Raw genomic sequence first — 93,386 nt, 5'->3', positions numbered from 1 at the left:
GTGATGCATCTGGAGGACCAAGCCCCTCTGTTGAGGGGCTGCCCCGACAGGGGCGGGGAGAGGCCGGCAAAGGGAGGGGCCCACGCGTTGCGCAGCAACGTGTGGGGCGACGCGCAGAGCGCGTCGCGTCCCGCGCCAGATAAAGAAAAAGGGCTGCCTTTCGGCAGCCCTTTTTCTTTATCTGGCGGAGAGGGGGGGATTCGAACCCCCGAGGCGCTATAAACGCCTGCCTGATTTCGAGTCAGGTACATTCAACCACTCTGCCACCTCTCCGGGTGGTCCCCGGCGGACCGGGGACGCGCATCATACGAGGAAGTCAGGCCGACGACAAGTCATTCCGGTCAATGAAGTGAAAATTTCCTGGATGCATGCCTTGCCGGATGCCCGCAGCCCCCCGATGATGCCTGTCTCCCCAGCAATACCCCGCCCCTGCACACCATGATCGAATTCGGACACCTCACCCACCCCGGCCTGCGCCGCGAGCTCAACGAAGACACCTACTACGGTGACAGCGAGCTGGCCCTGTGGCTGGTGGCCGATGGCATGGGCGGCCACGCCTGCGGCGAGGTGGCCAGCGCGCTGGCGCGCGAAACCATCGTGCGCGAGATCCGCCGTGGCGCGCCGCTGGCCCAGGCCATCCGCACCGCCGACGAAGAGATCATCCGCGCCTCGCGGCGGCGCAACGACACCCTGCCGATGGGTACCACCGTGGTCGCCGCACGCGTGCAGGGCAATCGCTATGAAGTGGCATGGGTCGGCGACAGCCGTGCCTACCTCTGGCGTGACGGCCAGCTGGCACAGCTCAGCCAGGATCACAGCGTGGTGCAGGAACTGGTCGCGCAGGGCAACCTGACGGCCGAACAGGCACGCGCGCATCCACATCGCAACGTGGTCACCCAGGCGCTGGGCGTCACCGATCCGGCACACCTGAACGTGGCCACCACCAGCGGCGAGCTGCGCCCCGGCATGCAGCTGCTGCTGTGCAGTGACGGCCTGACCGAGGAAGTGGACGACCGCGGCATCGCCCGCACTCTCGCCTTCGAGGATGCAAGCGCACAGGAATGCGTGGACACGCTGGTCGCCGCCGCGCTCGACGGCGGTGGCCGCGACAACATCAGCGTGATCCTGGTGCGCTGCCATTAACCCGTAGATCCACGCCATGCGTGGAGGCGGTAGTGCCGGCCGCTGGCCGGCTCACCGGGAAACGTGTTCACGCAGATGCCGGCCAGCGGCCGGCACTACCTCTTCCAGGCATTACGCGCTGGCGGGCTCTTCCACCTTCGGCCCATCCCACAGTGCGTGGCCGGCCTTCTTGCGCAGCCGCTCCAGCCGCGCGGCATGCGCTTCCAGCTCCGACGGCGTGGCCACTACGCGCGGGCGCGGCAGCAGCTTGCTGGTATCGAAGGCCTGCAGCGCCGCACCGGCGCCACCGCCATCGTCATCCCCCAGGCCGAATCCGATCTCTTCCTGCCCCGAGGTCAGCGCGATGTACACGTCACCCAGGATCTGCGCATCGAGCAGGCCGCCGTGCAGCGCACGGTGCGAGTTGTCAACGCCCAGTCGCTTGCACAGCGCATCCAGCGAATTGCGCTGGCCCGGGAAGCGCTCGCGCGCCATCACCAGGGTATCGATCACCGTGCAGCGATCGGTGATCTTCCCGTACTGCGGGCCCAGCAGCGACAGCTCGTTGTCGAGGAAGCCCAGGTCGAACGCCGCGTTGTGGATGATCAGCTCGGCGCCATCGATGAAGGCCAGGAACTCATCGGCGATCTGCGCGAAGTCCGGCTTGTCAGCCAGGAACTCCAGGGTCAGGCCGGTGACTTCCTGCGCGCCCTGTTCGAACTCGCAGTCCGGCTTGATGTACTGGTGGTAGTTGTTGCCGGTCGGGCGGCGCTTGAACAGCTCCACGCAGCCGATTTCGACGATGCGGTTGCCCTTCTTCCATTCCAGGCCGGTGGTTTCGGTATCGAGGATGATCTGACGCATGGCCTCAGTTTACCGGGCTGGCGTCGCGGATCTGGATGGCCGCGTTGCGCGCCAGCGTATCCACCCGCTCGTTGTCCGGGTCACCGGAGTGGCCCTTTACCCAGCGCCAGTCGATCTGATGCCGCAGCGTCGCGGCATGCAGGCGCTCCCACAGCTCGCGGTTCTTCACCGGGTCGCCGCCGGCGGTCTTCCAGTTCTTGCGGATCCAGCCGGGCAGCCACTGCGTCAGGCCCTGCCGCACGTACTGCGAATCGGTATAGAGCACGATGTTGCAGGGCTCGGTGAGCGTCTCCAACCCGGAAATGGCCGCCATCAGCTCCATCCGGTTGTTGGTGGTGTGCGCTTCGCCGCCGCTCAGTTCACGCTCGTGGCCCTTGTAGCGCAGCAGCGCAGCCCAGCCGCCGGGGCCGGGATTGCCAAGGCAGGAACCGTCGGTGTGGATTTCGATGGTTTTCAATACAACTCCAGATCAGGTGGCAACGGTGCCGAGCCAACGCACCGGCAACGGTTTCGGCCCGGGCAGGGCCAGCGTGCGCTTTTCAGCATGGAACAGGCAGGCCGCGCGCAGCGGCGCCCAACCGCCCGTGCGGCGACTGCCTGCACCGCGCCAGAGCGGGCCGAGGTAACGCATATCGTCGCACTCCAGCCCGTGGCGGCCGAGCAGCAGGCGGATCCGCTGTGGCGTGCGCACCACCAGTCCGTGCTGGCGCCAATGCGTGCGGTAAGGGCTGAACGGGTTGAGGCTGCTCAGCCACAGGTGGCCGCCCGGCATCAGCACGCGCTCGCACTCGTCCAGCAGTCGCTCCGCATCGCCCGCGGTCACATGCTGCAGCACGACCGCGTTGACGCTCTCGCTGGCCAGCGGCAGCGGCAGCGCACAGCGGGTGTCGCCGGCATAGCCCTGGCCCTGCCGGAACAGCCGCAGCCCGCGCCCGCCCAGCTGCGCATCCTCCAGCCAGGCCGCACTCGGTGCGATCCACAGCCAGGGCTGCGTCGGCAGGACAGACAGCTGCGGCAGCAGCAACTGCCGCTCCAGCACGCGCAAGGAGCCCGCCGGTTCAGTGTCGAACCACGGGGCCTGGCTCGCTTGACGGGTGCTCTGCAGCGCGGGCATGGTCCAATTCTATGCGACTGACTGCCCTGCCCGCATTTGCGGACAACTACATCTGGACGTTGATCGACGACGCTGGCGCCGCCGTGGTCGTCGATCCCGGCGATGCCGCGCCGGTGCTTGCGCTGGCCGATCAGGGCCTGCGCGTGGACACGATCCTGCTCACCCATCACCACGATGACCACATCGGTGGCGTGCCCGCGTTGCAGGCACGTTTTCCCGGTGTACGGGTCATCGCGCCCGTCGAGGAGCGCATCCCTGCAGCGACCGAGCGGGTCGGCGAAGGTGAACGCGTTCAGGCACTGGGCCGGACGTTCCACGTACTATCCGTGCCCGGGCATACCCGCAGCCACATCGCGTTTCACACTGCTGAACATCTTTTCAGCGGAGATTCGTTGTTCAGCCTGGGCTGTGGACGCCTGTTCGAAGGTACGCCGTCCCAGCTGCTGGCATCGATGCGCAAGCTGGGTACCTTGCCCGCGCAACTGCTGCTTTGTTGCGCCCACGAGTACACCGTGTCAAATGCCGTCTTCGCGCGGCATGTCGACCCCGCCAACGCTGCCCTGTGGCAGCGCCAAGAGGAGGCTTTGGCCATGCGCCGCGATGACCGTTCCACCCTGCCGGTAACCCTGGCCAACGAATTCGACTGCAATCCGTTCCTGCGCGTGCACACGGCGCCGATCCGCGCGGCAGTGTCGGCGCACCTGGGCCGCGACGTCGTTGACGACGTCGACGTCATGGCCGGTCTCCGGCACTGGAAAGACGGCTTCCGCGCATGATGCGCCGAAGTCTGCCGCTGGCCCTGGGCCTGGTCCTGGGGCTGGCCGGAACCGCCGGTGCCCAGTCGCTGGGCGCGGGCATCGGCCAGAACCTGGCCGCCGCGGCGGCCCTGCCGCTGGATCCGGCCGCGTTGCCGGCCGCGTCGGTCCGCAATGGCCAGGAGATCTTCTCCAGCTTCCGCGACGGCCTGGCCGAGCCCACCTGCAATGCCGAGGCCACCAGCCCGCGCTGGCAGAAGCAGTTCGCCCACGCCCCGTCGCGCCTGGCCAACCAGGATGACGATGCGCTGGTGCTGTTCGGCTACGTGGTTGAAGAGCTGCGCAAGGCCAACCTGCCTACCGAATTCGCACTGATCCCGTTCGTGGAAAGCGGCTACCGACCCAATGCCCGCAATGGCAGCGGCCCGACCGGCCTGTGGCAGTTCATCGCCACCACCGCGCGCAACCACCGCGTGCCCATGGCCAACGGCTACGACGGCCGCCTGTCGGCGGTCGATTCCACCCAGGCCGCAGTGCGCTACCTGAAGACCCTGCACGGCATGTTCGGCGGCGACTGGCGCCTGGCCACCATGGCCTACAACGCCGGTGAGTACCGCGTGTTGCAGTCCATGCGCAAGGCGGGCATGAACGCGCAGAACGCCAAGCCGTCGGCGCTGCCCGGCCTGTCGCCGGTCACCCATGCCTACGTCGAGAAGCTGCATGCCCTGGCCTGCGTGCTGGAAGACGTGGAAGACCAGCCGGGCGTGATGGCCTCGCTGGACCGCACCGTGCCGGTGCTGAAGGACCACACCCTGCCCGCCGGCACCAGCGTCCAGCAGTGGGCCGCACAGCGCGCCCTGGACCCGGCCAGGATCGCCCGCCTCAACCCCGCCCTGGCGGGCGGTGGCCGCGCCTCGTCGGGTACCACCCGCGTGCTGGCTCCTGTCTCGGCTGCCAATGCGACGGTGGCGGACACCGCATCCGCCCTGGTCGCCAGCGCTGCGCCAGTCGCCACCGCAGCACCGACGCCGCAGGTGGCCAAGACCGTCGCCGCGATCGCTGATCGTCCGCGCAGCCGCCGCCACACCGTGCGTGATGGCGAGTCGGCCTGGACCATCGCCCGCCGCTACGGCATGCCGGTCAAGGCCCTGTTGTCGCTGAACGGCCTGAGCGGCAGCAGCGTGCTGAAGCCGGGCGCCGTGCTGCGCGTGGAAGACTGAGTCCGGCGCGGCACCGCCGCGCCCTGCCCTGTTTCCTGCAGAGCCGAGCCCTTGCTCGGCTTTTTCATGCCTGCGCCCGGCAGACGCAGTCGAGCATGGCTCGACGCTACACATCGGCAGGCACAAAAAAAGGCCCGGCAATGCCGGGCCTTCTTCGATCTGCTCGCCGCAAGGCTTACAGGTTCGCCTCGGTGGTCTGGATCACGAACTTCTTGCGCATCGCCTTGATGTAGGCCTTGGCCGCGGCCATGCCATCGATCTGGCTCAGCTGTTCCTTCAGCTGCTTCTGCTGCTCTGCAGTCACTTCCTTGATGTCGCCCGGATTGACCTTGTTCACCGCGAACAGCAGCGCGTGGCCATTGACGTCGACCTTGCCATAGCTCGGCTTGCCTTCGGCCGGCACCGGCGCACTGAAGATCGCGCGGTTGATTTCCGGGGTCGGCACCGGCTGGCTGCGCGGCAGGCCCGGCATCGGGCTCAGCTGCAGCTTCTCGCTGGCGGCCAGCGACTGCAAGGTGGCACCCGCCTTCAGCTTGGCCAGGATCGCATCGGCCGCCTTGTCGCTGGCCTGGCGCTGGCGGTCAGCGCGGATCGCGGCGATCACCTGGTCACGAGCCTTGTCCAGCGGCAGGGCCTGTTCCGGGGTGTGCGCAGCCACGCGGATGACCACGCTGTGGTTGGTCGCGCCCCCCAGGGCGATCGGGTCACTGGCGGTACCGTCCTGCACCAGCACGTCGGAGAACGCCGCACGCAGCACGGCCGGGTCAGCCGCGATGCCACTGGCGGTCGCGCGGGTGATCGGGCCCAGCGTCTGCAGCGGCAGGTTCACTTCCTTGGCGGCAGCGGCCAGGTCGCTCGGGCTCTTGTTGATGGCATCGACCAGGCGACCGGCCAGCTCGTTGAAGCCACGCTCACCGTCGGCCTTCAGCTGTTCGGCGGCCAGCGTGTCACGCACTTCCTCGAACGACTTGCCCTGGCCACCGCGCACAGCGGCCACCTTGATGATGTGGTAACCGAACTCGGTCTTCACCGGGCCGATCACATCACCGGCCTTGGCCGCAAACAGCGCGTCCTCGAACGGCTTCACCATCGCACCGCGCTCGACCCAACCCAGGTCCCCGCCCTGTTCCTTGGAGCCCGGATCTTCCGAATTGGCCTTGGCCAGCGCGCCGAAATCGGCACCAGCGGCCTTGGCTTCGGCAGCGATCTTGCTCGCCTTGGCTTCTGCACCGTCACCGGTGATCAGGATGTGCGAGGCCTGGCGCTGCTCCGGCGAGGTGAACTTCGCCTTCTCGTCTTCATAGCGCTTGCGCAGGGTGGCTTCATCGGCCGCCGCCGGTGCCGGCAGGTTCGCGCCGTTGATCTCGACGTACTCCAGCGACACGCTCTCGGCCTGGCGGAAATCCTTGCCGTGGCTGTCGTACCACTGCTTGATCTGCTCATCGGTGACCGGCGCGGTATCGGCCGGTACGGGCGGCAACGCGGCCAGCTCGACATCGCGGGTTTCGCCCAGCAGCTTCAACAGGCGCTCGGTCTCTGCCTGGGTGACGAAGCCGGAGCTCTGCAGGCCCGACGGAATCACCGACTGCTGCAGGCTCTCGCGCACCAGCTCCTGGAACTGGGTCGGCGTACGCGGCGGGTTGCCGCCGGCCAGGGCCAGGCGATAGTTGTTCTCGTTGAACTTGCCGTTCGAATCGAGGAATGCGGGCATGGTCGCGATGTACTCGCGCACCGCGCCGTCGCCGATCACCACGCCCGCCTGCTCACCGACCAGGCGCACGACCTGCTCGTCGATCAGCTGGTCGAGCACGGCCATCTTGTTCTCGGTGCTCTCGAACGCGCGCGGGTCGAAGTTGTCGCCCTGCTGCTGGCGCTCACGCATGCGCTCCTGCTCGAAACGCGTGCGGAAATCCTGCGAGCTGATCTCGTGGTGCTGCCACAGCATGCGCACCGGCCACCACGACGGCGCCGAACGCCACCAGGTCGGCGGCGCGGAAACCTTGGCCACGTTCTGTGCGCCAACGCCACCGAGGTAGCTGTTGTCGATCACGAACAGGAACGGAATCATCAGCAGCCCCAGGATCACAGTGACGATCCAGCCTGAGGTCTTGTCGCGGAGTTTCTGCAGCATGGTGAGGAATCACAAGGCCTTATTGGCGAGCCCGGCAGTGTAACCCGCTTCGCCGCAGGGACCAAAAGCAGCGCCAGCGCGGCCTGCGCCCACATCGGCAGGCATGCGCCATCCGCGTGTCGGCCATTTCCACCATGGCGCAAAGAAAAAGCCCCCGGCTTGCGCCGAGGGCTTTTGAAGTTGGCGGAGCGGACGGGACTCGAACCCGCGACCTCCGGCGTGACAGGCCAGCATTCTAACCAGCTGAACTACCGCTCCGCGCTTGAACTTTGCAGGCGCCCAGTATATCCGAAGACTGTCTGGAAACCCAGCCCGATGAACACTTTTTTCAAAGTTTTTTCACAGGGACTTAAGAATTCTGCAATGGCGGAGCGGACGGGACTCGAACCCGCGACCTCCGGCGTGACAGGCCAGCATTCTAACCAGCTGAACTACCGCTCCGTTCTTGCAAAAACCTTTTCGCCTTCCTTCCGAACCTGTCGGTGAGAAGACAAGGCCCCCAGCTTCAGGCCGGGGGCCTCGATGTAGTGGCGGAGCGGACGGGACTCGAACCCGCGACCTCCGGCGTGACAGGCCAGCATTCTAACCAGCTGAACTACCGCTCCGCGTTGTTACCTTTTTTGCTTTCAGCCGGCCTGGACCGGGAGAAAACAAAGCCTCCAGCTTTTGGCCGGAGGCCTCGTTGAATGGCGGAGCGGACGGGACTCGAACCCGCGACCTCCGGCGTGACAGGCCAGCATTCTAACCAGCTGAACTACCGCTCCACACTCAAACTTTTACCGCGGTGCTGTGGTGGGTGCTGAGGGTTTCGAACCCCCGACCCTCTCCGTGTAAAGGAGACGCTCTACCGCTGAGCTAAGCACCCCAGCGAGCCGCTTAGTTTACAGCATCCTTCAGGGCCTTACCAGCCTTGAACGACGGATTCTTCGAAGCAGCGATCTTGATGGTGTCGCCGGTCTTCGGGTTGCGGCCGGTGCGGGCAGCACGGTCGCGGACCTGGAAGGTACCGAAGCCAACCAGGGTGACCGCATCGCCGTCCTTCAGCGCCTTGGTGACGGCAGCAACGACGGCATCGACAGCGCGGCTGGACTCGGCCTTGGTCAGGTCTGCAGCTTCAGCAACGGCATCGATCAATTCGGTCTTGTTCATTCTCTACAACTCCTTTGGCGGTGGGTTCCGCTTATTCGACAGGGAAGCAACCGCACGCGCTCTGCATGCGGCCGCCATGTGGAAACGGTTCGCCGAATTCAGCGATCGCCAGACTGCGATCACTCATTCGCGAGTGCTGCTTTTATACCAGTGGCCCTACCCCCACGCAAGCTGGAAAGCCAGCAACGACGCGGGTTTCGGGCCATTGGACAGCGCGCGTCAATGCTTGACGCGCGCGTTTCCACTCGGTTTGGCCTTGCTGCGCACCGTGACACGTTGCGCACTCTTGCGCGCCTTCTTCGGTGCCAACGGACGCTCCAGCGCCAGGTCCAGGACTTCTTCGATGTACTTCACCGGCACGATCTCCAGATCGCGGGTGACGTTGGCCGGGATGTCGGCCAGGTCCTTGCGGTTCTCCTCGGGAATGATGACCGTGCGGATTCCGCCACGCAGTGCGGCCAGCAGCTTCTCCTTCAGTCCACCGATGGCCGTGACGCGACCACGCAGGGTGATCTCGCCGGTCATCGCCACGTCGGCACGCACCGGCACCTTGGTCAGCATCGATACCAGCGAGGTGACCATCGCCGCGCCGGCACTCGGGCCGTCCTTCGGCGTAGCGCCATCGGGCACATGCAGGTGCACGTCGTGCTTCTGCAGGAAGTCGCTGTCGATGCCGAAGCCGACGGCGCGCGAACGCACCACCGACAGCGCCGCTGAAGCCGATTCCTTCATCACGTTGCCGAGCTGGCCGGTCAGGATCAGCTGGCCCTTGCCCGGCACCAGCGTCGATTCGATCTGCAGCAGATCGCCACCCACCTCGGTCCAGGCCAGGCCGGTGACCAGGCCGATCTCGTTCTCTTCCTCGGCACGGCCGAAGTCGAAGCGACGCACGCCCAGGTACTTGTCCAGGTTCTTGCTGGACACGCTCACCAGCGCCTTCTTCTTCGCGCCCTTCTTCGCCTTCACCGGCTGCGGGCCGGCCAGCGCGATCTCCTTCACCACCTTGCGGCAGATCTTGGCGATCTCGCGTTCCAGGTTGCGCACGCCCGACTCGCGCGTGTAGTAGCGCACGATGTCCTGGATGGCGTCACTGCCGATCTCCAGCTCTTCGGGCTGCAGGCCGTTGGCCTTGACCTGCTTGGGCACCAGGTAACGGGTGGCGATGTTGAGCTTCTCATCCTCGGTGTAGCCGGGGATGCGGATCACTTCCATGCGGTCCAGCAGCGGGCCGGGAATGTTGAGCGAGTTCGAGGTGGCCACGAACATCACTTCAGACAGGTCCAGGTCCACTTCCAGGTAGTGGTCGTTGAACGCGTTGTTCTGCTCAGGGTCGAGCACTTCCAGCAACGCCGAGGACGGATCGCCGCGGAAATCCATCGACATCTTGTCGATCTCGTCGAGCACGAACAGCGGGTTCTTGCTGCCGACCTTGTTGAGGTTCTGCACGATGCGGCCCGGCATCGAACCGACGTAGGTGCGACGGTGGCCACGGATCTCGGCCTCGTCACGCACGCCGCCCAGCGACATGCGCACGAACTTGCGGTTGGTGGCCTTGGCGATCGACTGTCCCAGCGAGGTCTTGCCCACGCCCGGCGGCCCGACCAGGCACAGGATCGGGCCCTTCATCTGCTTCACGCGCGACTGCACCGCCAGGTATTCAAGGATGCGTTCCTTGACCTTCTCCAGCCCGTAGTGATCGGCATCGAGGGTGTCCTGCGCCACCTTCAGGTCCTTGCGAACCTTGCTGCGCTTCTTCCACGGCACGCCCAGCAACCACTCCAGGTAGTTGCGCACGACCGCCGCTTCGGCCGACATCGGCGACATCTGCTTGAGCTTGTTCAGCTCGTTGCGCGCCTTGGCCTCAACGGCCTTCGGCATGCCGGCCTCGGCGATCTTGCGCGCCAGCTCTTCAAGCTCGCCAGGCGCATCGTCCAGGTCACCCAGTTCCTTCTGGATGGCCTTCATCTGTTCGTTGAGGTAGTACTCGCGCTGGCTCTTCTCCATCTGCGACTTCACGCGGCCGCGGATGCGCTTCTCCATCTGCTGCACGTCGATCTCGCCGTCGACCAGGCCGACCAGCATCTCCAGGCGGTCACCGACGGCCAGCGTTTCCAGCAGGCGCTGCTTGTCGGCCAGGCGCACGCTGATGTGCGCGGCGATGGTGTCGGCCAGGCGCGCCGGCTCATCAATGCCCGACAGCGTCTGCAGCAGTTCCGGCGGCAGCTTGCGGTTGGTCTTCACGTACTGCTCGAACAGCGACATCAGCGAGCGGGCGATCGCCTCGACCTCGCGCGCTTCGCGCTCGTCGCTGGCGTCGATCTCCACGGCCTGGCCGTGCAGCGAGCCGTTGCGCTCGTCAACGTGGGTGACCTGCACGCGCGACAGGCCTTCGACCAGCACCTTGATGGTGCCGTCGGGCAGCTTCAGCAGCTGCAGCACCTGCGCCAGCGTACCGACCTGGTAGAGGTCGGCCGCATGCGGGTCGTCGGTTTCGGCCGACTTCTGCGCCAGCAGCAGGATGCGCTTGTCCGCCTCCATTGCCTGTTCGAGCGCGTGCATGGACTTGTCACGGCCGACGAACAGCGGAATGACCATGTGCGGGAACACCACTACGTCGCGCAGCGGCAGGACCGGCAGGTCGAGGGTTTCACTTGGGGAACGGGCCATGGGGGCTCCAGGGAAGGGGGAAAACCGCCTCCGGGAGGGCATCTTCCGGAGACAAAAAAAGCCGATGGCCCCGTTATGGGGCCATCGGCTTTCAGATGCAAGGCATTCCTTGAAAATCCTTTCCAATCAACAACCTGGAAGGATCACTCGGCGCCTGCGGCCTTCTGTTCAGGGACCGCCGGGGTCTGGTAGATCAGGTACGGCTCGGACTTGTGCTCGATCACCGATTCGTCCACCACCACCTTGCTGACGTTTTCCTGCGACGGCAGGTCGTACATGGTGTCCAGCAGGACCGATTCGACGATGGTGCGCAGGCCACGGGCACCGGTCTTGCGCTTGAGCGCCTTCCTGGCGATGGCCGACAACGCGTCCGGACGGAACTCCAGCTCGACGTTCTCCATCTCGAACAGCTTCTTGAACTGCTTGGTGATGGCGTTCTTCGGCTCGGTCAGGATCTTGATCAGGGCCGGCTCGTCCAGCTCCTCCAGGGTCGCCACCACCGGCAGGCGGCCGACGAACTCCGGAATCAGGCCGAACTTGATCAGGTCTTCCGGCTCGACTTCGGCCAGCACCTTGCCCACTTCCTGCTTGCGCTCGCTGCTCTTCACCTTGGCGCCGAAGCCGATGCTGCCGACGTCGGTGGAACGGGCCTGGATCACCTTGTCCAGCCCGGCGAACGCGCCGCCGCAGATGAACAGGATGTTCTTGGTGTCCACCTGCAGGAATTCCTGCTGCGGATGCTTGCGCCCGCCCTGCGGCGGAACGCTGGCCACGGTGCCTTCGATCAGCTTCAGCAGGGCCTGCTGCACGCCTTCGCCGGACACATCGCGGGTGATCGACGGGTTCTCGCTCTTGCGCGAGATCTTGTCGATTTCATCGATGTAGACGATGCCCTGCTGTGCCTTCTCGACGTCGTAGTCGCACTTCTGCAGCAGCTTCTGGATGATGTTCTCCACGTCCTCGCCCACGTAACCGGCTTCGGTCAGCGTGGTGGCGTCGGCCATGGTGAACGGCACGTTGAGCAGGCGGGCCAGGGTTTCGGCCAGCAGCGTCTTGCCCGAACCGGTCGGGCCGACCAGCAGGATGTTCGACTTCGCCAGTTCGACGTCGTCGTTCTTCTGCCGGCTCTCGATGCGCTTGTAGTGGTTGTACACGGCCACGGCCAAGGTGCGCTTGGCGCGGTTCTGGCCGATCACGTACTGGTCCAGGACCTCGAGGATCTCGCGCGGCTTGGGCAGCGAACTGCGCGCCGACTGCGCCTTTTCCTCAAGTTCCTCACGGATGATGTCGTTGCACAGCTCCACGCACTCATCGCAGATGAATACGCTCGGACCCGCAATCAGCTTGCGCACTTCATGCTGGCTCTTGCCGCAGAAAGAGCAGTAGAGGATCTTGCCGGTGTCCGTGGAACGACCTTGGCGGTCTTCGCTCATGCTTCGCTTACCCAGTTACCCCACCCGCTGAACGGGGGTTCGATTCGAGAATAGCACAGGGCCGAGGGGACACCAGTCCCGCCCGACCCTGCAGGAACGGGGCCTCCCTGGCCCCGTGAAGGCCGGTCAACCGGCCTGGATCGACTCATCCGGACGACGCTCCAGGACCTGGTCGACCAGACCGTAGGCCTGCGCCTCGAAGGCGCTCTTGAAGTTGTCGCGCTCGGTGTCGCGGGCGATCGTCTCCAGCGACTGGCCGGTGTGCTTGGCCAGGATCTCGTTCAGGCGCGAACGCAGGGTCAGGATCTCACGCGCGTGGATGTCGATGTCGGTGGCCTGGCCCTGGTAGCCGCCCAGCGGCTGGTGGATCATCACGCGCGAGTTCGGCAGCGCATAGCGCTTGCCGGCTTCGCCCGCGGCCAGCAGCAGGGCGCCCATCGAGGCGGCCTGGCCGATGCAGGTGGTGCTCACATTCGGCTTGATGTACTGCATGGTGTCGTAGATCGCCATGCCGGCGGTGACCACGCCACCCGGCGAGTTGATGTAGATGTTGATGTCCTTTTCCGGGTTCTCCGATTCCAGGAACAGCAACTGCGCCACCACCACGTTGGCCATGTGATCGTCGATCGGGCCCACGAGGAAGATCAGGCGCTCCTTCAACAGGCGCGAATAGATGTCGTAGGCACGCTCGCCGCGGCTGGTCTGCTCGACCACCATCGGAACCAGGTTCAGGGCTTTGGTTCGGTTGTCCATTACGTGAGGTACCTATCTTGGGGGGCAACAACCCCGCGCCGGCAAAGGCGCGGGGCATCCGGTGATCCGCCGGCTTACTGGCGGATCGCGTCCTGGAACGACAGCTTCTCTTCGGTGTGCTGGGCACGCTCGGCGATCCAGTCGATCACCTGCTCTTCCATCACACGGTTCTGCAGGCCAGACATCAGCTGGGGGTCGTTACGGTACATCTCAATGACCTGCTCCGGCTCTTCGTAGGTCGAGGCGATCAGACGCATCGTTTCGTTCAGGCGCTTGGCTTCCAGGCGCAGGTCGTTGATGCGGGCCACTTCACCGACCAGCAGGCCGACCAGCACGCGCTTGGCGGCGGCGTCCTTGAAGCCTTCGTGGGCATCGGCCGGGATCTCGCCGACGTTCTGGCCGTTGCGGCGCAGCTGCTCGACCTGCTGGGCCAGCATGGCGCGGGCTTCGTTCTCGACCAGGCGCGGCGGCATTTCCACCGACGAGTAGGCCGCGATCAGCTGCTCGCCCACTTCGCGGCGCAGGCGGTTCATCAGCGCGCCCTTCAGCTCACGCTCCAGGTTGGCGCGGATGTCGCTGCGGAACTGCTCGACGTCGCCCCCCTTCACGCCGAAGCTCTTGATGAAGGCTTCGTCGACCGCCGGCACGACCGGCTCGGACACGTCGGCAACCTTGACGGTGACCTGCACGGTCTTGCCGGCCAGCACCGGCACGCGCCAGTCAGCCGGGAACTCGACGTCCAGGGTCTTCTCTTCGCCCTTGGCCAGGCCGACCAGGCCCTTTTCGATGGTGTCGAACATCATGCCCTGGCCGAGCACGATCGAACCCTTCTCGGTGCCCTCGGCCGGCAGGCGCTCTTCGCCGGCCTGCGACCAGGTTTCCACCGCGACCAGGTCACCGTCCTGCGCGCCACGGCTGACCGGGGCCCAGGTACGACGCTGGTTCTGCAGGTTCTCGATCATCTGGTCGATGTCGGCGTCGGTGATCTCGGCGGTGTGGCGCACGACGGTCAGCTTGCTGACGTCGATGTCGCCGAAGTCCGGCACCACTTCCACGGTGGCCACGAAGGAGAACTCACCCTCGTCGCCCTTGTCGATGCGCGGGCTGCCGACGACGCGCAGGTCGTGCTCGCGCACGGCCGCGTCGAAGGTCTCGCGCAGCAGGCCGTCCAGCGCCTCGCCACGGACCTGCGCGCCGAAGCGCTGCTCGATCACCTTGGCCGGCACCTTGCCCGGACGGAACCCCTTGATGCGGGTGGTACGGGCGATTTCGCCCAGGCGGCCGGCGATGTGGCTCTGCAGACGCTCTTCCGGCAGCGAGAAGCTCAGGCGGCGTTCCAGGTTGCCGGTGGATTCGATCGAAGCTTGCATGTTGACTCCTGCCACCGGTGGCCCAGGCCCCCGGCTCGATGATTGGGATGAAACGGTTGTTAGGACACGACGTCTGGGACGCGCCTGCTTGCCGCAGCCCTTTAGTTTCGCCCAATTCGGCCTGCACTGCCAGCGCGTGCCGGTCAAGGGGGCGCCGATGGCCCGATCAGGGCGGGGACAGGCCGGCACTGGTGCGAAAGGGGGGACTCGAACCCCCACGCCTTGCGGCACTGGAACCTAAATCCAGGGCGTCTACCAATTCCGCCACTTTCGCGTGGCCGGCACAGGTGTTCATTGTCGCAGGCGGCGACTGGAATCGGAAGGCCTGCACAAAGCTGAATCCACTACGCTCCGCGCCATCGCTGCATCGCAGCCACTCCGGCGGGTGCGCGACCCGCCGGGCTGGCCGCAGCCTACTGCTGCGGTACCGTGCGGGCCGGCGCCGCACCTGTGCCCGGGTCGACGGCCGCATCCACCTTCCGGACCTCCACGCCCCCATCGTCGGTGCGACGCAGGGCCACCGACGCCGGCGCATCCCTGCGCACATCCACCGAACCGTCCGCATTGCGCTGTACGTCCACCGCGCCGGGCAGGACCTCCCCCTCCGCGGGCCGGGCCGGCCGCAACTGCATGGCGTCGTCGATCTGGCGCGCCGGAATGCGCTCTGCGCCCGCATCACGCTCGACAGCCTGCGCGGGATCATTGCCCGGCGTGCAGGCCGCCAGTGCCATCAACGCGAAGGGAATCCACACCGTGCCGTGCAATCGAGCGATCTCAGCCATCAACATCTTCCTTCCTGCATGCGCCATCGGCGCGAAAGATCTATTGGGTGCGATGCAGGACGCCATGCGGTGAGAAGCAGTGCACAGCATTGAAAACACTGATGACGCGTATGCCCCTGATTTCAGCACTGCTTCAGTAGATCCACGCCATGCGTGGATGAAGCGCAACCCGGCGTGCGGGCAAGAAAAAAGCCACCTGGATGACCAAGTGGCTTTCGTCTGGTGGGCTGTCAAGGATTCGAACCTTGGACCTATTGATTAAGAGTCAACTGCTCTACCAACTGAGCTAACAGCCCGAAATCGGGGCGCGAATTATGACCCGATCCGCTCGGTGGGTGCAAGCACTTTCTTCAACATCGTTGAAACCAGCACTGCGATCCCGATGCGCTGCAGATCCACGCCAGGCGGGGCCCTGCAACGTGTGGCCCATTGAAACGAAAGGGTCACACCTATAAGAAAAAAGCCACCTGGCGTACCAGGTGGCTTCCGTCTTGGTGGGCCGTCAAGGATTCGAACCTTGGACCTATTGATTAAGAGTCAACTGCTCTACCAACTGAGCTAACGGCCCGTGAAACTCAGACGCACATTGTAGCGTGCTTTCTGTTTATTGCAATACCGTTTCGGCTGCGCCGATGCGGTTGAATCAGTGGGGTGGCTGAGGGGATTCGAACCCCCGACCACCGGAATCACAATCCGGTACTCTAACCAACTGAGCTACAGCCACCACTGAAACTTTCGCTCCACCGCCGATACCGCCAGCACTGGAACCTTGAAACCTTGCCTGGAGACTGTCACCGAAGTTCCGGTCCGCCGAAGCGAGTCCGATATTCTGGTGGAGTCTTTACGCTTTTGCAAGCACTTCTTCACATCCGCCGATGCGATCCCGCTGTCCCGCCAATGGCGCGCCCGACAGGAATCGAACCTGTAACCGCCGGCTTAGAAGGCCGGTGCTCTATCCAGTTGAGCTACGGGCGCCCGAACCGGAACGGTGTCCAATCCGACGTGACGTGGGATTGGTCGGGGTAGAGGGATTCGAACCCCCGACATCCTGCTCCCAAAGCAGGCGCGCTACCAGACTGCGCTATACCCCGGTCTTGCAATCCCCTCGGGTCAGGCCCGGGGAGTTGGTCATTGTCGCCAAGCGCGTTGGGAACTGTCAACGAAGGATGCGCAGTTCCGCGGCCTGCCACAACGCCAAAAGCAGTCATCGGCTATGCTCACGCCCATCGGCCGGATGGCCGTCCTGACCCTCATTCGCACGGAGAACACGCATGCGCAGCGGCAACCCGGCTCTTTCCGAGTCGACCTTCCTCGACCTCGCCAGCGGTTCGGTGGTGACCAGCCCCGACCAGGCAATGACCCTCAACGGCACCGTCAACAAGACCGGTTTCCTGCTGCTGTTGACCGTGCTGACGGCCGCTTTCGCCTGGAACCAGACCATCGACGACTACGGCCAGGTCATGGCCGGAGCCAGGTTGTATGCCATGGGCGGCGCCATCGGCGGCCTGGTGCTGGCGCTGATCACCATCTTCAAGAAGGAATGGTCGCCGGTCACCGCGCCGATGTATGCGCTGGTGGAAGGCGTGTTCCTCGGCGCCATCTCGGCCCTGTTCAACGCCAAGTTCTCGGGCATCGTGTTCCAGGCCGTGCTGCTGACCTTCGGCACCCTGTTTGCGCTGCTGTTCGCGTACCGCAGCGGCGTGATCAAGGCCACCGAGAACTTCAAGTTGGGCGTGGTCGCCGCCACCGGCGGCATCGCCCTGCTCTACCTGGCCTCGTTCGTGCTGGGCTTCTTCAACATCAACGTGCCGGTGATCCACGACTCCAGCTGGCTGGGCATCGCCTTCAGCCTGTTCGTGGTGGTCGTGGCGGCGCTGAACCTGGTGCTGGACTTCGACTTCATCGAAACCGGCGTGGCCCAGCGCGCGCCGAAGTACATGGAGTGGTATGGCGCATTCGGCCTGATGGTGACCCTGGTCTGGCTGTATGTGGAGTTCCTGCGCCTGCTGTCGAAGATCCAGCAGCGCTGAGTCCAGCCACGCCGAGAGAGACAAGCCGCGATCCGCAAGGGTCGCGGCTTTTTTGTAGAGTCGAGCAAGCCCACACGTCCCCTGCCCCCATGCCCGACACCTTCCACAGCTACCGCCCGGCAGAGGGCCACCGTCTGCCGCATGACCCGTTCAACGCCATCATCGGCCCGCGCCCGATCGGCTGGATTTCCAGCCGCGACGCACAGGGCACGTTGAACCTGGCGCCCTACAGCTTCTTCAACGCCTTCAACTACACCCCGCCGATCATCGGCTTCTCCAGCCAGGGCCGCAAAGACTCGCTGCGCAACATTGAAGCCACCGGTGAATTCGTGTGGAACCTGGCCACCTTCGACCTGGCCGAGGCGATGAACGAAAGCTGCCGTGCGGTCGCGCCGGATGTCGACGAGTTCGTCCTTGCCGGCCTGACGCCACTGGCCTCAACGCAGGTCACACCGCCCCGCGTGGCACAGAGCCCGGTAAGCATGGAATGCCGCTGCACGCAGATCGTCCGCCTGCGCGATGCCGCCGGCCAGGACACCAACGGCTGGCTGGTGCTGGGCGAAGTGGTGACGGTGCATATCGATGAACGGCTGCTGGTCGATGGCATCTACGACACCGCTGCGGCGGCCCCGATCCTGCGCGGCGGCGGGCCTGCCGACTACTTCCGCATCGGCGCCGGACAGCGCTTCCGCATGTTCCGCCCGACCTGACGTTCAACCGGTTACGGCCGCGCCAGCAGCACCGGCATCGACGACGCCAGCAATGCGATGCCCGACGCGGTCAACAGGCTCAGTACGATCTGCCGGAAGCGCGCCTCGCTGATGCCGATGTAGACGCGCGCACCCAGCAGGGTCGGCACCAGCATCGCCGGCGCCACGATGGCGAAGTACGGCAGCATCTGCCGGCTCACCAGGCCGCTGCCGACATAGGTGGCCATGGTCACTGCCAGCATCGCCAGGTTGAAGTTCTGGATGACCGCGCGCTGCTCGTCCTTGCCGAAGCCACGCAGCGTGCTCCACAGCGTCGGCACCGGTCCGGCGAAACCGCCGATGCCGCTGAGCACCCCACCTGCCATGCCGGCGATCGCGTCACCGATGCGACCACCCACGCGGATCGGCGGCAATGATCGCGCCATCAGCATCACCGGGCACCACAGCGCAGGAAGCCGCCCAGCAGCGCCTTGAACCAGTCCATGTCCAGGTGTGGCAGTACCATCACGCCGAGCGGAATGCCCGCCAGGCCGCCCAGCACGAACGGCAGCAGCAGGCGCAGGTTGAAGCCACGCCGCACGGTGAACACGGCCACCAGCTGACCGACCAGCGCGCCGAACACCGACAGCGCAGCGGCCAGTCGCGGCTCCAGCCCCCATGCCCAGAACGACATCGCTACCATCCCGAAGGCGAAACCGGTCAGGCCCTGTACGAATCCGGCGACGATCGCGCCAAGCGCGACCAGCAGATACACCGACTCCATCATCACCCCGGCTGCAACCGCGCGACTACCCTGCCGCGCTCACCTGTGCAGCGTAGTGCGCCGCGAGATGCTCGACCAGCGCACGCACCTTGGGCGCCAGTGCACGTGCATGCGGGTACAGCGCGAAGTAGCGTCGCTGGCCCGCATGCCAGGCCGGCAGCACGCGGATCAAACGACCGGCGCGCAGATCCTCCTGCACGGTGAAGGCGGTGAACAGGCTGATGCCCATGCCGGCCAGCGCGGCGGCGTACAGTGCGGGCGTGGCATCCACGCGCAGGCGCTGCCCGGCTTCGATGCTCGCGGTTGCGCCGCGCGGCCCCTGCAACTGCCAGGGCGGCATTGCTGGCGTGGGACTGAAACCCAGCAGCGTGTGATGAGCCAGGTCCGCTGCCTGCCGCGGCAGTCCGTGGTGTGCCAGGTAGGCCGGTGCGGCGACCAGGATGCGCGGGCAGCTGGCCAGCTCGCGCGCGACCAGCTGGCTGTCCGGCAGTGAAGCCGCGATGCGCAGGGCCAGGTCGAAACCACCACCGACCACATCGACCAGCTGGTCATCGGCCGACAGGTCCAGCGTGACCTGGGGGTAACGCTGCAGGAATGACGGCAGCCAGTGCGGCAGCTCCTGGCTGGCCACCACCTGCGGCACGCTGATCCTCACGCTTCCACTGGGCTGCGCCTGCCCGGCACGGGCACGGTCGTCGGCTTCCTGCAGGCGGTCCAGCAGCGTTGCCGCCTCACGGTAGTAGTCGCGCCCGGCCTCGGTCAACGACAGCCGGCGGCTGTTGCGATCGAGCAGGCGCACCTGCAGGTGTTCTTCCAGCTGCCGCAGTTGCCGCGACATCGCCGAGTGGGTGGTACCGAGGCGCTCGGCTGCCGCGGTGAAGCTGCCCGCATCGACGATGGCGCGCAGTGCACGCAGGGCAGCGAAGTGATCCATCGGCGGGCAGCTCCACGTGGCGGAGCCCGCGGCATGCGGGCCCCGCCAGCTTATCAAGCGCCGTCGCCGGCCTTGCGCACCGGCAGTGCCAGGATCGCGTCAGTCGTCATGACATCGCCGAAGGCGTCCTCGATCTGGGCCAGAGCGGCTTCATGCAGCGTGCGATGGCCGATGCGCCGGCCGCCAGCCAGGTCCAGGTCACGGCTGGCGCTGGCATCGGACGAGACGATCACCCGGTAACCACGGGGCGCGGCCGCCGCGTCGCGCGCGGCACCAGCCACGCAGGCATGGGTCTGCAGGCCGGTGACGATCAGGGTGTCGATGCCGGCGTTCTTCAGCAGCGGGTCGAGCACGGTGGAGGACGCGCCGGCGAACACGCTGACATTGTCCTTCTGCACCACGGTCTCGCCCTGGCGCGGCTGCAGGTCGCGATGGAAGGCAGCATTGACGCTGCCCTGTGCGAACAGCGGCGCACCCGCCGGCAGCACGTGCTGCACATGGATCACGCGGATGCCATGAGCATCGGCGAATTCGACCACCCGCTTCGCCTGCCGCAGCGCGGCCACGCCATCGGGAATGACCATGCGGCCACCGGCAAAGCCCGGTGCGGCCGTGGCATCGAAGTACTCATTCTGGAAGTCGATGACCAGCACGGCGGTCTTTGCCGCATCCAGCGAGGTCGCGACCGGCGCGCCAGCCATGTGGCGGATGGTGGGATGGGCCGGCTCGGCGGCTGCGACCGGGGCGGTGGTGGCCATGCCGATCAGGCTGGCCAGGCCGAAGGCGGTGAGGTTCATGTTCGAGCTCCAGTGCGTTGGGAAGTGGGCACAGGATGCGGAGCGCATGACGCACGAACCAGCCGCGTAGCGGCACATGATCTGTGCAATGTACGCACAGACAATTTCCATGTAGAGCCACCCCATGGGTGGCTGCGGACCAAGGCCCCGTCATTCCACGCACGGCGTGGATCTACCGGGCCGGCCCACAACGCAACGGGGCGCCCGAAGGCGCCCCGCTGTGGATCCAACCGAGGTCGGCCGGCCGCTTACAGGCGGCTGGCGATGGCCTGGGCAAAGCTCATGGTGGTGCCGGTGCCGCCCAGGTCGCCGGTCAGCGAATCCTTGGCTTCCATGGTCGCCACGATGGCCTTGCGCAGGCGCTCGGCGTTTTCCGGCTGGCCGACATGGTCCAGCATCTGCGCGGCTGCCAGCAGCAGCGCGCACGGATTGGCCTTGCCCTGGCCGGCGATGTCCGGCGCGGTGCCGTGCACGGCTTCGAAGATCGCCGCGTCCTTGCCGATGTTGGCACCCGGGGCCAGGCCCAGGCCGCCGACGAGACCGGCGCACAGGTCGGAGATGATGTCGCCGAACAGGTTGGTGGTGACGATCACATCGAACTGTTCCGGACGCATCACCAGCTGCATGCAGCAGTTGTCGACGATCATTTCCTGGAACTCGATCTCCGGGTACTGTGCGGCGACTTCACGGGCGACGTTCAGGAACAGGCCCGAGGTCGACTTGATGATGTTGGCCTTGTGCACGGCAGTGACCTTCTTGCGGCCAGTGCTCTTGGCCAGCTCGAAGGCGTAGCGCACGATGCGCTCGGAGCCCTTGCGGGTGATGCGGGTGCCGGAGAAGGCGGTTTCGCCGTCGGCCGACACTTCCTGGCCTTCGGCCAGGTAGGCACCTTCGGTGTTCTCACGGACGGTGATCAGGTCGACGTTGTCGAAACGCGACTTGGTGTTCGGGAAGGTGTGGGCCGGACGCACGTTGGCGTACAGGTCGAAGTGGCGGCGCAGGCTGACGTTGATCGAGGTGAAGCCACCACCGACCGGGGTGGTCAGCGGGCTCTTCAGCGCGACCTTGTTGCGCGCGATCGATTCCAGGGTCACTGCCGGCATCAGGTCGCCGTGCTTTTCCAGGGCCACCAGGCCGGCGTCGGCGTCTTCGTACTCCAGGCCAGTCTTGAGCTGGTCGAGCACGAACAGGGTGGCGTCCATGATTTCCGGGCCAATGCCGTCGCCGCGGATGACCGTAATTTTCTGCGTCATTGATCGATGTTCCGAACAGGGGGAAAAACGCCGTCCGGACGTGCCCGGAAACGCCGGCGCAAAGGAAGTTTCACCGGCAATTATGCCTGAGCCGGGGCCGAGGTCCCAAATAGACCATGGTCCCAGTGCCCGGCCCAGGCAGAATTGCCCGCGCATTCCGCCTTATCCCCGCGCCTGTCGGCGCGCCCCCTTGAACAACAAGGGGGCTCCTGGGCTGTTGGATCGTGGGAAGGCCCCTCGCGGGTGCGGTAGTGCCGGCCGCTGGCCGGCAACCCCGGCCATGCCGGATTCAGGGAATACCGGCCAGCGGCCGGCACGCCCCTCAGTGCTCGTGCGCTGCCGGGGCGGCGGCGCCACCTTCAAGCTGGTCGAGGAAGTCGACCGCGCGGCGCAGGTGCGGGATCACGATCGATCCGCCCACCACCAGGCCGACCGAGAAGGTCTCGAAGAACTCCTCGCGGGTCACGCCGGCGTCCTTGCACTGGGCCACGTGATAGCTGATGCAGTCGTCGCAGCGCAGCACCATCGAGGCCACCAGGCCCAGCAGCTCCTTGGTCTTCACGTCCAGCGCGCCGGCCTGGTAGGTCTGCGTGTCCAGCGCGAAGAAGCGGCGCACCACCTGGTTCGGCTCACCCAGGATCCGCTCGTTCATGCGCTTGCGGAACTCGGTGAACTCGGCGATGCGGTCCTTGCTGCCGTCGTCGGCCGCGCTCATGCCTGGCCCTGCCCGGCCAGCAGCGGCTCGAGCTTGCCTTCACGGTGCAGGGCCATCATGTCGTCGTAGCCGCCGACATGGACGTCGCCGACGAAGATCTGCGGCACGCTGGTGCGGCGGGTCAGCGCCATCATCTTCTCGCGCTCGGCCGGGTCCAGGTCGATGCGGACCTCGGTCCACTGCTGGCCCTTGCTCTTCAGGAAGTTCTTGGCGGCCACGCAGTACGGGCAGACGGCGGTGGAATAGATGGTGATGGCGGGGGCACCGCCGGCGGTCTGGGCTGTCACGGGAAACTCCACGATGGATCGACGGTCTACATATGGTACCGGTGCGCTGGAATTTCCACGCCACGGCCGCAACACTGTGAATTAACGAATGGTTGTCCCCCGCCCTGCCACGCTTGGCGCGCCCCGCCCGAGGAACTCCTGCTTGCGAGCCCTGCTGCTGACTACCGCCGTCACCCTGGCCCTGGCCATGCCGCTGGCCCAGGCCCAGGAGAAGCTGCCCGACATTGGCTCCTCGGCCGGCGAGCTGCTGACCCCGGCCCGCCAGGCCGAGTACGGCGCGATGATGCTGCGCGAGCTGCGCAACTACGGCTACCTGCTGGAAGATCCGCTGGTCAACGACTGGCTGCAGACCATGGGCACCCGGCTCGGCTCCAACAGTGACCAGCCGCGGCAGCCGTACACCTTCTTCGTGATGAACGACCGCCAGATCAACGCGTTCGCCACGCTGGGCGGCTACATCGGGGTCAATGCCGGCCTGGTGCTGACCGCCGAGCGCGAGGACGAGGTCGCTGCGGTGCTGTCCCACGAAATCGCCCACGTCACCCAGCAGCATGTGCTGCGCGGCGTCGAGCGCGCCCAGCGTGACCAGATCCCGATCCTGCTGGGCATGCTGGCGGCGGTGGTGGCCGCCCAGGCCAGCAACAGCACGTCGTCCGGCAACGCGACGATGGCCGCGATCAGCTCGGGCATGGGCCTGATGCAGCAACGGCAGATCAACTACACCCGCTCCAACGAGTCCGAGGCCGACCGCCTCGGCATCCGCACCCTGTCGCGCAGCGGCTACGACGTGGATGCCATGGCCGGCTTCTTCGAACGGATGTCGGCGGCCATGCGTGGCAACGAAGGGGGCTACAGCGTGCCCGAGTTCCTGCGCACCCACCCGGTCAACATCACCCGCATCAGCGAAGCCAAGGCCCGCGCCGAGCAGATGAAGAAGGATACGGTGCTGCTGACCACCAGCACCCCCACCGGCGAGCGCAAGGAGCGGGTGGACCCGGCCGATCCCAGCCTGGGCGAGCCGCTGCTGCGCGGCAACAACCCGCTGCTGCCCAGCAGTGTGCTGCGCCTCCCGATCGGCCAGCTCAACCGTGGCGCCAGCGGCGACTTCGACTGGGCACGTGAGCGCCTGCGCGTGCTCAGCGCGGATTCCACCCCCGAGCTGGAACGCGAGTATGCCGACCTGGCCAAGCGGCAGAAGGACGGTCTCAACGATGCGCAGCGCTATGGCCAGGCGCTGGCGGTCATGCGCGGTGGCCGTGCCGGCGCCGGCCAGGCCCGGCAGACCCTGGCCGGCCTGCTCCAGACCCATCCCGGCAACCTGTGGCTGGCGCTGGGCCTGGGCGAAGCGGAATCGCGGGCAGGCCAGGCGGCCCAGGCCAACAGCCGCTTCGAGCAGCTGCTGCGCGAACACCCCAACAGCCGCCCGGTGGCACTGACCTATGCCGAGATCCTGAACGAACAGGGCAACCGCGAGGCCGGCCAGCGCGCGCAGGCGATGCTGCGCCCCCTGTTGTCGCAAAGCGGTAACGATCCGGTCTTCCAGCAGCGCTTTGCCCGCGCCAGCGAGCTGGCCGGCGACAGCGTGCGTGCCAGCGAGGCCTATGCCGAGGCCGCCTTCCTCAGCGGTCGGCCGGAACAGGCGCTGCTGCAGCTGCAGGCGCTCAAGCGCAACCCGGCGCTGGATTACATTGGCCGCGCGCGGGTCGATGCCCGCATCGAAGCGATCACCCCGACCGTGCTGGAGCTGCGCCGCCAGGGCGTGCAGGACCCGGACCTGGACCGGCGCTGAGCGCTGCATGACCGGCCGATGGCAATCCAGGCCGGTTCCGGCCGGGCAGTCACAAACATGTCATCAAACCGTAGTCTACTGGCACCACTCCAGTAACCGAGCCCTACGGTGTCCTCGTGCAGAAACGCATCCTGATCGTCGATGACGAGCCCGCGATCCGTGAAATGGTCGCCTTCGCCCTTCGCAAGGGCGATTACGAACCGGTCCACGCCGGCGATGCCCGGGAGGCCCAGACCGCGATCGCCGACCGCGTTCCGGACCTGATCCTGCTGGACTGGATGCTGCCCGGCACCAGCGGCCTGGACCTGGCCCGTCGCTGGCGCAAGGAAACGCTGACCCGCGAAGTGCCGATCATCATGCTGACCGCCCGCGGCGAAGAGAACGACCGCGTCGGTGGCCTGGAAGCCGGCGTCGACGACTACGTGGTCAAGCCGTTCTCGGCGCGCGAACTGCTGGCGCGCATCCGTGCGGTGATGCGCCGTGCCCGCGAGGACGACGAGGACGGCAGCGTGGCAGTCGGCCCGATCCGCATCGACGGCGCCGCCCATCGCGTGTTCGCCAACGACCAGCCGGTGCCGATCGGCCCGACCGAATACCGCCTGCTGCACTTCTTCATGACCCATCCGGAGCGCGTCTACACCCGCGCGCAGCTGCTGGACCATGTATGGGGTGGCAGCGTGTACGTGGAGGAGCGCACCATCGACGTGCATATCCGCCGCCTGCGCAAGACGCTGGAACCGTTCAACGCCGAGAACATGGTGCAGACCGTGCGCGGCGCCGGCTACCGGTTCTCCACTGCCACCTGAGTCTCGTCGTGCCGGCACCGCGCACCTGCGGGTGCCGGTGCCGGCAACTCTGCTATAACCCTTGGTTCACTCCAGTGAACCGCCGCACCTCAACGACGAGACCGCAATGCCCCGCCACATCCGCTCTGCCTGGTTGAAGACCCTGGCCACCGTTGCCGCGGTACTGCTGTTCGCCGGACTGGTGGGGTGGTTCACGGGCCATCTGTGGTTGTGCATCGCGCTGGGCGCACTGGCCACCCTGGCCTGGCATTACTGGCGCCTGCGCAGCGTGCTGCGCCGCCTGACCGCACGCCAGCGCTGGGATACCGCCGAAGAAGGCACCGGCGTCTGGAACGAACTGGACCGCCTGCTGTATCGCAACCAGGTGGAAATGCGCGTGCGCAAGCGCCGCCTGCTGGACATGCTGCGCAGCTACCGCGCCGCCGCCGCCGCATTGCCCGACGCGGTGGTGGTGCTGGACCGCAACAGCCAGCGCGTGCAGTGGTTCAACGAAGCGGCCACCGCCCTGCTCGGCCTGCACCATCCCGGCGACCTTGGCGAGGCCCTGGTCGAACGCTTGCAACCGATGCCGCTGGCCCACTGGCTGGCCGGTGGCCGCAATGCCGAACCGATCCTGGACGTGCCCTCGCCGGTCGATCCGGCGATCCGCCTGAACCTGCGCCTGATTCCCTATTCGTCGGATTACTGGCTGCTGATCGCCCGCGACGTCAGCAAGCTGCTGCGCCTGGAACAGGTGCGCCGCGACTTCGTGGCCAATGTTTCACACGAGCTGCGCACGCCGCTCACCGTGGTCCACGGCTACCTGGACATGATGGATCCGGAGGACTTCCCCGGCACCGGCCCGATGCTGGAAGAAATGCGCAAGCAGAGCCAGCGCATGGCCCAGCTGGTGGAAGACCTGCTGACCCTGTCGCGGCTGGAATCGCAGGAGCACAGCGAGGAAGAGACCGTGGCCATGCAGCCGATGCTGGCGACCCTGCGCCGCGAGGCCGAGGCGCACAGCCAGGGCCGCCACCAGATCAGCATCGATGATCTGGCCGGTGTCGACCTGCAGGGTTCGACCAAGGAACTGCACAGTGCCTTCTCCAACCTGGTCACCAACGCGGTGCGCTATACCCCGGCCGGGGGCCGCATTGCGGTGGAGTTCCGCCGCGAAGGCGACGGCGCCGTGCTGGCGGTGCGCGATTCCGGCTACGGCATTCCCGCCACCCACCTGCCGCGCCTGACCGAACGTTTCTACCGTGTGTCCAGCAGCCGCTCGCGCGAGAGCGGCGGCACCGGGCTGGGCCTGTCCATCGTCAAGCACATCCTCGGCCTGCACCACGCACGGCTGGAGATTGAAAGCGAAGTCGGCAAGGGCTCGGTGTTCTCCTGCCATTTCGATGCCGACCACGTGCGCCCGCGCGAGTCCGCCCCCCTGACCTCCATCGAAGAATGACGCCATGAGCAGCCTCGGATCCCTCCCCCTCCCCGTGAGCCCGGACAACGATCCGTTGCGCGACCCGTCGCTGTACATCAACCGCGAGCTGTCGCAGCTGGATTTCAACTTCCGCGTGCTGGCGCAGGCCATGGACCCGCAGGTGCCGCTGCTGGAGCGCCTGCGCTTCATGTGCATCTCCTGCACCAACCTCGACGAGTTCTTCGAGATCCGTGCCGCCGCCGTGCGCCACGCGCAGGAATTCGGCCTGCCGCCGGCGCCGGACGGCATGAGCCCGCAGGCCATCCTCAACGCCATCCATGACCGCGCTGCGGAGCTGGTGGACCAGCAGTACCGCTGCTGGAACGAGACGCTGCGCCCGGCGCTGATGGAGGCCGGCATCGGCGTGCTCGGTCGCCATTCCTGGACCGACCGCCAGAGGCGCTGGCTGCGCGCCTACTTCCGCAACGAGATCATGCCGGTGCTGTCGCCGCTGGGCCTGGACCCGGTGCACCCGTTCCCGAAGATCCTCAACAAGTCGCTGAACATCGTGGTGGTGCTGAAGGGCACCGATGCGTTCGGCCGCGCCGGCCACCTGGCGATCGTGCGTGCGCCGCGCTCGCTGCCGCGCATCATCCAGCTGCCGGAGAAGCTCGGCGGATCGCAGAACTTCGTGTTCCTGTCCTCGGTGCTGTCGACCTTCGTCGATGAGCTGTTCCCGGGCATGGAAGTCCAGGGTGCCTACCAGTTCCGTGTCACCCGCAACTCCGAGCTGGTGGTGGACGAGGAGGAAGTGGAGAACCTGGCGCTGGCGCTGCGCGACGAACTGGTCGACCGCGGCTACCGGCCGGCGGTGCGCCTGGAGATCGCCCACGACATGCCGCGCGAGATCGTGCGCACGCTGCTGCAGAATTTCGGCCTGACCGAGAACGCGGTGTACCGCATCGACGGCCCGGTCAACCTCAACCGCATCATCCAGCTGTACGACCTGATCGCGCAGCCGGACCTGAAGTACCCGCCGATGACCCCGCGCACGCTGCGCGACAGCGACGGCATCTTCGAGACCACGGCGCGCCAGGACCTGCTGCTGCACCACCCGTTCGATGCCTTCACCGCGGTGCTGGACCTGATCCGGCAGGCGGCGATCGATCCCAACGTGCTGGCGATCAAGCAGACGCTGTACCGCACCGGCAAGGATTCGCTGATCGTCGACGCACTGATCCAGGCCGCGCGCAACGGCAAGGACGTGACTGTAGTGGTCGAACTGCGTGCGCGCTTCGACGAAGAGGCCAACCTGGGCCTGGCCGATCGCCTGCAGGAGGCCGGGGTGCAGGTGGTGTACGGCGTGGTCGGCTACAAGACCCACGCCAAGATGCTGCTGATCGTGCGCCGCGAAGGCCGCAAGCTGCGCCGCTACGTGCACCTGGGCACCGGCAACTACCACAGCGGCACTGCCCGCGCGTACACCGACATCAGCCTGATCACCGCCGATCCGGACATCGGCAATGACGTGCACCTGTTGTTCCAGCAGCTGTCCGGGCTGGCCTCGAAGATGAAGCTCAAGCGCCTGCTGCAGTCGCCCTTCACCCTGCACACCGGCATCCTCGGCCGTATCGAGCGCGAGACGCGCATCGCCGCCGCCGGCCGCCCAGCGCGGATCATCGCCAAGATGAACGCGTTGAACGAACCGCAGGTGGTGCGCGCGCTGTACGCCGCGTCGCAGGCCGGCGTGCAGATCGACCTGATCATCCGTGGCGCCTGCACCCTGCGTCCGGGCGTTCCGGGCGTCTCGGACAACATCCGCGTGCGCTCGATCGTCGGCCGCTTCCTGGAGCACAGCCGCGTCTACTGGTTCGGCAACGACGGCGCGCCGGAGATGTACTGCGCCAGCGCCGACTGGCTGGAACGCAACCTGCTGCGCCGGGTCGAGACCTGCTTCCCGATCCTCGATCCGGAACTGGCCAAGCGGGTGTACCGCGAGGTCCTGCAGAACTACCTGGACGACAACCTCAACGCCTGGGAACTGGACGCCGACGGCCTCTACCACAAGCGTGCGCCGGCGCACGACGAAGCCCCGCATTCTGCGCAGATGGCATTGATGCAGGGGCTGTAGTCCTGCCCCGGTGGACCCCGACCGCAGGTCGGGATTCGATCAGCGGTCGCCCGGGGTCAGATCCCTTTCCTGCGGGAAAGGGATCTGACCCCTTGCAATCCTGCTGCACGCCTCCTTCCAAAATGTGAAGGCCGCGCGGTGACGAGCACACCGCCGCTTCGGCTAACATTCGCCCATGCCGCATACCTCCACGACTCCGCCCGCATTGCAGGATGGCGACCTGCTGGCCGCCATCGACCTTGGCTCCAACAGTTTCCACATGGTCATCGCGCGCTACACGCTCGGCCAGCTGCGGGTGATCGACCGCCTGCGCGAGACGGTGCGCATGGCCGACGGGCTGGATGGCAAAGGCGGACTGTCTTCCGCCGCACGGCAGCGCGCGCTGGAATGCCTGGCCCGTTTCGGCCAGCGCATCCGCAATGTGCCGCCGCATCGGGTGCGCGCGCTGGCCACCAACACGGTGCGCCAGCTGCGTTCTCCCCAGTCGTTCCTGGTCCCGGCCGAAACTGCACTGGGACACGCCATCGAAGTGGTCAGCGGCCGCGAAGAAGCCCGCCTGATCTACCTGGGCGTGGCCCACGCGCAACCCCCCAAGCCCGGCCAGCGCCGGCTGGTGATCGACATCGGTGGCGGCTCCACTGAATTCATCATCGGCATGGGCATGCAGACCCTGGAGCGCGAAAGCCTGCAGGCCGGTTGCATCGCCAGCACCCGGCGCTTCTTCCCCGGCGGCAAGCTCAGCAAGAAGCGCTGGAAGGACGCGCTGGCCGAGATCGGCCGCGAGTTCCAGCCCTTCGCCAGCAAGTATCGCGCGCTGGGCTGGCAGGAAGCGCTGGGCTCTTCGGGCACGCACAAGGCGATCAGCGAGATCTGCGCGACGATGAAGCTGAGCAAGGGCGCGATCACCGCCGAGGCCCTGCCGCAACTGCGCGATGAGCTGCTGAAGGCCAAGAAGATCGACGACATCCAGTTGCCGGGCCTGTCCAGCGACCGCCGCCCGATCATCGCCGGCGGCATCCTGGTGCTGGAAGCGGCGTTCCAGGCACTTGGCCTGCAGAAGCTGCTGGTCAGCAAGGCCGCGATGCGCGAGGGCATCCTCTACGACATCGTCGGCCGTGCCGGCGAGAACGACCTGCGTGATGAATCGGTAGCTGCGCTCAGCCAGCGCTACGGTATCGATACGGTACAGGCCGACCGCGTGCAGGACACTGCTCTGTCACTGCTGGAGCAGGTGCAGGAACGCTGGAAGCTCGATGCCGATGATGCGCGCATGCTCGGCTGGGCCGCACGCCTGCACGAACTGGGCCTGATGATTGCCCACAGCGGCTACCACGTGCATGGCAGCTACGTGCTGGAGCACTCGGACATCGCCGGCTTCTCCCGCCAGGAACAGCAGATGCTGGCCGCGCTGGTGCGCAGCCATCGCCGCAGCGTGACCAAGACCGCCTTCGACGCCCTGCCCGAGCGACTGCTGCTGACCGCGCGCCGGTTGGCGGCCCTGCTGCGGCTGGCGGTGCTGCTCAACCGCGCGCATGAGGACGACCCGCTGCCGGCGCTGGAACTGACCGCCGACGACAACCGGCTGTCGCTGATCGTGCCGCAGGCGTTCATCGATGCCCGTCCGCTGCTGCGCGCCGACCTGATCGGCGAGACCGACGGGATCGCCGGGCTGGGCATCCAGTTCCGTCCGTTCGTAGCCTGAATACGCCGTCGCCTGTTGTCCACAGGACAGCAGGAGTGACGCACTTCGCACCCCCACTTTGCGCAGTCTGGCGGTTTTTTGTGCTGCTTCGCATCACGACGGCACCGTATCGCGTATCGCACCTCTCACGTAAGCGCCTGCTTTTGTTCACGTTTTGTGAAGGATGGGGGTGTCCCGTGACATAAATCGATACGAACTCTTTACAGAGCATTAACTAACGAGACTACTATCGGGTCACCGGCTCGGTCATCAACCCAGCTGGCTCCTTCGACGCCCACTTTGGCGTCTTGTGCACGACCTGAGAGAGAGAGCTCGCCATGACTTCACGCACCACCGCACTGGGGCAGGCCATCCGCTATGCCCTGGCTACCACCGCAACGTTGGCCGCCCTGCCCGCGTTTGCCCAGGACGGCAGCAACGCAACGCCCACCAACCTCGACCGCATCGAGATCACCGGCTCGCGCATCCGCCAGGTGGACGTGGAAACCGCCCAGCCGGTGTTCGCGATCAGCCGCAACGACATCGAAAAGCAGGGCTTCAGCTCGGTTGCCGACATCCTGCAGAACGTCACCGCGATGGGCAGCCCGACCATCAGCCGCGCCAATGCGCTGACCGCGGGTGAAAACGCGGGTGGCACCTACATCGACATGCGCAACCTGGGCACCCAGCGCACGCTGGTGCTGGTCAACGGCAAGCGCATGGGCATCAGCACGTCCGGCTACCAGGACATCTCCACGCTGCCGGTGTCCGCCGTGGAGCGCATCGAGGTGCTGAAGGACGGCGCCTCTGCGATCTATGGCTCCGACGCCATGGCCGGCGTGGTGAACATCATCACCCGCTCCAATGTCACCGGTGTGACCGCCAACGTCTATCACGGCCAGTACAGCCAGGGCGACGGCGCACGTGACCGCTTCGACGTGGTCGCCGGCTGGAGCAACGATCGCGTGTCGTTGACCTTGTCCGCCGAGCATGCCGAAGAGAAGGGCGTGTGGGCGCGCGATCGCGGCTTCAGCAAGTACGGCATGACCGATCGCCATCCGTACGACAGCAGCAACTGGACCACGATCAGCCAGTACGGCCAGTTCACCGGTCTGCGCGGCCCGGGCTGTACCGCCACTGCGGGCTGCGGCTATTCCCTCAACCGCGGCGCCGATCCCACCAACCCGGCCAATTACCACCTCACCGATAGCACGCCGTTCACCGGTGACGTGAGCAACGCCAACGACCAGATGCACGTGATGTATCCGGTCAAGCGCGACTCGGTCTATTTCGACGGCCGCTTCAAGATCACCGACAACGTCAACTTCCGCACCGAGCTGGGCTACAACCAGCGTGAGTCCACCCGCCAGATCGCGGGCTATCCGCTGCAGTCGAGCACCGCCGGTGTCGGCTCGATGTCGATCAACAGCTACTTCAATCCGTTCGGCCGCCAGCACGGGTATGCCACCCCGACCGCCGTGGCATGGAACCGCCGCACCTGGGAAGTGCCGCGCGTGACCACCAGCGAGCTGAAGACCTACCGCGCGGTGGCGTCGTTCGACGGTTCGTTCGAGATCGGCAGCCGCTACTTCGACTGGGAAGTGGGTTACCAGTACAACCGCAATGAACTGGAATCGGTGGCGACCGGCAACCTGCACAAGGGTCGCGTCGCCGGCGGCGTCGGCCCGTCGTTCTACAACGCCGCCACCGGCAAGGTGCAGTGCGGCACCGCCGCTGCACCGATCTCCTATGACGTGTGCAAGCCGTGGAACCCGCTGGTACCGTACGGCACGACGGCTGCCGATGGCCTGTACGGCAACGAAGAACTGCAGGCGTGGCTGTTCCCGGAAGAGATCACCAAGGGCCGTACCACCTCCAAGAACTTCTTTGCCAACATCGCTGGCAGCATCGTGACCCTGCCGGCTGGCGACCTGGGCTTCGCGTTCGGCGTGGAAAGCCGCAAGGAAGAAGGCAAGTACACCCCGGATGCCCTGGCCCAGACGGGCGCGACCACCAACCTGGCCGCGGGCCCGACCGGCGGTGACTACACCGTCAACGAGGCCTACCTGGAAGTGAACGTTCCGGTGCTGGCCGACCTGCCGGGCGCGAAGGAACTGACCTTTAATGGCGCAACCCGCTTCTCGGACTACAACACCTTCGGCAACACGCTCAACAGCAAGTTCGGCTTCAAGTGGAAGCCGATCGACTCGCTGATGGTGCGTGGCACCTGGGCCGAGGGCTTCCGTGCACCGACCATCAGCGACCTGTTCGGTGGTGGTTCGGAGACCTTCGCGCAGTTCAGCGATCCGTGCGACACCCGCTTCGGTTCCTCGGCCTCCAGCGCGGAAGTCCGTGCACGTTGCGCACGCGACATCGCCAATGCGAATACCTTCCGCCAGCTGCGCCAGGGTGGCACCCCGGTGAACACGTCGACGGACGCGACCCCGGTGCCGTTCACCTCCGGGTCGAACCCGCTGCTGACGCCGGAAACCTCGACCAGCAAGACGCTGGGCCTGGTCTGGAGCCCGAGCTTCATCCAGGGCTTCAACGCCTCGCTGGACTGGTGGAAGATCCGCATCGACAACACGATCATCGCCGACACGCCGACCCAGATCCTGCAGGACTGCTACGAATCGGGTATCGACGCGCGCTGCTCGCGCTTCCAGCGTGACCCGGTGACCGGCATCGTGACCAACCTGAAGTTCGGCAACCGCAACGCGGGCTTCATGGAAACCGAAGGCTACGATCTGGACGTGAGCTACCGTCTGGACACCCGGTTCGGCAAGTTCAACGTGAACTCGGCCACCACCTACGTGTCCAGTGCGACCTACCGCACCTCCAACGACAGCTCGATCGTCCCGATCGTCACCAACGGCATCGGCAGCGCTTTCCGCGTCCGTTCCAACCTGGTGCTGGGCTACGAGCGGGGCAACTTCGGCGCGAGCTGGACCGCGCGTTACTATTCGGGCGTGAAGGAAACCTGCTCGAACATCGCGCTGTACCCGGACGAGTGCTCGGATCCGGGTGTGTACGCACCGTGGTACAAGGGCGCACGCAACTACAACGAGCGCGGCGCGGTCACCTTCCACGACGTGCAGGTGCGTTACTCGCTGCCGTGGGACGCCACCGTGTCGGTCGGTGCCAACAACGTGTTCGAGAAGACCGGCCCGGTCATGTACAGCAAGCCGAACTCGGCCTTCTCGTACTACGGTGGTTACGATATCGGCCGCTTCATCTACATGAAGTACCAGCAGCGCTTCTGATCCATCGCGCTGTGACGGAAGCATGACGACCACGGCCCTTCGGGGCCGTGGTTTTTTATTGGCCGCCGCGCCCAGGCGCTGGCCGGCGCCACCGTCATCTGATGGTCGCAAAGCGGTCATGTCGGCTACATCGCCAGGCCCGAGCATGCCGGAAACCCGGAGGCCCGCCATGCGCTATGCCATCGTCACCGAGACCTATCCACCGGAAGTGAACGGCGTCGCCCTCACCGTGCAGGGGCTGGAACAAGGTCTGCGCGCAGCCGGGCACGAGATCGACCTGGTCCGCCCCCGCCAGTCCAGCGAAGCGCTGGATTCGGCACCCGGCACCTTGCTGGTTCCCGGCGCCGCCCTGCCCCGCTACCCCGGCCTGCGTTTCGGACTGCCGGCGCCGATCCGGCTGGGCCGCCATTGGCAGAAACAACGCCCGGATGCGGTCTACATCGCCACCGAAGGTCCGCTCGGCTGGTCGGCACTGCGCACTGCGCGCCGCCTCGGCATTCCGGTCGCCAGCGGCTTCCACACCCGCTTCGACGAGTACCTGCCCGACTACGGCGTGGCGTGGCTGCAGGCCGCAGCCATGCGCTGGATGCGCCGTTTCCACAACCAGGCCGATGCCACCCTGGTGCCGACCCACGAGCTGCAGCAGTTCCTCGGCGAACAGGGCTTCGAGCGCGTGCGCCTGCTGGCCCGCGCGGTGGACAGCCAGCAGTTCGATCCGGGACGGCGCGATCCCGCGCTGCGCGAGGAATGGGGCGTGGATGGCAACGGCCTGGTGGCGATCTATGTCGGCCGCATTGCTGCTGAAAAGAACCTCGGCCTGGCAGTGAAGGCATTCCGCCGGCTGCAGCAGATCCGGCCCAAGGCACGCTTCGTGTGGGTCGGAGATGGCCCGGCCCGCGAGAAGCTGGCACATGAAAACCCCGACTTCATCTTCTGTGGCATCCAGCGCGGCGATGCGCTGGCCCGGCACTTCGCCAGCGGCGATCTGTTCCTGTTCCCCAGCCGCAGCGAAACGTTCGGCAACGTGACCCTGGAAAGCATGGCCAGCGGTGTGGCCACCGTGGCCTTCGACTACGGCGCCGCGCGCGAGTACCTGCGCAATGGCGAGAACGGCGCAGCCGTGGACAGCGACGATCAGTTCATCGATGCCGCCGTGCGACTGGCCGCCGATGACGCGCAGCGCCGCGAACTGGGCGGCAATGCCGCACGCGCGATGAAGCGCCTGCATCCACAACAGGTGGTGGCCGAGTTCGATGCACTGCTGGCCGAACTGGCACAGTCGCGGAGGAACGGCCATGCGCACTACGCCGCTTGAGCTGCTGGCCGGGCGCGAAGCACGCTGGTGCCGGCGCGCAAACCACTACTGCCGGCGGCGCCGCGTGCGTCGCCTGTTCGCGGTCATCAGCCGGCTCGGCGATGGCGTGTTCTGGTACGTGCTGATGGCCGCGCTGGTGGTGCTGGACGGCTTCGACGGCCTGCGCGCCTCGGTGCACATGGCCGCCACGGGCCTGGCCGCGCTGCTGCTGTACAAGGTCCTCAAGCGCTGGACCCGGCGCCCGCGGCCCTACGCGGCCGACCTGCGCATCCGCGCCTGGGTGGCGCCGCTGGACGAGTTCAGTTTCCCCTCCGGACACACCCTGCATGCGGTGTCGTTCACCATCGTGGCACTGGCCTACTACCCGTGGCTGGCGCCGCTGCTGGTGCCGTTCACCTGTGGCGTTGCACTGTCGCGGGTGGTCCTGGGCCTGCACTATCCTTCCGATGTGCTGGCAGCCACCGCCATCGCCATCGTGCTGGCTTCGGCCAGCCTGACCTGGCTGCCGCTGCCGGTGTGACGACCGGAGCCAGGCAAGGCCCGGCGCCACCATCATCATTGATGGCCTAGAATGCGGGCATGACCACGCTGTTCATTTCCGACCTGCACCTGGACCCCAGCCGTCCGGAGATCACCGACCTGTTCCTGCGCTTCCTGCGCGAGCAGGCGCCCGGCGCCGATGCGCTGTACATCCTCGGCGACCTGTTCGAGGCCTGGATCGGCGACGACACGCCCTCGCCCGCCGCCGACACTGTGGCCGATGCGTTGAAGGTGCTGTCCGACAGCGGCGTGCCGGTGTACTTCATCCGCGGCAACCGCGACTTCCTGCTCGGTGAGGACTACGCGCGCCGTGCCGGCCTGCGCATCCTGCCCGACCCGTGCATGATCGAACTGTACGGCCGCGCGGTGCTGCTGCAGCACGGTGACCTGCTGTGCACCGATGACATTCCCTACCAGCAGTTCCGTGCACAGACGCGCGACCCGGTATTCCAGGCGCAGTTCCTGTCGCAGCCGCTGGCCGCACGCATCGCGTTCGCGCAGAAGGCGCGCGAAGCCAGCCAGGCGCGCCAGTCCGAGATGAAGCAGGACGATCGTGCGCAGTTCGAGTCGGTGACCGACGTGGCCCCTGCCGAAGTCGATGCCACCTTCGTGCGCCATGACGTGGACACCATGATCCATGGCCATACCCATCGGCCGGCGATCCACACGCTGCAGGCCGGTGGTCGCGAGCGCACCCGCATCGTGCTGGGTGACTGGTACGAACAGGGTTCGGTGCTGCGCGTGGATGCCAGCGGCTGGACGCTGGATACGCTGGCGCGCGAATAACGGATCGCAAGGTGCCAACCAAGGTTGGCATCTACCAGAGCAGGTGCATGCGCCCGGGTAGACGCCGGCCTTGGTCGGCGCCTGGACAGTCAGCGGAAGGCCGCGATGGTGGCCTTGGTGTTGACCAACACGCGCTGGTTGTCGGCGGTGCTGGCGTTGCCCATCGGGATGCCGTTGTAGCTGATGTTGGGGTTGGACCAGTAGTTCAGGCGCGGGCAGCTGCGGGTGCAGTTGTAGGCCATGATCGTGCGCCAGCCGGTGCCGGTGGCGGGCTCGTAGCGATAGCCGTGGCCATAGGCATAGGGCGAGGTGCTCGAGTCGGTGGCGATGTCATGCCGCGCACTCTGCAGATGGCCGATCTCGTGCGCGAACGAGTAATAGCCGGTCGCGCAATCCCAGTACACGGCCGCGAACGCGGTCGACGCCGTCGAGCCGATGCCCGAGGCCAGGCCGCAGTAGGCGGTGTTGTTGATCAGCAGCACGCCCACATCAGCCGTGTAGGTATTCCGGCTGGTGTGGATGCTGTCCATGTAGCCATCGCTGGTGCCACGGAAACGCGCCAGGTCGGTATCGAAGCTGCCCGATTCGGTGTAACTGGTGGTTTCGTAGCGGGCCAGTTCCATGGTGATGCCGACGTTGCTGTTGACATAGCCCTGGTTCGATTCGGCCACGGCCAGCTGCACCAGTGACTGCATGTTGCCGCCATAGGCGGCGACGGCGGCATTGGTCGCCACCACCAGCACGCGGATGGTGGCCGGCGTGCCGGACGACGCCTGCGCGATGCCGAGGCGATCGTTGTTGCCCATCGGGATCTTCGGCAGCTGGTTGTAATCGGCCGGATGGTCGGCCGGCATCCGCGACTCGTCCACTTCCACAAGCACGTGGCGGTTGCCCAGCGGGCGCAGGCGGTACAGCTTTCCATCCTTGCGGATCGAGCCGGTGATGGTATCGCCCGAGCGCACCAGGATCAGCGAATTGCCGGGGTCGTCCTGGCCGTTGGAGGTGGCCGCGGTCAGCTTGTCCGAGGGCGAACGGAACTGGCCATACCAGATGCTGCCGCCATCGGGCAGCGCTTCAACCTTGCTGCGCACGGCCTGCACGCGCTGGCCGAGCAGTTCGAATTCCAGCTGCGGCTGTGCAGTCGCGGCTGCATCAACGCGCACTTCCTGTACCGTCGCGGTGGACGGGGTGGCCAGCAGCTTGCCCAGCGCGGGCTCACTGTTTGCCGATGCGCGGCTGATGACCGTCACCGGCTCGAACAACGGTGCCGCATGCGCGGCCGCCGCCACCGACAAACCCAACACCAGGCCACCTGCCGCTTTGCCAATCGATCTGGACAACATTGCGTCGCTCCTTGAATGATGTGAACAGCGTTGATGCAGCACGACCCGGTTTGCCGGGTTTGGCCATATGGCCTGCGCGGCTCGTGTGAATTCAATAGGCGAGTGGAATGAAAGTCAGGATTTGTGATCGACCGCATCTGCGTTCAGTCAGGTCAAAAGCGTCACTACACTTCGCCAACACACCACTTTCGCGCTACCGTGACGCAGCCACGACGGGGAATGCACATGGCACCATCGCAGGACACGGACGAAGATGTCGGCTTGCTGCGGATCGGCCTGTTCTTCGATGGCACCCGCAACAACGCGCACAACCTCGCGCGTGGTCGACCACAGCAGCCGCGACCGCGCCCGGCGCAGCTGCGTGCGGATGATGATTCGACCTACCAGAGCCGGCTGACCAGCAGCTACGACAACGGCCTGACCAACATCGCACGCCTGCAGCAGCTGTACCCGGACAGCCGCCGCGATGCGATGGCCACGCCTTCGCTGTCGATCTACGTGGAAGGTGTCGGTACCCGCGATGACGCCGACGACGACCTGATCGGACTGGCGTTCGGTATCGGCGCCAGCGGCGTCCGCGCAAAGGTGCAGCGCGCGCTGCAGGTGGTGCTGCCGGCTGCGCTTGCAGAACTGTCCACGCGTTGGCGGCAACCGCTGCGTCGCGTGCAGCTGGATCTGTTCGGGTTCTCTCGAGGCGCTGCCGCCGCACGTGATATCGCCAACCAGCTGCAGGGCTGGGATACCACGCGTTGGCGGCAACTGCTGCAATCGTCCGGCCTGGTCTGTACGCCGGACTTCGCCCCTGCCCTTCCGGTGCTGCGATTCATCGGCCTGTTCGATACCGTGGCTGCGGTCAGTGGTGGCCGCGCCGACGAACAACCGCAGCTTGCCCTGTCCAGTGGCATCGCTGCACGCGTGGTGCAGTTGACCGCGCGCGACGAGCATCGCCAGCACTATCCGCTGACCACGGTGGCACCGCCGTTCACCGAGATTGCCTTGCCCGGCGTGCACGCCAACATCGGCGGAGGCTACAACCAGCTGGAGGAAGGCCCCAAGCTGCTCAGCCGCCCACGTCGCCAGCAGCTGCGCCGCCCCGCCGTTGCCGACTACCAGATTCCCCCGCTGGCGATGCTGCAGGCCACCACGGCTTACGCTGAAACGCAGGCCGATGCCGAACGCTGGCGGCAGCAGCTGGGCGTGGACGAAAAGGAAGTGTGGGTGGATGTCTGGCACCAGTGGCAGCAGCAGCGCCGCGCCGGCAGCCGCAGCGTGCTGCTGTCCCCGGTGCTGTACGTGACTGCCGCCGTGGTACTGCGGCGGCGCATCGACTGGCGCTACCAGTTGATCGCGCTGCAGGTGATGCAGCAGCATGCCATCGATGCCGGCGTGACCTGGCGCGCCAGCGCTGCCGAGATTCCCGGCTGGGAACTGCCGTCGGCCCTGCAACCGATCGCACGGCGGCTGGTGGCAGGGCAGGCGTTGACCCAGACCCAGGAGGCGCTGCTGCGCCGACGCTACCTGATGCAGTCGGCGCACTGGAATTTCGACGCGCTGGGCGACACCGCCCTGACCTATGCCGCCGATGCCGGCGTCAGCGAACTGCCCTACCGGCCCGGTCCCGGCCTGTTCTACATCAACCGGCCCACCGTGGATGGCAAGCGCGTGGTGCTGCCCAACGCATGAAAAAGGGGACGGAGGGGATTAAGTCGTTTGTGCCACAAACGACTTAATCCCCTCCGTCCCCTTTTGTTCAACCGGCCTGTTCGACCAGGTTGGCGAGCTCGTCGGCGTCGAAGCCGGCCAGCAGGCGCGCTTCGATGTTGAACGGCCTGTGCAGGTAGCCGCCGGCGTATTCCACCAGCAGCGCCTTGAAGCGCGCACGCGGCTCGACGCCGGCGCGATCGCAGTACCAGCGGTACCAGCGCGAACCGGCGGCAACGTGCGCCACTTCCTCGCGCAGGATCACTTCCAGTACGTCGGCGGTTTCACCATCACCGACATTGCGCAGCTTCTCGATCATGCCCGGTGTCACGTCCAGGCCGCGCGCTTCCAGCACGCGCGGTACCAGGGCCATGCGCGCCAGGCCGTCATGCGCGGTCTTTTCGCACATTTCCCACAGGCCGTTGTGCGCGGGGAAATCGGCGTAGTCGTGGCCATGCGCCTGCAGGCGCTCGCGCAGCAGCATGAAGTGCCGCGATTCGTCGTCGGCACAGCTGACCCAGTCGGCATGGAACGCTGGCGGCAGGCCGCGGAAGCGGTACACCGCATCCCAGGCCAGGTCGATCGCGTTGAGTTCGATGTGGGCGATGGCGTGGATGAAGGCGGCGCGTCCTTCCACGCCGCCCAGCCCGCGCCGGGGCACTTCGCGCGGATGCACCAGCACCAGCCGTGCCGGCCGGCCAGGCATGCGGATCGGTTCCGGCGGCGGCGCATCGGCAGCCACCTTCAGGCGACCGGCACGGAACGCGGCGGCATACGCCTGGGTCAACGCGACCTTGCGCAGCGGGTCGGCTTCGGCCAGGCACTGCTGCGCCGCGCGCAGCAGGTCGCCACCAACGTCGGGTACATCGACCACGCCTGGACCTCAGGCGCGGCGCTTGTGCTTGGCGTCGTCCGAACGCAGCTGCTGGATGCGCTCGAAGTAGCCCGGCTCGATACCCGTCGGGTAGTGGCCGTTGAAGCAGGACGAATCGAAGTTGCGCAGCGCCGGGTTGCCCTCGCTCACCGCCGCTTCCATGTCCTCCAGATCCTGGTAGATCAGCCAGTCGCAGCCCAGGTGGGCCTCGATCTCTTCCACGGTGCGGTTGTGCGCGACCAGCTCTTCGGCCGCCGGCATGTCGATGCCGTAGATGTTCGGGTAGCGCACCGGCGGTGCCGCGCTGGCAAGGTAGACCTTGCGCGCGCCCGCATCACGGGCCATCTGCACGATCTGCTGGCTGGTGGTGCCACGCACGATCGAGTCGTCCACCAGCAGCACCACGCGATTGCGGAACTCCAGGTGGATCGGGTTGAGCTTGCGGCGCACCGACTTCACGCGTTCGCCCTGGCCCGGCATGATGAAGGTGCGGCCGATGTAGCGGTTCTTGATGAAGCCTTCGCGATACTTCACCCCGAGCACGTTGGAGATCTCCAGCGCGGCATCACGCGAGGTATCCGGGATCGGGATGATGGTGTCGATATCGTGGTCCGGGCGCAGGCGCAGGATCTTCTCGCCCAGCTTGATGCCCATGCGCATGCGCGCCTTGTGCACCGAGACGTTGTCGATCATCGAGTCCGGACGCGCGAAGTACACGTACTCGAAGATGCACGGGGTGTGCTCAGCCGGCTCGGCGCAGATTTCCGAGAACAGCTCGCCGCGGGCGGTGATCACCAGGGCTTCGCCCGGCTGCACATCGCGCACGCGCTGGAAGCCCAGCACGTCCAGCGCGGCCGACTCGGAGGCCACGATGTACTCGTCGCCCTCGGCATGGCTGCGCTTGCCCAGCACCAGCGGACGGATGCCGTGCGGGTCGCGGAAGGCCACCAGGCCCAGGCCCAGCACCACGCTGACCACCGCGTAGCCGCCCTTGCAGCGGCGGTGCACGCCAGCCACCGCGCGGATCGCGGCTTCCGGGCTCAGCTGGCGCTGCTGCTCCAGCTCATAGGCGAACACGTTCAACAGCACTTCGCTGTCCGAATCGGTGTTGACGTTGCGGCGGTCCTGCTCGAACACCTGCTGGCGCAGCGCCTCGGTGTTGATCAGGTTGCCGTTGTGGGCCAGCGCGATGCCGTACGGCGAGTTGACGTAGAACGGCTGCGCCTCGTCCATGCCTTCCGAGCCGGCCGTCGGGTAGCGCACATGGGCGATGCCGACGCTGCCTTCCAGGGTGGACATGGTGCGTGCATCGAACACATCGCGGACCAGGCCGGTGGCCTTCTGCACCCGCAGGCGGCTGCCATTGGCCGTGGCGATGCCCGCGGCATCCTGGCCGCGATGCTGGAGAACGGTCAAGCCGTCATACAACTGCCCGGCGACGTTCTGGTTGCCGACGATTCCGACGATGCCACACATGGTGCGAAGTCTCCGCTGGGCTGTGCCCAGTTACAAGGAAGGTGGCCGTACCTGGCCGCGGTGGTCGCCGCGCCTGCGGTCGACATTGGCCGGATCGCCCGGCTCGATACTGTCTGGCAGTGCTGGGGCGTCCGGGCGCACTTCGGCCGGATCGTATGCGTCGCCCTGTTCCGCTTTCGCGGGCCGCAGCCATCCGCTGCCCGCCACTACCTGGTTGAGGATGCCATTATCGCCTGCCGCGCCCGGCTTTCCCAGATCGGCGCCTGCGCTCTTCCCCAGCTCCATCAATGCAGATGGGGACAGCATGTCGGTCGGCAAGGTCTTGGGCAGCAGATCGGCGCCGGGCACCTGCCAGTGCGGCAGCTTCCCGTTCATCCAGGCCACGGCCGGGTTCAGCACCGGGCGGACCGCCGAGCGCTTCCAGGACGGTTCGGCGGTCAGCGGGGTGAAGCCGGCCAGCAGCACCAGGATCGCCGCGATCAGGCCGCCACGCACGGCGCCCAGCACGCCGCCCAGCAACCGGTCCAGGCTGGTCAGCATGCTGCGATGGATCATCGCCTTGATGACCATGCCGATCACCGCGACCACGATCATCACGCCAATGCCCACGCCCAGGTAGCCGCCAACGAAATGCTCGCCGCCGGGTGCGGCCGGGGCCGCCCACCAGCGTGCCGCATCGTTGCCGAAGGCGAAGGCCGCCCACGCGGCCAGCAGCCACGACAGCGTGCCGATGACGATTCCAACAAAGCCACGCAGCATCCCGAGCAGGGTCGAGGCGGCGATCACGATCAGCAGCACCACGTCGATCATGGCGCCCCGCTCCTTCGGCGGCGCTGGCAACGGGCCTGCGCGTGGATCATGGGTGCGGTCGGACCATGCCGGCCACGCCGACCTTGGCGGCGACCTGCGCCTTCAGCTGCTCGGCGTCAGCGCGGTTGGCCACCGGTCCGACGCGGACGCGATGCAGCGTGCCCTTTTCAGTGCGTACCTGCTCGACGAAAGCACTGAAGCCGGCGGCGCGGACCTTGTCGCGCAGCGCGTTGGCATCGTTGGCCTGGCCGAACGCGCCCAACTGCACGGCGAAGCCGACGCCACTGGCCGCCGGTGCTGTCGGCGTGGCAGGGACCGGCTTGCTGGCGGCGGCCTCCGGCTTCGGCTCGGGCTTGGCGTCCGGCTTCGGAGCCTCGGGCTTCGGTGCCGGCTTGGGCGGCTCTGGTTTGGTGGTCGCCGTCGGCGTGCTTGGCGGCAGGCTTTCGCTGCGCACCGGGTTGCTGGTGGCCGACGGCGTGGTGGCCGCGGCCGGGGTGCTGGTGGTCGGCGCCGGCGTGGCGGCAACCGCCGCACTGCTGCCTGCCGCCGCATCCAGGGTGATGACTTCTGCCTTCACATCGGCGCGGATCTTGACCGCCTGCAGGCGCGCGGCTTCGGCCTGGGCACGGTCGGCATACGGCCCGACACGCACACGCCACGCCTGGCGCCCGCTGATGGTGGTGGTTTCGGCGAAGCCTGGCAGCTGCGAGCGCTGCAGGTAGGCGATCACCGCATCGGCGTCGGCCTTGCTGCCGTAGGCGCCAAACGTGACGGCGAAGTTGCCGGCGGCAACCGCCGGAGACGTGTCCACGGTCGGCGGCGTAGCCGGCGCGGCCGTCTCCTGCAGCGGCTTGGCCTGCCCGGTCTGCAGGCCGGTGGCTCCACCGGCCGGAGCAACCAGCGGCAGCTCACGGGTTTCGAACTGGCCATCGGCCGGTGCGTCCGGCGCGGCGATCGGCACCGAGGCCACACCGCTGTCCGGCGCCGGTCCCTTGACCAGCATCGGCAGGAAAATCACGGCCAGCGCCACCAGCACGATGGCACCAATCAGACGCTGTTTCAGAGGCGTATCCACGTGAGGCGGCAACTGTCCGGAGGTTGCGGTCGATTATACGGGTGCCGGACCGGACGGCGTCGGCATTGGCTGAACGCGGATCAGGCGGCGCCCTGCAACCATTGCAGCGCGGCAGCGGCGGTATGGAAGGAGCCGAACACCAGTACGCGGTCACCGCGCCCGGCCTGGGCCAGTACCTGTGCCAGCGCCTGCTCGACAGTATCAGCGCGCTGGGCCTTGGCCGCCGCCGTACCGGCCAGGCGGGCCTGCAACTGGGCAGCACTCTGCACGCGCGGGCCGTCCAGTCCGGCCAGGGTCCACTCGCCGACCACGTCCTGCAGCGCCTGCACAACGCCCACCGCGTCCTTGTCCTGCAGCGCGGCGTACACCGCCAGGGTGCGCCCGGCCGACGCTTCGGCCTTCAGCGCGCGCGCCAGCTGGCCCGCCGCCTGCGGGTTGTGCCCGACATCGACACGGACCTGCACGCCGTCACGCTCGAACGCCTGCAGGCGGCCAGAGATGCGCGCCGCCGCGACACCAGCAGCCCATGCCGCACGCGGCACCGGCTTGTCCAGCGCGCGCAGCGCAGCGATGGCGGCACCCGCGTTGGCCAGCTGGATCGGGCCGGCCAGCGCCGGGGTCGGCAGTTCCATGCGCAGGCCGACATCGCGCCAGCGCCAGCGCTGGGCATCGATTGGTTCGTAGAAATAATCGCTGCCGCCGCGGATCGCGTTGGCGCCGACCAGGTAGGCACGTGCGAGCACGCTCGACGGCGGGTCGGTCTCGCCCAGGATCACCGGCTTCCAGCCACGGATGATGCCGGCCTTCTCGGTGCCGATCGCTTCGCGGTCCTCGCCCAGCCATTCGGCATGGTCGATGTCCACGGTGGTGATCACCGCCACGTCAGCGTCGACGATGTTGACCGCATCCAGGCGACCGCCCAGGCCCACTTCCAGCACCGCCAGGTCCAGCCCGGCGTCGGCGAACAGCTGCAGCGCGGCCAGCGTGCCGTACTCGAAATAGGTCAGCGTGATATCGCCACGCGCGGCCTCGATGGTGTTGAAGGCGGCGACCAGCGCCGCATCCTCCACATCGTGGCCGTCGATGCGCACGCGCTCGTTGTAGCGCAGCAGGTGCGGCGAGGTGTACGCGCCGACCTTCCAGCCGGCAGCACGCGCGATGGCTTCGATGAAGGCCACGGTGGAGCCCTTGCCGTTGGTGCCACCGACCACGATGGTGCGCTGGGCCGGCGCCCCCAGGCCCATCGCCGTGGCCACGGCGCGCACGCGCTCCAGGCCCATGTCGATGGTCGCCGGGTGCTGGCGTTCAATGTAGTCCAGCCAGTCGGCCAGGGTGGTCGGGGTGTTCGTCACGGCAGCGGTTCCAGCAGAAGCAGTTGATGCGAGGGGATGGATCAGAGTGCGCGGTGCTTGGCTTCGCCGAAGAACGGCGTGTGGTGGGCACAGTCGTTCAGGCGCACCACTTCCAGGCTGTCCAGGTCGGCGCCTTCGAGCAGGTTGAGCGTGGTCGGCGCCTGGCGGAAGGTCCACAGGCGGGAGATCGGCAGGCCCAGCACCTTGCACAGGATCACGCGGTTGACCGCATCATGGGCGACCACCAGCAGGGTGTCGTGCTCGCCGAGGCCTTCGGTGGCGCGGGCCAGGCCGCGCCAACTGCGCTCCAGCACCAGGCGCAGCGATTCACCGCCGGGCATCAGCACGGTGTCCGGCTCCTCGCGCCACGCCTTCAGGCGCGACGGGTCCTTTTCGTTGATTTCGCTGGCCAGCAGGCCTTCCCACTCGCCGTGGGCGATTTCCTGCAGCTCCGGCTCGGTCAGCAACATGTCGGCACGGGCGGCACCGAGTGCCAGCTGCGCGGTGCGCTGCGCGCGTGACAGCGGCGAGGCGACGGCACGGGTGATGTCCACCGAGGCCAAGCGGGCGCCCAAGGCCTGGGCCTGGGCTTCACCGATCGGCGAAAGCGGGATGTCGATCTGGCCCTGGTAGCGGCCTTCGGCGTTCCACGGCGTTTCGCCGTGGCGGGCAAGCAGGATGCGCATGCGTGCAAGGGGTCCTGGGGGGAGGAGGTTCCGCGTTTCGTTCACATCCTGTGAAGTGCGCGGAACAGGGATGATACCCGTTCGGCGCACCGGGCCGTGCCGGGCATGAAAAATCCCCGCGACGTGGATCGCGGGGTTTTGGAAACTCCGGCTATCTGGTCGGGGTTGCCGGCCAGCGGCCGGCACTACCGCAACGGGTTTATTTCGCCAGGTTCAGTTCCTTCAGCAGCGCCGGCGCCGGCGCCACTTCCCGCATGATCCACTGCATGTAGCGGCTGTCGACCGCGATCATGCGGGTCATCACCGGGTCGAACACCCAGTTGGAGCTGACCGATTCCCAGTTGCCGTCGAAGGCCAGGCCGACCAGCTTGCCGTTGGCGTCCAGCACCGGTGAACCCGAGTTGCCACCGGTGATGTCCAGGTTGGACAGGAAGTTCACCGGCACCGAGCCCACGCGCTTGTCTTCCAGGCCGCCGTAGCGCTTGGCCTTGACCGCGTCGAGCAGGGCCTTGGGCGCATCGAACGGATCGACGCCGGTGTCCTTGGCGACGATGCCCTCCAGCGTGGTGAACGGGGTGTAGGCCACGCCGTCCCTGGGCTCATAGCCCATCACGTTGCCGAAGGTGATGCGCAGCGACAGGTTGGCATCCGGGTACACGAACTCGCCCTGGCTCTTCTTGTAGTCAGCCAGTGCCTGCAGGTACAGCGGACGTGCGGTCAGCGACTCGCCTTCGCGGATCTTCTTCTGCTCTTCCTGCTTCAGCAGCGACGGCATGATCGCCACCGCGTACTGGATGGCCGGATCGGTGCTGGCTTCGAACGCGGCGCGGTCGGCCTTGAACCACTTCAGGCGTGCATCCAGGCTGCCCAGCTCAGTGCCCGACAGCTTGCTCACCAGTGCCTTGACCGCGCTGGCATCGCTGCCGCCCAGCCAGGTGTTCAGCACGTCGTTGTTGCGCTGCGCGGCCGGCAGGGCGACGTACTGGTCCAGCCAGTAGGTCTGCAGCTGCTGGTCCATCTTCGCCACATAGCGGCGATCCATCTGCTTCAGGCCGCCTTCCAGGGTCGGCAGGTCGCGCTGCTGGTAGCCGACCTCGCGCTCGGCGTCCGGCTTGGTGCGCTCGATCGACAGGCGGTACAGGCCGATGGCGGCGTTGACCGCCGAGGTGTTGTTGAACTGGCCGACGAACAGATCGCGCTCGCGGGTCGCCTTGCTGGTATCCAGGTGCTTGACCAGCTGCGCGTGCGCTGCCAAGGCCGGCTTGCCGGCGGCGCCCTGCTTCTTCAGCCAGGCCAGCACGGCGGCTTCTTCAGCCTGCTTCTGGCCAGCAGCGTCGATGCGCTTGAAGCCTTCCAGCTGGCCGGCGTAGTTCTTGGCCACGTTGTTCATGCTGGCCGCGGTGGCGGCGTACTTCACCTTGACGTCGGCGTCGGCCTTGCCCGCCTCATCGATCATCTTCAACACTGCGTTGTAGTGCCTGGCGATGGTCGGGTAGGTCCAGCTGGCGGTTTCGTTGAACTCACCGGCCAGCGCGTAGCGGTTGGTGCGGCCCGGATAGCCTGCCACCATCACGAAGTCACCGGCGCCCAGCGGCTGGTCGGTGAACTTCAGGAAGTGCTTGGGCTGGTACGGCACGTTGTCGGCCGAGAATGCGGCCGGCTTGCCGTCCTTGCCGACGTAGGCGCGGTAGAACGAGAAGTCGCCGGTGTGGCGCGGCCACATCCAGTTGTCGACGTCGCCGCCGTACTTGCCGACGCTGCCCGGGGGCGCGTAGACCAGGCGCACGTCCTTGATTTCCATGTTGCGGAACAGTCGGTAGGTGTTGCCGCCGGAGAAGGTGTACAGGCGGCAGCGGAAGCCGTCCTCGGCTTCACACGCGGCGACCTGGGCCTTGTCGAAGGCGTCCAGCGCACGGCTGCGGGCCAGCGGGTCGTTGCCGGCGGCGGCAATGGCGGCCTTGGCCTGGGCGGTGACGTCGGTGATCTGGTCGAGCACGTAGACGCGGGCGTTCGGGCCGGCGCTCAGTTCATCGCTGTGCTTCGGCGCGTTGAAGCCGTCCTTGATCAGGTTCTTCTCGGCGGTCGAATTCAGCTGGATCGCACCGTAGGCGCAGTGGTGGTTGGTAACCACCAGGCCCTGCGGCGACACGAAGCTGGCGGTGCAGCCGCCGAGGGCGACGACCGCGCCCATCGGGTCGCCGGTGAGGTTGGACAGCTGCTCCGGGGACAGCTTCAGGCCGGCCTTCTGCAACGGACCGGCGATTTCCGGCAGCTGCTGCGGCACCCACATGCCTTCAGCGGCATGGGCGACCTGGGCCAGGCCGAGGCTGGCGACGATGGAGAATGCAAGCAGGTTCGAGCGCATGGAGCAGCCCCTGGTAGTGGAACCCTCGATTGTAGCCCGCCGCCCTGCCCCGGCCCGAACCCCGGAAGTCATGGGCCTACTTCTTGCTCTGCCATGCGCACATCGGCCGCGCACATGGAATCGTCCAGAGGAGGCGTGGTCACCCTGGCCGGGACCGTTGGCGCCATGGGCCGGGCGCATGCGACTGGCGGGTTGGGCAGGACGCCCAACCCCGGTCTTGCCGTGTGCGCAGGATAGCGCGCACGAGCAAGGCGCCATCGAGCACCATGGATGGGCTTTTGCGTGTCCCGGCCAGGGTGACCACGCCCCCTCCCCAGGAATCAAGGAGGCGCTGCTGTTTGCAGCACGTTCGAAACGCCCGTCGGCGCACGCCTTTCGTTCCGCCATTGCACCCGCAGCGCAACATGGGAAATCCGCGCGGCACCCTATAATCCGCGCTTTCCCCCCTGATGAGTTCCACCCCGATGGCGCAGCAAACGATGAAGGCCCTGGTCAAGCGCGAAGCGGCCAAGGGCATCTGGCTGGAAGAAGTTCCGGTGCCGACCCCAGGCCCGAACGAGGTCCTGATCAAGCTGGAAAAGACCGCGATCTGCGGCACCGACCTGCACATCTACCTGTGGGACGAGTGGAGCCAGCGCACCATCAAGCCGGGCCTGACCATCGGCCATGAGTTCGTCGGCCGCATTGCCGCGCTCGGTTCGGCGGTGACCGGCTATGAGATCGGCCAGCGCGTCTCGGCCGAAGGTCACATCGTCTGCGGCCATTGCCGCAACTGCCGTGGCGGCCGCCCGCACCTGTGCCCGAACACCGTCGGCATCGGCGTCAACGTCAACGGCGCCTTCGCCGAATACATGGTGATGCCGGCCAGCAACCTGTGGCCGATTCCGGACCAGATCCCGTCGGAACTGGCCGCGTTCTTCGACCCGTACGGCAACGCCGCACACTGCGCGCTGGAATTCGACGTGATCGGCGAAGACGTGCTGATCACCGGCGCCGGTCCGATCGGCATCATCGCCGCCGGCATCTGCAAGCACATCGGTGCGCGCAACGTGGTGGTGACCGACGTCAACGACTTCCGCCTGAAGCTGGCCGCCGACATGGGCGCCACCCGCGTGGTCAACGTCGCCAACCAGTCGCTGAAGGACGTGATGAAGGAGCTGCACATGGAGGGCTTCGACGTGGGCCTGGAAATGAGCGGCAACCCGCGCGCGTTCAACGACATGCTCGACTGCATGTACCACGGCGGCAAGATCGCCATGCTCGGCATCATGCCCAAGGGCGCCGGCTGCGACTGGGACAAGATCATCTTCAAGGGCCTGACCGTGCAGGGCATCTACGGCCGCAAGATGTACGAGACCTGGTACAAGATGACCCAGCTGGTGCTGTCCGGCTTCCCGCTCGGCAAGGTGATGACCCACCAGCTGCCGATCGACGAGTTCCAGAAGGGCTTCGACCTGATGGAAGAAGGCAAGGCCGGCAAGGTCGTGCTCAGCTGGAATTGACCCGAAGGGTCAATTCCCCCGCATGTTTCCTTATCCCCGCGCCTTTGGCGCGCCCCCTTGAACAACAAGGGGGCTCTTCCCCAGATGGGATCAAGAACACCGCGGAACTGAAAAAGGCGCCCGATGGGCGCCTTTTTCGCAATGCGTGCCAGGCAAGCTTGGCACCTACCGTAACGCCTGCGGCGTTACTTGCCCACGGCCACGGTCAGCAGCACCCGGCTGTGGGCCAGCTTGCCCGAGTTCTCGCGTCCATTGCCGTCGGTGCCGTAGTAGCCCAGGCCGACGTTGAACAGGCCGAACTGGCGGCTGACGCCGACGTTCCAGTCGGTATAGTCCTTGGCGATGCCGTCCTCGAAGGTGCTGCGACCGACGTTGGCATTCAGCGTGAAGTCCTTCGGCAGGCCCCAGCTGCCGCCCAAGCCGTAGTACCAGCCATCGGTGCCGCTGTTCCACTGGTCGTTGGTGTAGGCCACGGTCAGCTTGTAGGTGTCATCAAGCGTGGTGGTGGTCACCAGCTCGTTGTAGTTCTGGTGGCTGGCACCGAGGTAGGTGTAGCGGTTCAGCAGCACGTCGAAGTTGACGCGCGAAGTGACGTCCACGCCATAGCCGATCTGGTAGTCGATCTCGGTGTTCGGATCGCCCGGACCGAAGTCCACGCCCGAACCCCAGACACCGGCATACAGGCCCACCGGCGAGGTGTAGGTGAAGCCCGCCTGCAGGGTCGGCTTCTCGTCGGTCTGCGACACGCCACGGAACAGGTAGTCGGAAACGGCGGTGACATTCCAGCTGTACGGCGATTCGTTCTCCTGCGCGCTGGCGGCGAACGGGGCGGCCAGGGTCAGGGCAGCGGCAATGGCGAGGCAGGCACGGGCGTGCTTCATGAGCGTCTCCGGTGGGGGCGGTGGCGTGGCGTGGAAGGCGGGAGCGGCCGGAGCGCGACAGCTCCGGTTCACGAATTCTTAACCACTTTGCTATTGCGATGCAACATGCGCTGCCCATGGCGATGCCCCATCCAGCCCGGTTGATGACCGGCGATGCCCGGTAGAATCAGCGGTTTCCCCGTTCAGAGCCGTGCCCACGCCATGACCGACGTCTCCTCCGCCCTGACCCGCCACTACGCCGAGGAACTGGACGCCATCCGCGCCCAGGGCCTGTTCAAGTCCGAGCGGATCATCACCAGCCCGCAATCGGCCGAGATCACCCTCGACGACGGCCGCAAGGTGCTGAACTTCTGTGCCAACAACTACCTGGGCCTGGCCGACCATCCGGACCTGATCCAGGCCGCCAAGGACGCACTGGATACCCACGGCTTCGGCATGGCCTCGGTGCGCTTCATCTGCGGCACCCAGGACCTGCACAAGCAGCTGGAGAAGCAGATCGCCGATTTCTTCGGCAAGCAGGACACCATCCTGTACGCGGCCTGCTTCGATGCCAACGGTGGCCTGTTCGAGCCGCTGCTCGGCGAGAACGACGCGATCATTTCCGACGCGCTGAACCATGCTTCGATCATCGACGGCGTGCGCCTGTGCAAGGCCAAGCGCTTCCGCTACGCCAACTGCGACATGGCCGATCTGGAAGCGCAGCTGCAGGCCGCCGATGCCGCAGGCTGCAAGACCAAGCTGATCACCACCGATGGCGTATTCTCGATGGACGGCTTCATCGCGCCGCTGGACGAGATCACCGCGCTGGCGAAGAAGTACAACGCGCTGGTACACATCGACGAATGCCACGCCACCGGCTTCCTTGGCGCTACCGGCCGTGGTTCGGCCGAGGTCAAGGGCGTGCTGGAGAAGATCGACATCATCACCGGCACTCTGGGCAAGGCCATGGGCGGCGCGCTGGGCGGCTTCACCTGCGCCAGCGCCGAGGTGATCGAACTGCTGCGCCAGCGCTCGCGCCCGTACCTGTTCTCCAACTCGCTGCCGCCGCATGTGGTGGCCGCCGGCATCAAGGCGTTCGAAATGCTGGCTGCCGCTGACGACCTTCGCAGCACGCTGGCCGAGAACACCGCCTACTTCCGCGAGAAGATGACCGCCGCCGGTTTCGACGTGAAGCCGGGCGTGCATCCGATCAGCCCGGTAATGCTGTATGACGCACCGTTGGCGCAGAAATTCGCCGAGCGCCTGCTGGAAGAAGGCATCTACGCGATCGGCTTCTTCTTCCCGGTGGTGCCCAAGGGCCAGGCCCGCATCCGGACCCAGATCAGCGCCGCGCACAGCCGCGAGCACCTGGATCGCGCGATCGATGCGTTCACCCGCATTGGTGTCGAACTGGGCGTGGTCAAGGGCTGATCATGCCGGGGTCGGATCCCTTTCCTGCGGAAAAGGCCCTGACCCCGCTGGTCAAAGCGTGCCGACCAAGGTCGGCACCTACCGGGCTGGATGGCTGCCGACCACGGTCGGCACCCGCCGTGGCCTGAGGGCGTGCCGGCCAGGGTCGGCACCGCCAGGCGTCACTTCTTTTTCTTCTTGCCCTTCGGCTCTTCCTTGCTGGCCACCACTACCGGCTTGGCGGCGGCGTCCTGGCCGTTGCCCTTGGCAACGCGGATGCCGTTGGCCTTCATCCAGGCATCGAACTCATCGGCGGTCATCTTCTTGTCGCCGTTGCTCATCAGGAAGCGGTAACTGCCGCGACCATCCAGCTCCGGGGTCTTCACTTCCACCACCGGGGTCTCGGCAGGCGTTTCCGCCTTGGCCACCTTCTTGTGGCCGCCACAGGCGGCCAGCAGCACCATCGGCAGCAGCAGGCCTGCGCAGCGCAGGGTTTGGTTGAGGGTCGGGTGGTACATGGGCAGGCTCCGTTCGGGAAATTCAGCAACCAGGCGCCCCCTACGCCTGGAACGGTGGCCGGCGACTGCCGGCCGCGGGCGATGATCAGCCCGGTGCAGCGGCCCCCAGCCGCTGCTGGTCGCTGACCTCCAGCACCCGCCATTGCCCCTTGCCGAGATCGCCGAGCAGCAGCCCACCGATCGCGACCCGGACCAGGCGCAGCACCTGCAGGTCGAAGGCCGCCAACAGGCGGCGGATATGGCGGTTGCGTCCCTCGTCGAGGACCACCTCCAGCCATGCGGTCTTGTCGCCACTGCGCAGTACGCGCACGGCCTGGGCGACGAGGAACTCGCCCTCGTCCTCGACACCGGCGCGCAGCGCGGCCAGGGTGTCCTCATCGGGAAGACGATCCACCTGCACGTGATAGGTCTTCTGCGGGCCGGTCTCCGGATCGGTCAGGCGCGCCGCCCACTGCGGATCATTGCTGAACAACAACAGCCCTTCGCTGGCCTTGTCCAGGCGCCCGACCGGCGCGATCCACGGCAGGCCGGCACCATCGAAGCAGCGATACACCGTGTCGCGACCACGCTCGTCCTGCGCCGTGGTCACCACGCCGCGCGGCTTGTTGAGCACCAGGTACAGCCGCTGCGGCGCATCCATCGGCCGGCCATCGACTTCGATCGGCGGGTGCGGACTGGCAATCGGGAACTCGGGATCACGGATGATGCGGCCGGACACGCGCACGCGGCCCTCGGCAATCCAGCGCGCGGCCTCGCTGCGTGAGCACACGCCGGCCTTGGACAGCACGCGCGCCAGGCCATGGCGCACGCCATTGGAGACATCCGGAACCGCACGCCCACGCGGTGCGTGGGAGCGGGCAGCGGGGGCAGCAGGTGGGCGGCGCGTGCGCAAGCCTCTGCTCCCCGCCGCGCTTACTTCTTGTCGACCGGCTTGGTCTCAGCCGGTGCTTCGGCCGCAGCCGGAGTGGCGGCCGGAGCCGGACGCGCCTTGACCACACGCACGCCACGCGCCTTCATCCAGGCGTCGAACTCTTCGGCGGTCATGCGCTTGCCGTTCTGGCTCATGTCGAAGCGCCAGGGCGTGTTGTCGAATTCGGTCTGCGGCTTGTAGGCCGCCGGATCGTTCGGCTTCACCGCCGGTGCGCTCGGAATGGCCTTGGCGATGTTCTGGCACCCATCGATGCGCAGGCGCTGCAGCACCTGGTCCAGCGACTGCGACGGATCGTAGTTGCTGCTCAGCACGCCGGCCGGCATGCCCAGCTGGTTGCCACGGATGTAGAGCTCGTCGGCCACCGGCGCGATGGTCGTGGCCGGCAACGGCAGCGGCGAGGCGCTGGTGTTGACCGAGCAATCGACCGCAGCGTGGGCGGCGGGAACCAGGGCCAGCGCCAGGAAGGCGGCCGATGCAGAGCGCAGCATGAAGGGCATCCAGGAAAGGAAGTGACGCGGCGAGTTTAGCAATGCCGCGACAGCTTTCAAGCGCCACTTTCAATGAATACGGCAACTCATTGGTTTTATGGGCAAAATCCCGACGAACGGTTACTCCCGCGCCTGAAACGCCGGGTTCCGGACCGCAGAAACAACAAGACCCGGCCGAAGCCGGGTCCTGCTGTGTCCTACTGGCAGAGCGTCAGAACTTAGTTCTGGACGTTCAGCTCGGTACGACGGTTCTTGGCGCGACCTTCCGGGTTGTCCGAACCATCCGGGTTGGTGTTCGGAGCAATCGGACGGCTCTCGCCGTAGCCGATCGGGCCGACCAGGCGACCGGCGTCGACGCCGTTCTTGGTCAGGTAGTTGTACACGGCGGTGGCGCGACGCTCCGACAGCTTCTGGTTGTAAGCGTCGGTACCCTTCGAGTCGGTGTGACCGGCAACTTCAACGCGCAGATCCGGGTAACGCTTCAGGATCTCGGTGGCTTCGCTCAGGATCGCCACGGCGTCCGGACGCAGGTTCGACTTGTCGAAGTCGAAGTTGACGCCCTTCAGGTCGATGGAGACCGGAACCGGGCAACCGTCCGGACCGATGGTCTGACCCGGCTGCGAGTTCGGGCACTTGTCGTCGCAGTTGTTGACGCCGTCACCGTCGTCATCCAGGTCGGCGCAGCTCGGGGCAACCGGAGCCGGAGCCGGAGCAGCCGCGACCGGAGCCGGGCCCAGCGGGATCACGACGCCGACCGAAGCCAGCACGTCGCCGAACCAGCTCTCGTCCTTGGCGGCGATGCTCTGGTCGTCGAAGTCAGCGCGGTAGGCCACTTCGGCGCGGACAGCAACACGCTTCTCGAAGGTGGTCTGCAGGCCGACGCCCAGCTTGGCGGCAACGTTGCCGTCCTTACGCTGGCGCGGACCGTTGTTGTCGATTGCAGCGTACTCTTCTTCCGACTTCTGGTAGCCCAGGCCACCGACGATGTACGGGTTCCAGCCGCGGCCTTCCTTGATGAAGTGGCGACGCAGGTCCAGCGAGACGCCGTACTGCGACCAGTTCAGGTCTTGGTTGCTGTCGAAGTTCGGGTTCTGGTAGTTCAGTTCACCGTCCAGCGACCAGTTCGGGCTGATGAACTTACCCAGGCCCAGGGTCACGAACGGAGCGTCATTGGTCAGACGGTCGCTGTCCTGGAAGTTGAAGCCGGCCGAACCGGTCAGGTACCAGCGGTCATCGAACTCCTGCGCCGAAGCTGCCTGGGCGAAAGCCAGGCCGCCCAGCAGCGCGGCAGTAAGGATCTTCTTGTTCATTGAGTACAGCTCCTATTTCGGGGGTATGAAACCGGTAGAGGCATGGGCCAGCACTAGTGCGTCGATGTACGACAGCCGATTCAGCACGCCACCGCCGCGAACATTATGCTCAGGCGGGTGAAGGCCATGTTAACAGTCCCGTAACATGTGAAGTGTTGCGCCCGACCGTCGACCGGTCCGACGTTGAAACCCTATACAGGATGATGAAAATCCGCAAGACCCACACGCTGCAAGGGTTTGACGGGGTTTAAGCGCGAAAACCGACATACTGCGCAGCACATTGCATCGCACGGTTCAGCAGGTTTGCGGAAACGTGAGGAACCTTATGATGGGATCACGAACCCAGCCGGAGCCGTGATGAAAGCCGTCGCCCTGAGTCGTGAATACGCACCTGCCCTGCGTGATGTCCTGCTGCCGCCGCCGCTGCCTCCTCGCGGCCGCGATCTGCTGGTGCGGATCGAAGCGGTATCGGTCAACCCCGTCGATGGCAAGCAGCGGGCCGCTACCGATCCGGCCACCCTTGAGGTTCCCCGGGTGCTCGGCTGGGACGCCGCCGGTGTGGTCGAAGCCATCGGTGACGAGGCCAGCCTGTTCGCCTCCGGTGACGAGGTCTACTTCGCCGGTGACGTTACCCGGCCGGGCTGCAACGCCCAGTACCAGTGGGTGGACGAGCGCCTGGTCGCCCGCAAGCCGAGCACGCTCGATTTCGCCGAAGCCGCCGCACTACCCCTGACCACGCTGACCGCCTGGGAGCTGTTGTTCCAGCGCATGCCGCTGCACCTGGATGATCGCCGCCATGGCGGCCAGCACCTGCTGGTGATCGGCGGTGCGGGAGGCGTGGGCTCGATGGCGATCCAGCTGGCCCGCCATGCCGGCTTCGAGGTGATCGCCACCGCCTCGCGCGAGGCCTCGATCGACTGGTGCCGGCAGATGGGGGCCACGCATGTGATCGACCATCGGCAGCCGCTGCAGCCCCAGCTGCAGGCACTGGGCATCGACGCAGTGCAGGTGGCGCTCAACCTGGCCGACACCGATCACTACTGGGACGAACTGGGCCAGCTGCTGGCACCACAGGGCCATGTCGGCCTGATCGTGGAGCCGCGTGGCGCACTGCGCATCGGCGATCCGTACAAGGCCAAATGCATCGGCATCCATTGGGAGTTCATGTTCGCGCGCTCGCGCTTCGCCAGCGCCGACTGCATCGAACAGCATCGCATCCTCAGCCGCGCCGCCAGCATGATCGATGCCGGCCAGCTGCGTGGCACGCTCAGTGAAACGCTGGGCACGATCAATGCGGCCAACCTGGACATCGCGCATCAGCGCCTGGCCAGCGGGCACACGGTGGGCAAGCTGGCGCTGGTGGGCTGGGACAACTGACGCCGTGATGTAGGCCGAGCCCACGCCAGGCTGCTACGCCTGCCGCCACCAGCAGAGCACGGGCGCGGCCCTGCTCAACCGCCCGCCTGCAGGATCGGCGCTGCCTGTACCAGCGGATTGGCTGGGATCTGTATCTATGGGCTCAAGGAAATCAGGGATACGGTGGAAACAGATCTCCCCTCCCCCGAGCCCACCATGCCTACCGCCCTGCCCCTGCGCCTGCTGCAACTGATCACCGGCCTGTTCCTGTATGGCTTCGGTGCCTCGCTGATGATCCGTGCCGCCATCGGCGTGGCGCCCTGGGACGTGCTGTCGCAGGGCATCGCCGCACAGACGCCGCTGTCCTTCGGGCTGGCGACCAATGTCATCGGCGCACTGGTGCTGTTGCTGTGGTGGCCACTGCGCCAGAAGCCGGGCGTCGGCACGGTGCTCAACGTGATGCTGATCGGTCCCTCCGCACAGTTCGGGTTGTGGCTGCTGCCACCGGCCATCGGCGTGGGCTGGCAGCTGGCGATGTTCTGTGCAGGCATGCTGCTGGTCGCGCTGGCCACCGGCCTGTACATCGGCGCCCGCCTCGGCCCGGGACCGCGCGATGGCTTGATGACTGGCCTGCATGCCCGCACCGGTTGGCCGATCTGGAAGGTGCGCAGCCTGATCGAAGGCAGCGTATTGCTGCTGGGCTGGTGGCTGGGCGGCAATGTCGGCCTCGGCACCCTTGCCTTCGCCCTGCTGATCGGCCCGCTGTGCGGCGTCACGCTGGGCTGGTTCGGGATCGGCCGCCCCCCGGTCGTACCCGCCGCTGCCCGGCAGCCGCAATCGCCCTGAGCTTCCCCGTATGCCGGCCAGCGGCCGGCACTACCGCCCCCGGAGTTCGGGGGCAGCGCCGCAGGCGCGGGGGGGGGGGGGAGGCCGGCAAGTGGGGCCCGCGATTCGCGCAGCGAAACGCGGGAGCGACAGCACGCATGTGCCGAGCGTACCCGGCCAGCGGCCGGCACTACCGCCCCCGGAGTTCGGGGGCAGCGCCGGCGCCATCCAGCGGCCCTTGCCCCGGCCGCCGTTTCGCGGCACGCTTCGCGCTTCCGTACGCAAGCGTATCGACCATGTCGCCAGCCAACGAAAGCGCCTATCCCCATCTGTTCGCCCCGCTGGACCTGGGCTTCACCCAACTGCGCAACCGCGTATTGATGGGCTCGATGCACACCGGCCTGGAGGATCGCGCCCGCGACTTCCCGCGGCTGGCGGCGTACTTCGCCGAGCGCGCCGAGGGCGGCGTCGGCCTGATCGTCACCGGCGGCTTCGCACCGAATGTGGTCGGCTGGCTGAAGCCGTTCGGCGGCAAGCTGTCCTGGCCCTGGGAAGTGCGGCCGCACCGCCAGCTCACCGCCGCCGCGCACCAGCACGGCGCGAAGATCTGCCTGCAGCTGCTGCATGCAGGCCGTTACGCCTATCACCCGTTGTCGGTGGCACCGTCGAAGCTGAAGGCACCGATCAACCCGTTCACCCCGCGCGCGTTGTCGGCCAGCGGCGTCGACCGGCATATCGCCGATTACGCACGCAGCGCCAAGCTGGCCCGCGAGGCCGGCTACGACGGCGTGGAAGTGATGGGTTCGGAGGGCTACCTCATCCACGAATTCATCGCCCCGCGCACCAACAAGCGCACCGATGCCTGGGGCGGCGACGCGCGCCAACGCATGCGCTTCGCGGTCGAGATCGTACGCCGCATCCGCGAGGCCTGCGGCCCGGACTTCATCATCATCTATCGCCTGTCGCTGGTGGATCTGGTCGACGACGGCAGCAGCTGGGAAGAAATCGTGCAGCAGGCGCAGGCCATCGAGGCGGCCGGCGCAACGATCATCAATTCCGGCATCGGCTGGCACGAAGCGCGCATTCCGACCATCGCCACCTCGGTGCCGCGTGCTGCCTTCGCCGGGGTCACCGCCAAGCTCAAGCCGCATGTGAAGGTGCCGCTGGTGGCGACCAACCGCATCAACATGCCCGACGTCGCCGAGCGCATCCTCGCCGCTGGCGGCGCCGACATGGTGTCGCTGGCACGCCCGCTGCTGGCCGACCCGCAGTGGCCGAACAAGGCCCGTGCCGGCCGCGCCGAGGCGATCAACACCTGCATCGCCTGCAACCAGGCCTGCCTGGACCACGTGTTCGAGAACAAGCTGGCCAGCTGCCTGGTCAATCCGCGCGCCGCGCACGAGACCGAGCTGGTCTATCACCCCACCGCCACGCCGAAGAAGGTAGCCGTGGTCGGTGCCGGCCCCGCCGGCCTGGCCTGTGCCACCGTCGCTGCCCAGCGTGGCCACCAGGTCACCCTGTTCGACGCCAATGATGAGATCGGCGGCCAGTTCAACGTGGCCAAGCGCATCCCCGGCAAGGAAGAGTTCCACGAGACCCTGCGCTACTTCCGCCACAAACTGGCCGAAACCGGTGTGCAGCTGCGCCTCGGCACTCGCGCCGATGCCGCCCAGCTGACCGGCTTCGACGAGGTGGTGCTGGCCACCGGCATCACCCCGCGCAAGGTCGATTTCCCCGGTGCCGACCACGCCAGGGTGGTCAGCTACCTGGACGTGCTGCTGGGCCGGGTCGAAGTCGGCACCAGTGCGGCGATCATCGGCGCCGGCGGCATCGGCTTCGATGTCGGCGAATTCCTCAGCCACGCCGGCGAGTCCCCCTCCCTCGACCCGCAGCGCTGGATGGCCGAATGGGGCGTGGACAGCACCTTCGAGGCCCGCGGCTCACTGGCCAGGCCGGAGATTGAAACCTCGCCGCGCCGGCTGTGGCTGCTGCAGCGCAGCCCGGGCAAGCCCGGCGCGCGCCTGGGCAAGACCACCGGCTGGATCCATCGCGCCACGCTGAAGGCCAAGGGCGTGCGCATGCTCGGTGGCGTCGAGTACCTCGGCGTGGACGACGCGGGCCTGCGCATCCGCGTGGACGGCAGCGAACAGCTGCTGCCGGTCGACCATGTGGTGATCTGCGCCGGGCAGGAACCCAACCGCGCGCTGCAGGCCGAACTGCAGGCGGCCGGCATCAACGCGCAGCTGATCGGCGGTGCCGACGTGGCCGCAGAACTCGACGCCAAGCGCGCCATCGACCAGGGCAGCCGGGTTGCCGCCGGGCTCTGATGAGCGCCTGAATGGGGGGCGGAATGTGATTTCCGTCACCCTCATTGAACCTGAATGTCAAGCCGAGCGGTTCACGATGCGTTCGGCTACGCCCCCCTACCTTGCGCCATCTTTCCGCTCACCAGCCAGTTTCCGGTGAGCCGGCGCAGCCCCACGATCGGTACTGGTCGTTTCTTTTGGGGCTGCCCAACGGGGCGGCCCCGATGGCCGCCTCCCCATGACGCCAAGTCGTACCCCGCCTCCTGTCGCCCTGCGGCCGGAACCGGAGGGTGCGGCCCATACGGAGCAAGGAGTTATATGAAACTGGCCTGGATTCTCTGGCTGTCGCAGTTGTTGCCGCAGCCGGCCGCTGATTCACTGTGTTTGAGCACCACCGTTTACCTGGAAGCCCGCGACCAGACCCTGCGCGGCCAGCAGGCCGTCGCCGAGGTCGCACTGCGCCGTCTCGACAGTGGCCTGTGGGGCGACTCGATGTGCCAGGTGGTCACCGCGCGCAAGCAGTTCGCACCGACCATCGTCTCCCCCGGCACCCAGTTGGGCAACGACGCGGCCTGGAGCGAGGCAATGAACGTGGCCTTCGACGCCGAGCGCAACTGGGCGCTGCCGGCCGGCGAGCGCCGCGAGATCGTGCCCGGTGCCAGCCACTTCGCCGCGCTGTCCATCGCCAGCCCGAACTGGCGCAATGCCTACCAGGTGGCCACCATCGGCGATCACACCTTCTATAAGGTGCAGAACCTCAAGCCGCGGCAGTCGTAACGATCCGTGCCGGCGGCAGCGTTGCCGCCTGCCGGCAGGCTCTGGGATAGTGGGCGTTTCCCGCCCGCATCACCTGGAGTTCCCATGAAGCTGTACAGCAAGCCCGGTGCCTGTTCCACCGCCGACCACATCGCCCTGCAGTGGACCGGCCAGCCGTTCGAGGTTGAACTGCTGAACAAGGACACCCTGAAGGGTCCGGAATTCCTCAAGATCAATCCGGCCGGTGCGGTGCCCGCGCTGGTCGACGGCGACTTCGTGCTGCTGCAGAACGCCGCGATCATGGGCTATATCGCCGACAGCTTCCCGCAGGCCGGCCTCGGCGGTGACGGCAGCCCGCGCCAGCGCGCCGAAGCCACCCGCTGGCTGGCGTTCGTCAATTCCGACGTGCACCCGGCCTTCTCGCCGCTGTTCGCGCCGGGCAAGTTCATTGCCGACGAAGGCCAGTACGACGCGATCCGCGCCGCCGCGCACAAGCGCCTGCGTGGCCTGTTCGAGACCGCCGACAGGCAGCTGGCCGACAAGCCCTGGCTGGCCGGCTTCCGCAGCTTCGCCGACCCGTACTTCTACATCACCCTGCGCTGGGCCGCCGGCACCAAGGTCGACCTGTCGGGCCTGGACAATCTGGCCGCCTACAAGGCACGCATGGATGCCGATGCCGGCGTGCAGGCCGCGCTGAAGGCCGAAGGCCTGGCCTGACCTTGGTCAGGGGTCAGAGCCGTTCGCGTGGCGGACGGATCTGACCCCACCGGCCACCAGACGGGGTCGGATCCGCCTGCGCAGCAGGCGGCTCCGACCCCTCGATATCATTCGCGCGATCAGCCGATCTGGCGGATCACTTCCCCCTTGGCATCGCGCAGGTAGGTCGGCACCACTTCGATGCGCAGCGCCCCCGCCACCGGGTAAACCCCGCGCTCGGCGCGCACCCCTGCCAGGGCCTGCAGGCCCGCCTCGTCCAGTGACCAGCGCGCGCTGTCGGCGGATACGTCCGCCGCTTCACCGCCCCCGTGCGCGATGAACTCCCACTGCCGCTCGCGGCTGGCCAGTTCCAGCGATTTGCCGTGGCGCAGGCGCAGCGGCAACAGTTCGCACACGCTGGCGACCTGACCGGCGCCGAGCACCAGCGTGGTGACGCCCGCCTCCTGCCGCCAGTCCAGGGTCTCGATGAACAGCATGCCGGTGCTGGAACCCTCGCGTTCGCTGCCGGCCTGCACCCGCTGTGCCAGCGCAGGGTCCTCCAGCAGGTTGTCGCGATGCAGATCGCTGATCCACAGCGGCATCGCCGGCAGCAGCGCCTGCAGCACGCCACGCGTCGACCAGCGCTTGACCGCCTCCATCTCCTCATCGGTCAATCCGACCAACTGCAGGAACTGCAGATGGCCGTTGGCCGTGTCCCGCGCCGGCAACTGCGGGTCCGCAATGAAGGCCAGATGGCACAGCCGCGTGCCGGTCTCCAGCGCGATCGGACCGTTGGCGTTGAGGTGATGGCCATCCTCGAACACGTTCCCACTGCCGAACACGTAACGCGCCAGGTTCTGCAGCAGGTTCATCGGCCACACCGGCGGGGTGCTGCCGGCGTTCTCACCGGCCTCGGCAGCCAGACGGAAGGTCAGCTCGAAGCCATAACCGCTGGCATCTGCATCACTGCTCTCCTTGGCGTACAGCTCGGAGAAGCCGTAGGTGATGTAATGCCAGTGCGGTACCGGCGCATCCGCCCAGTACACGCTGATGCCATCCAGTGGATCCTGGCCACCGAGCGTGTACGGAAGCGCGGTGCCGAAGTGGCGCGGCTCCTGGCCGGCATACAGCGGCGCCAGCGCCGCATTGATCGCGTCCCAGCCTGGGGTGTCGGTGTCGTCGTGGTCGTCCTGCACGCGGGACTCCTTGTAGGGAAGTGAACCGATCACTTTACGCGGTGGCTCAGGCCTGCACGACCTCACTGCCAGCGTTCAGCACCGCCGACTGGGTTTCCTGCCACCAGCGCTGCGCCAATGCCGGGCTGCGTGCCTTGCCCACCGCCGCCAGCAACTCCGGGCACAAGCGCTCCAGCGCCAGCGCATCGGTGCAGCGTTCGATCTTCAACTGCATGAAGTAGCCCTTCAGGCCCAGGTGGCGGCGCACCGCCTCGCTCATCGCGTCGTACAACTGCTGGTACAGCACCGGGTCGTGTTCGCGCCCGGTGCTGATGCCGCGCGCCGGCGCCACCTCTGCGCTTCCGCCGATCACTTCGATCAGGCCCTGTGCTGACAATTGCTCCAGTGCGTCCGGTGGTGCCCGCAGGCCTTCGAACAGGCCACGCAGTTCGGTGTCGTTGCGATGGCCATCGACCATCAGCAGGATCGAACGCAGTGCCGCCGGCAGGCGCCGGCTACGGTCTTCGATTTCCTGACGGCCAGCAGCCGTCTTGGCGTGCAGCAATGCCATTGCCTCCCCCTCGCTCGATGCGCAATGCCAGCGCGCCCTCGCGGGCACGCTCCCCTGTGTTGCCATCTCCGGACGGCACGCGCGTTCCCCGGCGCGAGCCGCGTATTGCAGGTCGATGACAGGCCGAGCTTAGCGCAAGTACTGCGGGTAGTGCCGGCCGCTGGCCGGCAACCTCGGGGTGGATGGGGGGGGCCGGCCAGTAGCCGGCACGACCGGATCAACGGCCCAGCGCCCGGCGGATCTCCTCCAGCGCGCCGGGATCGTCCAGCGTCGACAGGTCACCCGGGTCGCGCTGCTCGGCCAGCGCCTGCAACGAGCGCCGCAGCAGCTTGCCCGAACGGGTCTTGGGCAGCGCGTTGACCACGTGCACGTGCGCCGGGCGGGCCACTGCGCCGAGCGAGGTGGTCACCGTGGCCATCATCTCGGCCACCACTTGCGCCGGATCCTCGCCATCCAGGCCCTGCTTGAGGGTGACGAACACCAGCGGCACCTGCCCCTTCAATTCGTCCTTGACCCCGATCACGGCAGCCTCGGCCACGCGCGGGTGGCTCGAAATGGCCTCTTCGATCTCGCGCGTGCCCAGCCGGTGCCCGGCCACGTTGATCACATCATCGGTACGGCCGAGGATGAAGGTGTAGCCATCGTCGTCGCGGATTGCCCAGTCCAGCGAGCTGTACAGCAGTTCCTTGAAGTGGCTGAAGTAGCTCTGCAGGAAACGGTTGTCGTCGTTCCACACCGTGCTCATGCAGCCCGGCGGCAACGGTGGCGACACCACCAGCACCCCCTTCTGCCCCGGTGCGACTTCCTCGCCGGTGTTCTCGTCGATCACCTTCATCCGGTAGCCGAGGTTGGGGAAGCCCGGCGAACCGAAGCGCACCGGCTTCATCTCCAGGCCCGGCAGCAGGGTCAGCGCCGGCCAGCCGGTCTCGGTCTGCCAGTAGTTGTCGATGATCGGCTTGCCGAGCGCTTCGCTGATCCAGTGCGCGGTCGGTTCGTCCAGCGGCTCGCCGGCCAGGAACAGGTATTTCAGCGCGCGCAGGTCGTGGCGATGGATGAAGTCCGCATCGTGCTTCTTCAGCACGCGGATGGCAGTGGGCGACGAGAACATCGTGCGCACGTTGTACTGCTCGCACAGCGCCCACCAGATGCCCGGGTCCGGGTTGGTCGGCAGCCCTTCGTACAGCAGCGAGGTGCAGCCGCCGATCAGCGGGCCGTACACATTGTAGGAATGGCCTACCGCCCAGCCGACATCGGAAGTGGAGAACATCACCTGCCCCGGCCTGCAGTCGAACACGGTTTCCATCGACTGTGCCATCGCCACCGCGTAGCCGCCGACATCGCGCTGCACGCCCTTCGGCTTGCCGGTGGTGCCCGAGGTATACAACAGGTAGCTCGGCTCGCTCGATTCCAGCCACTGCACCGGCACGTCGACCTCACCGATCTGCGCACGCAGCGCGGCGTACTCCACATCGCGGCCCGGCACGCGTGGTTCGGCGGCATCCAGTCCGCGCGACACGATCAGCACGTGCGGCGGTGGCGACGTGGCTTCGGCGCAGGCTGCATCGACCATCGGCTTGTACGGAATCAGCTTGCCACCGCGCATGCCGGCATCGGCGGCGATCAGCAGCTTCGGCTTGGCATCGTCGATGCGCAGCGCCAGGTTGTGCGCGGCGAAGCCACCGAACACCACCGAATGCACCGCACCGATGCGCGCGCAGGCGAGCATGGCGAATACCGCCTCGGCCATGTTCGGCATGTAGATCACCACACGGTCACCGTGACCGACGCCGAGGTGCTTGAGCACGGCAGCGAAGTCGTTCACTTCCCGATACAGCTGGCGATAGGTGATCTCGCGGGTGCTGCTGGTCTCGGTGGAAATGGCAACCAGCGCGAGCTGGTCGGCGCGCTCGGCCAGATGGCGGTCGACGGCGTTGTAGCAGAGATTGGTTTCACCGCCGACAAACCAGCGCCGGAACGGCGGGTTGCTGTAGTCGAGTACCTGCTGCGGCGGTTTGTGCCAATGGATGCGCTTGGCTTCCTCGCCCCAGAAGGCCTCCGGCGCGTCGATCGAGCGACGGTAGGTTTCCTCGTAGTTCATGACGCAGCCCTCCCAGACAAAGTCATGGGTTCGAGGATAGTCCGGCGCTGCCGCGCGGGCCGCCCTACCTTGGTAGGGGGTGGGGTTTTCATGCAGGGCTGCGCCCTGCACCCGCGGTAGTGCCGGCCGCTGGCCGGCAACCTCAGAAGCAACAGCCGAAGCAACAGCGGGTTTCCCGTGGGATGGCGAGGTGGGTCCGGTTGCGGGGGACACCGTGAATCCGTCCATGGAGGCTCGGTCGCCGCATCCATGCGGCTCACGCCCCCGCAACCGGACCCACCCCGCCTTCGACAGACTTCCGCGATCTGTCGGAGCACGGGGTCGGATCCCCAGATTCAATATTCAATTCGATATCTGACAGAAAAATCGTGTCGACCAAGGTCGACACCTACCAACACCAACAGCGACAGCCGTTACCAACCGCCGCAGCAATCTGTCGGGGGTGGGGCGGTGTGGGTTGGCAGGACCGTTGGCGCCATGGATGGCGCCATCGAGTCCCCTTGGGTGAGGGCGCTTTGCTTGCGAAGCACTGCTTTGCAAGCGCCCGAACGCACAGCCGCCAGCGGCTGGGCCGGCCCCCGGAGGGGGGTTTACGGCGTGTCCTGCCAACCCACACCGCCCCGCCCAGCAAGCAGAAGACCAGAGCCGCCTTGGCCTTTGACGTTGCTCCGGTTCGTAGCAGGTGCAGGGCTGCAAGCCCTGCCGAACCCCTAGAACGGAGTGGCGGACTCGAACGCGAGCGCCTCGCCCGTCACCGGGTGGGTGAACCGCAGGCTGCGCGCATGCAGATGCACGCGCTGCGCAGGCGCGGCGTCATACAGCACATCGCCAACGATGGGATGGCCGAGACTGGCCATGTGCAGGCGCAGTTGATGGCTGCGGCCAGTAACCGGCTCCAGCGCCACGCGCGTGCGCTGCGCTTCGGCATCACGCGCCATTACGCGCCAGCGCGTCAGCGCCGGCTTGCCGCGTTCGTGATCGATCATCTGCTTCGGCCGGTTTGACCAGTCCACGATCAGTGGCAGGTCCACATCGCCGGCATCGCCTTCAAGCAGCCCCTCCACGATCGCTTCATAACGCTTGCCGACCTGGCGCTGCTCGAACTGCATCGACAACGCCACCTGCATGTCCTTGCCGCGCGCATGCAGCAGCAGGCCGGAGGTCACCTGGTCCAGGCGGTGCACGGTCAACGCATCCGGGTACAGCGCCTGCAGGCGCGCGACCACGCAATCCTGGTTCTCGGCGCCGCGGCCGGGCACGGACAGCAGGCCGGCCGGCTTCTCGGCCACCAGCAGCGCGTCGTCGATGTAATGCAGGTGGATCATGCGGCTCCGTATCCGTCCAAACAGAAACGGGGAAGCCGAAGCTTCCCCGTTCTGCGTACCGACCAACGGTCGGTACCTACCTCGATGGGAATGTACCGACCAGCGGTCGACACCTACCTTGATGAAAGAGGTACCGCCTCGAGCCGGTACCGCCTGCATCAGCCCAGCAGGTGGGCAACGCCGGCGCGCTCTTCTTCCAGCTCGGCCAGGGTCTTGTCGATGTACTTCTGGCTGAAGTCGTCGATCGGCAGATCCTTCACCAGGGTGTACTTGCCGTTCTCGGTGGTCACTGCGAAGCCGAAGATCACGCCTTCCGGAATGCCGTAGGAACCGTCGGACGGCACGCCCATGGTGACCCACTTGCCGTTGCTGCCCAGCACCCAGTCACGAACGTGGTCGATGGCAGCGTTGGCGGCCGAAGCGGCCGAAGACGAGCCACGGGCTTCGATGATCGCCGCGCCGCGCTTGCCCACGGTCGGGATGAAGGTGTTGGCGTTCCATTCCTGGTCGTTGATCGCATCGGCGATCGACGCGCCATCGGCGGTGGCGAAACGGTAGTCCGGGTACATGGTCGGGCTGTGGTTGCCCCACACGACCAGCTTCTCCATGCCACCGACCGGCTTGCCGAGCTTGGTCGACAGCTGGCTCAGCGCGCGGTTGTGGTCCAGGCGCAGCATGGCGGTGAAGTTTTCCGGCTTCAGGTCCGGGGCCGACTTCATGGCGATGTAGGCATTGGTGTTGGCCGGGTTGCCGACCACCAGCACCTTCACGTCACGGCTGGCGACCTTGTTCAGCGCCGCGCCCTGGGCGGTGAAGATCTTGGCGTTTTCCAGCAGCAGGTCCTTGCGCTCCATGCCCGGGCCACGCGGACGTGCGCCAACCAGCAGGGCGATGTCGGCGTCCTTGAACGCGACTTCGGCATCATCGGTGCCGACCATGCCGGCCAGCAGCGGGAAGGCGCAGTCTTCCAGCTCCATCATCACGCCCTTCAGGGCGGCCTGGGCCTTGTCGACCGGCAGTTCCAGCAGCTGCAGGATGACCGGCTGGTCCTTGCCCAGCATTTCGCCGGAGGCGATGCGGAACAGCAGGGCATAACCGATCTGGCCGGCGGCGCCGGTCACGGCAACACGAACGGGTGCTTTCATGGGGGTTTCCTCTTGCTTGCAAGCGTTTGATGGGACGCCGCGGGCAGAGCCACGCAGGCCTGGCGGGCGGCGGGGAACAGGGAAACGGCCACCCGTGGGTGGCCGTTTCGAAGGGGGATCAGGCGGCGAGGTGCTTGTTCCACTCCGCGACGCGGTCGGCCTGGGCGGCCAGCACGGCGTCGACGTCGCCTTCCAGGGTAATCGAATGGATCACGTCGCCCTGCTTGACCGAATCGACGATCGCCTGGCCTTCCAGGACCTTGCCGAAGACGGTGTGGCGGCCGTCCAGCCAATCGGTCTTGATGTGGGTGATGAAGAACTGGCTGCCGTTGGTGTTCGGGCCGGCGTTGGCCATCGACAGCGAGCCGACCTCGTGCTTCACGCCATTCTTCTCGTCTTCGAACTTGTAGCCCGGGCCGCCGGTGCCACGACCCTGCGGGCAGCCGCCCTGGATCATGAAGTCGGCGATAACGCGGTGGAAGATCAGGCCGTCATAGAAGCCGTGCTTGACCAGGTTCACGAAGTTGGCCACGGTCAGCGGTGCCTTGTCGGCGAACAGCTCGACCTTGATCGGGCCCTGGGTGGTGTCGAAAGTGGCGATGAGGGACATGAAGATCCTTGATGCAAAGGGGAATGCGTCTAGCCACCTAGTTTACACCCGCCTCGTGTCGGCGGCGGCTTCGACCATTGGTGAAGCGCCCCGCTTCAGCCCCCGGACGGGGAGCCGCGCAGCCGGGTCCTGGCGGCCCCGGCCGGGGCGGCGGATGCCCAGCTGAATGGGCCCCGTGACAGGCGTGAAATCCACCTTTTCGCGAATCGTCAAGTTCGACGTATAATGTTGGACTTCTTTTTCCAAATCCGGCGCCGACTGGCCCCCTTTCGTATGTCCATCGAAAATCTTCGCAACATCGCCATCGTCGCCCACGTCGACCATGGCAAGACCACCCTGGTCGACCAGCTGCTGAAGCAGTCCGGCACCCTGTCCGAGCGTACCGTCCTCGCCGAGCGCGTGATGGACAGCAACGACCAGGAAAAGGAACGCGGCATCACCATCCTGGCCAAGAACACCGCCATCACCTGGGAAGACAAGAAGACCGGCATCAAGAACCGGATCAACATCGTCGACACCCCCGGCCACGCCGACTTCGGTGGTGAGGTCGAGCGCGTGCTGTCGATGGTCGACACCGTGCTGATCCTGGTCGATGCGATGGACGGCCCGATGCCGCAGACCCGCTTCGTCACCCAGAAGGCCTTCGCGATGGGCTTCAAGCCGATCGTCGTGGTCAACAAGATCGACCGTCCGGGCGCGCGTCCGGAATGGGTGATCGACCAGGTCTTCGACCTGTTCGACAAGCTCGGCGCCACCAATGAGCAGCTGGACTTCCCGATCGTCTACGCCTCGGCCCTGAACGGCTACGCCGGCCTGGAAGACACCGTGCGCGACGGCGACATGACCCCGCTGTACGAAGCGATCATGCAGCACGCCCCGCGTCCGGAAGTGGACCCGGAAGGCCCGTTCCAGATGCGCATCAGCCAGCTGGACTACAACAACTTCGTGGGCGTGATCGGCATCGGCCGCATCCAGCGCGGCACCCTGAAGAAGAACATGCAGGTCGCCGTCATCGACCGTGAAGGCAAGAAGCGCAACGGCAAGGTCGCCCAGGTGCTGGGCTTCCTGGGCCTGGAGCGCATCGAGCAGGAGACGGCCGAGGCCGGTGACATCGTGGCCATCTCCGGCATTCCGGAGCTGACCATCTCCGACACCCTGTGCCACCCGGATACCCCCGAAGCCCTGCCGGCGCTGACCGTCGACGAGCCGACCATCTCGATGACCTTCCAGGTCAACAACTCGCCGTTCGCCGGCAACAAGGACCTGTCCGGTGGCAAGTTCCTGACCAGCCGCCAGATCAAGGACCGCCTGGACCGCGAGCAGGTCCACAACGTGGCACTGAAGGTCGAACAGCTGGAAGACGCCGACAAGTTCCTGGTCTCCGGCCGCGGCGAACTGCACCTGTCGGTGCTGATCGAGAACATGCGCCGTGAAGGCTACGAGCTGGCGGTGTCGCGCCCGGAAGTGATCATCAAGGAAATCGACGGCCAGATGATGGAGCCGATCGAGCAGCTGGTGGTGGACATCGAAGAAATCCACCAGGGCGGCGTGATGGAAAAGCTGGGTACCCGCAAGGGCCAGCTGAAGAACATGGAACCGGACGGCAAGGGCCGTGTGCGCCTGGAATACCAGATCCCGGCCCGTGGCCTGATCGGTTTCCAGAACGAGTTCAAGACCCTGACCCAGGGTTCGGGCCTGCTGTTCCACGTGTTCGACCATTACGGTCCGAAGGAACAGGGCGCGATCGCCAAGCGCATCAACGGCGTGATGATCGCCAATGCGCCGGGCGTCACTCCCGCCTACTCGCTGGGTCCGCTGCAGGAGCGCGGCAAGCTCTTCGCTGCCGAAGGCGACAACGTGTATGAAGGCCAGCTGGTCGGCATCCACTCCAAGGACAACGATCTGACCGTCAACGCGATCAAGACCAAGCCGCTGACCAACATGCGCGCTTCGGGCAAGGACGACGCGATCCAGCTGACCCCGGCGATCAAGTACTCGCTGGAACAGGCCCTGGACTTCATCGAAGACGACGAGCTGGTCGAGATCACCCCCAAGGAGATCCGTCTGCGCAAGAAGTTCCTGACCGAAAGCGACCGCAAGAAGGCTTCGCGCGGCGGCTGAGCCAGCACCCGTGGACCAGAGCGGCTACAACCCGGATCCGCACCGGCATCCGGGCCTCCACGTCATCGCCCTGCTCGAAGCGAGCAAGGCGATGTTGGCGCTGTTGGCCGCCACCGGGCTGGAAGTGCTCGGACCGCAGCCGCTGCGGCACGGCATCATGGTCCTGATCCGGCGTTTCAGCCTGGATCCGGACCATGGCACCCTGCCCTCGCTGCTGCACATGATCAGCCCCGACGCGGTCCACCTGGCCGCGGCGGGGATGATCGGCTACGGCCTGCTGCACCTGGTCGAAGCCTGGGGCCTGTGGCGGGCCAAGGCCTGGGCCTCCTGGCTGGGCTGCCTGACCGCCTCCCTGTACCTGCCTTTCGACATCTTCGCGATCATCCGCCATCCCGGCTGGCCATCGTGGACGATCCTGGCGATCAACCTGATCGTGGTCTACGTCCTCGCCCGCGACCTGCGCAAGCGCCACCGCTGAGCACCGGCTACACTGGGGATTGGAGCCGACCAAGCCGCCCCATGCGCCCGTCCTTGCCGCCTCTGCTGACCTGCCTGCTTGCCGCGCTGCCTGCGCTGCTTTCGGCTGGCTGCAGCCCGGCCGCGTCCAGCGCGCATGCGGCCGAACCCGCGAGCCGCAACGTGCCGTTCCCGTACGCCGAAACCGATGTCACCGACCTGCAGGCGCGGATGAGCGCCGGTGAGCTGGACAGCACCACCCTGACCCAGGCCTACCTGCAGCGCATCGCCACCCTGGACCGCACCGGGCCGCGCCTGCGCGCGGTGATCGAGCTCAACCCGGATGCACTGAAGGAAGCCGCTGCGCGCGACCGCGAGCGCCGTGATGGACGCCTGCGCGGCCCGCTGCACGGCATTCCGGTACTGCTGAAGGACAACATCAACGCCGCCCCGATGGCCACCAGCGCCGGCTCGCTGGCCCTGCAGGGGTTCCGCCCGGACGACGCCTACCTGGTGCGCCGGCTGCGCGACGCCGGCGCGGTGGTGCTGGGCAAGACCAATCTCAGCGAGTGGGCCAATTTCCGCGGCAACGATTCGGTGTCCGGCTGGAGCGCACGCGGCGGCCAGACCCGCAATCCCTATCGCCTCAGCCACTCGCCCTGCGGTTCCAGCAGCGGCAGCGCGGTGGCGGTCGCCGCCAACCTGGCCAGCGTGGCGATCGGCACCGAAACCGACGGCAGCATCGTCTGCCCTGCGGCGGTCAATGGCATCGTCGGCCTCAAGCCGACCGTCGGCCTGGTCAGCCGCGAGGGCATCATCCCGATTTCCTTCAGCCAGGACACCGCAGGGCCGATGACCCGCAGCGTCGCCGACGCTGCAGCCGTGCTGACCGCTATCGCCGGCCGCGACGATGCCGACCCGGCCACGGCGACCATGCCTGGCCGCGCGGTGTACGACTACACCGCGCGCCTGGACCCGCAGGGCCTGCGTGGCAAGCGCATCGGCCTGCTGCAGACACCGCTGCTGAAATACCGCGGCATGCCGCCGCTGATCGAACAGGCGGCCACCGAGCTGCGTCGGGCGGGTGCCTTCGTGGTGCCGGTGGAGCTGCCCAACCAGGGCGCCTGGGCCGAGGCGGAACGCACGGTGCTGCTGTACGAATTCAAGGCCGGGCTGGAGCGCTACTTCAGCACCCATCGCGCGCCACTACGCAGCCTGGCCGACCTGATCGCCTTCAACCAGGCGCACAGCAAGCAGGAGCTGGGCCTGTTCGGCCAGGAACTGCTGGTGGCGGCCGACGCTACCGCCGGCCTGGCCGACCCCGCCTATATCCGTGCACGCAGCAATGCGCGCCGGCTGGCCGGCGCGGAAGGCATCGACGCCGCCCTCGCCGCCCACCAGCTCGATGCCCTGGTGGCGCCGACCACCGGTGTGGCGTGGCCGATCCGCAGCGAAGGCGACGACTTCCCCGGCGAGAGCTACAGCGCCGCCGCCGTCGCCGGCTATCCCAGCCTCAGCGTGCCGATGGGCCAGATCAATGGCCTGCCGGTCGGCCTGCTGTTCATGGGCACCGCCTGGAGCGAACCGAAGCTGATCGAAATGGCCTACGCCTACGAACAGCGCACCCGCGCGCGACGCCCGCCGCACTTCGACACCGACACCCTGATCGACGCCGGCGAGCCGTGATCGTGTTTCTGTAGAGCCGAGCCCACGCTCGGCTTCAACGGAAAATCGAAAGCAGCCGAGCATGGCTCGGCTCTACAGCGGCTGGTCGGGCTCCACCGGCACGATCGCCGCCTCACCGTCTTCAGCCCCCGGCGAACGCACATCCGCAGTGCGCGCACGTGGACCGCGCGGCATGTCCAGTTCGTCTGCATGCTGCAGCCGCGCACGCACCTGCGGCAGCGACTGCGGATGCTCGCGCGCGAGGAAATCGAGCATGCGTTCGCGCACCAGGCAGCGCAGATCGAAGGCATCACCGGAGCTGCGCGCACTGACCAGCAGGCGCACCTGGATCGCGCGCTCGCTGGTCTCGGTCACCTGGGTCACGCAGACCCGGCCATCCCACAGCGCTTCACCGCGGCAGATGCGTTCCAGCTCGGCACGGATCGCTGCCACCGGGGCACGATAGTCCAGCCACAGGAACGCGGTGCCGAGCAGGTCGGCGCTGCGCCGCGTCCAGTTCTGGAAGGGGTTCTCGATGAACCAGGTCAGCGGCACCACCATTCGCCGCTCATCCCAGATGCGCACCACCACATAGCTGCTGCCGATCTCCTCGATGCGCCCCCACTCGCCTTCGACGATCACCACATCATCCAGCCGGATCGGCTGCGTCACTGCGATCTGCAGGCCGGCGATCAGATTGCCGAACACGGGCTTTGCGGCGATACCGGCCACCAGGCCGATCAGGCCCGCCGAGGCCAGCAGCGCGGTGCCGATCTTCTGCACCATCGGGAAGGTCAGCAGCACCAGCGATGCGCCCAGCACGATGATGCCACCCATCAGCACACGGCTGAGCACCCGCGTCTGGGTCTGGATGCGGCGCGCTTCCAGGTTGTCGGAGACATCGATGGGATGGCTGCGCAGGATGGCACGTTCGCCCGCCGCCACCGCCCGCACCAGCAGCCAGATGAAGCACGCGGTCAGCGCGATATGCAGCACCCGTTGCAGGTTGCCCAGAACGGGATCCTGCAGCGGCGTGGCCTGCAATGCAGGGATCAACAGCAGCAGCGGCCATGCGGTGGCCATCGGCAGCCCGAGCACACGCCCGATACGCGCGCGCCGACGATCGCGCCCCTTCAGCCGATGGTAGATCCACAGGATCAGCCACGCGCCGATGCCGCCCACCACTACGGCCAATCCCAACGGCCATGCGTATGCCTGTGCGCTTTGCCAGTGCATCGTTGCCACCTCCACTCGAACAGCCAAGTGGACAGACTCGCGCATGGCGCATGAGCGCCACGTCAGTCGTTCGTAAGCAGGGTGTTGGTCGGCAGGGCTTGCAGCCCTGTACCTGCGGTAGTGCCGGCCGCTGGCCGGCAACCTCAACAGCAACAGCAACAGCGTGCATTCCGAGGGATGGCGGGGTCGGTCCGGTTGCGGGAGACGCCGTGAATCCCGCTCCGCGGTCCGGCCCAGCCGCTGGCGGCTGTGCCGGACCCCGGAGCGGGATTCACGGCGTGTCCTGCCTGCCCACATCGCCCCGCCATCCCACGGAATGCATGCTGTTGCCGTTGCTTGGGCCGTTGCTTGGGCCGTTGCCGTTGCCGTTGCCGTTGCGTCAGCAGGTGCAGGGCTGCAAGCCCTGCCGCAACGCCCTTACCGCACCTGCTCCTGCTTGCGCACGATCGCCATCGCGATCTCCAGCGACTGCTCGTAGTTCAAACGCGGGTCCACCGTCGAACGATACGCACGTTCCAGGTCGCGCTCGGTCAGTTCGCGCGCGCCACCGGTGCATTCGGTCACGTCTTCGCCGGTCAGTTCCAGGTGCACACCGCCCAGTCGCGTGCCTGCGGCCGCATGCAGATCGAACGACATCTCCACTTCGCCACGCACGTTGTCGAAGCGGCGCGTCTTGAAGCCATTGGCGGTGCTTTCGGTGTTGCCATGCATCGCGTCACACACCCACAGCACGCGACGGCCATCGCGCTTGACCGCGTCCAGCAGCGGCGGCAGCTTCTCGGCAATCTGCGCTGCACCCATGCGGTGGATGAAGCTCAGTCGACCCGGCTCGTCATGCGGGTTGAGCACATCGATCAGGCGCAGCAGCTGGTCCGGCGTCACCGACGGGCCCACCTTGATCGCAATCGGATTGCGCACGCCACGCAGGTATTCCACGTGCGCGCCGTCAAGCGCGGCGGTGCGCATGCCGATCCACGGGTAATGCGTGCTCAGGTTCAACCAGCCCTGCTGGCGCGGCACCTGGCGGGTCAGCGCCTGCTCGTAGGGCAGCAGCAGGGCTTCATGCGAGGTGTAGAAGTCGATGCGGTTGAGGTTGTGCACGCGGGCCCCGGCCAGGGTCTCCATGAAGTGCACTGCATCGCCGATCGACGCCACCATCTTCTGGTACTCGGCGGCCAGCGGCGAATGCCGCACCCACTCCAGGTTCCAGTACTCCGGATGATGCAGGTCGGCGAAGCCGCCATCGATCAGCGCACGCACGAAGTTCATGGTCATCGCCGAATGCGCATGCGCCTGCAGCATCCGCTTCGGATCCGGCAGGCGCGCCGCCTCGGTGAACGCCGGCGCATTGATCACATCGCCGCGGTAGCTGGGCAGGGTCACGCCGTCGCGGGTCTCGGTATCGGCCGAACGCGGCTTGGCGTACTGGCCGGCAAAGCGCCCGACGCGGATCACCGGCTGGCGAAGGCCATGCACCAGCACCAGGCTCATCTGCAGCAGCACTTTCAACCGGTTGGAAATCGTGCCCGATTCGCAGTCGCTGAAGTTCTCGGCGCAGTCGCCGCCCTGCAGCAGGAAGCGCTTGCCTTCCTGGGCCTCGGCCAACTGCTGCTTCAGCGCCAGGATTTCCCACGAGGTGACCAGCGGCGGCAGGCGCTTCAGCTCATGCAGTGCAGCGTCCAGCGCCACCGGGTCCGGGTAGGTCGGCATCTGCAGCGCGGTCTTGCCGCGCCAGCTCTCCGGCGACCAGGCAGCGCCAGCGGCGGTCGCGGCAGGATCGAGGACGGGCGGAACGGCGGACAGGCTCATTACAGACTTCCGGGGAGGGGGGCGGTCATGGTCGCAGAGCCAGCCGCTGGCGCAAAGGGCTGGGCACGCCCTGCACATGACTGAACGCCGGGGAAAGGGCATCGCGATCGGCCAGAAACCGCATGGCCACGGCCGCCCGGACAGGCGCATGATTCGCCACTCACTGTTACGAAGTAACACTGCATCCCCGTCGGCCCCTTCCACAGCCTATCTGCCATGAAGCCCTCCCTGCTCGCTACCGGCATTACCTTCGCCCTGACCCTGGCCAGTCTGCCCAGCCTCGCTATGGCCGCCGATGCCGCCGCTCCCGTCAAGGACCTCGACACGGTCACTGTCAGCGCCCAGCTCGACCAGGCCCGCAATGCGCTGTCGCCGGACATCGGCAGCAGCCAGTACCAGATCACCGCCGAGGACATCCAGAAGCAGCCGCTGGGTGCCTCCGCGCCGCTCAGCCAGGTGCTGCTGCAGGCTCCGGGCGTGGTCCAGGATTCCTACGGTGGCGTGCACGTGCGCGGCGACCACGCGAACCTGCAGTACCGCATCAACGGCGTACTGCTGCCCGAATCGATCTCCGGCTTCGGCCAGACCCTGGATGCCCGCACCATCAAGAGCATCCGCCTGATGGACGGGGCGCTGCCGGCGCAGTTCGGCGAGCGCACCGCTGCGGTGGTCGACATCACCACCCGCAGCGGCGCCGAGCTCGGCAATGGCGGCAGCGCCGGTCTGACCGCAGGCTCGTTCGGCAAGATCAATCCGAATGCCTCGTGGTGGGGCAATCAAGGGCGCTGGAGCTGGTTCCTGACCGGCAACTACGACCAGAACGAGGTCGGCCTGGAGAACCCGACCCGCTCGCGGAAGCCGCTGCACGACGACACGCACCAGGGCAAAGCCTTCGCCGACCTGACCTACCTGGTCAACGAGAACACCCGCCTGAGCGTGTTCGCCGGCTTTGCCAACAATCGCTTCCAGATCCCGGTCAATCCCGGGCAGACCCCGCAGTTCGGTTACCTGGACACGACCACCTTCGACTCCAGCCAGCTGGATGAAACCCAGCGCGAGACCACCCGCTTCGGCATGCTGGTGCTGCAGGGCACGCTGGGCGGCACCGCCTACCAGCTGTCCGCCGGGCAGCGCTACAGCGACGTGGCGTTCAACCCGGATGTCATCGGCGATCTGGTATTCAGTGGCGTCGCCTCCCAGGTCCAGCGCAGCAACCGCGCCAACACGCTGCAGGCCGACCTCTCCACCCCGCTGGGCAACGACCACACGCTGCGCTACGGCCTGTACGGCAACTACGAGAATGCGCGCGCCAGCAACAACAGCTGGGTGTTCCCGGTCGATGGCGCCGGCCAGCAATCCAGCACCACGCCACTGCTGATTCCAGACCGCAGCGCCTTCCACGCCAGTACGCTGGCGGTGTACGTGCAGGATGAGTGGAAGATCGGCGACGACTGGACAGTGAACTACGGCCTGCGTGGTGATCGCTACAAGGCCTTCGGCCGCACCGAGGGCCAGCTCAGCCCCCGCCTGGGCGCGGTCTGGAATGCCAGCGACAGCACCACCGTGCATGCCGGCTATTCGCGTTACTTCACGCCACCGGCCAGTGAGCTGATCGCCAGCAGCGATATCGCCCTGTACGACGGCACCACCAACCAGCAGCCGGGCGGCGGCAACAACATTCCGCTGGCCGAACGCAGCGACTACTACGACATCGGCGTCTCGCAGCAGCTGGGTGAACACCTGACCCTGGGCCTGGACGCGTACGACCGCCGCGTCGCGCGCCTGCAGGACGAAGGCCAGTTCGGCGCCGCCTACATCTACTCGACGTTCAACTACCGCCGCGGCCATATCCGTGGGCTGGAGTTCAGTGCCGACTACAGCAGCGGTCCGTTCAGCGCCTACTTCAACGCGGCGTACAACAAGGCCATCGGCACCCAGGTCATCACCAGCCAGTACAACCTCGATCCGGACGCGCTGGCCTATGTGGCCGACCACTGGATCCACCTGGACCACGACCAGAAGCTGACGTCGTCGGGGGGCTTCAGCTACGCCTTCGCCGGGCACAACCGGGTCGGTGCCAACTACGTGTTCGGCAGCGGCCTGCGTTCGGATATCGAGGGCGTGCCCAACGGCGGCGAGCTGCCGTCCTACCTGCAGGTGAACCTCAGCGCCGGGCACGATTTCAATGCCGACAGCGGCCATCCGCTGCACGTGCAGCTGGCCGTGATCAACGCATTGGATCGCAGCTACCAGCTGCGCGATGGCGGCGGTGTCGGCGTGTTCGCCCCGCAATGGGGACCGCGCCGCGGCGCCTACCTGAGCCTGCAGCAGGACTTCTGAGGAGACAGGGGTCGGATCCCTTTCCGCAGGAAAGGGCTCTGACCCCGCACCGGAAATGGGGTCAGAGCCCTTTGCGATGCAAAGGGATCCGACCCCATTCTGCTTCAGCGCTTGACCTTGCGCAGCGACACCACCAGTGCCCACAGCGCCAGCAGCACGAACCACACGCCCGACCACATCGGCATGGTCAGGCCCAGGAACGTCCAGTCGATGTTGCCGCAGTTGCCGGTACCGGTCAGCACCGTGCGGAACACTTCCAGCGGCCCCATGGTCTCGCGCAGGAAGCTCAGCGGCGGGCCACAGGTCGCGCCCATCTCCGGCGGCAGCATCTGCACGTAGACGTGGCGCGCAGCGATGCCCACGCCGACGGCCGCCGCGATGAAGGCGAGCACGCCGTAGGTGGCGCGGCCGGGACGGTTGGACGGCCCGTGCAGCGCACCGATCAGGAACAACAGGCCCAGCGCGGCAAAAGCCAGGCGCTGGAAGATGCACAGCGGGCACGGCTCCAGGCCCATCTTCAGCTGCAGGAAGATCGCGTAGCCGAGCAGGCCCGCGCAGATCAGGAAGCCCAGGAAGAACTGGGCGCGGAAGGGCCAGCGCAGTGGATTCATCGTCAACGCTCGAATGGATCAAGGCGCCAAGCGTAACCGAGAGCGCGCCCCATTCGAACCGCCACAGGTGACGCCTGTCGGAACGGTGCGGGTCGGATCCCTTTGCGAATGCAAAGGGATCTGACCTGCGGTGCTGCCTGCTTGGGGTCAGAGCCCTTTCCTGCGGAAAGGGCTCCGACCCCGGGAAACGCAAAAGCCCGGCAGGCGCCGGGCTTTCGCTGTGTCGCGTTGGAGCGGTCCGATTACTCGGCCACTTCCTCGGCCACGACCGGACGGTCAACCAGCTCGACGTAGGCCATCGGTGCGTTGTCGCCGGCGCGGAAACCGCACTTCAGCAGGCGCAGGTAGCCGCCCGGACGGTTCGCGTAGCGCGGGCCCAGGATGGTGAACAGGTTGCCCACGGCTTCGTTGTCGCGCAGGCGGGCGAAGGCCAGACGGCGGTTGGCGACCGAGTCGACCTTGGCCAGAGTGATCAGCGGCTCGGCAACGCGGCGCAGTTCCTTGGCCTTCGGCAGGGTGGTCTTGATCAGCTCGTGCTTGAACAGCGAGGCGGCCATGTTCTTGAACATCGCTTCGCGGTGCGCGCTGGTGCGGCTGAACTTACGGCCAGACTTCTGGTGACGCATGGTGATATTCCTTGGTTAATGATGCGGCTGTGTGGATCGTTGTCGCCATCCTGGCGTTACTGCGCGGACTGCGGTTGGTCCTGGCCGCCCGTCCTGGACGACCTGCCCGCGAACCTGCGGTTCGTCGTGGCATGGTGTGTTGCGTTGAAGGCTCCACCGCGAGCGGTGGAGCCTCCAGGCATTACCGATATCAGCCCAGCATGCCGTGGCTGGCGACGCCGGCCGGCGGCCAGTTCTCGAGCTTCATGCCGAGGGACAGGCCGCGCTGAGCCAGCACTTCCTTGATCTCGGTGAGCGACTTCTTGCCCAGGTTCGGGGTCTTCAGCAGCTCCACTTCGGTCTTCTGGATCAGATCGCCGATGTAGTAGATGCTTTCAGCCTTCAGGCAGTTGGCCGAACGCACGGTCAGCTCCAGATCGTCGATCGGGCGCAGCAGCACCGGATCCACGCCGTTGTTGGCCGGCTTGGCCGCACCGCGGTCGCGGTGGGTGAAGTCACCGAACACCGACAGCTGGTCGCTGAGGATGTCGGCGGCGGTGCGCACGGCTTCCTCGGCATCGATGGTGCCGTTGGTCTCGATATCGATGACCAGCTTGTCCAGGTCGGTACGCTGTTCGACACGCGCCGCTTCCACGGCGTAGGCGACACGGCGGACCGGCGAGAACGAGGCATCCAGGACCAGGCGGCCGATGGCACGGGTTTCTTCGTCCGGACGACGACGCGCGGCAGCCGGCTGGTAGCCGAAACCACGTTCGATCTTCAGACGCATGTTGATCGCCGTATCCTTGGTCAGGTGGCAGATCACATGGTCGCCGTTCAGGATCTCCACATTGTGGTCGACCTTGATGTCGGCAGCGGTGACAACGCCCGGGCCCTGCTTGGACAGGGACAGGGTGGCGCTGTCGCCGGAGTGCATACGGATGGCCACGTCCTTCAGGTTCAGCAGGACTTCGAGCACGTCCTCCTGCAGACCTTCGACCGTGGTGTACTCATGCAACACGCCGTCGATTTCGACTTCCGTGATGGCGAAGCCCGGGATGGACGACAGCAGCACGCGACGCAGGGCATTACCCAGCGTATGCCCGTAACCCCGCTCCAAAGGTTCGATAACGACCTTTGCACGGGTGTCGGTAAGGCGTTCGATCTGCGGACCGCGAGGACGCAGAACCTGGTTGGCGGTAACCGTCATGTTGCGGGTTCTCCTAGTGAACCCCCGGCCGTCGCCGGGGGCTCTCCAATGTGAATTACTTCGAATACAGCTCGACGATCAGCGCTTCGTTGATGTCCGCAGGCAGATCCGAACGATCCGGAACAGCCTTGAAGATGCCGGTGAACTTGCCGGAATCCACTTCAACCCACGACGGGCTCAGGTCATGCTGGGCGGCGACGGTCAGGGCTTCCTGGACGCGCAGCTGCTTGGCAGCCTTTTCAGACAGGGCGATGGCGTCGCCAGCCTTGACCTGGTACGAAGCCAGGTTGACCGACTTGCCATTCACGGTGACGCCGCGGTGCGACACCAGCTGACGGGCAGCCGGACGGGTCACGGCGAAGCCCATGCGGTAGACGACGTTGTCCAGGCGGGTTTCCAGCAGCTGCAGCAGGTTCTCGCCGGTGTTGCCCTTCTTGGTCGAGGCCTTCTTGTAGTAGTTGCGGAACTGACGCTCCAGCAGGCCGTAGATACGCTTGACCTTCTGCTTTTCACGCAGCTGGGTGGCGTAGTCGGACAGCTTGCCCTTGCGGGCAGTGGCGCCGTGCTGGCCGGGCTTCTGCTCCAGCTTGCACTTCGAGTCCAGCGCACGCGCCGGGCTCTTCAGGGACAGGTCGGCGCCTTCGCGGCGGGCGAGCTTACAGGTAGGACCGATATAACGAGCCATTTCTTATCGCTCCCTTTAGACGCGACGCTTCTTCGGCGGACGGCACCCGTTGTGCGGGATAGGCGTCACGTCGATGATGTTGGTGATCTTGTAGCCGACGTTGTTCAACGAACGCACGGCCGACTCACGGCCCGGACCCGGGCCCTTGATGCGGACTTCCAGCGACTTCACGCCGTAGTCCAGCGCAGCACGACCGGCCTTTTCAGCAGCCACCTGGGCAGCGAACGGGGTCGACTTGCGCGAACCGCGGAAGCCAGCGCCACCGGAGGTCGCCCACGACAGAGCATTGCCCTGGCGGTCGGTGATGGTGACGATGGTGTTGTTGAACGAAGCGTGGACGTGGGCAACGCCGTCGGTGACGACGCGCTTGATCTTCTTCTTGGTCTTAGCAGCGGGCTTAGCCATTTCTCAGTCCCTTACTTCTTGATCGCCTTGCGCGGACCCTTGCGGGTGCGGGCGTTGGTACGGGTGCGCTGGCCACGCAGCGGGAGGCCACGACGGTGACGCAGGCCGCGGTAGCAGCCCAGGTCCATCAGGCGCTTGATCGCGATACCGATTTCACGGCGCAGATCGCCTTCCACGATGTACTTGCCGACTTCGGCGCGCAGGCGCTCGATTTCCGGCTCCGACAGATCGCGGATCTTGGTGGTCGAAGCAACGCCTGCGACTTCGCAGACCTTCTTCGAACGGGTACGGCCGATGCCGTAAATGCTTTGCAACCCGACCCAGACATGCTTCTGGGCTGGCAGGTTGACGCCTGCAATACGCGCCATGACGCGGTTCTCCAGCTGAGTGATGGCCGACAGCGCGCCTCGGGCACGCCAATCCGGCAGGATGGATCAAAAAAGTGAACTAGCGATACTAACAAGGTTCCGGTTTACATGGAAGCCCGTGAAACCATTGGTTTCATGAACCGGCCTGGGGAGTGTGCCCAGGCTCCGGCGCCGGATGGGGTTGGACCTGGGGTTTCCCCCGGGGCCGCCCGCGCTACTCCAGCGCGGGACCACCTCATCACACCCCCACCCGGAACCGCTGCGGGGGCCGCCCTTCGTTTGTGTGGCCGGAGTCCGCGAAGCGGAGGGACCATCACGTCAGGAAGACGAAAGTATAACAGGCCTATCAGCCGCGGGCAAAACCGCCGCGGTTGCCACCCTTCAGGTTGGCCTTCTTCAGCAGGCTCTCGTACTGGTGGGACATCAGGTGCGCCTGCACCTGGGCGATGAAGTCCATCACCACCACCACCACGATCAGCAGCGAAGTACCACCGAAGTAGAACGAGGCGTTCAGCTGCGTGCGCATCAGTTCCGGCAGCAGGCAGACGATCACCAGGTACGCCGAGCCGGCCGCGGTCAGGCGGGTCAGCACGCCGTCGATGTAGTCGGCGGTCGCCTTGCCCGGACGGATGCCCGGAATCAGCGCACCGGACTTCTTCAGGTTGTCGGCGGTTTCCTGCGAGTTGAACACCAGCGCGGTATAGAAGAACGCGAAACCGGTGATCAGCGCAGCGAACACGATCATGTGCAGCGGCTCGCCCGGGCCCAGGGCGTTGGCGACCTTCTGCAGGACCTGGCCGAAGCTGCTCTGGTTGGCGGCCTGGCCGGACCACATGGCCAGGGTGGCCGGGAAGGCCAGCAGGCTCGAGGCGAAGATCGCCGGGATGACGCCGGCCATGTTGAGCTTCAGCGGCAGGAACGAGGTCTGGTTCATGTACGCGTTGCGACCACCCTGGCGGCGCGCGTAATTGACCGTGATCCGGCGCTGGCCACGCTCGACGAACACCACGAAGAAGGTGAAGGCGAGCACGACGATGGCGATCAGCAGCAGCTGGATGAACTGGATGTTGCCGTCGCGGTAGGCATCGAAGGTGTGGATGACCGCACCCGGCAGGCCCGCCACGATACCGGCGAAGATGATCAGCGACACGCCGTTGCCGATGCCGCGCTCGGTGACCTGCTCACCGACCCACATCAGGAACATGGTGCCGGCGGTCAGTGCGACCACGGCAGTGAGCACGAAGCCCATGCCCGGCGCATACACGACCGGAGCGCCCGACGGCGAGACCTGGCCCTGCAGGGCCAGCGCGATCGAGCCGCCCTGCACCACTGCCAGCAGCACGGCGCCGATGCGCGAATACTGGGTGATCTTGCGGCGGCCGGACTCACCTTCCTTCTGCATCGCCTTCAGGGCGGGGAAGATGTGCACGGCCAGCTGCATCACGATCGATGCCGAGATGTACGGCATCACGTTCAGCGCGAAGATGCTGAAACGGTGCAGGGCGCCGCCCGAGAACATGTTGAACATGTCCACGATGCCGCCGCCCTGCTGTTGCATCATGGCAAGCATGGCATCGGGATTGACGCCCGGCACCGGCACGTAGCAGCCGATGCGATAGACGATCAAAGCCCCGACGACGAACAGCAAACGTTGGCGAAGTTCAGTGAACTTGCCCATTCCGCCCGCGAGGTTACCGATGCCAGCTTGCGCCATGATTTTCTTACTCCGTTACGCTGCCGCCGGCAGCTTCGATTGCAGCCTTGGCACCCGCCGTGGCAGCAATACCCTTCAGGGTGAACGCCTTGGTCACTTCGCCCTTGACGACGACCTTGGCCTTCTTTGCGGTGCTCGGGACCAGCTTGGCAGCACGCAGGGCGGCGAAATCGATCTCACCGGCCGGCAGCTTGTCCAGCGCGTACAGCAGCACTTCAGCGGTGTCCTTGGCGATCGGCGAACGGAAGCCGATCTTCGGCAGACGACGCTGCATGGGGGTCTGGCCGCCTTCGAAGCCAGCCTTGATCTTGCCGCCACCCTTACGGGCGAACGAACCCTTGTGGCCGCGGCCGGCAGTCTTGCCCAGGCCCGAGCCGATACCGCGGCCGACGCGGGTGCGCTCGGTGCGGGCGCCCGGTGCCGGGCTCAGTTCATTGAGACGCAGAGTCATGGTCGATTACTCCTCAACCTGGACGAGGTACTGAACCTTGTTGATCAGGCCGCGTACCTGCGGGCTGTCCTTCAGTTCACGCACATCGTTGAGCTTGTTCAGGCCCAGGGCACGCACCGACAGGCGGTGACGCGACTGGGTACCACGCAGGCCACGCACCAGGCGGACCTTCACAGTCTTGTTGGACTCATTAGCCATGGTTGAGTTCCTCCACCTTCTTGCCGCGCTTGGCCGCGATGCGAGCCGGCGACTGCGCAGCAGACAGGCCCTTCACGGTGGCACGCACCAGGTTGATCGGGTTACGCGAACCGGTGGCCTTGGCCAGCACGTTCTTCACGCCAACGGCTTCCAGCACGGCGCGCATGGCACCGCCGGCGATCACGCCGGTACCTTCCGAAGCCGGCTGCATGAACACGCGGGCTGCGCCGTGACCATCCTTGATGGTGTGCCACAGGGTGCCGTTGTTCAGGTCAACGCTGACCAGGTTCTTGCGGGCCTGTTCCATCGACTTCTGGATGGCGACCGGCACTTCGCGGGCCTTGCCATAACCGAAACCGACCTTGCCTTCGCCGTCGCCGACAACGGTCAGGGCGGTGAAGGTGAACTGGCGGCCACCCTTGACGGTCTTGCTGACGCGGTTGACCGCGACCAGCTTTTCGATCATGCCGTCGTCGATCTTCTCTTCGCGGTTACGGTCGCGATCGCGACCCCGCTGCTGACGCTCTTCTGCCATGTTGATTCCTTGGTTGTTTGGGTATGTACGGCTCGAGGCCGCTTATGGTTGTGGAGTGACGCGTTGTTCCGGTGGGCCACTGCAGAAGAGCGGCGCCGTCCAGCCTCGCTCAGGCTGGCGAGCAGGCAGGCAGGAGGCCATCGACCCCCTGCCCTTGTCCCTTAGAACTGCAGGCCGGCTTCGCGGGCCGCTTCTGCCAGGGCCTTGATGCGGCCGTGGTAGCGGTAGCCCGAACGATCGAAGGCAACCTTCTCGACGCCGGCGGCCTTGGCGCGCTCGGCGACGATGCGGCCAACCTTGGCAGCGGCATCGGCGTTCTTGCCGTTCTTCAGGCCTTCCTTGACGTCGGTCTGGGTGGTGTTGGCGGCAGCCAGCACCTTCGAACCGTCAGCGGTGAAGACCTGGGCGTACAGGTGCTGGCCGGTGCGCAGCACCGACAGGCGGGCGACGCCGAGCTCACGGATGTGGGCGCGGGTCGACTTGGCGCGACGCAGGCGGGCGATGTTCTTGTTCATTTTGATTATTCCTTGAAAGCTGAAGGATGGGCTTCTCCCTGAGGAGTCCGCACATGGATGTGCGGGCTCTTGCGAGGGACTCGCACTTACGCCTTCTTGGCTTCCTTACGGATGATGACTTCGTCGGAGTACTTCACGCCCTTGCCCTTGTACGGCTCCGGCTTGCGGAACGCACGGATCTTGGCGGCGACTTCACCGACGACCTGCTTGTCAGCGCCCTGGACCAGGATCTCGGTCTGGGTCGGGGTGGTGATGGTGATGCCTTCCGGCGCCACGAACACGACCGGGTGCGAGAAGCCCAGCGACAGGCTCAGGTCCTTGCCCTGCATGGCAGCGCGGTAACCCACGCCAACCAGCTCCAGCTTGCGCTCGAAGCCTTCGGACACGCCCTTGACCATGTTGGACAGGATCGCACGCACGGTGCCGGTCAGTGCGACCAGCTCGGCGTTCTCGGTGCTCAGGGTGGCAACGCCATTGTCGACGTTGATGGCAATGCCGGCCGGCTTGGCCAGCGACAGGGTGCCCTTCGGGCCCTTGGCGGTGACGCTGTCCGACTGGACGTTCAGTTCAACCTTACCCAGGGTGATCGGCTTCTTGGCTACGCGGGACATAGTTCTACTCCTTTCGCCTTAGGCCACGAAGCACAGGACTTCGCCGCCGACGCCCAGCTGGCGCGCCTGCGCATCAGTCATGATGCCCTTGGAGGTGGAAATGATGGAGATACCCAGGCCGTTCATGACCTTCGGCAGCTCGCTCTTGCCGCGGTACTGGCGCAGGCCCGAACGCGAGAAGCGCTTCAGGGTCGCGATGACCGGCTTGCCTTCGAAATACTTCAGCACGATTTCCAGCTCGGACTTGTTGTTTTCCAGCTGGGTCACGCGCAGGTCGGTGATGTAACCCTCGTCCTTCAGGACCTGGGCGATCGCAACCTTGATCTTGGACGACGGGGCTTTCACCGTCTGCTTGCCAACTGCGGCCGCATTCTTGATGCGGACCAGCAGGTCGGCGATGGGATCAGTCATGCTCATATGAGTACCTTTGAGTGCACCGATATCCGCTTTCGCGAAAATCTGTTGTCTCCTGGAAACGGGCCAGGTCCCTTGATGCAGCGGGCCAGGCCCACTCCTACAACCCCGTCTGCACAGGGCAAGACGCGGGAGTATACGCCAAAAGAGCCCGACTTGCGTCGGGCTCTTCGGGTTTTTTCGCAGAAAGGAAGCTGAACAGCCCCCTCCCCCGGTTCAGCACCCCCGCAAGGGGGTGCTGAGCGCAGGGCCGGCTGGGATTACCAGCTGGCCTTGCGCAGGCCCGGGACGTCGCCACGCATGGTGGCTTCGCGCAGCTTGTTGCGGCCGAGGCCGAACTTGCTGTACACGCCACGCGGACGACCCGACAGCTCGCAACGGTTGCGCTGACGGCTCGGCGACGAATCGCGCGGCAGCTTGGCCAGCTTGGTTGCGGCGTCGATCTTCTCTTCGTAGGTCGCGTCCACGGAGGACACGATCTTCTTCAGAGCCGCACGCTTCTCAGCGTACTTCTTGGCCAGCTTTTCCCGCTTGATGTCGCGGTTGACCATGGAGGTCTTTGCCATTTCGGTTTCCTCGACAGATCAGTTACGGAACGGGAACTTGAACGCTGCCAGCAGCGCCTTCGCTTCCGCGTCGGTCTTCGCAGTGGTGGTGATGGCGATATCCATACCGCGGATCGCGTCGACGGCGTCGAAGTCGATTTCCGGGAAGATGATCTGTTCCTTCACACCCATGTTGAAGTTGCCGCGGCCGTCGAAGGAACGACCGGAAACACCACGGAAGTCGCGCACGCGCGGCAGCGAGATGTTGATCAGGCGGTCCAGGAACTCGTACATCTTGTGGCGACGCAGCGTGGTCTTGCAGCCGATCGGCCAACCATCACGGATCTTGAACGACGCAACCGAGATACGCGACTTGGTGACAACCGGCTTCTGGCCGGAAATCTTGGTCATGTCCGCGACGGCGTTTTCCAGGATCTTCTTGTTGGTGGCAGCCTCGCCGACACCCATGTTCAGGGTGACCTTGACGAGCTTCGGTACTTCCATCGGGTTGGTGTAGCCGAACTGCTTCATCAGCGCCGGCACCACTTCTTCCTTGTAGATCTTTTCGAGACGGGAAGTCATCTTCACATTCCTCAGGCGTCGAGCGCCTCACCGCTGGAGCGGAACACACGCAGTTTGCGTCCATCCTCCAGCACCTTGAAGCCAACGCGTTCGCCCTTGCCCGAAGCCGGGTTCAGCACGTTCACGTTGGAGATATGGATCGAAGCTTCGCGCTCGACCACGCCGCCGGCAACACCTGCCTGCGGGTTCGGCTTGGTGTGGCGCTTGACGATGTTCACGTTGGCGACGACCACACGGTCGCCGTCGACGCGGACGACTTCGCCCTGCTTGCCCTTGTCCTTGCCAGCGTTGACGACAACCTGGTCGCCCTTCTTGATACGGTTAGCCATGATTATCTCCTGTCGCTCACAGCACTTCGGGAGCGAGCGAGACGATCTTCATGAACTTCTCCGAACGAAGTTCACGGGTCACCGGCCCGAAGATACGGGTACCGATCGGCTCCTGCTTGTTGTTCAGCAGGACGGCAGCGTTGCCGTCGAAGCGGATCAGCGAACCGTCGGCGCGACGCACACCCTTGCGGGTACGCACCACGACGGCGTCATACACTTCACCCTTCTTGACCTTGCCGCGCGGAATCGCATCCTTCACGGTGACCTTGATGATGTCGCCGATGCCGGCGTAACGGCGCTTGGAACCACCCAGCACCTTGAAGCACATCACCTGCTTGGCACCCGAATTGTCCGCGACGTCAAGGTAGCTCTGCATCTGGATCATGATTCAGACTCCTTATTCAGCCGCACGCGTGATGACTTCCACCACGCGCCAGTTCTTGGTCTTGGACATCGGAGCAATCTCGGTCACGCGGACGACATCGCCTTCCTTGCAGGCGTTGTCGGCATCGTGGGCGTGCAGCTTGGTCGAGCGCTTGATGTACTTGCCGTACAGCGCGTGCTTGACCTGACGCTCAACCAGGACGGTAACCGTCTTGTCCATCTTGTTGCTGACGACACGGCCTTCGACCGTGCGCAGCGTCTTCTTTTCAGTATTGTCGCTCATAGCGGCCATCCTTACTTCGTGCTGCCGAGCAGGGTCTTGACGCGAGCAATCTCGCGACGGACCCGGCGAATGTCGTGGGTCTTCGGCAGCTGGCCGGTGACCTGCTGCATACGGACAGAGAACTGTTCCTTACGCAGGTCGATCAGGTGGGCCTTGAGTTCGTCAGCCGACTTTTCACGGAGAGTTTTGATATCCATCAGCGCACCGTACGGGTCACGAAAGTGGTGGTGACCGAGAGCTTGGCGGCGGCCAGGCGGAACGCCTCGCGAGCCACTTCCTCGGAAACACCCTCGATTTCATAGATCATGCGGCCGGGCTGGATCTGGGCCACCCAGTATTCCACGTTACCCTTACCCGAACCCATTCGAACTTCGATGGGCTTCTTGGTGATGGGCTTGTCGGGGAACACGCGGATCCACATCTTGCCGCCGCGCTTGACGTAGCGGCTGATCGAGCGGCGGGCCGCTTCGATCTGACGCGCGGTCAGCTGACCGTGTGCGGTTGCCTTCAGGCCGTATTCGCCGAAGCTGACAGCGTTGGCGCTCCAGCTCAGGCCATCGTTACGGCCCTTGTGTACCTTGCGGTACTTGGTTCGCTTGGGTTGCAACATTGTCGTTACCTCGCTTCACGGGCCGGGCGCTGACGGTCACCACGGTCGCCGCGATCGTGACGATCGTTGCGCGACGGGGTGTCGTCCTGCTTTTCCTGGCCAACCTGGGAGAAATCGAAGACCTCGCCCTTGTAGATCCAGACCTTGATGCCGATGATGCCGTAGGTCGTCTTGGCTTCAGCGAAGCCATAGTCGATGTCGGCACGCAGGGTGTGCAGCGGCACGCGGCCTTCGCGGTACCACTCCGAACGGGCGATTTCAGCACCGTTGAGGCGGCCACCAACGTTGACCTTGATGCCCAGGGCACCCAGGCGCATCGCGTTGCCGACCGAGCGCTTCATTGCACGGCGGAACATGATGCGACGCTCCAGCTGCTGGGCGATCGACTCGGCAACGAGCTGCGCGTCCAGTTCCGGCTTGCGCACTTCGGTGACGTTGATGTGCGCCGGGACGCCCATCATCTCGCTCACTTCCTTGCGCAGCTTCTCGATGTCCTCACCGCGCTTGCCGATCACCACGCCCGGACGGGCGGTGTGGATCGTCACGCGAGCGGTCTTGGCCGGACGCTCGATCAGGATCTTGCTGATGCCGGCCTGGGCCAGCTTCTTGCGCAGCATTTCGCGCACTTTCAGGTCGGCTGCCAGGTAACCGGCGAACTCGGCCTTGTTGGCGTACCACTTGGAGTTCCAGTCCTTGGAAATGCCGAGGCGGATACCAATCGGATGAACTTTATGACCCATGGTCTTTTCCTTATCCGCTTACTTGGCGGCGCCCACAACCACAGTGATGTGGCTGGTGCGCTTGAGGATGCGGGTACCGCGGCCTTTCGCCCGCGCCATGAAACGCTTCAGGGTCGGACCTTCATCAACCATGATGGTCTGAACCTTCAGCTCGTCGACGTCGGCGCCCTGGTTGTTCTCGGCGTTGGCAATTGCCGACTCCACCACCTTCTTGATCAGGTGGGCAGCCTTCTTGTCCGAGAACTTCAGCAGGTTGACCGCACGTTCGGCCGGCAGACCGCGCACCTGGTCAGCGACCAGACGAGCCTTCTGCGGGGAGATGCGCGCAGTGCGCAGGATGGCTTTCGCTTCCATTGTCATCTCTCCTTACTTGCCCGACTTCTTGTCACCACCGTGACCCTTGAAGGTCCGGGTGATGGCAAATTCGCCGAGCTTGTGGCCGACCATGTTCTCGTTGACGAGAACCGGGATGTGGTTCTTGCCGTTATGCACGGCAATGGTGATGCCTACCATGTCAGGCAGGATCATCGAACGGCGCGACCAGGTCTTGATCGGCTTCTTGCTGCCCGCAGCGGCCTCCACCTTCTTGACGAGGTGGTGATCGACGAACGGGCCCTTCTTGAGTGAACGTGCCATGGTCGATTAGCCCCTACGATCGCGGACGATGAACTGCTGAGTGCGCTTGTTATGGCGCGTCTTGTAACCCTTGGTCGGAACACCCCACGGGGTGACCGGATGCGGGTTACCCTGGCCGGCCTTGGCCTCACCACCACCGTGCGGGTGGTCAACCGGGTTCATGGCAGCACCACGAACGGTCGGGCGGACGCCGCGCCAACGCTTGGCACCGGCCTTGCCCAGCTTTTCCAGGCTGTGCTCGTCGTTGCCGACTTCGCCGATGGTGGCGCAGCACTCGACCGGAACCTTGCGCATTTCACCCGAGCGCAGGCGCAGGGTGGCGTAGATGCCTTCGCGAGCCACCAGCTGCACGGCCGCACCAGCGGCGCGAGCGATCTGAGCGCCCTTGCCCGGCTTCAGCTCGATGCAGTGGATGGTGGTGCCGACCGGGATGTTGCGCAGCGGCAGGGTGTTGCCGGCCTTGATCGGGGCGTCCGAACCAGCGATCACCTGATCACCGGCCTTCAGGCCCTTCGGGGCGATGATGTAGCGACGCTCACCATCGACGTAGCACAGCAGGGCGATGTGGGCGGTGCGGTTCGGATCGTATTCGATGCGTTCCACGCGCGCCGGGATGCCCAGCTTGTTGCGCTTGAAGTCGATGATGCGGTAGTGCTGCTTGGCACCACCACCGACGTGACGCACGGTGATGCGGCCGTGGTGGTTGCGGCCACCCGAGCGGCTCTGCGACTCGACCAGTGCGGCGTGCGGAGCACCCTTGTGCAGGTCGGGCGTAACCACGCGCACGGCCGAACGGCGGCCGGGGGAAGTGGGCTTGAATTTCATCAATGGCATGGGATGTACCTCAGGCCTTGGCCGTTACATCGATCGACTGGCCGTCGGCCAGGCGAACGTACGCCTTGCGCCAATCGCCGCGGCGGCCAGCACGGTTACGGAAGGACTTGTTCTTGCCCTTGACGTTGACCACGTTGACGGCTTCGACCTTGACGTCGAACAGCTGCTCAACCGCGGCCTTTACATCGGCCTTGGTGGCTTCGTTCGAAACTTCGAAGACATACTGGTTGGAGAGTTCCTGCAGGCGCGCGGTCTTTTCGGAGACACGCGGGGCACGCAGCACGCTGAAGATTTTTTCGTTGCTGTTCATGCCAGCCACTCCTCGACCTTCTTGACCGCGTCAGCGGTGATGACGACCGTGTCGGCACCCACCAGCGAGACCGGATCCAGACCCTGGACGTCACGCACCTGCACGTACGGCAGATTGCGGGCGGACAGGTACAGGTGCTCGGACGCTTCTTCGGTGACGATCAGCGGGCGCTTGCCCACTTCCAGGCCGGCCAGCTTGGCGATCAGACCCTTCGTGTTGGTCACTTCGACATCGAAGGACTCCACGATGGTCAGACGGCCCTGACGGTTCAGCTCGGACAGGATCGCGCACATGGCGGCACGGTACTGCTTACGATTGACCTTCTGCTCGAAGCTGCGCGGCTTGGCCGCGAAGGTGACACCGCCGCCGACGAAGATCGGAGCCGTCAGTGCGCCATGACGCGCGCCGCCGCCCTTCTGCTTCTTCGACTTCTTGGTGGTACCAGCCACTTCGGAGCGAGTCTTCTGTGCCTTGGTGCCGGCGCGACCGGCGTTGCGGTAGGCAACGACGACCTGGTGGACCAGATCTTCGCTGAAATCGCGACCGAACACGGCGTCGGAGACCGAGACCTTGTTGTTGCTACCCGTGATAACGAGTTCCATCGTCATCTCTCCTTATGCCTTGCTCGCCGGACGGACGATCACATCGCCACCCGCCGCGCCCGGAACGGCGCCGCGAACGGCGATCAGACCGCGCTCGACGTCGACCTTGACCACTTCCAGGTTCTGGGTGCTCTGCTGCACCGCGCCCATGTGGCCCGACATCTTCTTGCCCGGGAAAACGCGACCCGGGGTCTGGCGCTGACCCAGCGAACCCGGCGCGCGATGCGACAGCGAGTTACCGTGGGTTGCATCGCCCATACGGAAGTTGTGGCGCTTGATGGTGCCCTGGAAGCCCTTGCCCTTGGTGACACCCTGGACGTCGACGATCTGGCCGACTTCGAAGATGTCCGCCTTGACTTCGCCGCCAACGGCGAAATCGCCGAGCTGCGCGTCTTCAACGCGGAATTCCCACAGGCCACGACCCGCTTCCACCTTCGCCTTGGCGAAGTGGCCGGCTTCCGGCTTGTTGACCAGGGCAGCGCGACGCGCGCCGACGGTCACCTGCACGGCGCTGTAGCCGTCGGTTTCGACGGTCTTGATCTGCGCGATGCGGTTCGGGGTTGCTTCGATCAGGGTCACCGGGATGGAACGGCCATCTTCGGTGAACACGCGGCTCATGCCGGCCTTGCGGCCCACGAAGCCCAACGAATACTTCTTCGTCATGGTCGTAGTCCTCAGGTCAGCTTGATCTGAACGTCGACGCCGGCAGCCAGTTCGAGCTTCATCAGCGCGTCCACGGTCTTGTCATTCGGGTCAACGATATCGAGCACGCGCTTGTGCGTGCGGGTCTCGTACTGGTCACGCGCGTCCTTGTCGACGTGCGGGGAGACGAGAACGGTGTAACGCTCGATCTTGGTCGGCAGCGGGATCGGGCCACGCACTTGCGCGCCGGTCCGCTTTGCCGTTTCAACGATCTCGCTGGCCGAACGGTCGATCAGACGATGATCGAACGCTTTCAGCCGGATCCGGATCTTTTGGTCCGCCATGGCGGTAGGTTCCTTCGTTAAAAGAGCGACAGACAAAGCCTCTGGGTTGCTTTGCCCCATGAAATTCCTGAATACGGACGGCCCGCAGTCCTGCAGGCCGACAAGGTCACTCCATGGACCTCAAAAACGTAGGCAGACCAGTTTCCCGGCCTGCCCAGACGTAGAAGCATAATGGCACGCAAGGCAGCTGTCAACAGTCGCCTGTTGACGCCGCCTGAATGGCATTGACCCTTCCTGGTCCGGGGAACACAAGGCACATCCTGTGCCTGCTTTCCCATTTGATACGCCCCGATGCCCTACCCAGGCAACATCGGGGCGCAGATACTACCAGATTACTCGATGATCTTCGAGACCACGCCGGCGCCGACGGTACGGCCGCCTTCGCGGATGGCGAAGCGCAGGCCTTCGTCCATTGCCACCGGGTTGATCAGGGTGACGACCATCTTGACGTTGTCACCCGGCATCACCATTTC

Annotated in this window: 91 protein-coding genes, 12 tRNA genes and 1 pseudogene; 26 read left to right on the top strand and 78 right to left on the bottom strand. The window is 66.0% G+C overall.

What is annotated here, in order from left to right; translation table 11 throughout:
• Nucleotides 1-182 precede the first annotated feature (182 nt).
• Nucleotides 183-273 (bottom strand) — tRNA-Ser (locus AC5P8F_RS19630).
• A gap of 165 nt (nucleotides 274-438) precedes the next feature.
• Here AC5P8F_RS19630 and AC5P8F_RS19625 point away from each other — a divergent pair.
• Nucleotides 439-1,143: a PP2C family protein-serine/threonine phosphatase gene (locus tag AC5P8F_RS19625; protein ID WP_014036153.1), complete on the top strand. Its 705-nt coding sequence runs from the start codon at nucleotides 439-441 to the stop codon at nucleotides 1,141-1,143.
• 111 nt (nucleotides 1,144-1,254) lie between these two features.
• On the opposite strand, the gene dnaQ is transcribed toward AC5P8F_RS19625, so the two are convergent.
• From dnaQ to AC5P8F_RS19610, 3 genes are read right to left on the bottom strand one after another with little or no spacing between them, the layout of a single operon-like run.
• Complete coding sequence (dnaQ, locus tag AC5P8F_RS19620) at nucleotides 1,255-1,986, bottom strand: DNA polymerase III subunit epsilon (protein ID WP_014036152.1); 732 nt, start codon at nucleotides 1,984-1,986, stop codon at nucleotides 1,255-1,257.
• A 4-nt stretch (nucleotides 1,987-1,990) separates the two neighbouring features.
• Nucleotides 1,991-2,443: a ribonuclease HI gene (gene rnhA / locus AC5P8F_RS19615; RefSeq protein ID WP_014646157.1), complete on the bottom strand. Its 453-nt coding sequence runs from the start codon at nucleotides 2,441-2,443 to the stop codon at nucleotides 1,991-1,993.
• 12 nt (nucleotides 2,444-2,455) lie between these two features.
• Nucleotides 2,456-3,100: a methyltransferase domain-containing protein gene (locus AC5P8F_RS19610; RefSeq protein WP_041863105.1), complete on the bottom strand. Its 645-nt coding sequence runs from the start codon at nucleotides 3,098-3,100 to the stop codon at nucleotides 2,456-2,458.
• A gap of 11 nt (nucleotides 3,101-3,111) precedes the next feature.
• Between AC5P8F_RS19610 and gloB the strand changes: the two genes are divergently transcribed.
• On the top strand, nucleotides 3,112-3,876 hold the full coding sequence (gene gloB / locus AC5P8F_RS19605; protein WP_014646155.1) for a hydroxyacylglutathione hydrolase: 765 nt from the start codon (nucleotides 3,112-3,114) through the stop codon (nucleotides 3,874-3,876).
• Entirely contained in the window at nucleotides 3,873-5,075 is a 1,203-nt protein-coding gene (locus AC5P8F_RS19600; RefSeq protein ID WP_046429131.1) for a lytic transglycosylase domain-containing protein, read from the top strand. Before gloB ends, AC5P8F_RS19600 begins: the two co-directional genes overlap by 4 nt.
• A gap of 175 nt (nucleotides 5,076-5,250) precedes the next feature.
• Here the strand turns inward: AC5P8F_RS19600 and AC5P8F_RS19595 are convergent, their stop codons facing one another.
• The 18 genes from AC5P8F_RS19595 to AC5P8F_RS19510 all read right to left on the bottom strand — a co-directional run bounded on the left by AC5P8F_RS19595 (nucleotide 5,251) and on the right by AC5P8F_RS19510 (nucleotide 16,451).
• Nucleotides 5,251-7,206, bottom strand: coding sequence for a peptidyl-prolyl cis-trans isomerase (locus tag AC5P8F_RS19595; protein WP_495228825.1), 1,956 nt, complete (start codon nucleotides 7,204-7,206; stop codon nucleotides 5,251-5,253).
• 181 nt (nucleotides 7,207-7,387) lie between these two features.
• A tRNA-Asp gene (locus AC5P8F_RS19590) sits at nucleotides 7,388-7,464 on the bottom strand.
• Nucleotides 7,465-7,570: 106 nt separating this feature from the next.
• A tRNA-Asp gene (locus tag AC5P8F_RS19585) sits at nucleotides 7,571-7,647 on the bottom strand.
• An 87-nt stretch (nucleotides 7,648-7,734) separates the two neighbouring features.
• Nucleotides 7,735-7,811, bottom strand: a tRNA-Asp gene (locus AC5P8F_RS19580).
• An 82-nt stretch (nucleotides 7,812-7,893) separates the two neighbouring features.
• Nucleotides 7,894-7,970 (bottom strand) — tRNA-Asp (locus AC5P8F_RS19575).
• A 26-nt stretch (nucleotides 7,971-7,996) separates the two neighbouring features.
• Nucleotides 7,997-8,071: transfer RNA gene (locus AC5P8F_RS19570), tRNA-Val, on the bottom strand.
• An 11-nt stretch (nucleotides 8,072-8,082) separates the two neighbouring features.
• Nucleotides 8,083-8,355: an HU family DNA-binding protein gene (locus AC5P8F_RS19565; RefSeq protein ID WP_004146343.1), complete on the bottom strand. Its 273-nt coding sequence runs from the start codon at nucleotides 8,353-8,355 to the stop codon at nucleotides 8,083-8,085.
• Nucleotides 8,356-8,574: 219 nt separating this feature from the next.
• A complete protein-coding gene (lon, locus tag AC5P8F_RS19560) occupies nucleotides 8,575-11,022 on the bottom strand; it encodes an endopeptidase La (RefSeq protein WP_014646100.1) in 2,448 nt (815 codons plus the stop codon).
• A 143-nt stretch (nucleotides 11,023-11,165) separates the two neighbouring features.
• Nucleotides 11,166-12,455, bottom strand: a complete 1,290-nt coding sequence (clpX, locus tag AC5P8F_RS19555) for an ATP-dependent Clp protease ATP-binding subunit ClpX (protein WP_014646099.1) — start codon at nucleotides 12,453-12,455, stop codon at nucleotides 11,166-11,168.
• Nucleotides 12,456-12,581: 126 nt separating this feature from the next.
• Nucleotides 12,582-13,208 carry an ATP-dependent Clp endopeptidase proteolytic subunit ClpP gene (gene clpP / locus AC5P8F_RS19550; RefSeq protein ID WP_019659528.1) on the bottom strand — a complete coding sequence of 209 codons (627 nt, stop codon included), beginning with the start codon at nucleotides 13,206-13,208 and terminating at the stop codon, nucleotides 12,582-12,584.
• A gap of 74 nt (nucleotides 13,209-13,282) precedes the next feature.
• Nucleotides 13,283-14,578: a trigger factor gene (gene tig, locus AC5P8F_RS19545; protein ID WP_014646097.1), complete on the bottom strand. Its 1,296-nt coding sequence runs from the start codon at nucleotides 14,576-14,578 to the stop codon at nucleotides 13,283-13,285.
• 189 nt (nucleotides 14,579-14,767) lie between these two features.
• A tRNA-Leu gene (locus AC5P8F_RS19540) sits at nucleotides 14,768-14,852 on the bottom strand.
• A 139-nt stretch (nucleotides 14,853-14,991) separates the two neighbouring features.
• Nucleotides 14,992-15,360 (bottom strand): hypothetical protein, encoded by a 369-nt coding sequence (locus AC5P8F_RS19535; protein ID WP_495220544.1) that lies wholly within the window; start codon nucleotides 15,358-15,360, stop codon nucleotides 14,992-14,994.
• 220 nt (nucleotides 15,361-15,580) lie between these two features.
• Nucleotides 15,581-15,656, bottom strand: a tRNA-Lys gene (locus AC5P8F_RS19530).
• A 196-nt stretch (nucleotides 15,657-15,852) separates the two neighbouring features.
• Nucleotides 15,853-15,928, bottom strand: a tRNA-Lys gene (locus tag AC5P8F_RS19525).
• Between the two features lie 79 nt (nucleotides 15,929-16,007).
• Nucleotides 16,008-16,084: transfer RNA gene (locus AC5P8F_RS19520), tRNA-His, on the bottom strand.
• A 174-nt stretch (nucleotides 16,085-16,258) separates the two neighbouring features.
• Nucleotides 16,259-16,335 (bottom strand) — tRNA-Arg (locus AC5P8F_RS19515).
• 39 nt (nucleotides 16,336-16,374) lie between these two features.
• Nucleotides 16,375-16,451, bottom strand: a tRNA-Pro gene (locus AC5P8F_RS19510).
• Between the two features lie 180 nt (nucleotides 16,452-16,631).
• Between AC5P8F_RS19510 and AC5P8F_RS19505 the strand changes: the two genes are divergently transcribed.
• Both AC5P8F_RS19505 and AC5P8F_RS19500 read left to right on the top strand, forming a co-directional pair.
• Complete coding sequence (locus tag AC5P8F_RS19505; RefSeq protein ID WP_495220543.1) at nucleotides 16,632-17,390, top strand: Bax inhibitor-1/YccA family protein; 759 nt, start codon at nucleotides 16,632-16,634, stop codon at nucleotides 17,388-17,390.
• 89 nt (nucleotides 17,391-17,479) lie between these two features.
• On the top strand, nucleotides 17,480-18,100 hold the full coding sequence (locus tag AC5P8F_RS19500) for a flavin reductase family protein (RefSeq protein WP_014646094.1): 621 nt from the start codon (nucleotides 17,480-17,482) through the stop codon (nucleotides 18,098-18,100).
• An 11-nt stretch (nucleotides 18,101-18,111) separates the two neighbouring features.
• Here the strand turns inward: AC5P8F_RS19500 and AC5P8F_RS19495 are convergent.
• The 6 genes and pseudogenes from AC5P8F_RS19495 to grxC form a co-directional block, all read right to left on the bottom strand.
• Nucleotides 18,112-18,782: pseudogene (locus AC5P8F_RS19495) on the bottom strand (sulfite exporter TauE/SafE family protein).
• A gap of 106 nt (nucleotides 18,783-18,888) precedes the next feature.
• Entirely contained in the window at nucleotides 18,889-19,797 is a 909-nt protein-coding gene (locus tag AC5P8F_RS19490) for a LysR family transcriptional regulator (RefSeq protein WP_032961780.1), read from the bottom strand.
• A gap of 53 nt (nucleotides 19,798-19,850) precedes the next feature.
• Nucleotides 19,851-20,594 (bottom strand): cysteine hydrolase family protein, encoded by a 744-nt coding sequence (locus AC5P8F_RS19485; protein ID WP_014646091.1) that lies wholly within the window; start codon nucleotides 20,592-20,594, stop codon nucleotides 19,851-19,853.
• 248 nt (nucleotides 20,595-20,842) lie between these two features.
• Complete coding sequence (locus AC5P8F_RS19480; protein WP_014036138.1) at nucleotides 20,843-21,847, bottom strand: isocitrate dehydrogenase; 1,005 nt, start codon at nucleotides 21,845-21,847, stop codon at nucleotides 20,843-20,845.
• A 322-nt stretch (nucleotides 21,848-22,169) separates the two neighbouring features.
• Complete coding sequence (locus AC5P8F_RS19475) at nucleotides 22,170-22,562, bottom strand: carboxymuconolactone decarboxylase family protein (RefSeq protein ID WP_004154542.1); 393 nt, start codon at nucleotides 22,560-22,562, stop codon at nucleotides 22,170-22,172.
• On the bottom strand, nucleotides 22,559-22,849 hold the full coding sequence (gene grxC / locus AC5P8F_RS19470; RefSeq protein WP_004154541.1) for a glutaredoxin 3: 291 nt from the start codon (nucleotides 22,847-22,849) through the stop codon (nucleotides 22,559-22,561). Before grxC ends, AC5P8F_RS19475 begins: the two co-directional genes overlap by 4 nt.
• A 142-nt stretch (nucleotides 22,850-22,991) precedes the next feature.
• On the opposite strand from grxC, the gene AC5P8F_RS19465 reads away from it, so the two are divergent.
• The 9 genes from AC5P8F_RS19465 to lpxH all read left to right on the top strand — a co-directional run bounded on the left by AC5P8F_RS19465 (nucleotide 22,992) and on the right by lpxH (nucleotide 36,559).
• Entirely contained in the window at nucleotides 22,992-24,638 is a 1,647-nt protein-coding gene (locus AC5P8F_RS19465; RefSeq protein WP_014646090.1) for a M48 family metalloprotease, read from the top strand.
• A gap of 116 nt (nucleotides 24,639-24,754) precedes the next feature.
• Nucleotides 24,755-25,444 (top strand): phosphate regulon transcriptional regulator PhoB, encoded by a 690-nt coding sequence (gene phoB / locus AC5P8F_RS19460; RefSeq protein WP_005408258.1) that lies wholly within the window; start codon nucleotides 24,755-24,757, stop codon nucleotides 25,442-25,444.
• 106 nt (nucleotides 25,445-25,550) lie between these two features.
• The gene (gene phoR / locus AC5P8F_RS19455) at nucleotides 25,551-26,882 is read left to right on the top strand and encodes a phosphate regulon sensor histidine kinase PhoR (RefSeq protein WP_005415460.1); all 1,332 of its coding nucleotides are present in this window, start codon (nucleotides 25,551-25,553) and stop codon (nucleotides 26,880-26,882) included.
• 4 nt (nucleotides 26,883-26,886) lie between these two features.
• Nucleotides 26,887-28,974, top strand: coding sequence for a polyphosphate kinase 1 (gene ppk1, locus AC5P8F_RS19450; RefSeq protein WP_046429123.1), 2,088 nt, complete (start codon nucleotides 26,887-26,889; stop codon nucleotides 28,972-28,974).
• Nucleotides 28,975-29,149: 175 nt separating this feature from the next.
• A complete protein-coding gene (gene ppx, locus AC5P8F_RS19445; RefSeq protein WP_032955928.1) occupies nucleotides 29,150-30,676 on the top strand; it encodes an exopolyphosphatase in 1,527 nt (508 codons plus the stop codon).
• Nucleotides 30,677-30,993: 317 nt separating this feature from the next.
• Nucleotides 30,994-33,918: a TonB-dependent receptor domain-containing protein gene (locus AC5P8F_RS19440; RefSeq protein ID WP_032955931.1), complete on the top strand. Its 2,925-nt coding sequence runs from the start codon at nucleotides 30,994-30,996 to the stop codon at nucleotides 33,916-33,918.
• A 169-nt stretch (nucleotides 33,919-34,087) separates the two neighbouring features.
• Nucleotides 34,088-35,233, top strand: a complete 1,146-nt coding sequence (locus tag AC5P8F_RS19435) for a glycosyltransferase family 4 protein (RefSeq protein WP_481453777.1) — start codon at nucleotides 34,088-34,090, stop codon at nucleotides 35,231-35,233.
• Complete coding sequence (locus AC5P8F_RS19430) at nucleotides 35,214-35,753, top strand: phosphatase PAP2 family protein (protein ID WP_032955935.1); 540 nt, start codon at nucleotides 35,214-35,216, stop codon at nucleotides 35,751-35,753. Before AC5P8F_RS19435 ends, AC5P8F_RS19430 begins: the two co-directional genes overlap by 20 nt.
• A gap of 59 nt (nucleotides 35,754-35,812) precedes the next feature.
• A complete protein-coding gene (gene lpxH, locus AC5P8F_RS19425; protein ID WP_197606311.1) occupies nucleotides 35,813-36,559 on the top strand; it encodes a UDP-2,3-diacylglucosamine diphosphatase in 747 nt (248 codons plus the stop codon).
• An 89-nt stretch (nucleotides 36,560-36,648) separates the two neighbouring features.
• Here the strand turns inward: lpxH and AC5P8F_RS19420 are convergent, their stop codons facing one another.
• The gene (locus AC5P8F_RS19420; RefSeq protein ID WP_014646083.1) at nucleotides 36,649-37,902 is read right to left on the bottom strand and encodes a M12 family metallo-peptidase; all 1,254 of its coding nucleotides are present in this window, start codon (nucleotides 37,900-37,902) and stop codon (nucleotides 36,649-36,651) included.
• Between the two features lie 225 nt (nucleotides 37,903-38,127).
• Between AC5P8F_RS19420 and AC5P8F_RS19415 the strand changes: the two genes are divergently transcribed.
• Nucleotides 38,128-39,585, top strand: coding sequence for a T6SS phospholipase effector Tle1-like catalytic domain-containing protein (locus tag AC5P8F_RS19415; RefSeq protein ID WP_401732728.1), 1,458 nt, complete (start codon nucleotides 38,128-38,130; stop codon nucleotides 39,583-39,585).
• Between the two features lie 67 nt (nucleotides 39,586-39,652).
• Here the strand turns inward: AC5P8F_RS19415 and AC5P8F_RS19410 are convergent, their stop codons facing one another.
• The 7 genes from AC5P8F_RS19410 to AC5P8F_RS19380 all read right to left on the bottom strand — a co-directional run bounded on the left by AC5P8F_RS19410 (nucleotide 39,653) and on the right by AC5P8F_RS19380 (nucleotide 48,241).
• Nucleotides 39,653-40,477 (bottom strand): ferritin-like domain-containing protein, encoded by an 825-nt coding sequence (locus tag AC5P8F_RS19410; protein WP_197574733.1) that lies wholly within the window; start codon nucleotides 40,475-40,477, stop codon nucleotides 39,653-39,655.
• Between the two features lie 9 nt (nucleotides 40,478-40,486).
• Nucleotides 40,487-41,953 (bottom strand): amidophosphoribosyltransferase, encoded by a 1,467-nt coding sequence (purF, locus tag AC5P8F_RS19405; RefSeq protein WP_005408246.1) that lies wholly within the window; start codon nucleotides 41,951-41,953, stop codon nucleotides 40,487-40,489.
• Nucleotides 41,954-41,983: 30 nt separating this feature from the next.
• Nucleotides 41,984-42,763, bottom strand: a complete 780-nt coding sequence (locus AC5P8F_RS19400; protein WP_014036126.1) for a CvpA family protein — start codon at nucleotides 42,761-42,763, stop codon at nucleotides 41,984-41,986.
• A 46-nt stretch (nucleotides 42,764-42,809) separates the two neighbouring features.
• On the bottom strand, nucleotides 42,810-43,838 hold the full coding sequence (locus AC5P8F_RS19395; protein ID WP_329768250.1) for an SPOR domain-containing protein: 1,029 nt from the start codon (nucleotides 43,836-43,838) through the stop codon (nucleotides 42,810-42,812).
• Between the two features lie 80 nt (nucleotides 43,839-43,918).
• Nucleotides 43,919-45,190 (bottom strand): bifunctional tetrahydrofolate synthase/dihydrofolate synthase, encoded by a 1,272-nt coding sequence (gene folC, locus AC5P8F_RS19390; protein ID WP_495228820.1) that lies wholly within the window; start codon nucleotides 45,188-45,190, stop codon nucleotides 43,919-43,921.
• A 41-nt stretch (nucleotides 45,191-45,231) separates the two neighbouring features.
• A complete protein-coding gene (locus tag AC5P8F_RS19385) occupies nucleotides 45,232-45,876 on the bottom strand; it encodes a histidine phosphatase family protein (protein WP_014646078.1) in 645 nt (214 codons plus the stop codon).
• A gap of 199 nt (nucleotides 45,877-46,075) precedes the next feature.
• Nucleotides 46,076-48,241: a S46 family peptidase gene (locus AC5P8F_RS19380; protein WP_495228817.1), complete on the bottom strand. Its 2,166-nt coding sequence runs from the start codon at nucleotides 48,239-48,241 to the stop codon at nucleotides 46,076-46,078.
• Between the two features lie 479 nt (nucleotides 48,242-48,720).
• Between AC5P8F_RS19380 and tdh the strand changes: the two genes are divergently transcribed.
• A complete protein-coding gene (gene tdh, locus AC5P8F_RS19375; RefSeq protein ID WP_032955954.1) occupies nucleotides 48,721-49,743 on the top strand; it encodes an L-threonine 3-dehydrogenase in 1,023 nt (340 codons plus the stop codon).
• Nucleotides 49,744-49,928: 185 nt separating this feature from the next.
• On the opposite strand, the gene AC5P8F_RS19370 is transcribed toward tdh, so the two are convergent.
• Nucleotides 49,929-50,624 carry a TorF family putative porin gene (locus AC5P8F_RS19370; protein ID WP_014646076.1) on the bottom strand — a complete coding sequence of 232 codons (696 nt, stop codon included), beginning with the start codon at nucleotides 50,622-50,624 and terminating at the stop codon, nucleotides 49,929-49,931.
• Between the two features lie 201 nt (nucleotides 50,625-50,825).
• Here AC5P8F_RS19370 and kbl point away from each other — a divergent pair, with 201 nt between their 5' ends.
• Nucleotides 50,826-52,034: a glycine C-acetyltransferase gene (gene kbl / locus AC5P8F_RS19365; protein WP_041863091.1), complete on the top strand. Its 1,209-nt coding sequence runs from the start codon at nucleotides 50,826-50,828 to the stop codon at nucleotides 52,032-52,034.
• 161 nt (nucleotides 52,035-52,195) lie between these two features.
• Here kbl and AC5P8F_RS19360 read toward each other — a convergent pair whose 3' ends face one another.
• From AC5P8F_RS19360 to AC5P8F_RS19345, 4 genes are all read right to left on the bottom strand, one after another.
• Entirely contained in the window at nucleotides 52,196-52,531 is a 336-nt protein-coding gene (locus AC5P8F_RS19360; RefSeq protein WP_005415439.1) for a hypothetical protein, read from the bottom strand.
• Between the two features lie 85 nt (nucleotides 52,532-52,616).
• The gene (locus AC5P8F_RS19355; RefSeq protein WP_219633258.1) at nucleotides 52,617-53,423 is read right to left on the bottom strand and encodes a pseudouridine synthase; all 807 of its coding nucleotides are present in this window, start codon (nucleotides 53,421-53,423) and stop codon (nucleotides 52,617-52,619) included.
• A gap of 20 nt (nucleotides 53,424-53,443) precedes the next feature.
• A complete protein-coding gene (locus AC5P8F_RS19350; RefSeq protein ID WP_014646073.1) occupies nucleotides 53,444-53,950 on the bottom strand; it encodes a hypothetical protein in 507 nt (168 codons plus the stop codon).
• 218 nt (nucleotides 53,951-54,168) lie between these two features.
• A complete protein-coding gene (locus AC5P8F_RS19345) occupies nucleotides 54,169-55,260 on the bottom strand; it encodes an OmpA family protein (protein WP_014646072.1) in 1,092 nt (363 codons plus the stop codon).
• Between the two features lie 357 nt (nucleotides 55,261-55,617).
• On the opposite strand from AC5P8F_RS19345, the gene AC5P8F_RS19340 reads away from it, so the two are divergent.
• The 5 genes from AC5P8F_RS19340 (at nucleotide 55,618) to AC5P8F_RS19320 (ending at nucleotide 61,220) form a co-directional block, all read left to right on the top strand.
• Entirely contained in the window at nucleotides 55,618-56,637 is a 1,020-nt protein-coding gene (locus AC5P8F_RS19340; RefSeq protein ID WP_329768252.1) for a zinc-binding alcohol dehydrogenase family protein, read from the top strand.
• 195 nt (nucleotides 56,638-56,832) lie between these two features.
• Nucleotides 56,833-57,462 carry a membrane protein YczE gene (yczE, locus tag AC5P8F_RS19335; protein ID WP_014646070.1) on the top strand — a complete coding sequence of 210 codons (630 nt, stop codon included), beginning with the start codon at nucleotides 56,833-56,835 and terminating at the stop codon, nucleotides 57,460-57,462.
• Between the two features lie 275 nt (nucleotides 57,463-57,737).
• Entirely contained in the window at nucleotides 57,738-59,768 is a 2,031-nt protein-coding gene (locus AC5P8F_RS19330) for an FAD-dependent oxidoreductase (protein ID WP_495228814.1), read from the top strand.
• Nucleotides 59,769-60,065: 297 nt separating this feature from the next.
• Nucleotides 60,066-60,524, top strand: a complete 459-nt coding sequence (locus AC5P8F_RS19325) for a cell wall hydrolase (protein WP_004154513.1) — start codon at nucleotides 60,066-60,068, stop codon at nucleotides 60,522-60,524.
• A gap of 84 nt (nucleotides 60,525-60,608) precedes the next feature.
• Nucleotides 60,609-61,220, top strand: a complete 612-nt coding sequence (locus tag AC5P8F_RS19320; protein WP_014646068.1) for a glutathione S-transferase N-terminal domain-containing protein — start codon at nucleotides 60,609-60,611, stop codon at nucleotides 61,218-61,220.
• 119 nt (nucleotides 61,221-61,339) lie between these two features.
• On the opposite strand, the gene AC5P8F_RS19315 is transcribed toward AC5P8F_RS19320, so the two are convergent.
• The 6 genes from AC5P8F_RS19315 to AC5P8F_RS19290 form a co-directional block, all read right to left on the bottom strand.
• Complete coding sequence (locus AC5P8F_RS19315; RefSeq protein ID WP_049406569.1) at nucleotides 61,340-62,395, bottom strand: suppressor of fused domain protein; 1,056 nt, start codon at nucleotides 62,393-62,395, stop codon at nucleotides 61,340-61,342.
• Nucleotides 62,396-62,441: 46 nt separating this feature from the next.
• Nucleotides 62,442-62,945: a hypothetical protein gene (locus tag AC5P8F_RS19310; protein ID WP_329768255.1), complete on the bottom strand. Its 504-nt coding sequence runs from the start codon at nucleotides 62,943-62,945 to the stop codon at nucleotides 62,442-62,444.
• 217 nt (nucleotides 62,946-63,162) lie between these two features.
• On the bottom strand, nucleotides 63,163-65,043 hold the full coding sequence (gene prpE / locus AC5P8F_RS19305; RefSeq protein WP_241887132.1) for a propionate--CoA ligase: 1,881 nt from the start codon (nucleotides 65,041-65,043) through the stop codon (nucleotides 63,163-63,165).
• Between the two features lie 710 nt (nucleotides 65,044-65,753).
• On the bottom strand, nucleotides 65,754-66,368 hold the full coding sequence (locus AC5P8F_RS19300; protein WP_495228811.1) for an RluA family pseudouridine synthase: 615 nt from the start codon (nucleotides 66,366-66,368) through the stop codon (nucleotides 65,754-65,756).
• A 158-nt stretch (nucleotides 66,369-66,526) separates the two neighbouring features.
• Nucleotides 66,527-67,513: a malate dehydrogenase gene (locus tag AC5P8F_RS19295; RefSeq protein WP_004153634.1), complete on the bottom strand. Its 987-nt coding sequence runs from the start codon at nucleotides 67,511-67,513 to the stop codon at nucleotides 66,527-66,529.
• Between the two features lie 118 nt (nucleotides 67,514-67,631).
• Nucleotides 67,632-68,123 (bottom strand): peptidylprolyl isomerase, encoded by a 492-nt coding sequence (locus AC5P8F_RS19290; RefSeq protein ID WP_005408225.1) that lies wholly within the window; start codon nucleotides 68,121-68,123, stop codon nucleotides 67,632-67,634.
• A 273-nt stretch (nucleotides 68,124-68,396) separates the two neighbouring features.
• Here AC5P8F_RS19290 and typA point away from each other — a divergent pair, with 273 nt between their 5' ends.
• From typA to AC5P8F_RS19275, 3 genes are read left to right on the top strand one after another with little or no spacing between them, the layout of a single operon-like run.
• Entirely contained in the window at nucleotides 68,397-70,244 is a 1,848-nt protein-coding gene (typA, locus tag AC5P8F_RS19285) for a translational GTPase TypA (RefSeq protein ID WP_046429077.1), read from the top strand.
• Between the two features lie 10 nt (nucleotides 70,245-70,254).
• On the top strand, nucleotides 70,255-70,722 hold the full coding sequence (locus AC5P8F_RS19280; protein WP_032955872.1) for a DUF2127 domain-containing protein: 468 nt from the start codon (nucleotides 70,255-70,257) through the stop codon (nucleotides 70,720-70,722).
• A 41-nt stretch (nucleotides 70,723-70,763) separates the two neighbouring features.
• Entirely contained in the window at nucleotides 70,764-72,386 is a 1,623-nt protein-coding gene (locus tag AC5P8F_RS19275; RefSeq protein ID WP_049440294.1) for an amidase, read from the top strand.
• Nucleotides 72,387-72,458: 72 nt separating this feature from the next.
• Here AC5P8F_RS19275 and AC5P8F_RS19270 read toward each other — a convergent pair whose 3' ends face one another.
• On the bottom strand, nucleotides 72,459-73,601 hold the full coding sequence (locus AC5P8F_RS19270; RefSeq protein WP_041864076.1) for a mechanosensitive ion channel family protein: 1,143 nt from the start codon (nucleotides 73,599-73,601) through the stop codon (nucleotides 72,459-72,461).
• A 417-nt stretch (nucleotides 73,602-74,018) separates the two neighbouring features.
• Nucleotides 74,019-75,410: a class II 3-deoxy-7-phosphoheptulonate synthase gene (locus AC5P8F_RS19265; RefSeq protein ID WP_046429066.1), complete on the bottom strand. Its 1,392-nt coding sequence runs from the start codon at nucleotides 75,408-75,410 to the stop codon at nucleotides 74,019-74,021.
• Nucleotides 75,411-75,626: 216 nt separating this feature from the next.
• Here AC5P8F_RS19265 and AC5P8F_RS19260 point away from each other — a divergent pair, with 216 nt between their 5' ends.
• Complete coding sequence (locus AC5P8F_RS19260; protein WP_495228807.1) at nucleotides 75,627-77,750, top strand: TonB-dependent receptor; 2,124 nt, start codon at nucleotides 75,627-75,629, stop codon at nucleotides 77,748-77,750.
• A 104-nt stretch (nucleotides 77,751-77,854) separates the two neighbouring features.
• Here AC5P8F_RS19260 and AC5P8F_RS19255 read toward each other — a convergent pair whose 3' ends face one another.
• The 29 genes from AC5P8F_RS19255 to AC5P8F_RS19115 all read right to left on the bottom strand — a co-directional run.
• Nucleotides 77,855-78,361, bottom strand: a complete 507-nt coding sequence (locus AC5P8F_RS19255; protein WP_005415421.1) for a disulfide bond formation protein B — start codon at nucleotides 78,359-78,361, stop codon at nucleotides 77,855-77,857.
• Nucleotides 78,362-78,603: 242 nt separating this feature from the next.
• Nucleotides 78,604-78,987: a 50S ribosomal protein L17 gene (rplQ, locus tag AC5P8F_RS19250; protein ID WP_005408217.1), complete on the bottom strand. Its 384-nt coding sequence runs from the start codon at nucleotides 78,985-78,987 to the stop codon at nucleotides 78,604-78,606.
• 190 nt (nucleotides 78,988-79,177) lie between these two features.
• Nucleotides 79,178-80,176 carry a DNA-directed RNA polymerase subunit alpha gene (locus AC5P8F_RS19245; protein ID WP_005408216.1) on the bottom strand — a complete coding sequence of 333 codons (999 nt, stop codon included), beginning with the start codon at nucleotides 80,174-80,176 and terminating at the stop codon, nucleotides 79,178-79,180.
• 55 nt (nucleotides 80,177-80,231) lie between these two features.
• Nucleotides 80,232-80,861: a 30S ribosomal protein S4 gene (rpsD, locus tag AC5P8F_RS19240; protein WP_004145446.1), complete on the bottom strand. Its 630-nt coding sequence runs from the start codon at nucleotides 80,859-80,861 to the stop codon at nucleotides 80,232-80,234.
• 15 nt (nucleotides 80,862-80,876) lie between these two features.
• The gene (gene rpsK, locus AC5P8F_RS19235) at nucleotides 80,877-81,266 is read right to left on the bottom strand and encodes a 30S ribosomal protein S11 (RefSeq protein WP_004145443.1); all 390 of its coding nucleotides are present in this window, start codon (nucleotides 81,264-81,266) and stop codon (nucleotides 80,877-80,879) included.
• 11 nt (nucleotides 81,267-81,277) lie between these two features.
• Complete coding sequence (gene rpsM, locus AC5P8F_RS19230) at nucleotides 81,278-81,634, bottom strand: 30S ribosomal protein S13 (RefSeq protein ID WP_004154500.1); 357 nt, start codon at nucleotides 81,632-81,634, stop codon at nucleotides 81,278-81,280.
• A 346-nt stretch (nucleotides 81,635-81,980) separates the two neighbouring features.
• The gene (gene secY / locus AC5P8F_RS19225) at nucleotides 81,981-83,348 is read right to left on the bottom strand and encodes a preprotein translocase subunit SecY (RefSeq protein WP_005415420.1); all 1,368 of its coding nucleotides are present in this window, start codon (nucleotides 83,346-83,348) and stop codon (nucleotides 81,981-81,983) included.
• A gap of 7 nt (nucleotides 83,349-83,355) precedes the next feature.
• A complete protein-coding gene (gene rplO / locus AC5P8F_RS19220; protein WP_004154498.1) occupies nucleotides 83,356-83,799 on the bottom strand; it encodes a 50S ribosomal protein L15 in 444 nt (147 codons plus the stop codon).
• A 6-nt stretch (nucleotides 83,800-83,805) separates the two neighbouring features.
• Nucleotides 83,806-83,997: a 50S ribosomal protein L30 gene (rpmD, locus tag AC5P8F_RS19215; RefSeq protein ID WP_005408214.1), complete on the bottom strand. Its 192-nt coding sequence runs from the start codon at nucleotides 83,995-83,997 to the stop codon at nucleotides 83,806-83,808.
• Nucleotides 83,990-84,532, bottom strand: a complete 543-nt coding sequence (gene rpsE / locus AC5P8F_RS19210; protein WP_005408213.1) for a 30S ribosomal protein S5 — start codon at nucleotides 84,530-84,532, stop codon at nucleotides 83,990-83,992. The genes rpmD and rpsE overlap by 8 nt, the downstream gene beginning before the upstream one ends.
• A 161-nt stretch (nucleotides 84,533-84,693) precedes the next feature.
• Nucleotides 84,694-85,053 carry a 50S ribosomal protein L18 gene (gene rplR / locus AC5P8F_RS19205; protein WP_169411773.1) on the bottom strand — a complete coding sequence of 120 codons (360 nt, stop codon included), beginning with the start codon at nucleotides 85,051-85,053 and terminating at the stop codon, nucleotides 84,694-84,696.
• Nucleotides 85,054-85,133: 80 nt separating this feature from the next.
• Nucleotides 85,134-85,658, bottom strand: coding sequence for a 50S ribosomal protein L6 (gene rplF / locus AC5P8F_RS19200; protein WP_014646052.1), 525 nt, complete (start codon nucleotides 85,656-85,658; stop codon nucleotides 85,134-85,136).
• Nucleotides 85,659-85,676: 18 nt separating this feature from the next.
• On the bottom strand, nucleotides 85,677-86,075 hold the full coding sequence (gene rpsH / locus AC5P8F_RS19195; RefSeq protein WP_005408210.1) for a 30S ribosomal protein S8: 399 nt from the start codon (nucleotides 86,073-86,075) through the stop codon (nucleotides 85,677-85,679).
• 257 nt (nucleotides 86,076-86,332) lie between these two features.
• The gene (gene rpsN / locus AC5P8F_RS19190; protein WP_005408209.1) at nucleotides 86,333-86,638 is read right to left on the bottom strand and encodes a 30S ribosomal protein S14; all 306 of its coding nucleotides are present in this window, start codon (nucleotides 86,636-86,638) and stop codon (nucleotides 86,333-86,335) included.
• Between the two features lie 18 nt (nucleotides 86,639-86,656).
• Complete coding sequence (gene rplE / locus AC5P8F_RS19185; protein ID WP_005415416.1) at nucleotides 86,657-87,199, bottom strand: 50S ribosomal protein L5; 543 nt, start codon at nucleotides 87,197-87,199, stop codon at nucleotides 86,657-86,659.
• Nucleotides 87,200-87,210: 11 nt separating this feature from the next.
• Nucleotides 87,211-87,528 (bottom strand): 50S ribosomal protein L24, encoded by a 318-nt coding sequence (gene rplX / locus AC5P8F_RS19180; RefSeq protein WP_004154490.1) that lies wholly within the window; start codon nucleotides 87,526-87,528, stop codon nucleotides 87,211-87,213.
• A 16-nt stretch (nucleotides 87,529-87,544) separates the two neighbouring features.
• On the bottom strand, nucleotides 87,545-87,913 hold the full coding sequence (gene rplN / locus AC5P8F_RS19175) for a 50S ribosomal protein L14 (RefSeq protein WP_010483978.1): 369 nt from the start codon (nucleotides 87,911-87,913) through the stop codon (nucleotides 87,545-87,547).
• Between the two features lie 12 nt (nucleotides 87,914-87,925).
• Nucleotides 87,926-88,195: a 30S ribosomal protein S17 gene (rpsQ, locus tag AC5P8F_RS19170; RefSeq protein WP_004154489.1), complete on the bottom strand. Its 270-nt coding sequence runs from the start codon at nucleotides 88,193-88,195 to the stop codon at nucleotides 87,926-87,928.
• 11 nt (nucleotides 88,196-88,206) lie between these two features.
• Nucleotides 88,207-88,392, bottom strand: a complete 186-nt coding sequence (rpmC, locus tag AC5P8F_RS19165) for a 50S ribosomal protein L29 (protein ID WP_004154487.1) — start codon at nucleotides 88,390-88,392, stop codon at nucleotides 88,207-88,209.
• The gene (gene rplP, locus AC5P8F_RS19160) at nucleotides 88,392-88,805 is read right to left on the bottom strand and encodes a 50S ribosomal protein L16 (RefSeq protein ID WP_004154486.1); all 414 of its coding nucleotides are present in this window, start codon (nucleotides 88,803-88,805) and stop codon (nucleotides 88,392-88,394) included. Before rplP ends, rpmC begins: the two co-directional genes overlap by 1 nt.
• Before the next feature lie 5 nt (nucleotides 88,806-88,810).
• Complete coding sequence (gene rpsC / locus AC5P8F_RS19155) at nucleotides 88,811-89,545, bottom strand: 30S ribosomal protein S3 (protein ID WP_004145350.1); 735 nt, start codon at nucleotides 89,543-89,545, stop codon at nucleotides 88,811-88,813.
• 18 nt (nucleotides 89,546-89,563) lie between these two features.
• Complete coding sequence (gene rplV / locus AC5P8F_RS19150) at nucleotides 89,564-89,899, bottom strand: 50S ribosomal protein L22 (RefSeq protein ID WP_004145348.1); 336 nt, start codon at nucleotides 89,897-89,899, stop codon at nucleotides 89,564-89,566.
• Between the two features lie 12 nt (nucleotides 89,900-89,911).
• Nucleotides 89,912-90,181, bottom strand: a complete 270-nt coding sequence (rpsS, locus tag AC5P8F_RS19145) for a 30S ribosomal protein S19 (RefSeq protein WP_005415413.1) — start codon at nucleotides 90,179-90,181, stop codon at nucleotides 89,912-89,914.
• Between the two features lie 6 nt (nucleotides 90,182-90,187).
• Nucleotides 90,188-91,015, bottom strand: a complete 828-nt coding sequence (gene rplB / locus AC5P8F_RS19140; protein ID WP_004145339.1) for a 50S ribosomal protein L2 — start codon at nucleotides 91,013-91,015, stop codon at nucleotides 90,188-90,190.
• A 10-nt stretch (nucleotides 91,016-91,025) separates the two neighbouring features.
• Nucleotides 91,026-91,325, bottom strand: a complete 300-nt coding sequence (rplW, locus tag AC5P8F_RS19135) for a 50S ribosomal protein L23 (protein ID WP_004145338.1) — start codon at nucleotides 91,323-91,325, stop codon at nucleotides 91,026-91,028.
• Nucleotides 91,322-91,927 (bottom strand): 50S ribosomal protein L4, encoded by a 606-nt coding sequence (gene rplD / locus AC5P8F_RS19130; RefSeq protein ID WP_004145337.1) that lies wholly within the window; start codon nucleotides 91,925-91,927, stop codon nucleotides 91,322-91,324. The genes rplW and rplD overlap by 4 nt, the downstream gene beginning before the upstream one ends.
• Before the next feature lie 12 nt (nucleotides 91,928-91,939).
• Nucleotides 91,940-92,590, bottom strand: a complete 651-nt coding sequence (gene rplC / locus AC5P8F_RS19125) for a 50S ribosomal protein L3 (RefSeq protein ID WP_004145336.1) — start codon at nucleotides 92,588-92,590, stop codon at nucleotides 91,940-91,942.
• A gap of 11 nt (nucleotides 92,591-92,601) precedes the next feature.
• On the bottom strand, nucleotides 92,602-92,913 hold the full coding sequence (gene rpsJ, locus AC5P8F_RS19120; RefSeq protein ID WP_005408208.1) for a 30S ribosomal protein S10: 312 nt from the start codon (nucleotides 92,911-92,913) through the stop codon (nucleotides 92,602-92,604).
• A gap of 332 nt (nucleotides 92,914-93,245) precedes the next feature.
• Nucleotides 93,246-93,386 (bottom strand): EF-Tu C-terminal domain-related protein (locus AC5P8F_RS19115; protein WP_487247787.1); only part of this gene is annotated, 141 nt, incomplete at its 5' end.

The sequence above is a fragment of the Stenotrophomonas sp. YJH_SMC_69 genome (genome assembly GCF_059370495.1).
This window is presented reverse-complemented; position numbering and strand designations above follow the sequence as displayed.

What these genes read in the sequence shown, in the direction of transcription:
- AC5P8F_RS19475 (WP_004154542.1), bottom strand. Translation starts at nt 22,562, where the DNA reads ATGAGCGCGGCCGACGACGGCAGCAAGGACCGCATCGCCGAGTTCACC.
- AC5P8F_RS19255 (WP_005415421.1), bottom strand. Translation starts at nt 78,361, where the DNA reads ATGAATCCACTGCGCTGGCCCTTCCGCGCCCAGTTCTTCCTGGGCTTC.
- clpX (WP_014646099.1), bottom strand. Translation starts at nt 12,455, where the DNA reads ATGAGCGAAGACCGCCAAGGTCGTTCCACGGACACCGGCAAGATCCTC.
- rplN (WP_010483978.1), bottom strand. Translation starts at nt 87,913, where the DNA reads ATGATCCAGATGCAGAGCTACCTTGACGTCGCGGACAATTCGGGTGCC.
- AC5P8F_RS19360 (WP_005415439.1), bottom strand. Translation starts at nt 52,531, where the DNA reads ATGTACCACCCGACCCTCAACCAAACCCTGCGCTGCGCAGGCCTGCTG.
- rpsQ (WP_004154489.1), bottom strand. Translation starts at nt 88,195, where the DNA reads ATGAGCGACAATACTGAAAAGAAGACGCTGCGCACGGTCGAAGGCCGT.
- tig (WP_014646097.1), bottom strand. Translation starts at nt 14,578, where the DNA reads ATGCAAGCTTCGATCGAATCCACCGGCAACCTGGAACGCCGCCTGAGC.
- rplX (WP_004154490.1), bottom strand. Translation starts at nt 87,528, where the DNA reads ATGGCTAACCGTATCAAGAAGGGCGACCAGGTTGTCGTCAACGCTGGC.
- AC5P8F_RS19310 (WP_329768255.1), bottom strand. Translation starts at nt 62,945, where the DNA reads ATGGCATTGCTGCACGCCAAGACGGCTGCTGGCCGTCAGGAAATCGAA.
- AC5P8F_RS19400 (WP_014036126.1), bottom strand. Translation starts at nt 42,763, where the DNA reads ATGATCGACGTGGTGCTGCTGATCGTGATCGCCGCCTCGACCCTGCTC.
- rplD (WP_004145337.1), bottom strand. Translation starts at nt 91,927, where the DNA reads ATGGAACTCGTTATCACGGGTAGCAACAACAAGGTCTCGGTCTCCGAC.
- rplW (WP_004145338.1), bottom strand. Translation starts at nt 91,325, where the DNA reads ATGAACAGCAACGAAAAAATCTTCAGCGTGCTGCGTGCCCCGCGTGTC.
- AC5P8F_RS19260 (WP_495228807.1), top strand. Translation starts at nt 75,627, where the DNA reads ATGAAGCCCTCCCTGCTCGCTACCGGCATTACCTTCGCCCTGACCCTG.
- rplQ (WP_005408217.1), bottom strand. Translation starts at nt 78,987, where the DNA reads ATGCGTCACCAGAAGTCTGGCCGTAAGTTCAGCCGCACCAGCGCGCAC.
- rpsK (WP_004145443.1), bottom strand. Translation starts at nt 81,266, where the DNA reads ATGGCTAAGCCCGCTGCTAAGACCAAGAAGAAGATCAAGCGCGTCGTC.
- AC5P8F_RS19325 (WP_004154513.1), top strand. Translation starts at nt 60,066, where the DNA reads ATGAAACTGGCCTGGATTCTCTGGCTGTCGCAGTTGTTGCCGCAGCCG.
- rplP (WP_004154486.1), bottom strand. Translation starts at nt 88,805, where the DNA reads ATGTTGCAACCCAAGCGAACCAAGTACCGCAAGGTACACAAGGGCCGT.
- typA (WP_046429077.1), top strand. Translation starts at nt 68,397, where the DNA reads ATGTCCATCGAAAATCTTCGCAACATCGCCATCGTCGCCCACGTCGAC.
- yczE (WP_014646070.1), top strand. Translation starts at nt 56,833, where the DNA reads ATGCCTACCGCCCTGCCCCTGCGCCTGCTGCAACTGATCACCGGCCTG.
- AC5P8F_RS19290 (WP_005408225.1), bottom strand. Translation starts at nt 68,123, where the DNA reads ATGTCCCTCATCGCCACTTTCGACACCACCCAGGGCCCGATCAAGGTC.
- kbl (WP_041863091.1), top strand. Translation starts at nt 50,826, where the DNA reads ATGACCGACGTCTCCTCCGCCCTGACCCGCCACTACGCCGAGGAACTG.
- rpmD (WP_005408214.1), bottom strand. Translation starts at nt 83,997, where the DNA reads ATGGCTAATGAGTCCAACAAGACTGTGAAGGTCCGCCTGGTGCGTGGC.
- rplF (WP_014646052.1), bottom strand. Translation starts at nt 85,658, where the DNA reads ATGTCCCGCGTAGCCAAGAAGCCGATCACCCTGGGTAAGGTTGAACTG.
- AC5P8F_RS19480 (WP_014036138.1), bottom strand. Translation starts at nt 21,847, where the DNA reads ATGACGCAGAAAATTACGGTCATCCGCGGCGACGGCATTGGCCCGGAA.
- AC5P8F_RS19435 (WP_481453777.1), top strand. Translation starts at nt 34,088, where the DNA reads ATGCGCTATGCCATCGTCACCGAGACCTATCCACCGGAAGTGAACGGC.
- AC5P8F_RS19300 (WP_495228811.1), bottom strand. Translation starts at nt 66,368, where the DNA reads ATGATCCACCTGCATTACATCGACGACGCGCTGCTGGTGGCCGAGAAG.
- AC5P8F_RS19340 (WP_329768252.1), top strand. Translation starts at nt 55,618, where the DNA reads ATGAAAGCCGTCGCCCTGAGTCGTGAATACGCACCTGCCCTGCGTGAT.
- AC5P8F_RS19380 (WP_495228817.1), bottom strand. Translation starts at nt 48,241, where the DNA reads ATGCGCTCGAACCTGCTTGCATTCTCCATCGTCGCCAGCCTCGGCCTG.
- AC5P8F_RS19275 (WP_049440294.1), top strand. Translation starts at nt 70,764, where the DNA reads ATGCGCCCGTCCTTGCCGCCTCTGCTGACCTGCCTGCTTGCCGCGCTG.
- AC5P8F_RS19625 (WP_014036153.1), top strand. Translation starts at nt 439, where the DNA reads ATGATCGAATTCGGACACCTCACCCACCCCGGCCTGCGCCGCGAGCTC.
- AC5P8F_RS19370 (WP_014646076.1), bottom strand. Translation starts at nt 50,624, where the DNA reads ATGAAGCACGCCCGTGCCTGCCTCGCCATTGCCGCTGCCCTGACCCTG.
- AC5P8F_RS19610 (WP_041863105.1), bottom strand. Translation starts at nt 3,100, where the DNA reads ATGCCCGCGCTGCAGAGCACCCGTCAAGCGAGCCAGGCCCCGTGGTTC.
- prpE (WP_241887132.1), bottom strand. Translation starts at nt 65,043, where the DNA reads ATGAACTACGAGGAAACCTACCGTCGCTCGATCGACGCGCCGGAGGCC.
- ppk1 (WP_046429123.1), top strand. Translation starts at nt 26,887, where the DNA reads ATGAGCAGCCTCGGATCCCTCCCCCTCCCCGTGAGCCCGGACAACGAT.
- clpP (WP_019659528.1), bottom strand. Translation starts at nt 13,208, where the DNA reads ATGGACAACCGAACCAAAGCCCTGAACCTGGTTCCGATGGTGGTCGAG.
- rplB (WP_004145339.1), bottom strand. Translation starts at nt 91,015, where the DNA reads ATGCCATTGATGAAATTCAAGCCCACTTCCCCCGGCCGCCGTTCGGCC.
- AC5P8F_RS19535 (WP_495220544.1), bottom strand. Translation starts at nt 15,360, where the DNA reads ATGGCTGAGATCGCTCGATTGCACGGCACGGTGTGGATTCCCTTCGCG.
- gloB (WP_014646155.1), top strand. Translation starts at nt 3,112, where the DNA reads ATGCGACTGACTGCCCTGCCCGCATTTGCGGACAACTACATCTGGACG.
- lpxH (WP_197606311.1), top strand. Translation starts at nt 35,813, where the DNA reads ATGACCACGCTGTTCATTTCCGACCTGCACCTGGACCCCAGCCGTCCG.
- rplE (WP_005415416.1), bottom strand. Translation starts at nt 87,199, where the DNA reads ATGACTTCCCGTCTCGAAAAGATCTACAAGGAAGAAGTGGTGCCGGCG.
- AC5P8F_RS19330 (WP_495228814.1), top strand. Translation starts at nt 57,738, where the DNA reads ATGTCGCCAGCCAACGAAAGCGCCTATCCCCATCTGTTCGCCCCGCTG.
- AC5P8F_RS19490 (WP_032961780.1), bottom strand. Translation starts at nt 19,797, where the DNA reads ATGGATCACTTCGCTGCCCTGCGTGCACTGCGCGCCATCGTCGATGCG.
- AC5P8F_RS19385 (WP_014646078.1), bottom strand. Translation starts at nt 45,876, where the DNA reads ATGCGCATCCTGCTTGCCCGCCACGGCGAAACGCCGTGGAACGCCGAA.
- AC5P8F_RS19595 (WP_495228825.1), bottom strand. Translation starts at nt 7,206, where the DNA reads ATGCTGCAGAAACTCCGCGACAAGACCTCAGGCTGGATCGTCACTGTG.
- rplO (WP_004154498.1), bottom strand. Translation starts at nt 83,799, where the DNA reads ATGACTCTGCGTCTCAATGAACTGAGCCCGGCACCGGGCGCCCGCACC.
- secY (WP_005415420.1), bottom strand. Translation starts at nt 83,348, where the DNA reads ATGGCGCAAGCTGGCATCGGTAACCTCGCGGGCGGAATGGGCAAGTTC.
- AC5P8F_RS19565 (WP_004146343.1), bottom strand. Translation starts at nt 8,355, where the DNA reads ATGAACAAGACCGAATTGATCGATGCCGTTGCTGAAGCTGCAGACCTG.
- AC5P8F_RS19345 (WP_014646072.1), bottom strand. Translation starts at nt 55,260, where the DNA reads ATGAACAAGAAGATCCTTACTGCCGCGCTGCTGGGCGGCCTGGCTTTC.
- AC5P8F_RS19505 (WP_495220543.1), top strand. Translation starts at nt 16,632, where the DNA reads ATGCGCAGCGGCAACCCGGCTCTTTCCGAGTCGACCTTCCTCGACCTC.
- dnaQ (WP_014036152.1), bottom strand. Translation starts at nt 1,986, where the DNA reads ATGCGTCAGATCATCCTCGATACCGAAACCACCGGCCTGGAATGGAAG.
- rpsJ (WP_005408208.1), bottom strand. Translation starts at nt 92,913, where the DNA reads ATGGCGGACCAAAAGATCCGGATCCGGCTGAAAGCGTTCGATCATCGT.
- rplV (WP_004145348.1), bottom strand. Translation starts at nt 89,899, where the DNA reads ATGGAAGCGAAAGCCATCCTGCGCACTGCGCGCATCTCCCCGCAGAAG.
- AC5P8F_RS19600 (WP_046429131.1), top strand. Translation starts at nt 3,873, where the DNA reads ATGATGCGCCGAAGTCTGCCGCTGGCCCTGGGCCTGGTCCTGGGGCTG.
- ppx (WP_032955928.1), top strand. Translation starts at nt 29,150, where the DNA reads ATGCCGCATACCTCCACGACTCCGCCCGCATTGCAGGATGGCGACCTG.
- AC5P8F_RS19350 (WP_014646073.1), bottom strand. Translation starts at nt 53,950, where the DNA reads ATGCTGCGCTCTGCATCGGCCGCCTTCCTGGCGCTGGCCCTGGTTCCC.
- rpsS (WP_005415413.1), bottom strand. Translation starts at nt 90,181, where the DNA reads ATGGCACGTTCACTCAAGAAGGGCCCGTTCGTCGATCACCACCTCGTC.
- rpsE (WP_005408213.1), bottom strand. Translation starts at nt 84,532, where the DNA reads ATGGCAGAAGAGCGTCAGCAGCGGGGTCGCGATCGCGACCGTAACCGC.
- AC5P8F_RS19265 (WP_046429066.1), bottom strand. Translation starts at nt 75,410, where the DNA reads ATGAGCCTGTCCGCCGTTCCGCCCGTCCTCGATCCTGCCGCGACCGCC.
- AC5P8F_RS19420 (WP_014646083.1), bottom strand. Translation starts at nt 37,902, where the DNA reads ATGTTGTCCAGATCGATTGGCAAAGCGGCAGGTGGCCTGGTGTTGGGT.
- purF (WP_005408246.1), bottom strand. Translation starts at nt 41,953, where the DNA reads ATGTGTGGCATCGTCGGAATCGTCGGCAACCAGAACGTCGCCGGGCAG.
- rpsD (WP_004145446.1), bottom strand. Translation starts at nt 80,861, where the DNA reads ATGGCTCGTTATATCGGTCCTACCTGTAAGCTCGCCCGCCGCGAAGGC.
- lon (WP_014646100.1), bottom strand. Translation starts at nt 11,022, where the DNA reads ATGGCCCGTTCCCCAAGTGAAACCCTCGACCTGCCGGTCCTGCCGCTG.
- AC5P8F_RS19415 (WP_401732728.1), top strand. Translation starts at nt 38,128, where the DNA reads ATGGCACCATCGCAGGACACGGACGAAGATGTCGGCTTGCTGCGGATC.
- rplC (WP_004145336.1), bottom strand. Translation starts at nt 92,590, where the DNA reads ATGACGAAGAAGTATTCGTTGGGCTTCGTGGGCCGCAAGGCCGGCATG.
- AC5P8F_RS19500 (WP_014646094.1), top strand. Translation starts at nt 17,480, where the DNA reads ATGCCCGACACCTTCCACAGCTACCGCCCGGCAGAGGGCCACCGTCTG.
- AC5P8F_RS19485 (WP_014646091.1), bottom strand. Translation starts at nt 20,594, where the DNA reads ATGAACCTCACCGCCTTCGGCCTGGCCAGCCTGATCGGCATGGCCACC.
- AC5P8F_RS19270 (WP_041864076.1), bottom strand. Translation starts at nt 73,601, where the DNA reads ATGCACTGGCAAAGCGCACAGGCATACGCATGGCCGTTGGGATTGGCC.
- phoR (WP_005415460.1), top strand. Translation starts at nt 25,551, where the DNA reads ATGCCCCGCCACATCCGCTCTGCCTGGTTGAAGACCCTGGCCACCGTT.
- tdh (WP_032955954.1), top strand. Translation starts at nt 48,721, where the DNA reads ATGAAGGCCCTGGTCAAGCGCGAAGCGGCCAAGGGCATCTGGCTGGAA.
- AC5P8F_RS19430 (WP_032955935.1), top strand. Translation starts at nt 35,214, where the DNA reads ATGCGCACTACGCCGCTTGAGCTGCTGGCCGGGCGCGAAGCACGCTGG.
- AC5P8F_RS19245 (WP_005408216.1), bottom strand. Translation starts at nt 80,176, where the DNA reads ATGACGGTTACCGCCAACCAGGTTCTGCGTCCTCGCGGTCCGCAGATC.
- AC5P8F_RS19440 (WP_032955931.1), top strand. Translation starts at nt 30,994, where the DNA reads ATGACTTCACGCACCACCGCACTGGGGCAGGCCATCCGCTATGCCCTG.
- rpsM (WP_004154500.1), bottom strand. Translation starts at nt 81,634, where the DNA reads ATGGCGCGTATTGCAGGCGTCAACCTGCCAGCCCAGAAGCATGTCTGG.
- rpsH (WP_005408210.1), bottom strand. Translation starts at nt 86,075, where the DNA reads ATGAGCATGACTGATCCCATCGCCGACCTGCTGGTCCGCATCAAGAAT.
- rpsC (WP_004145350.1), bottom strand. Translation starts at nt 89,545, where the DNA reads ATGGGTCATAAAGTTCATCCGATTGGTATCCGCCTCGGCATTTCCAAG.
- AC5P8F_RS19295 (WP_004153634.1), bottom strand. Translation starts at nt 67,513, where the DNA reads ATGAAAGCACCCGTTCGTGTTGCCGTGACCGGCGCCGCCGGCCAGATC.
- rpsN (WP_005408209.1), bottom strand. Translation starts at nt 86,638, where the DNA reads ATGGCAAAGACCTCCATGGTCAACCGCGACATCAAGCGGGAAAAGCTG.
- rpmC (WP_004154487.1), bottom strand. Translation starts at nt 88,392, where the DNA reads ATGGATATCAAAACTCTCCGTGAAAAGTCGGCTGACGAACTCAAGGCC.
- AC5P8F_RS19320 (WP_014646068.1), top strand. Translation starts at nt 60,609, where the DNA reads ATGAAGCTGTACAGCAAGCCCGGTGCCTGTTCCACCGCCGACCACATC.